The 115,343-nt window shown below is 45.9% G+C and carries 87 protein-coding genes and 2 tRNA genes (2 of these 89 cut by a window edge); 54 read left to right on the top strand and 35 right to left on the bottom strand.

Features of this window, described 5'->3' with window-relative positions:
• The 6 genes from FK220_RS06525 to FK220_RS06500 all read left to right on the top strand — a co-directional run.
• A protein-coding gene (locus FK220_RS06525; protein WP_152573444.1) for a hypothetical protein crosses the window boundary here: on the top strand, positions 1–1,174 show its end. It extends 5,144 nt beyond the left edge of the window; only the last 1,174 of its 6,318 coding nucleotides appear in the window; its start codon lies off the left edge, out of view; its stop codon occupies positions 1,172–1,174.
• A 162-nt stretch (positions 1,175–1,336) separates the two neighbouring features.
• Positions 1,337–11,116 (top strand): immunoglobulin domain-containing protein, encoded by a 9,780-nt coding sequence (locus FK220_RS06520; RefSeq protein WP_152573443.1) that lies wholly within the window; start codon positions 1,337–1,339, stop codon positions 11,114–11,116.
• Positions 11,113–11,838, top strand: coding sequence for a hypothetical protein (locus FK220_RS06515; protein WP_152573442.1), 726 nt, complete (start codon positions 11,113–11,115; stop codon positions 11,836–11,838). The genes FK220_RS06520 and FK220_RS06515 overlap by 4 nt, the downstream gene beginning before the upstream one ends.
• 21 nt (positions 11,839–11,859) lie before the next feature.
• Positions 11,860–22,479 (top strand): DUF6443 domain-containing protein, encoded by a 10,620-nt coding sequence (locus tag FK220_RS06510; protein WP_152573441.1) that lies wholly within the window; start codon positions 11,860–11,862, stop codon positions 22,477–22,479.
• A 27-nt stretch (positions 22,480–22,506) separates the two neighbouring features.
• A complete protein-coding gene (locus tag FK220_RS06505) occupies positions 22,507–22,944 on the top strand; it encodes a hypothetical protein (RefSeq protein WP_152573440.1) in 438 nt (145 codons plus the stop codon).
• Positions 22,941–23,417: a hypothetical protein gene (locus FK220_RS06500; protein WP_152573439.1), complete on the top strand. Its 477-nt coding sequence runs from the start codon at positions 22,941–22,943 to the stop codon at positions 23,415–23,417. Before FK220_RS06505 ends, FK220_RS06500 begins: the two co-directional genes overlap by 4 nt.
• Positions 23,418–23,860: 443 nt before the next feature.
• Here FK220_RS06500 and FK220_RS06495 read toward each other — a convergent pair whose 3' ends face one another.
• Positions 23,861–24,418, bottom strand: a complete 558-nt coding sequence (locus FK220_RS06495) for an REP-associated tyrosine transposase (protein WP_152573438.1) — start codon at positions 24,416–24,418, stop codon at positions 23,861–23,863.
• Between the two features lie 701 nt (positions 24,419–25,119).
• On the opposite strand from FK220_RS06495, the gene FK220_RS06490 reads away from it, so the two are divergent.
• Positions 25,120–26,556, top strand: a complete 1,437-nt coding sequence (locus tag FK220_RS06490; RefSeq protein ID WP_152573437.1) for a fibronectin type III domain-containing protein — start codon at positions 25,120–25,122, stop codon at positions 26,554–26,556.
• 124 nt (positions 26,557–26,680) lie between these two features.
• On the top strand, positions 26,681–28,036 hold the full coding sequence (locus FK220_RS06485; protein ID WP_152573436.1) for a hypothetical protein: 1,356 nt from the start codon (positions 26,681–26,683) through the stop codon (positions 28,034–28,036).
• 7 nt (positions 28,037–28,043) lie between these two features.
• Here FK220_RS06485 and FK220_RS06480 read toward each other — a convergent pair whose 3' ends face one another.
• Together FK220_RS06480 and FK220_RS06475 are read right to left on the bottom strand one after the other, a co-directional pair.
• A complete protein-coding gene (locus tag FK220_RS06480) occupies positions 28,044–29,054 on the bottom strand; it encodes a Kelch repeat-containing protein (RefSeq protein WP_152573435.1) in 1,011 nt (336 codons plus the stop codon).
• Positions 29,055–29,064: 10 nt separating this feature from the next.
• Positions 29,065–29,661: an N-acetylmuramoyl-L-alanine amidase gene (locus tag FK220_RS06475; RefSeq protein WP_152573434.1), complete on the bottom strand. Its 597-nt coding sequence runs from the start codon at positions 29,659–29,661 to the stop codon at positions 29,065–29,067.
• A 372-nt stretch (positions 29,662–30,033) separates the two neighbouring features.
• Between FK220_RS06475 and FK220_RS06470 the strand changes: the two genes are divergently transcribed.
• Positions 30,034–30,753, top strand: a complete 720-nt coding sequence (locus tag FK220_RS06470) for a hypothetical protein (protein WP_152573433.1) — start codon at positions 30,034–30,036, stop codon at positions 30,751–30,753.
• 2 nt (positions 30,754–30,755) lie between these two features.
• Here the strand turns inward: FK220_RS06470 and FK220_RS06465 are convergent, their stop codons facing one another.
• The 6 genes from FK220_RS06465 to FK220_RS06440 form a co-directional block, all read right to left on the bottom strand.
• Positions 30,756–31,169 (bottom strand): hypothetical protein, encoded by a 414-nt coding sequence (locus FK220_RS06465; RefSeq protein WP_152573432.1) that lies wholly within the window; start codon positions 31,167–31,169, stop codon positions 30,756–30,758.
• Between the two features lie 333 nt (positions 31,170–31,502).
• Positions 31,503–33,419 (bottom strand): penicillin-binding transpeptidase domain-containing protein, encoded by a 1,917-nt coding sequence (locus FK220_RS06460; RefSeq protein WP_152573431.1) that lies wholly within the window; start codon positions 33,417–33,419, stop codon positions 31,503–31,505.
• Positions 33,420–33,488: 69 nt separating this feature from the next.
• Entirely contained in the window at positions 33,489–34,391 is a 903-nt protein-coding gene (locus tag FK220_RS06455) for a hypothetical protein (protein ID WP_152573430.1), read from the bottom strand.
• 2 nt (positions 34,392–34,393) lie between these two features.
• Positions 34,394–35,125: a hypothetical protein gene (locus FK220_RS06450; RefSeq protein WP_152573429.1), complete on the bottom strand. Its 732-nt coding sequence runs from the start codon at positions 35,123–35,125 to the stop codon at positions 34,394–34,396.
• A 17-nt stretch (positions 35,126–35,142) separates the two neighbouring features.
• Positions 35,143–36,351: a cytochrome c oxidase subunit 3 family protein gene (locus FK220_RS06445; RefSeq protein WP_152573428.1), complete on the bottom strand. Its 1,209-nt coding sequence runs from the start codon at positions 36,349–36,351 to the stop codon at positions 35,143–35,145.
• A gap of 18 nt (positions 36,352–36,369) precedes the next feature.
• Positions 36,370–36,570 (bottom strand): hypothetical protein, encoded by a 201-nt coding sequence (locus FK220_RS06440; RefSeq protein WP_152573427.1) that lies wholly within the window; start codon positions 36,568–36,570, stop codon positions 36,370–36,372.
• Between the two features lie 362 nt (positions 36,571–36,932).
• Here FK220_RS06440 and FK220_RS06435 point away from each other — a divergent pair, with 362 nt between their 5' ends.
• Positions 36,933–37,259 (top strand): tellurite resistance TerB family protein, encoded by a 327-nt coding sequence (locus tag FK220_RS06435; RefSeq protein ID WP_152573426.1) that lies wholly within the window; start codon positions 36,933–36,935, stop codon positions 37,257–37,259.
• A gap of 146 nt (positions 37,260–37,405) precedes the next feature.
• Here FK220_RS06435 and FK220_RS06430 read toward each other — a convergent pair whose 3' ends face one another.
• The 4 genes from FK220_RS06430 to mce all read right to left on the bottom strand — a co-directional run bounded on the left by FK220_RS06430 (position 37,406) and on the right by mce (position 39,557).
• Positions 37,406–37,801 (bottom strand): response regulator, encoded by a 396-nt coding sequence (locus FK220_RS06430; RefSeq protein WP_166204789.1) that lies wholly within the window; start codon positions 37,799–37,801, stop codon positions 37,406–37,408.
• 421 nt (positions 37,802–38,222) lie between these two features.
• Positions 38,223–38,714 carry a hypothetical protein gene (locus FK220_RS06425; protein ID WP_152573424.1) on the bottom strand — a complete coding sequence of 164 codons (492 nt, stop codon included), beginning with the start codon at positions 38,712–38,714 and terminating at the stop codon, positions 38,223–38,225.
• A gap of 306 nt (positions 38,715–39,020) precedes the next feature.
• Positions 39,021–39,094: transfer RNA gene (locus FK220_RS06420), tRNA-Ile, on the bottom strand.
• A gap of 58 nt (positions 39,095–39,152) precedes the next feature.
• Positions 39,153–39,557, bottom strand: coding sequence for a methylmalonyl-CoA epimerase (gene mce / locus FK220_RS06415; RefSeq protein ID WP_152573670.1), 405 nt, complete (start codon positions 39,555–39,557; stop codon positions 39,153–39,155).
• Between the two features lie 109 nt (positions 39,558–39,666).
• On the opposite strand from mce, the gene rbfA reads away from it, so the two are divergent.
• Both rbfA and FK220_RS06405 read left to right on the top strand, forming a co-directional pair.
• Positions 39,667–40,059 (top strand): 30S ribosome-binding factor RbfA, encoded by a 393-nt coding sequence (gene rbfA, locus FK220_RS06410; protein ID WP_152573423.1) that lies wholly within the window; start codon positions 39,667–39,669, stop codon positions 40,057–40,059.
• A 2-nt stretch (positions 40,060–40,061) separates the two neighbouring features.
• On the top strand, positions 40,062–41,267 hold the full coding sequence (locus tag FK220_RS06405) for an ABC transporter permease (RefSeq protein ID WP_152573422.1): 1,206 nt from the start codon (positions 40,062–40,064) through the stop codon (positions 41,265–41,267).
• Between the two features lie 19 nt (positions 41,268–41,286).
• Here the strand turns inward: FK220_RS06405 and dusB are convergent, their stop codons facing one another.
• Positions 41,287–42,285 carry a tRNA dihydrouridine synthase DusB gene (gene dusB / locus FK220_RS06400; protein ID WP_152573421.1) on the bottom strand — a complete coding sequence of 333 codons (999 nt, stop codon included), beginning with the start codon at positions 42,283–42,285 and terminating at the stop codon, positions 41,287–41,289.
• Between the two features lie 235 nt (positions 42,286–42,520).
• Between dusB and FK220_RS06395 the strand changes: the two genes are divergently transcribed.
• On the top strand, positions 42,521–45,790 hold the full coding sequence (locus FK220_RS06395; RefSeq protein WP_152573420.1) for a DUF1553 domain-containing protein: 3,270 nt from the start codon (positions 42,521–42,523) through the stop codon (positions 45,788–45,790).
• Positions 45,791–45,795: 5 nt separating this feature from the next.
• On the top strand, positions 45,796–47,274 hold the full coding sequence (locus FK220_RS06390; protein ID WP_152573419.1) for a DUF1501 domain-containing protein: 1,479 nt from the start codon (positions 45,796–45,798) through the stop codon (positions 47,272–47,274).
• Between the two features lie 102 nt (positions 47,275–47,376).
• Here FK220_RS06390 and FK220_RS06385 read toward each other — a convergent pair whose 3' ends face one another.
• Complete coding sequence (locus FK220_RS06385) at positions 47,377–48,597, bottom strand: M28 family peptidase (protein ID WP_152573418.1); 1,221 nt, start codon at positions 48,595–48,597, stop codon at positions 47,377–47,379.
• A gap of 85 nt (positions 48,598–48,682) precedes the next feature.
• On the opposite strand from FK220_RS06385, the gene FK220_RS06380 reads away from it, so the two are divergent.
• From FK220_RS06380 to FK220_RS06365, 4 genes are all read left to right on the top strand, one after another.
• Positions 48,683–49,792, top strand: a complete 1,110-nt coding sequence (locus FK220_RS06380; RefSeq protein ID WP_152573417.1) for a TolB family protein — start codon at positions 48,683–48,685, stop codon at positions 49,790–49,792.
• Positions 49,780–50,550: a prolipoprotein diacylglyceryl transferase family protein gene (locus FK220_RS06375; RefSeq protein WP_317168307.1), complete on the top strand. Its 771-nt coding sequence runs from the start codon at positions 49,780–49,782 to the stop codon at positions 50,548–50,550. The genes FK220_RS06380 and FK220_RS06375 overlap by 13 nt, the downstream gene beginning before the upstream one ends.
• On the top strand, positions 50,522–51,916 hold the full coding sequence (locus FK220_RS06370) for a radical SAM protein (protein WP_152573416.1): 1,395 nt from the start codon (positions 50,522–50,524) through the stop codon (positions 51,914–51,916). Before FK220_RS06375 ends, FK220_RS06370 begins: the two co-directional genes overlap by 29 nt.
• Positions 51,917–52,107: 191 nt before the next feature.
• Complete coding sequence (locus tag FK220_RS06365; protein ID WP_152573414.1) at positions 52,108–52,338, top strand: hypothetical protein; 231 nt, start codon at positions 52,108–52,110, stop codon at positions 52,336–52,338.
• A 1-nt stretch (position 52,339) separates the two neighbouring features.
• Here FK220_RS06365 and FK220_RS06360 read toward each other — a convergent pair whose 3' ends face one another.
• On the bottom strand, positions 52,340–54,742 hold the full coding sequence (locus FK220_RS06360) for an outer membrane beta-barrel protein (RefSeq protein ID WP_152573413.1): 2,403 nt from the start codon (positions 54,740–54,742) through the stop codon (positions 52,340–52,342).
• Positions 54,743–54,932: 190 nt separating this feature from the next.
• Between FK220_RS06360 and lepA the strand changes: the two genes are divergently transcribed.
• The 7 genes from lepA to FK220_RS06325 all read left to right on the top strand — a co-directional run bounded on the left by lepA (position 54,933) and on the right by FK220_RS06325 (position 62,758).
• On the top strand, positions 54,933–56,729 hold the full coding sequence (gene lepA, locus FK220_RS06355; RefSeq protein WP_152573412.1) for a translation elongation factor 4: 1,797 nt from the start codon (positions 54,933–54,935) through the stop codon (positions 56,727–56,729).
• 125 nt (positions 56,730–56,854) lie between these two features.
• Positions 56,855–57,088 (top strand): GTP-binding protein LepA, encoded by a 234-nt coding sequence (locus tag FK220_RS06350; RefSeq protein WP_152573411.1) that lies wholly within the window; start codon positions 56,855–56,857, stop codon positions 57,086–57,088.
• A 135-nt stretch (positions 57,089–57,223) separates the two neighbouring features.
• Positions 57,224–58,108 carry a sugar phosphate isomerase/epimerase family protein gene (locus FK220_RS06345; protein ID WP_152573410.1) on the top strand — a complete coding sequence of 295 codons (885 nt, stop codon included), beginning with the start codon at positions 57,224–57,226 and terminating at the stop codon, positions 58,106–58,108.
• Between the two features lie 3 nt (positions 58,109–58,111).
• Entirely contained in the window at positions 58,112–59,272 is a 1,161-nt protein-coding gene (locus tag FK220_RS06340; RefSeq protein ID WP_152573409.1) for a mandelate racemase/muconate lactonizing enzyme family protein, read from the top strand.
• Between the two features lie 11 nt (positions 59,273–59,283).
• Positions 59,284–59,775: a VOC family protein gene (locus tag FK220_RS06335; protein WP_152573408.1), complete on the top strand. Its 492-nt coding sequence runs from the start codon at positions 59,284–59,286 to the stop codon at positions 59,773–59,775.
• Between the two features lie 204 nt (positions 59,776–59,979).
• A complete protein-coding gene (locus FK220_RS06330) occupies positions 59,980–60,933 on the top strand; it encodes a 2-hydroxyacid dehydrogenase (RefSeq protein WP_152573407.1) in 954 nt (317 codons plus the stop codon).
• A gap of 187 nt (positions 60,934–61,120) precedes the next feature.
• The gene (locus FK220_RS06325; protein ID WP_152573406.1) at positions 61,121–62,758 is read left to right on the top strand and encodes an apiosidase-like domain-containing protein; all 1,638 of its coding nucleotides are present in this window, start codon (positions 61,121–61,123) and stop codon (positions 62,756–62,758) included.
• 70 nt (positions 62,759–62,828) lie between these two features.
• Here FK220_RS06325 and FK220_RS06320 read toward each other — a convergent pair whose 3' ends face one another.
• Complete coding sequence (locus FK220_RS06320; RefSeq protein WP_152573405.1) at positions 62,829–64,682, bottom strand: cation:proton antiporter; 1,854 nt, start codon at positions 64,680–64,682, stop codon at positions 62,829–62,831.
• Between the two features lie 257 nt (positions 64,683–64,939).
• Here FK220_RS06320 and FK220_RS06315 point away from each other — a divergent pair, with 257 nt between their 5' ends.
• The 14 genes from FK220_RS06315 to FK220_RS06250 all read left to right on the top strand — a co-directional run bounded on the left by FK220_RS06315 (position 64,940) and on the right by FK220_RS06250 (position 81,131).
• Positions 64,940–65,797 carry an MBL fold metallo-hydrolase gene (locus FK220_RS06315; protein ID WP_152573404.1) on the top strand — a complete coding sequence of 286 codons (858 nt, stop codon included), beginning with the start codon at positions 64,940–64,942 and terminating at the stop codon, positions 65,795–65,797.
• Entirely contained in the window at positions 65,766–66,683 is a 918-nt protein-coding gene (locus tag FK220_RS06310) for an SMP-30/gluconolactonase/LRE family protein (RefSeq protein ID WP_152573403.1), read from the top strand. Before FK220_RS06315 ends, FK220_RS06310 begins: the two co-directional genes overlap by 32 nt.
• 18 nt (positions 66,684–66,701) lie before the next feature.
• Positions 66,702–68,330, top strand: coding sequence for a S8 family peptidase (locus FK220_RS06305; protein WP_152573402.1), 1,629 nt, complete (start codon positions 66,702–66,704; stop codon positions 68,328–68,330).
• 62 nt (positions 68,331–68,392) lie between these two features.
• On the top strand, positions 68,393–70,255 hold the full coding sequence (locus FK220_RS06300) for a M1 family metallopeptidase (RefSeq protein ID WP_152573401.1): 1,863 nt from the start codon (positions 68,393–68,395) through the stop codon (positions 70,253–70,255).
• Between the two features lie 85 nt (positions 70,256–70,340).
• Positions 70,341–70,754 (top strand): ribonuclease P protein component, encoded by a 414-nt coding sequence (gene rnpA / locus FK220_RS06295; protein WP_152573400.1) that lies wholly within the window; start codon positions 70,341–70,343, stop codon positions 70,752–70,754.
• Positions 70,744–72,384, top strand: a complete 1,641-nt coding sequence (locus FK220_RS06290) for a S41 family peptidase (protein ID WP_238718914.1) — start codon at positions 70,744–70,746, stop codon at positions 72,382–72,384. The genes rnpA and FK220_RS06290 overlap by 11 nt, the downstream gene beginning before the upstream one ends.
• Before the next feature lie 228 nt (positions 72,385–72,612).
• Positions 72,613–73,650, top strand: a complete 1,038-nt coding sequence (locus FK220_RS06285; protein ID WP_317168306.1) for a sugar phosphate isomerase/epimerase family protein — start codon at positions 72,613–72,615, stop codon at positions 73,648–73,650.
• Positions 73,651–73,657: 7 nt separating this feature from the next.
• Positions 73,658–74,785 (top strand): Gfo/Idh/MocA family protein, encoded by a 1,128-nt coding sequence (locus FK220_RS06280; RefSeq protein ID WP_152573398.1) that lies wholly within the window; start codon positions 73,658–73,660, stop codon positions 74,783–74,785.
• A gap of 24 nt (positions 74,786–74,809) precedes the next feature.
• Entirely contained in the window at positions 74,810–76,501 is a 1,692-nt protein-coding gene (gene ilvD, locus FK220_RS06275) for a dihydroxy-acid dehydratase (RefSeq protein ID WP_152573397.1), read from the top strand.
• Between the two features lie 92 nt (positions 76,502–76,593).
• On the top strand, positions 76,594–77,412 hold the full coding sequence (locus FK220_RS06270; protein ID WP_152573396.1) for a transketolase: 819 nt from the start codon (positions 76,594–76,596) through the stop codon (positions 77,410–77,412).
• Positions 77,413–77,414: 2 nt separating this feature from the next.
• Entirely contained in the window at positions 77,415–78,344 is a 930-nt protein-coding gene (locus tag FK220_RS06265) for a transketolase family protein (RefSeq protein WP_152573395.1), read from the top strand.
• Positions 78,344–79,375: a zinc-dependent alcohol dehydrogenase gene (locus FK220_RS06260; protein ID WP_152573394.1), complete on the top strand. Its 1,032-nt coding sequence runs from the start codon at positions 78,344–78,346 to the stop codon at positions 79,373–79,375. The genes FK220_RS06265 and FK220_RS06260 overlap by 1 nt, the downstream gene beginning before the upstream one ends.
• A 13-nt stretch (positions 79,376–79,388) precedes the next feature.
• Positions 79,389–80,273, top strand: coding sequence for an SMP-30/gluconolactonase/LRE family protein (locus FK220_RS06255; protein ID WP_152573393.1), 885 nt, complete (start codon positions 79,389–79,391; stop codon positions 80,271–80,273).
• A 75-nt stretch (positions 80,274–80,348) separates the two neighbouring features.
• Positions 80,349–81,131, top strand: a complete 783-nt coding sequence (locus FK220_RS06250; protein ID WP_152573392.1) for an SDR family NAD(P)-dependent oxidoreductase — start codon at positions 80,349–80,351, stop codon at positions 81,129–81,131.
• Between the two features lie 8 nt (positions 81,132–81,139).
• On the opposite strand, the gene FK220_RS06245 is transcribed toward FK220_RS06250, so the two are convergent.
• The gene (locus tag FK220_RS06245; RefSeq protein ID WP_238718913.1) at positions 81,140–82,312 is read right to left on the bottom strand and encodes an acyltransferase family protein; all 1,173 of its coding nucleotides are present in this window, start codon (positions 82,310–82,312) and stop codon (positions 81,140–81,142) included.
• 156 nt (positions 82,313–82,468) lie between these two features.
• Between FK220_RS06245 and FK220_RS06240 the strand changes: the two genes are divergently transcribed.
• The 4 genes from FK220_RS06240 to FK220_RS06225 are packed head-to-tail and all read left to right on the top strand — an operon-like array spanning position 82,469 to position 88,077.
• Positions 82,469–83,980: a S10 family peptidase gene (locus tag FK220_RS06240; RefSeq protein WP_152573391.1), complete on the top strand. Its 1,512-nt coding sequence runs from the start codon at positions 82,469–82,471 to the stop codon at positions 83,978–83,980.
• A gap of 11 nt (positions 83,981–83,991) precedes the next feature.
• The gene (locus FK220_RS06235; protein ID WP_238718912.1) at positions 83,992–84,960 is read left to right on the top strand and encodes an MBL fold metallo-hydrolase; all 969 of its coding nucleotides are present in this window, start codon (positions 83,992–83,994) and stop codon (positions 84,958–84,960) included.
• Between the two features lie 20 nt (positions 84,961–84,980).
• A complete protein-coding gene (locus FK220_RS06230; protein WP_152573390.1) occupies positions 84,981–85,850 on the top strand; it encodes a fructosamine kinase family protein in 870 nt (289 codons plus the stop codon).
• A gap of 34 nt (positions 85,851–85,884) precedes the next feature.
• Positions 85,885–88,077, top strand: coding sequence for a glycoside hydrolase family 3 N-terminal domain-containing protein (locus FK220_RS06225; protein ID WP_152573389.1), 2,193 nt, complete (start codon positions 85,885–85,887; stop codon positions 88,075–88,077).
• Positions 88,078–88,188: 111 nt separating this feature from the next.
• Here the strand turns inward: FK220_RS06225 and arfB are convergent, their stop codons facing one another.
• From arfB to FK220_RS06190, 7 genes are all read right to left on the bottom strand, one after another.
• A complete protein-coding gene (gene arfB, locus FK220_RS06220; protein ID WP_152573388.1) occupies positions 88,189–88,593 on the bottom strand; it encodes an alternative ribosome rescue aminoacyl-tRNA hydrolase ArfB in 405 nt (134 codons plus the stop codon).
• 139 nt (positions 88,594–88,732) lie between these two features.
• On the bottom strand, positions 88,733–89,710 hold the full coding sequence (locus tag FK220_RS06215) for an ABC transporter ATP-binding protein (protein WP_152573387.1): 978 nt from the start codon (positions 89,708–89,710) through the stop codon (positions 88,733–88,735).
• An 84-nt stretch (positions 89,711–89,794) separates the two neighbouring features.
• Positions 89,795–91,951, bottom strand: a complete 2,157-nt coding sequence (locus tag FK220_RS06210; protein WP_152573386.1) for a prolyl oligopeptidase family serine peptidase — start codon at positions 91,949–91,951, stop codon at positions 89,795–89,797.
• A gap of 96 nt (positions 91,952–92,047) precedes the next feature.
• Positions 92,048–93,037, bottom strand: a complete 990-nt coding sequence (locus tag FK220_RS06205) for an aspartate-semialdehyde dehydrogenase (RefSeq protein ID WP_152573665.1) — start codon at positions 93,035–93,037, stop codon at positions 92,048–92,050.
• Between the two features lie 205 nt (positions 93,038–93,242).
• Complete coding sequence (mscL, locus tag FK220_RS06200) at positions 93,243–93,644, bottom strand: large conductance mechanosensitive channel protein MscL (RefSeq protein WP_152573385.1); 402 nt, start codon at positions 93,642–93,644, stop codon at positions 93,243–93,245.
• A gap of 76 nt (positions 93,645–93,720) precedes the next feature.
• Positions 93,721–94,830, bottom strand: a complete 1,110-nt coding sequence (gene alr, locus FK220_RS06195; RefSeq protein ID WP_152573384.1) for an alanine racemase — start codon at positions 94,828–94,830, stop codon at positions 93,721–93,723.
• Positions 94,823–95,467, bottom strand: coding sequence for a thymidine kinase (locus FK220_RS06190; RefSeq protein WP_152573383.1), 645 nt, complete (start codon positions 95,465–95,467; stop codon positions 94,823–94,825). The genes alr and FK220_RS06190 overlap by 8 nt, the downstream gene beginning before the upstream one ends.
• A gap of 194 nt (positions 95,468–95,661) precedes the next feature.
• Between FK220_RS06190 and FK220_RS06185 the strand changes: the two genes are divergently transcribed.
• From FK220_RS06185 to FK220_RS06175, 3 genes are all read left to right on the top strand, one after another.
• On the top strand, positions 95,662–96,348 hold the full coding sequence (locus FK220_RS06185) for a hypothetical protein (protein ID WP_152573382.1): 687 nt from the start codon (positions 95,662–95,664) through the stop codon (positions 96,346–96,348).
• A 161-nt stretch (positions 96,349–96,509) separates the two neighbouring features.
• Positions 96,510–97,181, top strand: a complete 672-nt coding sequence (rsmI, locus tag FK220_RS06180) for a 16S rRNA (cytidine(1402)-2'-O)-methyltransferase (RefSeq protein ID WP_152573381.1) — start codon at positions 96,510–96,512, stop codon at positions 97,179–97,181.
• Positions 97,182–97,218: 37 nt separating this feature from the next.
• Entirely contained in the window at positions 97,219–98,346 is a 1,128-nt protein-coding gene (locus FK220_RS06175) for a DUF819 family protein (RefSeq protein WP_152573380.1), read from the top strand.
• A 51-nt stretch (positions 98,347–98,397) separates the two neighbouring features.
• On the opposite strand, the gene FK220_RS06170 is transcribed toward FK220_RS06175, so the two are convergent.
• Positions 98,398–98,982, bottom strand: coding sequence for a Crp/Fnr family transcriptional regulator (locus FK220_RS06170; RefSeq protein WP_152573379.1), 585 nt, complete (start codon positions 98,980–98,982; stop codon positions 98,398–98,400).
• A gap of 56 nt (positions 98,983–99,038) precedes the next feature.
• Positions 99,039–99,617 (bottom strand): DinB family protein, encoded by a 579-nt coding sequence (locus FK220_RS06165; protein ID WP_152573378.1) that lies wholly within the window; start codon positions 99,615–99,617, stop codon positions 99,039–99,041.
• A gap of 123 nt (positions 99,618–99,740) precedes the next feature.
• On the opposite strand from FK220_RS06165, the gene FK220_RS06160 reads away from it, so the two are divergent.
• Positions 99,741–101,666 carry an AAA family ATPase gene (locus tag FK220_RS06160; RefSeq protein WP_152573377.1) on the top strand — a complete coding sequence of 642 codons (1,926 nt, stop codon included), beginning with the start codon at positions 99,741–99,743 and terminating at the stop codon, positions 101,664–101,666.
• A 70-nt stretch (positions 101,667–101,736) separates the two neighbouring features.
• On the opposite strand, the gene FK220_RS06155 is transcribed toward FK220_RS06160, so the two are convergent.
• Positions 101,737–102,339: a carboxymuconolactone decarboxylase family protein gene (locus tag FK220_RS06155; RefSeq protein WP_152573376.1), complete on the bottom strand. Its 603-nt coding sequence runs from the start codon at positions 102,337–102,339 to the stop codon at positions 101,737–101,739.
• A 48-nt stretch (positions 102,340–102,387) separates the two neighbouring features.
• On the opposite strand from FK220_RS06155, the gene FK220_RS06150 reads away from it, so the two are divergent.
• From FK220_RS06150 to FK220_RS06135, 4 genes are all read left to right on the top strand, one after another.
• Positions 102,388–102,813 (top strand): OsmC family protein, encoded by a 426-nt coding sequence (locus FK220_RS06150; protein ID WP_152573375.1) that lies wholly within the window; start codon positions 102,388–102,390, stop codon positions 102,811–102,813.
• A gap of 48 nt (positions 102,814–102,861) precedes the next feature.
• Positions 102,862–103,212, top strand: coding sequence for a four helix bundle protein (locus FK220_RS06145; RefSeq protein WP_152573374.1), 351 nt, complete (start codon positions 102,862–102,864; stop codon positions 103,210–103,212).
• A gap of 91 nt (positions 103,213–103,303) precedes the next feature.
• Positions 103,304–104,995: a single-stranded-DNA-specific exonuclease RecJ gene (recJ, locus tag FK220_RS06140; RefSeq protein ID WP_152573373.1), complete on the top strand. Its 1,692-nt coding sequence runs from the start codon at positions 103,304–103,306 to the stop codon at positions 104,993–104,995.
• Between the two features lie 270 nt (positions 104,996–105,265).
• Positions 105,266–106,522, top strand: a complete 1,257-nt coding sequence (locus FK220_RS06135) for an MFS transporter (protein ID WP_152573372.1) — start codon at positions 105,266–105,268, stop codon at positions 106,520–106,522.
• 61 nt (positions 106,523–106,583) lie between these two features.
• On the opposite strand, the gene FK220_RS06130 is transcribed toward FK220_RS06135, so the two are convergent.
• The 6 genes from FK220_RS06130 to FK220_RS06105 form a co-directional block, all read right to left on the bottom strand.
• Positions 106,584–107,348, bottom strand: a complete 765-nt coding sequence (locus FK220_RS06130; protein ID WP_152573371.1) for a UDP-2,3-diacylglucosamine diphosphatase — start codon at positions 107,346–107,348, stop codon at positions 106,584–106,586.
• Between the two features lie 36 nt (positions 107,349–107,384).
• Positions 107,385–107,834 (bottom strand): 6-pyruvoyl trahydropterin synthase family protein, encoded by a 450-nt coding sequence (locus tag FK220_RS06125; RefSeq protein WP_152573370.1) that lies wholly within the window; start codon positions 107,832–107,834, stop codon positions 107,385–107,387.
• 61 nt (positions 107,835–107,895) lie between these two features.
• Positions 107,896–108,318: a hypothetical protein gene (locus FK220_RS06120; protein WP_152573369.1), complete on the bottom strand. Its 423-nt coding sequence runs from the start codon at positions 108,316–108,318 to the stop codon at positions 107,896–107,898.
• 217 nt (positions 108,319–108,535) lie between these two features.
• A complete protein-coding gene (locus tag FK220_RS06115) occupies positions 108,536–109,303 on the bottom strand; it encodes an enoyl-CoA hydratase/isomerase family protein (RefSeq protein WP_152573368.1) in 768 nt (255 codons plus the stop codon).
• Positions 109,304–109,374: 71 nt separating this feature from the next.
• Positions 109,375–110,709 carry an MATE family efflux transporter gene (locus tag FK220_RS06110; protein WP_152573367.1) on the bottom strand — a complete coding sequence of 445 codons (1,335 nt, stop codon included), beginning with the start codon at positions 110,707–110,709 and terminating at the stop codon, positions 109,375–109,377.
• A 12-nt stretch (positions 110,710–110,721) separates the two neighbouring features.
• Positions 110,722–111,222 (bottom strand): GNAT family N-acetyltransferase, encoded by a 501-nt coding sequence (locus tag FK220_RS06105; RefSeq protein WP_152573366.1) that lies wholly within the window; start codon positions 111,220–111,222, stop codon positions 110,722–110,724.
• Between the two features lie 53 nt (positions 111,223–111,275).
• On the opposite strand from FK220_RS06105, the gene FK220_RS06100 reads away from it, so the two are divergent.
• From FK220_RS06100 to FK220_RS06090, 3 genes are all read left to right on the top strand, one after another.
• A complete protein-coding gene (locus FK220_RS06100) occupies positions 111,276–112,073 on the top strand; it encodes a universal stress protein (protein WP_152573365.1) in 798 nt (265 codons plus the stop codon).
• Between the two features lie 52 nt (positions 112,074–112,125).
• Positions 112,126–112,199 (top strand) — tRNA-Ala (locus tag FK220_RS06095).
• Positions 112,200–112,378: 179 nt separating this feature from the next.
• Entirely contained in the window at positions 112,379–113,089 is a 711-nt protein-coding gene (locus tag FK220_RS06090; RefSeq protein WP_152573364.1) for an SDR family oxidoreductase, read from the top strand.
• Positions 113,090–113,150: 61 nt separating this feature from the next.
• Here the strand turns inward: FK220_RS06090 and FK220_RS06085 are convergent, their stop codons facing one another.
• Positions 113,151–115,343 carry the 3' portion of a PD-(D/E)XK nuclease family protein gene (locus tag FK220_RS06085; RefSeq protein WP_152573363.1) on the bottom strand. 555 nt of this gene lie beyond the right edge of the window, so the window shows 2,193 of its 2,748 coding nt (coding positions 556–2,748); its start codon lies beyond the right edge, outside the window; the stop codon is at positions 113,151–113,153.

Here is a 115,343-nt window from a genome sequence, read left to right as displayed (position 1 = left end):
TTTTTTACCGCGTTCCGTTGAATCGTCAGCTGATTTAGCCGATACGCCCATTGAAGACTTTGGGTTCAATCCGTATCTGGTCAACGCCAAAGGAGAGTGGCGCGCTAAAAAATCCTATGCGTATTTGACCGAGCGAATCCCAGTTACCAATATTGGCACCAACAAAGTGAATACCCGAAAAGAGGGCTATTTTAAAGAATATACGCCTTTTTATAATTTGATATCGGGTGCTTGGGAACGGAATGTTTCCGACACGGAGATTGACAATGAGCAGCAATGGACTTTTGCCAGTGAGGTCACCCAATACAGTCCATATGGGGCTGAATTGGAAAACAGGGATGCCCTTGACCGGTATTCTTCGGCACAGTATGGCTATAGTTATACCCTGCCCACTGCAGTGGCATCCAATAGTGCATACCAAGATATGGGAAGTGACAATTTTGAGGATTATGGTTATGGCGACATTAATTCGTTGTACGGCCACTTTAACTTTCAGGAGACCGTCGACGGGGATGCGGGTGACAATGCCTTTATCTCGGATGTCCGTTCCCATACAGGTCGCAATAGTTTGGTCTTGCGTCGGGGTGATGAGGTGTATCTGGAGAGGCAGTTAAGAGGTGAACTCCGTCCGAATATGGATCAGGATAAAGATTCAATACCTGATGATAAGGACAATTGTCGGTATACTCCGAATACCCTTCAATTGGATTACGACGGGGACGGAGTAGGGGACGCCTGTGACGACGATTCGGTTCCAACGATAACCAACATAGTCAAAAGCGATCAACGCAATTATGGTTATGGTAGTTGGGGTATGGAGGCCAATTTTGAAATTCAGGGCAAGGCCAACGGAGTAGTTCGCTACGCTGTCAGGGTTAATGACAATGGTGTGCGAGGCGGTTACTATCACATCAATGGCACCAAATACGAGACCAGTGCGGGAGATCAATTTTTCGATCTTCGGTTGGATGCTACCGGGAGAAAGAAAATCAAGTTCAATGTAGATGCCAATCGAAGCCCAAGTGGTCGCGCTGGAAGAAACAGAAACCGTATCGAGGTCGAGTTTGTATTGTTGCACAACCTCGGATACGGTCTGTCCCCCTCTGTTTGTGTTGACCCTAAAGGATATCGAAAAGACCGTAGTGGTAGGGGCAGGGTCTCGGAATGTGATTGAAAATACTGACAAGACAGCATTTCATGAAATATTTCGTGGAGCTTAAGCGATTTTCAGATTTACTTATTAACCAGGAATTGTGTGATGAAAGAATATTTGAATTATAAAAGTCCCATATAGTGGAATAAAAAAAAGTGCAGTAGCCAAGCATAAAAAATACACATGAGAAAAAAAAGTAAATTTCGGGCCCGTTTATCACTGAAGAATTTATTCGTTATCCTATTGCTACTGTCCGGAACTGTGCATGGTGCATATGGGCAATGTGATGTTAGTGATGGACAGACACAAGAACTAAATCCAAACGGGGGCACCCAAACCATTATATTTCCAACCCCCTTTGATTGTAATGCCGCCAACTATGCAGTGGAAACCATCCCATCTTGGATGACAAATGCTTTTATTACTGGGACGGGAGGATTATCAGTTACTACTACACCAAATACTGGAAGTGTAAGAACTGGAAATATTGTGCTTTCCTATAATGATGGAAACGGACCAGGTCAAGCTTTTGGAGGATTTATTTTTGTGAGTCAGGGAACCTGTAACATTGTTACCTGGTACTTGGACGCTGACAACGATGGTTTCCATGCCGGCACTCAGTCCAGTTGTACCAGCCCCGGAACGGGCTGGACCACTACCACCAAAATCGCAGGGGACTGTAACGACAGCGATGCGGGAATCAACCCCGACACGGTTTGGTACTTGGATGCCGATGGGGATGGTTTTCATGCCGGCACCCAGACGCAGTGTACCAGCCCGGGAACGGGCTGGACCACTACGACCAAAACCGTGGGGGACTGTAATGATAATGATTCTGGGATTAATCCCAATACGGTTTGGTACCTGGATGCCGACAACGATGGGTTTCATGCGGGTACGCAGACGCAGTGCACTAGTCCTGGAACGGGATACACGACCGCTACCAAACAGGCCGGGGATTGTAATGATGCGGATGCCGCCTTAAATCCGGATACGATTTGGTATGCCGATGTGGATGGGGATGGCTATGCGGATGAAGGAGGGGCAACCGTACAGCAATGTAACCAACCTGCAGGGAGCTGGACCCTGAATTCGGAACAGAATCCATGCGGGGTTACTGCTGCTGAAAGGCAGATTCTTTTGGATTTGTATAATGCTACCAATGGGGATAATTGGACCAATACGGTAAATGGCAACCAGCCTTGGGATACCAACATTCCCGTTTGTGATTGGTACGGCGTTAATGTCATTAATGGAAATATCACCAGCATCAATTTGAATTCAAATAATCTAGTAGGAAGCTTACCTACCTCTTTAGGCGGATTGTCCAATCTCACTTCATTGGTTTTGAGTTCCAACTTGTTGGAAGGTCCCATACCCGAACAGCTTGGCCAGTTATCAAGTCTAACTTCCCTCTCTTTAAATGCATGTAGATTCTCCGGGGCTATACCTTCCGAGCTGGGTCAACTAACCAACTTGACCAGTCTTATCTTACACGCAAACCAACTTAGCGGGGCGATTCCCGCAGAACTGGGGCAACTAACAAACTTGATAACCCTATCGCTTTATAGCAATGAACTCACGGGAACCATTCCTGCGGCATTGGGAGGATTGAGTAATCTCCAAACGCTTTCATTGTTGCGTAATCAATTAACGGGCTCGATACCTCCGGAATTGGGTCAGCTATCAAATCTAAGAATACTAAGACTTACGATCAATCAACTTTCGGGACCTATACCGCCTGAGTTGGGACAACTTATAAACCTTACCGAACTGAGCTTGAATATCAACCAGTTATCGGGCCCTATTCCCACAGAGCTCGGCCTGCTCTCCAATCTGTCATCGCTTTCACTTACCTCGAACGAACTTTCAGGAAACGTCCCCCAGGAATTGGCAAGCCTGTTAAATCTGAATAGCTTCTATTTTAATGAAAACAGCTTTATTTTTTCAAATTTTGAAACGGAGCATACCTCCTATGTGGCGAATCTGTCAAATTACCTGTTTTCCCCCCAGGCCAAAGTCGATTTGGAGGAAACTCTTTCGGTACCCGAAAACGAGAGCATCACCTTTACAAGCACTGCGCTTACGAGTCCCAACAACAGCTACCAATGGTTCAAGGACGGGGTGGCCATCCCCGGGGCGACCTCCAAAGACTATGTGATTTCGAACGCTACGCCATCCGATGCCGGGGTCTACTACTTTGAGGCGACGAACAGTATCGTTACCGGGCTCACCCTCACAAGAAATAATATCACGCTTACCGTTGATCCGCCCATCGATACCTGTGGGGTTTCCGAAACCGAGAAACTGGCCCTGTTGGATCTTTATAATGCCACCAACGGAGAAAATTGGAACAATACATTGGCAGGAAATCAGCCGTGGGATACCAACATACCCGTGTGTGATTGGTTCGGGGTTACGGTTGTGGAGGGGAAAGTTGCTGAACTGAATTTGGTAACCAATGCATTAACCGGTGCTTTACCCGCCAGTCTGGGAGACCTTACCAATCTTACAAAAATCTATATCCGAAACAATAATAGTGGTAGTTTAAGTGGTTCGCTGCCCGCGTCGATCGGCAATATGACCAGTCTGATAGAAATTGATTTTCAAGGCAATCAGTTATCAGGCGTACTTCCTCCGGGGTTCTGTAATCTGACCAACCTGGTTATCTTAAATCTCTTTAGCAATGACTTTTCCGGGGCATTTCCCTCCTGCATCACCTCGTTCGCTTCCTTAGAACGGATTTATTTAGGCGACAATAATTTTAACGGTTCATTGCCTACCAATATTGGGGTATTGAGCAATTTAAGGACACTTGATGTTTCCAGAAACAACTTAACTGGGACCATCCCTTCCAGTGTTGGTGATTTGGCGGCGTTGGAAGTGTTTTTCCTGTACTCGAATCAGTTCAGCGGGGAGGTTCCAAATACCACCGATAACCTTCTGAATCTCCAGTTTGTCCGTTTTCATGACAATCTGCTAGAAGGAAAGCTACCTTCCGGCTTTGCAAACCTCGAAGGACCCAACAGGACATTTTCATTTCAGAATAACTTTTATCACTTTGAGGATTTTGAGGAAGACCACCCCATTCACTTAAGTAGGGTACGGCAAGAATACACCTTCGCACCCCAAAAGAAAGTTGATCAAGAGGAAACCTTTTCGGTGCCTGAAAACGAAAGCGTTACGTTGACTACCAATACGCTAACCAGTCCCAATAATAGTTACCAATGGTTTAAGGATGGGACGGCCATCCCAGGGGCGACCTCCAAAGATTATATAATTTCGAATGCCACATCAGGCGATGCCGGAACGTACTATTTCGAGGCCACAAATAGCATCGTTACGGGCCTTACGATTACACGAAACAATATTACACTCACCATTGATCCGCCCATCGATACCTGTGGGGTTTCCGAAACCGAAAAGCAGGCATTGTTAGATCTCTACACTGCCACCAATGGGGACAATTGGACCAATACGTTGGCTGGCAACCAGCCCTGGGACACCAATATCCCAGTTTGTGATTGGTTTGGGATTACCGTCGTGGATGGTAAAGTAACAGTGTTGGAAATATTGAACAATAATCTGGTTGGGAGCATGCCAGCCAGTATTGGAGATTTAATCTATTTGGAGCGTCTTCGGTTGGTCAATGAAAACTGGGGAGGCAGCAGTTTACCTGCTACAATTGGGAATTTAACAGCGTTAACTTATCTCCAAATAGGAGGGGGGAGCAATGGAATCGGAGGATCGATCCCAACTGAAATAGGGAATTTGACCAATTTAATATCGTTGAACTTTACGGGAAATCAATTAGTTGGTCCGATTCCTGAAAGTCTTGGTAACTTAACCAATTTGACGGAGTTCTATGCAACAAACAACGGTCTAGAATCAATTCCAAACACAATTGGAAACTTGACTAGTCTCGCCAATTTGTATTTATCGGGAAATAACATTTCTTCCCCAATACCAGCTGAGATAGGTCAACTTGCCAGTCTACGGATTTTATATCTAGGCTCAAATAATATACCGGGTGTCATTCCCCCAGAGATGGGAAATCTGAACAACCTTGACTTCCTGCACCTATACGGTAATGAGCTTTCCGGAGCACTACCTCCCGAATTGGGAAATATACAGGGCTTGGAGGTGTTTTATGTCTACGGCAATAATCTTTCAGGAAGCATCCCTAGTTCTTATGGTAATTGGAGTAGTCTCAGAACTGTTGGCCTTCAGGAAAATAGCTTTTCAGGGCCTCTACCCATCGAATGGTCCGGGCTTACCAGCTTAACAAGACTGAGCTTTGATACCAACAATTATATTTTTGCCGACTTTGAAAACGATCATCCTTCATTTGTGACCAATGCTTCCATTCTCTATGAATATTCTCCCCAAGCCAAAGTCGATTTGGAAGAAACCCTTTCGGTTCCGGAAAATGAGAGCATCACGCTTACCAGTAATGCACTTACCAGCGTCAACAATAGTTACCAATGGTTTAAGGATGGGGTGGCCATCCCCGGGGCGACTTCAAAAGACTATGTGATTTCAAATGCCACACCGGGTGATGCCGGGGTCTACTATTTTGAGGCGACCAACAGTATCGTTACCGGCCTCACGCTTACGCGAAACAATATTACACTTACTATAGACCCTCCCATTGACACTTGCGGGGTCTCCGAAACCGAAAAGCAGGCATTATTAGATCTCTACAATGCCACGAATGGGGACAATTGGACCAACACCTTGGCAGGGAACCAGCCGTGGGATACCAATATCCCGGTGTGTGATTGGTACGGGGTAACAGTGGTAAATGATGCGGTGGTAACTATAAATCTCTATCAAAATAATTTGGTAGGCACTATTCCAGCCTCAATCGCACAGCTAAGTGAAGTGTATCGGATCGATTTTGGTTTTAACCAACTTAGCGGATCCCTTCCCGAAGAGATCGGTTCCTTGGTAAATCTGGAGTTCCTCTTCCTGACAAATAACACGCTTTCGGGAATCCTTCCGTCACAACTGGGACAGTTATCCCAATTACGGCAAATTTATCTCAACAGAAATAACTTTACAGGTTCCTTACCGCCGTTGTTATCCCAGATTAATACCCTTACCAAAGTTGACTTCAGTTTTAATGACTTATCGGGCCTGATACCGGACTTCATCAGTACAGGACTTACTACATTGGTGTTTTCGCAGAATGGATATGTGTTCTCCGATTTTGAGAGTGGGCACCCCTCGTACGCGAATAATCTAACGGATTATACCTACGCCCCTCAAGCCAAAGTCGATTTGGAAGAAACCCTTTCGGTCCCGGAAAACGAAAGCATCACGCTTACCAGTAATGCACTTACCAGCGTTAATAATAGCTACCAATGGTTTAGGGATGGGGTGGCCATCCCCGGGGCGACCTCCAAAGACTATGTGATTTCAAATGCTACTCCCACAGATGCCGGGGTCTATTACTTTGAGGCCACTAATAGTACCATTATGGGTCTTACGCTCACGAGAAACAATATCACGCTTACCATTGAACCACCCATAGATCCTTGCGGGGTTTCCGAAACCGAGAAACAGGCCTTGTTGAACTTCTATAATGCTACCAATGGGGACAATTGGACGAATACCTTGGCTGGTAATCAGCCCTGGGACACCAATATCCCGGTGTGTGATTGGTATGGGGTAATTGTGGTGGATGGGAAGGTGACAAGGCTCCTTTTACAACAAAATAATCTGGAAGGAAGCTTGTCGTCTACTTTGGACAACTTAGTAAATTTTGAATTTGTAAACCTTGATCTGAACAATCTATCAGGAAATCTCCCTTCTTCCTTACTGCAAAATAACCCGGGGTTATTGGGCTTGGATATTCGCGGTAATCGCTATGTTTTTTCCGAAATCGAAGATGATTTTCTGTCATTTAGCAGTGCCTTGGGAACCGGATTCAAATATCAATTTCAACAGAAGGTAGATTTATTTGAGAATCTTTCTATTTTAGAAGGTCAACCTACGGTACTTACTAGCGACAGACTTACAAGCCCCAATAACAGTTATCAGTGGTATAAAGATGGTAATCCCATCCCAGGGGCCACCAGCAAGAATTATACACTTCCAAGTGTATTATTGGCCGATGCCGGAATTTATCATCTTGAAGCAACCAACAGTATAGTAAGCGGGCTGACAATATCTCGAAACCCCATCCTGGTATACGTTAGTAGTCCAAACCCTTTGGATGGTATCGAGTGTGATATACTATTGGAAGCTACTGGCGGTATATTATTGGGACCTGTCGATGGTTCATTTGATAGCTGCCTATCGGAAATTCAGAAAAATGGCTCTGCCAATGTAGAATGTGCCGGATGGCAGCATGGGGCGGTAACAGCCAGAATAAACGTAGATGGACCTTATAACACGGTTCTCCTGCCGCCTTTTGATGGATCAAATGTGATAGAATCCCCTGATGGAGGGCCTATAAATGCGGTCAATAGTCAATTCTATTCTTACTCCCAAATAGGAATGAATAATGGATTGGATTTTTCTATCGAATTAACGGATTTAACGGTTGGCAATAGCTATATGGTTCAGTTTTATCAGGCCAATGGCACTGATTTGGTAGGGGAATATACAAATCAGAATTTCGGTGGATGGAAGGTAGATTTTGGAAATTCATCTCAGCGCAGTCCGGCAAACTATGTGGAAGAATTTCCTCAATGGACGTTGGTCAACTTGATCTTCCAGGCAGAAGCACAGGTTCAACGATTGAGATTTACGTCCTATTCCAATATTACTGCATACGAAGCGGACAGAATAATGTTAATTGACGGTATTAAGGTGCTTGAAGTCGGTAGCGATTGTTCCGATGGAGGATTCGTGCAAAACTTTTGCACGATGAACGGCATTCCGACCGTGGCGGACCTTTCATATCCAGTACCCGACGATTTGCCTCCTAGTTGGTATTTGACCGAAACAGGGGGTACCGCACTGCCCACTACCGAGGTTTTAATGGATGCGATTTATTGGTTGGATTTCCCTGGAAATAGTGGGGGCCGCATCGAAGTAAGTGTTTCTATAGACAGGGACATCCCTACAGGTGATACCACCCAAGAGTTTGATTTTACCACGAATCCTACCCTGGCGGATATCGTTGTTACAGATCCCATTGGCAACGGTATTGAATGGTACGACTCCGTCACAAGTGAAGAGCCATTACCGATTACAACCCCCTTAGTTGCTGGCCAAACCTATTTTGCACTCGCCGTCCAGGAAGCGGCCGAATGTCGCCTTGGGATTACGGTAGAGGATTCCGCACCCGGAGAAATCTGTGTTGATGTTTTGGTAGAAGGAAGTGGTGGAGGTTCCAGCGTGGTTGACGGAAGCTTCGAGGCGGCTTCCAACGTGTTGATTCCCAACAACAGGAACGAATCACTGGGTTCCAGTGGTTGGGGCGCCACTTCTGGTACCCCCGACACTTTTTTACCGCCTTATGATAATCCAAACGACCCCTACCTCACAACGATTCCCAATAGCTCCCCGAACGGCGGTATTTGTGCGGGGGCGCTACGGGTCGGAAATACCGCAGAATCGATGGCAGCCAATATTGACGGATTGGAGGCAGGAGCTGCCTACTACATTGAGTTTTATCAGGCAAATATATCCAACATACTTGTGGAGGAATTTGCAAGGGAAGCCAACGGCTTTTGGGAAGTATCGTTTGGGGGTTCAACAAAGTCGTCGAACTCTATCTCCCCAGGAACTACCACTAATGTACAATGGACCAGACAGCGTCTAGAATTTACCCCGTCCAGTACGGTACAGCTACTCGAGTTTAAGGTGGGATCGACTACTTCGGATCAAACCAATGCCTATCCCGTCTATATGCTGATCGATGGTATTCGGGTCTACCAAAAACCGGCTTCCATCCTTTCTACGGAATGTTATCCACTTGCGGTACAGGAATTTTGTACGTCGACTTTCCCCGAACCGACCATTGCCGATTTGATTGTTCCTGGTGGTGGTTCTGCCGTTTGGTACAACAGCCAGTCGGGGGGAAGACCCTATAGCGATGACACCGAGCTATTGGGCCTTTCCAATCTCATTTTTTGGGCCGATACGGGTTCTGGTAGCAGAAGCCCTCTGGAGGTTATTCTGGATTTGGGAGCCCCTGTCGGGGATGAACTTCAAATCTTTGATATTGCCGATAATCCTACCATTGGCGATATACAGGTCGAGGGGAACAATATTAGTTGGTACGACCAGGCTACCGGGGGAACCATCTTACCTACCAGCACCCCTTTATCGGATGAGGGGGTGTACTTTGCGGAGGAAAATGGGGTAGCCTGCCGTTTGGAAGTGAGTGTCGACGTGGGTATTCCGATTCCGTTTGGGAGCGGATATCAGGAATTCTGCAGTTCGAGCAATCCGACGGTGGCCGATTTGGAGATTGGCACTACCAACCCAGGCTACACCATCGTGTGGTATAATGCCTTGGAGGATGGTTCCGTCGTTAATAGCGGTGAAACTTTGGTCGATGGTACCGTCTACTACGCTGCCCAGACCAATGGTTCCGAGTTTAGTGAACCAAGAAGACCGATCAGGGTATCGGTCATCGACGCGGAAGCACAGGCAAGATTATACGAACGTGATATTGTGGTCCCACAAGGGAACACGATTGCAGACCTCACCAACTACTATGGGCTGGATGGGGCGGTAGTCTGGTATGATCAAGTCGATGGCGGAACCGCCTACTTCGACTCCTATACCCTAGTATCCGATGAAACCTATTATGCGAGAATAGGGGATGGCGTTTGCGATGCGTTGGAGGTTTTGGCAGTCACCATAACCATAGGTGACGTGGTCGTACCCGAGCTGATTACCTGTATCAAATTTATACCCCAACCAGGTGACCGCTATGTGATAAGCGGATGGGTAAGGGAAGACGCCCTGATAGCCGAACCAGCGGGAACGAAGGAATTTAACTCCGATACCGAGGCCAAGGAGGCCATGACGGGATTGTTTCAAAACATAGCCGATATGATTCTGGAAAGAAGGGAAGTACCCGTCAGTTTTGAGGTCAACACCTTTTTTGATGATTTGAATGCCGATGCGCTGCTACCCTATATTAAGAACTTTACGGGTAAAAGCGTGACCGTGTTCAATTTTGAATACGACATCGAAATCTCGGAAGGAATCGAGCGGGCCATTGGATTTTCATTTTCCTTAAGCCCCGATAATACCGAAAGATTCAGGTATAGGACCCCGGAAGTTAATTTGGATTTTAGCAACCTGTTCGGCGTTCAGCCCTATGCAATGGGGTATAACTATCCCATCAGAAACTATGAAGGGTTAGAGATTCTCTTTACGGATGCAACGGTAGTCAATACCAACACCTTTCGGATAACTTCCAATTTCAGGGTACCGCCCACGGCAGGGTCGTTCCTCAAAATCAATTATAATGGTGAAACCTTTGATAGTACGGGGGGTTCAGGTCTTGAAGGAAGCGTTCAATTATTCAACTACTCGGAGGATCCAGGCTATCAGGTGATGGACTATTTAAATACTTCGATCGAACTACAGTACAAAGACGTAAGCGGAGCCGATATTCCCCTCGATTCTGCCAACGCGATTTTTAAGCCAAAAGGCTCGGTCATCGATGGCTGGCAGCGGATATCGAGCGACTTTACCGTTCCTGCGGAAGCGGCCTATATGCGTATCGATTTAAAAAATACGGGAGACGGTCTCAATGCGTATTTCGACGATGTGCGCATGCACCCTTTCGATAGCAACATGAAGTCTTTTGTGTACGATCCGGTCACCCAACGGTTACAGGCCGAATTGGACGAAAACAACTATGCTACTTTCTATGAGTACGATACCGAAGGTGGTTTGGTCAGGGTTAAAAAAGAAACGGAACGCGGGGTTTATACCATTCAGGAAACGCGTTCCGGAAATTCCAAATTAAACAGTGGTTCGGAATGATTGGAAAATGGTTTATAACGGTAATTATCCTTTGTTGGTCGGTTTCTTCGCAGGCCCAAAACCAAGAGGTTAAAAATGTCTTGGACAAGGTCACGCAGTATTATCTGGCCGACAATGAATATCGGGTAGAGATGACATTTACCATGTATAGGGGCTTTACGGGAAACAAAAGCACGGAACGCTATAAGGGAACCTTGGAAAAAAAGAACGGATATTCCAAAAATTCTATTCTGGATACCGAAGTATACCAATTTCCCAATGCCAAGTTGATTGTAAATAGTAGCGAAAACACAATCACTTATAACAAGGCCGAACCTGGAGCGGTCGAAGCCCCGATAGATTTGAGTAGCTATCTCGAGTTTTACCAAAAATCACAGCTATTGGAGGAGGGGAACGAATATGTATGTGAATTCGTAACACAAAGAAACAATTTTGAGCAAATGCCCTATGGCAAGGTTTTGATTTATGTTGACAAGAACGACTATCGGGTGACCCGGCAAGTGCTTTACTTTTCGAACCTGATTCCCTTTAACGATGAAAACGGGCAGCCTACGATTCAAGATTACGGAAGACTGGTCATCGAGTTGGCACACGATATGGAAAAAGAAATTGAGCAAAGGAAGTTAGCCGATTTTATAGTCAAAACCCCTGAGGGCAACTTGGCATTACAACCCAATTATGCGGACTTTCAATTGATCGATCAAACCGAATACAATAAATAATCCAGTAAATACCTAAGGCGAATGTTTACTATTATAAAAAACCAACCAGGAAAGGCATTGTTCATCATTTGTATGCTATTGGTGTCCATCTTACAGGCACAGGACAAGGCAACCTTTACTTCCGCCGAAATCGGGGCGGTTGTGGGCACTTCCTCCCCCCTACAATATGTCACCCCGAACCTCGACGGCACCAGCGTGGTCAATACAGGTCCAATGGGCTACGTAAGTTTGCTTATCGACCAAGAAATACCCGTATCCGACCGATACTCGTACGCCTTACGGTTAACGGTCACCCCGGCCACGGCCTCTGGAGCTTACGATGGTTCGCCTTATGAGGTTACACTCACCATAGAGAACAATAACACGCCGGGGGCTGGGAGCACCGCAGTAGACATTAGTAAACATATTGCTTCTGGAGCGTATGGAGCCAGTGTTGTTTTGGAAGAAGGTGTCTATACCGATCTTTCCGACAACTCCACTTCCTCCTTGGTTCCGGCCAATGTGGTCCTGGAAATTGGATTCTCGGCCGAAACGTATACCGAACTTTCAGGAACTGTTCCAAACCCTGGCGTACTACCCATTTTTAACAATCAAGAAGTACGGATTTCGTGGGACCCGGTACCCGGTGCAGTCTCGTACGATGTGGAATGGACCTGGGTTGACGGTTACGACGCGTCGTTCGATACCCCCTTGCGTGCCATGAATGACATTCCCTTTACTAAAAGGGACTATGAACTGAACAGCACGCGAGTACAGACGACCGATACGGATTACGAAATACCACTAATTTATTCCAAAGGATACCTTATCTACAGGGTGAGGGCCGTCGGGCGTTATTTAGAGAACCCTTCGAAATATAAATTTGGTTTATGGAGCAGGGGTGATGGCAATGAACTCACGGTTGCCGATTGGATGCCCTATGTGTATACGATAGATCCCAGTTTGGACCATCAAACCGATAAAAATTGGCAGTTTCAGGCATCCTATGCCGAAGACGGGAAAAAGAAGGAGGTCGTCAGTTATTTTGACGGTACGCTCCGCAATCGGCAGACAGTCACTAAAATCAATTCCGATGAGAATGTAATCGTAGGCGAGGTCATCTATGATGCCCAAGGCCGCCCAGCGGTCGAAGTATTACCGGTACCGGTGGCCCAGGATGCCATCGGCTATCTCGATCGCTTCAGTGTGAACAAAAACGACAGTATCTATAGCTTTCAGGATTTTGACCGGGATAGCAGAAACAAATTGGATATCTACACCGATGCCAAGGGGATGTCTACCGCGTATGGGGCCAGCAAGTACTATTCGCCGTCCAACGATATCGATAGTCCGTTTAAAAATAGGATTCCGGATGCTCGGGAACATCCCTTCTCGCAGATAGAGTACATGCCGGACAACACAGGTCGTATACGCCGAAAAAGTGGGGTGGGGGTCGAGCACCAGCTAGGAAGTCGGCATGAAATGGAATACGACTACGGAACACCGACCCAAAAGGAGCTGAACCGACTCTTCGGCTACAGTGTGGGCCACTTCTCGCACTACAAAAAGAATACGGTCATCGATCCCAACCGACAGGTAAGCGTTAGTTATATCGATCCACAAGGGCGTACCATTGCCACTGCCCTAGTGGGGAAATCTCCCGATACTATGGATGCCTTGGACGACGAGGTCAACGGCGACCACCAGCAAGTAAGTTCTGACCTGTTGGGGAAATTGACGGTTGGGGCCACCGATACCCCTACCGACAACAACGAACGAAGAGGTACCCAGACCTTTGGTGCCTTGGCGGACGCTCTGGTTTTTTCTGCCACCAAAGTGGCGCCCGAAGACGAAGACCGTACCTTTTCATATTCTTTGCAGCAGACCGATTTTGGCTATCAATGTGCCAACGGCACCCTGAATTATCCGGTTATCTATGACTTATTTTTGGACGTACTCGACAGGGACGGACTCAGCGTTGTCGACAGGACCGATTTTGATGCCGGGAATTTTACGGTAAGTCTCGACCGCGGTTCTTTTAGCATTGTGAAAAGCCTGGTGGTAAACGCGGATACCCTCGAGGGCTATGCCGACGACTATATTACCAGATTGACTACGCCTGGGGATGCCTGTTACATCGACCCAACTGTTGCAGAGCCCTTTTTGGAGCTGATAACCGATGGCTGTTTTACCTCTTGTGCCGATTGTGAGAATGCGCTCTTTGCCCAATACGCCAGTGCGGAAGACTACGCCGCGCAAAAAATTCTGGAGTACGATTTTAGCACCCTGGAGACTTTTTTGACCCCGGAGGAGGTAGATGAGGAAGAAGCGAGGTTGTTGGCCACCTATACCGCCCAATGGACCGAACTCCTCGTTGCCTGCAATGCTCCCTGTGAGGATGGGGAAGACCTTACCGGACTAAGCAGTACCGAAGTGATTGCCGGTTCGGCCTCCTGTGAAATTGCCAGAACGATGCTCCTAAACGATATGAAGCCCACCGGGCAATACGGCGCGAATCCAAGTACGCTGACACCCAATTCCCAAGGAGGTGAGGATGTACAGGTCGACACACCCGTTTATTTGAATATCTTCAATATAGACAACGCGATTTCGGGAGCCGAAACCGATACGGACAGCGGGCTATTTAATAGCTGGAGAAACCCACGGCACCCGGTCTACGACGGGCTTGCCCCAGGCACCGAATTATTTACCGAAGGCCATTACTACAATGAGGATGGCACCATCAGTTATGTTCGGGTAACGGAAACCTTGAATGACGACGGCACCATGAGTTACAACCCACCTATCCAGGATGATGTTCCCAAACTGCCGGCCACCCAAAACACGGATACCGACGAATATTTGGTAGAGCCACAATATCTGGAATTGTCCTCCGACTTTATCAAATCGGGCATCTGGCAAGATGAATGGGCCGAATCATTGATCGTGTACCATCCGGAATACTGCTACCTCCAATATGCGGAAGCACTGTGTAGCATGACAAACTCCGTTCCCAATGCCAATGGTATCATGAACCCGGATGGCTACGACCAATTCCTACGTAGTGGGCTCCAAACCTATGTCGATGCCGGGGATTGGGCAACGGGGACTACCATCATGGACCGCGACCCCTTCTTTACAGCTTCGATTCCTAGCCTCTTGGGGGATATCCGTTTTGATCTACGTATCGATTTGATGGATGCCATGATGGCCGATTACAACGGAACCGGCAAGACCTTGGAAGAATATGCCTATAGCATCGTCAAGTGCAATAGTATTTCCGAAGAATGTCCATCAGGAAGTCCTACGAGCTTATCGGTTGCGGAACGTGAGGAGTATTGGGGTATTTTCAAGGCAAACTATATCAACCTGAAACAAACCGTTCAGACGCTCTTTGGAAATATTTACGCCAAACGTACTAATTGCTACAACGGATGTATCGGGGAAGAGGAGGCCCCGGTGGATCTCATGTCGGTTATCGGGGAATATTCGTTTACCACCAAAAATACGTTGGCAGGGGTCATCCCATCGGGAGGGAGCCCGGTTTGTGAATCCGATGGACCCATCCGTGCCGAGTACGTGGGTAAGGAGAAGCGCTTTAAGCCTTCCGATAATTTATATGATTCCGGGAAGGATGCCGCCGATGTAGTGGCCGATTTGGCCGAGCTTACCGGATATGAATACTATGTGGAGACCGGTGTTTGTCCGTTGGCCAGGGACCTACAGGTGTTTTTGGAATTTGCCTTTATCGATTTTGTGTCGGAGGGCATCAACAGAAACGGGGCTTTTACCGGAAAGTACCTGACTAGGGAATTGTATCAAGACTTGGGTGGGGAACTACCGCAGGCAACGCCGATCAATCTGACCAGCACCCCTAACGGCACTCAGTTGACGCTAAGCTTTGGGGTCGGGGAAATCCCGATTACGGTAAACCTATTGAGTGGCTCCCAATCGTGGAGCAATTATGGCACCTGGGTGATTACCAAAGTGAACAATTTGAAAGGGGACTACGACCAGGGGAACGAACAATTTACCTTTACCGCCGTAGCGCAGGTGCGTTCGAGCCTAGCAGACCCAACCTATGAGGAGGTGATTATTGGGGGTACCACCCAGGCACGAATCGCGCGATGTACCATCTCTCCCGAAAATGGTAGTGTAGGGCAATATTTAGGTGATGGTGGCAGTGCGGGGCCTTTGGGCGATTGTAATAAAGAACGCCGTTTTTCCGAGGCTTTTGTACGTCTTTTGAACGCCCTGTATGCTTCCGGTGATATCGATGAGTCCGGAGTGGCCTTAAACGGCGTTCCCGAATACAGCGATAGCTATTTGAGCGATTTTTTCAATAACGGCACGGCCACTTGGTCGGCCGATTTGCCGGGCAACATCTATTATCTGAATGTCGGCGGTCTTGATCGAGTGGTCTTGACCTTGGAAGATGACCTTCCCGCCACTGGGATCAAGGTGTACACCGGTATGGGGCTCACCTATGAATACAACGATTTGGGCCAGATTACCCAACAAAATGCGAGGGTGACGTATTTGGATTTAGGAAATATCAAACGAAGCCTTACCGGTACCTTGAACCAGGCCGGGATTCCGGACAAAACTCTGATCAACTTCCTATGTTGCCCGGAGGACGATATCAACGATTTGGTAGGGGAAGATGATGTTGTATGTGAAACTGAAGATTTGGAACTTGCAACGCAATTTGCAAATGAATTTAGACTTTTGTTTAATGCTCTAATCAATAACGGGGCGATGGATAACCTTGGGACTTTGATTAGTTTAAAAGACTATCCTGAATTTACACCTTTTTTACAGGAATTCTTAACAATCCAGACGGCATCATACTGTTCGAAACCGAATAATTTGTGTAATGAGGCGCTTGACTACACAAATCTGGACCATGTATTTGCTGCTATCAACTTCGGATTTGGCTCAGTTTTCTTCGAGATATATTTTGACCGAATTCATAAGATATATCTTCCCATTTCCCCGCCACCAAACTTTAGAAATTTAGATGCGATAGATAATTTAGTCTATAAGCCGGAAACTTCAAGTAATTTTAGATCGGCTTTTGAAATCGCATTAAATGTAGATGGCGTAATATCTAATATCAACACAAATATTAATCAGGTTGTCGTTAATGTACCGAGCCAAAATACGAACCAAAAAATAAATTTTGAATGTGACATCTTAAGTGCTTATATAGACTTTCCAATTCAAGGGGATCCAGACGATCTGGACAATGTAGATATCGATTTGTGTTCGAATGCTATTGTCGAAAACACCATTGAAGATTTGTTCAAAGAGCTCTTCAATGATGTGATAGATGCTGAAAATGAAAGTAGACCGGTTTCTGAAACCTTCCTCGATAACATTTTCTACGGTAACTTTAACTTGGTAGATCGGGTTGGTCAGGTAATTAATGCAGACTATCCATCTCTTGAATATCCCAACGATTTCTCAAGCTATTCTATTAGTAACCCCTTTCCTGCGGAAGGTAAACCGACCTATGGAGTTAATGTCCAGTTTACTAGAAGAAATCCGGCTAATAAAAGGATTTTACTCGATTTCAACTTCTGGCCTGACTTTTTTGATATAGCGGAAATTCTGGATGTTAAGATTTTAAAAAGTGCGACTAAAGGAGATCTTTATTCCAACGCTAAAACTTTTTTGACAATTGATTATGTTGATAATAACGGCGAGGTTAAGTCAAGGAAGAACGTAAGCTTACTAATTGGCTATATAGACGGTTCAATCTACTATTCCTATATATGTGATTTGTTATCTTCGGATCTAGACCCGGTAGACCCACAGCCAAGTATTTGTACCGATATCCTGGCAACAAATCCCAGAGTGCAAGCCTGTCTTCCCGCAGACCCGGAAGAAGAGATTTATGAAACCTATCTTGAGGATATCTTTAGCGAAATACCAATCGCTTCGGTCACTGGAAGCAGCAGTACGGTTCGGCAAGACTTAAGGGTCAATTCCAATTACAATTTTAACGGGTTTCTCACCGACCCGGGCCTTGAGTTACAGAAACGAGTAAAAGTAATCATTGGCCAAAGTAGTATGACTACCGACCCCGTGCCTTCCGATTTTGTGTGGTATCGTTACGCACCTGTAGTTCCTAATTTACTAAGTGTTGCCTATGGCTGGGATTTTACAAATTCCCCTCAAAATTCATACGGCGTTTCTTTTGACCTTTATGTTTTCAGTGACCTGGCTAATCTTACTTCGTTCACAGCTGCCGAAATGGCAACGATTAGCAGAATAGCACAATTTGATATTGACGATACTTCCGTAAATTCCAAGCGTGAAAACTTCGGCAAAATAATTTATGAGGATACCTCCGGTAATTGTCAGACCGCTGGGGTAATTTTCGTAATGAATATTATCGAACCTTCTACCCAAAGAGGATTGTTCCTGTGTGATGAGTTTTTCAATATAAGCCTGAACGGAGTAGCAAAAGGCACCTCTGACGGGAAAAAGGGAATTTCACTAGCCTCCAAATCCCTCACCCCGCCCCGTGAAACCTGTAGTACCTCCTTCTGTATCCCTCCGGTACCCGATCCGGTAAGCTGTACAGACGCCTATCCCGTCTACGTGGACTTGATGTCGGCCGTACAGGTGCCGTCCGAGGCAGTGGTTTCCGAAGCCGATTTCTGCAACAGCTCCTTCCAGTACCTGGTGAGCGATTATGCCGAGTACCTCCGGGCCTTCGGAATGGTCTCCTTTACCCGCGACGCCCAAAACAACATTATCAGTATTCAGGGGCTCGATACCGCGGTGGCCAATCTGGAATATATGGGCATTGCCCGCTTTGGGGCCACCGAGTTCAACTACGGCTATCCCGATATGGTGTCCATCATCAATGCGTATAGAGACCATGTCGATACGGCCTCCGAAGCCGATCGCTTGGGGTGGGCCGCCTATACCTCCGATTATTTGAGCCAACCGGGGAATGAAAGTATCTGTGTGCCACGACCCTTCCCGGTCGATTTTGGCACCTTGAGTGTCGACCCCCCAACCCCGAATTGCGAGCAGTTCAAGGCAAGTGTTGTCGAGGCCTATACCAACGATACCTACGCCAACATCCTGGCCAACAAACGGGAAGAATTCATCAATGCCTATTTGGAACATGCCTTGAGCACGCCGGTCGAGAATTTTACAATGACCTATGCCGACAAGGAGTACCAGTACACGCTCTACTACTACGATCAGGCGGGTAATCTGGTGCAGACCGTACCACCCGAGGGAGTGAACCGCTTTTCGGAAACCGACTTGAACGCGGGCCTCAACGATGACATCAATACCCATCGCGCCAACGATGTGGCGGCCGAGGACCCGAATTTGCTTCCCGATCACGACCTCAAGACCGAATACCGCTACAACTCCCTGAACCAGTTGGTATGGCAGTACACACCCGATGGCGGCGAGACCCGTTTTGCCTACGACCGTTTGGGTCGCATTATCGCATCCCAAAACGCCAAACAGGCCGGCACCGGACGCTTTAGCTATACCACCTACGACTTTTTGGGCCGTATCGTGGAGGCCGGGGAAATGGCGCCCTATGTGGCTATCGAGATCGAGGAAACTACCGGAAAGCTGCGTTATTCCGGAGACGGTACCTATGTGGATACCGCCGATGACGCGAACCCTTTTCCAAGAAATGTATCCGACACGCAGTACGAGGTGACCAAGACTACCTATAGTACCCCGGTATCCTTCGCTGCGGAAATTTTCGATACGGTCGATGCGACCAATAATACGGCGGACAATTCCCGTAATCGTGTGACTGCCGTCTATTACTACGACCAACAGGATGCGACGACCAATCAGGCGAGCTACGACAATGCGATGTTCTATCACTACGATATCCATGGGAACGTACAGGAACTCGTACAGCACAATAAATTGATGGTCATCGATGCCAGCAATCCCCGTTCGGGCATGAAAAAGGTGTTGTACGAATACGATCTGATCAGCGGCAATGTGAACCAGGTGACCTATCAAAATGGGGAAGCCGATATGTTCGCCCACCGCTACACCTATGATGCCGACAACCGTATTACCCTAGTCGAGACCAGCAGCGATGGTATGATTTGGGAAAAGGATGCCACCTATGCCTATTATGCCCACGGACCCTTGGCACGCACCGTGATTGGCGATAAGGAAGTACAGGGTATGGACTACGCCTATACGCTCCAAGGCTGGCTAAAAGGGGTGAACTCCGAAAGTCTGGAGGCTAGTGCCGATATGGGCGGTGATGGCGCTCAGGTAGCCCGTGACGCCATGGGCTATTCGTTGGGCTATTACGAGAACGACTATCAGCCCATCGGAACCGTCGATGCCTTTGGCTACAGTGCCAATGCGAGCAGTGCCACCAACCTGTACAATGGCAACATCAAACAAATGGTGACCAGTTTGCTCGACAATGACGAGAGCCTGCTGGCTTCCCAAATGAACCATTATACCTACGACCAGCTCAATCGGATCAAGAGTTTCCAAGGGAATAATCTGACCAGTGGCGGCCTCAACGGCACTACCTATTCGGCCGACTATACCTATGACAATAACGGAAACCTATTGACGCTCGATCGGGAGGCGATCAGCAATACCCCGATGGACCAGCTGAACTACGAATACAAGACCAAGTTGAACCCAAGGACCGGGTTGCAGGAACGTACCAACCAACTCGACCGGGTCATCGATGGGATTGGCGATGCCGGACTGGGCGATTTGGCTTCCCAGGGGGTCAATAATTACGAATACGACGCCATTGGGCAGCTCACGAAAGACGAGGCCGAAAACATCACCAATATCGATTGGCGGGTCGATGGGAAGGTACGTACCGTGACCAAGAACGTGGCCGGGGTCGAGAGCAATATCACCTTCCAGTACGACGGCCTGGGCAACCGTATTGCCAAAACCGTGGTGGAAGACAATACCACCACCCTCTACGTACGGGATGCCCAGGGCAATGTATTGGCCGTGTACGATAGTCAATCGGATGGGAATCCCGGTACGGGCGGTACCGGGGATGTAGAGCCCTTCTGGGATTTGGGGGCCCTTTTGGTGGGTGCCGGCCAATCGGCGGTCTTTGAAGCCTTAAACTATATCAATGTATTTACGACGAGTACGACCAGCGAGAACGTCGTCGAGGCCACGGGTACCCTACGGTTATCGGCGGGGCAGGAAATTACCTTGGGACCTAATTTCCACGCAAAGGAGGGCAGCGATTTCTTAGCCGAGATCAAGGACTTTGGCGATGTGGTGACCCAGGAAGGGTTGTTTTTGACCGAACACCATATCTATGGCAGTGCACGATTGGGGATGGAGCAAAAACGCCTCGAAATTACCGAAGCGGGTACCACCCGTGATGTATTTGAAAACCAGGTGGGGGACAAACGCTACGAATTGAGCAACCATTTGGGCAACGTATTGAGCGTGGTCACCGACCGAAAGTTAAACGAAGACGGGAGTTACAGCCCCGATGTGGTGGCCTATAACGACTACTACCCCTTTGGGATGCTGATGCCAGGGCGCAAAGGCAACTCCAGCGATTACCGTTACGGCTTTCAGGGGCAAGAGAAAGATGATGAAATAAAAGGGGAAGGGAATAGCGTAAACTTTACTTTTAGAATGTATGATTCTAGAGTTGGAAGATTCTTTACTGTTGACCCTTTGTCAAAAAAATATCCATTTTATTCGCCATATACATTCAGCGGTAATAAAGTAATAGCATACAAAGAATTGGAGGGCGGAGAAGAGTTAATTGCAATGACTCCTCCTGATCAGAGTAAATCTTTATTTTCAACAGTTGATGGAGATCAAATATTAATTTCTACAGTAATTTTTTCTGCTGAATCTTTAGGTGAAAAGGCAACTGCCGCATCCTTTTCAATTGCTTACAAAAAACTGAAAGATGGTAAACTGAAAGCTAGTAACGGAAAGGTATATACAACAACTAGAATGGTAATAAGAGATATCGCTTTGATTGATGGAACTATCGCTGAGAATGTCATAATCGGTCAAAATTTCGGCAACAAAGAGTTCACAACAAAAGGAATTAACCAAATTGAAGCCCTAAGAAGTAGAAATTTGAGCCTTTTAGGCAAAACTTTGGAAAACGCAGGATATATATGGGATGGTGCTCAATTGGTAAAAGAAGCTGGAAATAATGGCGGCCAAATTAATGCAAATAGTCTTTTGCAAACGGGTGTTACAACATATTTGGCTACCTATGCAGGGTCTGCATTGGGAAGTTTTGGGGTTGGAGTTTTAGGCTCGATAGTTCTAAAAATAGGAGAAGATGCTGCACAAGAAGAAGTTGATAAAATAACGGATGAGTTAAATAATACAGTATTGGCTGTTTCTCGTAGTAAAGGTTTATATGATACTAGCAAATTTGTTCAAAGTTATTATAAATTGGATTTTGACGTTGTCACAATGCCTTCGCTAGTTTTAGCCAAATATCTTACTGGTCAAATCAAAACCATGGATGAATTAAGGGACGAAATAGCAAAGGATGAGAACCTTGAATTGGATCATGATAGCGGAATGCTTATTAAGTACGAAGATGATAACATTTCCGTTCATAGAATTTATATAAATGCGGAAGATAGTAAACCCTTTCAAAGTGAGGATGGTGGTTAAATCTAATGGCAATGTTTACACCTATATATGGCACCATTTTTGATTTTATCTATAATCACGGTTGGATTTATATTGCAATACTTCTTCATTAAACAGGTTAGTGCAGAAGTTGTGATAAGTAAAGCTCGATTGATTAAGAGAATTAAGAATAATTCTATCCCGATTAAGGTAGATTCAAATGATTGTATAATTATTAAAAATGATAAAACGAAGTTCTCTGGCGTTTACGAATCGGGGGATGTGGAAGGATTGAAATTTATAAAGTATAACAAATGGAATTTTAGGGATAAACAACAAAATCAATCAATACTGATTTGTAACTCTGGCAAGAAAAAGTATTTTAAGCATATAAATATTGAAAGTACAATTCTTAGAAGCAAGTTGAAAAATCAGGATTTTATTTTTATCTATGAATATCTAGACACTTATTATATAGATTTAGAATTTTTAAAGCCATTGAGATGAGATTATTTTTTATGATTTTTATGATAAAGATTTTTATTGGTAATAATTGTAACATGCAGTTATCTGATGCTGGGATAAATGATTACAACTTAGGGCTTTCTTATAAAGATTTGTGTAATGAGATTCTACCTTTACAATTAAATAGGAATAGTAATAGTTTGGTTAATAGTAAAATTGAAGTTTTCTCTTATTTTGAAAAGAATAATCAATTGAACGAAGAATCAAAAGTTCTATACCACTTTGCTTTTAAGGATAGTGTTTTATGTGGCTATACTTTTGAAATGGAAATTTCCGATATTCAGAGTTATAAAGAGTTTATTAGAAGAATAGAAAAAGACAATGCCTTTATAACATCTTATAAGACCTCTTATCTTGAAAAGAAAGATGGTTGTGAAAGATTTATTAGACTTAGGTCTAAAGGCAAGCAATTGTTGATAAGTGGTGGAATTGATAATATAGGTGGAAGTTGGTAAGAGTTATCTAAATAATTCACCCCCCCCCCCGCTAGTGCCAGTTTGCAACTGGTACCGTTCCCCGCTAGTCCTCGTGTTCGCTAGTGCTCGTCTGTGACGGGTACCGAGCCCGAGTAAGAGAACGATAGGGAAAGCTGCCAATAGGTGGCTTTTACTTTTTTAATGGGTTTAGGGCGTTTACCTGTATGACGGTTTTGTATGCCAGATAAAAGGAGCGTATTACCATAAATGAGATTCTCGTCCAAGCGCCCCTTTTTCCTATCCTCCCATCTGCCATTGCATCTACGGCGTTCCAAGCAACATAGAGGTTAGCGCGAGTTTGCAACTCGTGCCGTATCGAGTAAGAAAAACTGTAGATGAAGAGCCCCTCGCTGGGCTCATGTGTGCTAGCCCCCTCAAGCGCCCGTCTGTGACGGGTGCCCATACCAATAAGAAATCCTACCTCATTCCAAAAACCCAATGGCATCGATCTCAAAAGCAGGATCTTGCTCAGCAATATTTCTTGCACTGCTATATTTCCAGTGGGTAGGGGCTGTTACAAAACCGGCCTCAATGGGATTGTTATGTATATAATCCAACTTCTGTTTGATGACCGCGGTGCTCCAAAGCTCGATGGGTTTGTTATGATGCTGCCAAAATTGATATTTTGTAACATTTTCTATTTTCTTCCCTGCTCTTTCGAACATCCAAAGCAACCATTCTTTTCTGCTTTCTTGAGGATTTTCTTCAATAGCCTTTACTATTTTCTTAGAAGTATATTTCTTAAAATCACGAAGTAAACCGGTCGGGTCTTCATTAACATCCCGGAAGATGAAGTGAACATGGCTTGGCATAAAGCAATATGCGAAAAGTTCCATTCCTTTATGCTTTCGGCAATATTCGATACTATCGACCAACACCTTCAGGTAAACCTCTCTGGTGAATACATCTAACCAATATACCGTTGCGAAAGAAACGAAATACGGAGCCGTTGGATTGTGAAATTTGTATTTTCTGCTCATTCGTTTAAAATACAAAAACCATCGCTTCCGCAATGCCGCTATATTTTTTTATAATCTAGTACCGGCACTCGTCACAGACGAGCGCTAGCAACGTCGATTTTTGTGGTAATATCATAAATATGAATGGAAAGACAATAAATAGTTTTCTTGGGAAAATATATCCTCCTTCACCAGATAGTTGTTCTAAACTTTCGCTAAACGAAGAGCCCCGCTAGTGCCAGTTTGCAACTGGTACCGTTCCCAGCTGCCGCTAGAATAATCGCTATCGCTAGTCTCTGACCAGTGGCGTACCGAGTAGGCCATGACGGCGACTAAAAAACAAGGATATTAAATGCTGTCGAGAAGTGGCTTTTTTAGCATTAAGCCCACGCTGGCGGAAGCGTCACGCTTGTACCTATACCCCAGCTGTGCGAAGTTTGCAACTTCGCGCCGTCGTAAATAAACAGTTTACGGTCGAGCGACCTACGCTACGAATTCTATGACGTCGCAAAGCCCCGGATAGCTGGTAAAAGTAACCGTAATCTTAATCATTCTGCATCCTACATAAGACTATGGATTGCATACTACCACCATTAAGGAGCACGAGGATTCCGCTTCGAATAAAACTTACAAAAAAATAGGCTTTTTCTTTACCGCTTGCTATTTTTTGAATATTTTAACAACGCCAAAGAACGGCATCATTCACCAAAAACCAACCGACCATGAAAAAACCGTGTACCCTTTTTTTAGCACTCCTTCTCAGTAGCTTTTTCAGTATAATCCACGCTGCCAAAACTTTTGAGGAAGCCACTCCCGAACCGCCCGCCAGGGACATTACCTTTGGGGTGCTTCAATTGATCAACGCCGATACCGATACCAGTATCTTGGAAATTATCGATGGCGCCACCTATGCTCTCGATGCTGTGGGCAGCAATCTCAATATCAATGCCATCCCGCCCCAGGCCGTAGGGAGCGTACGCTTCACTAGCAGTGACGGCTATACCCGAACCGAAGGGGTGGCCCCCTACGCCTACCGAGGGGATACCAGTGGCAATTACATCGCATGGACCCCGACCGAAGGTACCCTTTCCTTTACGGTACAATATTTTAGCGGTGGTTCCGGTTCGGGAACGCTGCTTGCCACAGACACGTTTTCGATTACCTTCGTACAAACCGCTACGGACACCCAAGCCCCTTCGGCACCGGTGGCAACGAGCGGGGCCATCACCACCAGTTCGGTCGAACTATCTTGGACGGCCAGCACCGATGATATCGGGGTCACCGGTTACAATGTATACAAAGATGGGGTACTCGAGTCCACTCTGGGCAATGTCCTCGCCTATACGGCTACCGGCCTAACAGAAGCGACTTCCTACGATTTTACGGTAACCGCCTTGGATGCGGCGGGGAACGAAAGCGCTCCCAGCAATGTGGTGACGGTGACCACGGGCACTACCGCGGACACCCAAGCCCCCTCGGCACCCGTGGCCAGCAACGGGGCCATCACCCCCAATTCGGTCGAACTTTCCTGGACGGCCAGCACCGATAATACCGGGGTGACCGGTTATAACGTGTACATAGATGGGGCGCTCGGGTCCTCTTTGGGGAATCTCCTTACCTACACGGCTACCGGCCTTACGGAAGCGACGTCCTATGATTTTACGGTAACCGCCCTGGATGCTGCGGGGAACGAAAGCGCGCCCAGCAATGTGGTAACGGTCACCACGACCTCCACCGGCGGAACGGGTACCGTGTGGAACCTAACCAACAACAACGCCTATTACAATGCAGGCAACGTGGGAATCGGGACTACCGACCCGGGCACTTGGAAATTGGCGGTCAACGGAAATCTTCGCGCAAAGGAAATCAAGGTAGAGACCGGTTGGGCCGATTATGTCTTTGAAAAAGACTATCCCCTACCGACCTTGGAGCAAGTAGCCGCCCATATAAAGACCAAAGGCCATCTCATCAATATCCCCTCTGCGGCGGAAGTGGCCGAAAATGGCATTTTTTTGGGGGAAATGAACAAATTGCTTTTGGAAAAAATAGAGGAGCTCACCCTCTACATATTGGCCCAGGAACGGGCACAGCAGGAATTAAAGGCAAGAGTGGAGGAACTGGAACGATTATCGAATCAAGAAAATCGAGCCAGGGAGTAGACTGACTTCCCGTTCTGTTTAACAGATCGGATGGTACCTGCCCATTCAATTCCAGCTGCTTACTGCCTCGAAATTACCGTATCCAATCCTAGATATATAGGGAGATAATGCTATTTTTGTCCACATGCGTCGCATCTTTTTTACTACATCGGCTTTCCCTTTGGCAATGGTCCTATTGGGCTTTTTACTATGGCCCGGATCGGAAGGACTTGCACAGGTAAAAATCGGGGAGAATCCCCAGCTTATCGACAGCGGCTCGCTGTTGGAGCTCGAAAGCGACGAACTCGTATTGGTACTCACCCGGGTCACCACCCTGCAGATGAACGCCCTGAGTCCTTTACCAGGGTCCTTGGTCTATAATACCGACATCGGTTGTGTGCATTCGTTCAACGGTGCTACTTGGATCAATCTTTGTGCCCAAGGCGGCGCAGGAGGGGTCAGTACGGTGCCCGGGAATGCCATTGTGGACAACGGGGGTGCTTTTTACGACGATAGTGGACTACAAAATGAAATCGATGCTACGGCGGATGCCATCGAGGACCATGTGGCGGAGGATACCGATATGGATGCCCAAAACGAACTGACCGATTTGGCGTTGGACGGCAACACGCTCCGATTGTCCAATCCGGCGACGGCAGGAAACGAAGTGGACCTGACCCCTATACTCGGTGGGGGCGGCAATCCCAACGACGAATTGATCGTGGATGGTACCGTGGTGGGGAACGACCTTATCATCAACGAAGGCGCCAGCAATCAGGTAATTATTGATGTGAGCTCGCTGGCCGGAGGGGGTTCGGGAAGTAACAATACCACTTTTGAAGTGGCCAGCGGTAACCTGAGCATTACCGATGGGGGCGGCACCCTGAGTGTGCCGTTGACCGATTTGGGAACCGAAGACCCTACCAACGAATTGATTGCGGACGGTTCCGTAGTCGGTACCGATTTGATCATCAATGAGGGAGCCAGTAATCAGGTAACTATTGATGTGAGCAGCTTGGCGACCGGTGTAAATACCACATTTGAGGTCGATAGCGGCAACTTGAACCTTACCGACGGCGCAGGCACCTTGAGCGTTCCCTTGACCGATTTGAATGCGGGTGGCAATGGTCTCTTTTTAGATTCGGATGGGGATGCGGGTACCCCGGGACAAGTGCTGAGTGCTACCGCCACCGGCACCGACTGGATTTCACCGACCGCTGCCGGGAGTCCGTTTCATGCAGCTGGTAAAATGAATCAGGGGGGCATTACCAGAGCTTTTAACGTGCTTGCCGTGAACAGCATGGGGCCGGGCGATTATAGGGTATTTTTTACGACGAATGCCAGTACGGCCGACTATGTGGTACAGCTGAGTTTGTTGAATACCGGGGCGGCCTCCATCGAGGTCACCAATCAAACTACGTCAAGTTTTACCGTACAGATTTACGACAATGCCGGAACTCCCATTGATGGTAATTGGTTCTTTAGTATCATCGATTTTTAAAGGAACCCTAGTTACTGTATTTTTCCATCGTCACCAACTCCGGTTCCCCACCACGATTGCCGCAGCCCGAGGCGATATAGAGCGCTCCCTCGAATTCCAATAAACCGGTACCATGACGCCCTTCCAGCAAAGAGGGTAACCTTCGCCATTGATGGGTGCTGAGATTCAATGCCTCCACTTCGTTATGGGCTTTTTCCTGGATGGGGGATTCCCCGCCGGCAACGACAAGTTCCCCATCAAACAGAATGGCCGCATTCCCGGCCCGCTCGGTAGGTAGATGGTGGGGTAAGGTTTCCCAGCGATTCTGTTCGATATCATAGACATCCACCTCGGCGACGGTACCTCCAAAGGGGTCGTCGGTGCTCCCGGTGTTGCGTCCGGCTACGGCATACAGCTTTCCTCCTGTTACCGCCGCTTGAAAGTGGTCCCGGGTACGGGGGGCATCGGCCAACGTTTCCCAATCCCCTGTGGTCGGATCGTAACGGTCGAGCCATTTTTGATGGTCCCCGATATGACCATTTTTAATTCCGCAGACAACGTACACTTTACCGTCATTCAAGACTACACCAGCCGCCCCGCGACGGCGGTTTTCGGGGATTTTATGACCTTTCGACCAACTGTCGGTCGATGGGTCATAGGTATAGACATGGGTGGTGGGGGTCTCGTTGGGCCAACCACCGGTCATCGCGGCAATTATATGGATTTTGTCGTCATACACAACGGGCTGAAAATGATGTAGTTCCAAGGGAGGTTCGACTCCCTGGGACCAGGTCTTGGTCTTGGTGTCATAAATGCTCACTGGGCGGATATCTCGGCCACCCAATAGGTAGAATTTGTCCCTAACGCGGACAAAGGCGGCCTCATGCCGTGCCACGGGCTGGCCTTGATCTTCAGACACCACGGGAGTCCAATGGGGCTGTATAATTTCTTTTTGCGAAGCTTCTTCCGTTGTTTCGGGGCGTTCTTTGCACGAACCAATTATCAATAGTATGACCATTGACCAAACAGCTTTCAACATATCGTTAATTTTATAACCGTAGTTTTTGCACTTCCAATATCCCATCGAGGTGGTATTGGATGACTTTATCCCTGCCTTCCCTGGTCATGAGGATGTTTTTACACTCCTCCTCATTGTCCATAAAAAAATTCTCGGTGAGGATGGCGGGCATTTTCGTCTTGGTTAGCACATAGAAGCGTTGTTCCTTATCCAAATCACCGTCCGAAAAATCAGTGCGCAGTTTTCGATCGGGAAAAACGTTTTTAAATGCATGTCCAAAAATGGTGGCAATTTTATCACTTTTGGTATCGCCTGGCGAGGTGAAAATTTCCGAGCCATAGCCACCGCCCGCATTGGAATGGATACTAAGATAAAAACTGCTTCGAACGGGATACTCGTTAGCCCTTTTTACCCGTGTCTCCAAACGTACATCCCGGTATTCAGGGGCGAGGTTGACATAGGCAATTTTTAGTTGGGTCAGCCTTTGTATGATTCCGTTTACGATGGCCCTATTGAACTCTCCTTCGAACAGTTGGCTGCCATCGGACCATACGGGACTCCGCTTTCCAGCCGTTTGATATTTCCGGTTTATAAGCGCTCCATGGCCATTATCAAGAAGAACTAGCATCGTATTCCTTTTTTGGTTCCTGTTTCAAACTAGTGACGGGGGAATACTTCCCCTAAGATACTAAAAAATGCTTTTGCAGTTCGCCACTGGGTTGGTTGTTGTACCAATAATGGTACTACGTTTACAAGTGACGGGAGAAGGGGAAGAGCAAGACCCGCTCAAAACCTATCGGGCAGCGACTATGGGAAACTAAAACAGTAAATTTCTACGTGGTTTTGAACGACTTCCTCTTTTTTAACCCCTATTTAAAATAAGTAGCCCAACCCAACGTTTATATAAGTAGCCCCAAGAAAGTCTTACCGCTCCGATGTGGAGCAGGCCCTACCTACTGTGATTGGTATTTTTCATCAATCAAAAACCGCCGTTCATATCATGGGGCACAAACCAACATACCATCCTAGCTGGGATATTGTTTTTGAATATCTCGACCATCCGAATGATCATCGCAAGCATAGCGCATTTTATACATTAGTGGCACCTCTGATCAAACATTGGTTGCTGCGCTTTGGGTTTCGACTGAATTTGGAAGCGCACGCACGAAGCATATTTGCCGACCTGTACCTAAAAGAGCGCAAACGCCGTGAGGCCGGAAAGCTTCGACGAGAACAATGTACCGCCAAAGCGACCACCTATTACTTTCCCGTTATCCGAAACATGTGCATGGATTATCAGCGGCTGTTACAAGGGAAGCTCCCAGCGTCGGAATCGACCGATTGCTTGGAGGTAACGGCCGAACCCAGCGTTTTTGAATCGCTTTGGGGTGATTACAAGAAGACGATTCTCAAGGAAATGCGACGGTGTATCCAGGATTGGATCGAACTTTCCCGCTTTGAAGCATTGAAAAAGGAATACTTGAGACAGCGTTTTCTGGAGGGATTACGTTTTCTGGAAATTCTCAAAGGGCTTGAAAAAACGGAATTCGAAGCAGTGCGCAAGTGGATTTGCCGACAAGGTAAAAAAATCGCGGATACCATTGCCAAGAATATGCTACCCGCCATCATCGATTGCTATCAACTACCTATTAGTAAGGAAATCGATCCCAAAATCATCGAAAAACATCTTTTGGGTTCCAGGGTACAGGCACATATTTAACCCTACCGTTCCAAAAGGCCCCATACAATTTCTTTATACCCCGCGATCATCTTTTCCTTTGCCGCTTCCAAAGTTGCTACCGGAGCTCCTTCCTTGAGTGGAAAAAGGATGTTTTTGGAGGTCTCCCAATCCCCGGTGATGGTTTCGGACGGCGTTTTAAGAATAGCGAACCGGGCCAGTGCTATTTTTTCCCTGTAAGTCTCGTCGAGCTGAACGAATCGCCATAATGCCATTTGCAAATCTGGCTCCAAAATGGTCTCTCTTTGAAGATAGTATTGGTACAATAGGACGAGATACGCTTTCAATCTTTCATAATCGGACCCTACAGGGTCTTCCAAGCCCTCCTGTCCTGAGGGCGGCCCCTCTTCGAAATAGCTTTTGAGAATGGCTTCCCGTCTTTTGAAAAGATCGTTCATTGCTTTTGTACCGTTTTCATCCAATTCATCTGTGTATATACGGACTTCCCTAGCGTTCGGCTCTTATCAAAATCATAAAAGTATGGTTTGGCGAGCATCCTTTCGGCTTATCTTGCTGTTCGATTGGCATAGTGGTAAAGAAACTTCCAAAAAGGATAGGGGCAAGTATGGAAAAGATGGGGAGACAACATCAATTACGACCCCAGTGCCTGCCCTTGCGTACTTCCTGTCCGGATACCGCCTTGGTAGTGCGTACTTTTTTTTCGAATAATCTATTTTTTATTAGTCCGTATCAATCAACTTGTTCAACTACTTAAAACTAGCAAAAAAATACTAGTTATACAATTTGGAATAGGCCATGGCGGCCAGGACTCCTGCTGATCCCGCACCTGACTTGCTGGGGATGGACGGGGTCCCCTTACGGATAATTTTCCCATCTTCGATCTTCATGTACCCCGCCCAAACCACAAGCAGTTTCTTCCCATCGCTGAGCACGGTCCAGCCATCTTTGGCCTTTCCGGTAGTGCCCGTTTTTCCATAGTAGGTTCTGTCTTCGGGTAGCCATTGTAGGAGACGGTGACAAGTACCTCCTTTTTCAAAAGCGGCAGGTAGTAAATTTTGAATACGGTTCGCCGTGGCGGTCGAATACAATTTTTTTCGTTTTTGGGAAGCATTGTCATATATGGTATCCTGTAAATGGGGATCAATGATGTATTTCCAAGGACTTAAAGGAATGGCTTCCCCATCATTGAGCAGCATTTGATAGGCTTGGGCCACTTCCCATGGCGTTAGTGTTTTGGTCCCCAGAATATAAGAGGCTCCCCAGGGATATCCGGGACTCGCGGAAACCCCGATTTTTTCGAAGTTCTTTTCCACCCTTTGAGCCACTTTCGCCGGGTTTGCAAATACCCGATAGTTGACGGCCGCTTTGTTCAGACTGTATTTAAGAACATCCCTCACAGGCACTTCTTGGTTCAGGAGCGTGGCCTTTACATTACCGGGATTATAGTCGTACTCTTCTAAATTCCCATTAAACAAACGGGTATCCCCATCAAAACCAAAGTGCTCGAATAGTTCCAAAAACACTAGGGGCTTAAGTACCGAACCACATTGAAACCCCTTGCCATAATTAGTGAGGTTGGCCATAACACCGGTATTGTTCCTATTTCCGAGGGTTGCTTCGATAGCCCCGGATTCAATATCGATGGCGATGACTGAAAGTTGCAGTTCATGGTCCTTGACCGTTAGTTGGGAACGAAACTTTTTGGAGAATTGGTCCACCGCCTCCAGTAGTTTGTCCTGTCGTTCTTTAGTAATGGAAGAAACGTACTGAACCGCAAATCGGCTGGTTTCCGCTCCTCGCTGCTGATTGAGAAAGAGTGTGAGCACATCGGTATTTCGCAGCTTGTTGTGTTGCGCAAATCCCAGTTCCATCCTCCGCATGTCGGACAGCCGCTTCCTATCTGTCTCGGTGGGGTCGGAAATCAATTCATAGTAGTCCAGAATTCGTTGCTTGATACGCGCTTTGTTTGCGAATCGATCATCGCAAAGCGCTTTGAGTTCCCGACCGCCTTTTAAAGTCTTCACCGTTAGGAGCATTTCCAAATCGTTCAATTCGTGGGGCGGCCGGCCAAAGATGGTATAGGAAGCCAAGATAAGTCCCGAAAAATCACGCTCGTACCAGAAATTCCCCGAATAGTTGGTATAGGCGATCAACACCTCTTCAGGAGGGGTAGATTTCATCATTTGAAAGGCTCCCAACTGTTCCCCATATTTTCTGGACAGGTATATGGTTCCCAAACCGTCTTTTTTATGGATGGCATTTTTTAACAATTGTTGGGGTATATTGGAACCCCCACTGGCCTGACCTTTGAGTAAGCGGGCAATGCCCGAAAAGGAGAGTCCGAACAGATTGTCTTTTCCGAAATCGAAAAAATGTTTGTTTTCTACCTTGGTGAGAAAGTAAATATAGTTCTCTGGCAATTCGTCGTAGGATAATACGGGAACGATTGGATATTTGTTCAAGGTTCCTTTTGCGTCCAAAGCCGCCAACTCTTCTTGGGTCAACCGGTGGTCAAGTATGGTATTTTCTCCAAAAAGGGCCAACAGATGGTGGTCCTCATCCCGTACCGAGGATATAAAATGGGTATTGGGCTCCAACTCCATCTTAGAAGGCCAGAGGGCATGAAAGAGAATGAGGGCGAGAAAAACACCGCCGATCAATCGTATGGCTTTTATCCAATCGTTCATATCGTTTTACTCGGTAATCGAGATTTAAATGCTCCGACACTGGGGTCGAAATCTATGTTGAAATTCTTTTCATTGAGTCGTGGGCTTACCTCGCGTTTGTTTGCCTTTTTCAAAATCGATAACAAACTGCATCAGTTGCACCATAGCCGGCGACACCCAGCGCCAAAAGACGAAAAGAAGCCCCCCATTGAACAAGAGTGAGATGACCAACCCGAAGTTGGAGGGGGCGTAGGATCGTATAAATGCCGGAAGCAAAAACAACATGCCTTGGGCGACAAAAAAAGCGATGGTAGTGCGTGCAGTGGAAAAAATACCGGAAAGCCATTGATGGCGGACCGATAACACCTTAGAACGAAGGGCCATTTTCACCCAAGGATAATGAAACTGCATCCATGCGGCGATAAACAAGCAAGCGGTAAAGTGCAAGCGTGCCACAAAAACGGCAAAGAAATTATGAAAGATACGCCAGCCGCTTTCGAAGGTTTGAAAGGGATAGGATACGTATAACAAGGTTTCAAGGAATAGGTATAGGCCCAAGCACATCAGTTGTAATTTTAAACGGTCATGCGCCAGATTATACTTGGAAGTAAGGTTCAATTTGCTGAGACAATATAGTACGGCGTACAGACCCGCAAAATAGGACAGTGTATGAAGTCCGAAATAGGACAACGGATATTTGATCGTACGAAAGGGTGACACCAATTCGGCCCCGACCCAATATACATTATTGATCAAGATAGTATATTCGATGATGCTCGAGGAAATACTGAGACAGAAAGCTGAAAAAAGGAGTTTGCTGAATACAAAACAAAGCAACCCGGTGCCCATTCCGATCAAGAGTACGACCAAGGTGCCCCATCCCTCTTCTTTGGCTACCTTAAGGTTGAACCAATTCTTTCTTGGAATATAAAACAGCACACAGGCGATCAATGCCAGTACGAGAAGTAGTATGTATACAACAAGAGCTGGCATGGCTACAGGGTTGAGATACCGTCAGCGAAACTTACCTGTAGGCCCATTTGTTCCTCCAGGGCATACTTCCAAAAGGCCCGGGCCTTATGTACCACGGCAGAATTTTTGGGCTCTGACAGTACGATGAACAATACTTCCCTTTCATCCGTCGATCCGATGGTATCGGGCAGGTAGTAGGCTGCCATTTTCTGGTACGCCTTTTCCATTTGCTCGGGAGTCGTAGGCGGATTTTTATAAAAGTTGACGGCTGGGTTGTTCTCTATCAAATCGCTCACCACGATCAGGATTCCATCGGTTTTGCGGATAGCTTTCATCAGTGTTGGAAAGAGCGAAGTATTTTCCATATTCCCCAAGGAATCGAGGCTTTGTAAATTCTTTTCGTGTGCATCGTAGAAGCTACGCCATCCCAACACCAATTTGTTTTTGGCCTGCCCCCACTTGGTTTGGGACAATTGGGTAGATGTGGGATTGTAGTAACTATGGGTCGAAATATACCCAAAGTCATAATTGACCGTAAAACAAGTAGGTGTTTCTGTGAGCCCCAGCTTTTTGTTGACGAGTTGTTCAAAGTTGTCCTTGCGGAGCTCCTGCTGGGCTTTGTCGACCAAGAGGGAGTCTGTCGCATCTACCAGAATGGTGATGTTTCGGGTGGTCACCGTTTCACATTCGGTATCACAGCTGGCCACAAAGGTTGCCAATATTGCCGATAGTCCTATAAAAATCCCTTTTTTCATCGTTGCAGTTTTATCGATTAAATACGGCTAAAATCATATCCTTTCCACTGAATGTCCATATCTCCGTTGCTGTAGTTTTCGAAGTGTTCCCGGTATTTGGAAAGTTCTTCCATTGAATGGATCTCGAGCGTATCCAACTCCTTTTCGAAAGCGCCTATCTGGGCCGATAACTCCTCGGTTTTGCGTTCCAAAACGGACACATCGCCGAGGATACGTTTGAATTCGTCGGTACCGGCCGCCTGGGAGCTAGTTAGCTTTTCTTCCAGTTTTTGAAGTCGTTTGTACGAGCCCTTTAGTTCAAGCAGTTTTAAATCGAGGTCTGCCTGTTGTGGGGTTTTTTCAACAGGTTCGGGAATGGGTTCGGGTTCTTTCTTCTTTTTCTTCCTTCGGTCCTGGTAATTGTAGATGCTCTTTACCGCATTGGTTAAAAACAGTGCCAGTGTCACCATCATCAGCGCACCGAGAATCAAAAACCCGTTCTTGATAAAAAAGGCCGTAAACGTAAGTGTCTCATCCAACGCCTGGGATTCGAGGAACCATTCCATGACCGTAAAGCCCAAGATGGCGTAGACCCCTGTAATGAGCATTATAGGCAACCAGACCCAACGGAGGGAGATTTTTCTGGAGGTCAGGAAACTGGCGGCAAATACGATGGGAATAAAAAAGATACTCCGCAAAATAATGACGGGCAGGTCGTGCGTCTCCATCAAAATGTTGTAAAACAGGATTCCTTCCCCGAAAATAAAAAGCACTTCGACCAGGTATAGTGCCCAAAAAGGAACACGTTTGGGGCCTTGCTTTTTTTTCGGTTCGGGAAGTTCCTGTCCTGGCTCAAAATCTTCGATCCCATGAATCTCATCGATGTTATAGCGATACGTAAGGGTATCGCCATTCAACTGACAGCGGCGGATATGCTCTTTGATTCCTGCCTTTTGCGTTTGGATCGTTTCCTTGACGGTATTGATTTCCTGTTCGATGGTCTCCGTGCTGTTTTGTGCCCTGGCGACCACCTCTTTGGAAAGTTTGCCGCGGATGATTTCCATCTTACGGATGTTTTCCGCCAGCGATTCCCCCAAGTCGCCTATTTGCTCGTTCAACGTGTACTTTTTTGCCTTGTACCCGTTGAGGATCTTTTTTTCGTCCAAAATGTAATCTTCCTTGGGGGTGATTCCTAGGTGAACGGAACGATACGCCATGTTCTTTAGCTGCTGATTTGAAAATATCATAATGCGGGAATTAACAGCTTACGAATGCAGCATTAGGTACAACTCGGTCTCCAAGGAGATATCGGTCGGCCTGCTAGTTGGCAGGGATGGGAGTTCTTCGATACTTTCAGCAGTAGGGATTTCTGAAAATACCTCGTTCATTTTCTCCCGATCGTAGGAAATCAAGGGTTTCCCCCAAATCGGCTGATTCTTTTTGAATAGGTTTTGGCCCAATTTCATAGGTCTCGTGTTTTTGTGGTTTTCAGGTATATCTGCCGAGCTTTTTTTTTGGGACATTTTGATAGCTCGAATTTCGAAAATAGGGTCGTAAGGACTCTTTGATGCGCGTTGGGCAAAGTCGAAAAGTGCAGGGCAAACCTTTGTGTGGATTGGAAGGTTTTTTTATCTCTGGACTTCTAATGTAAGAATAGCTATAATGGTCATAACCGTTGGGCGATCCTTCCTCATTTGAAAAGGATTTAAAAAACCCTCGGGCCCTTGGGGACTTTTAGTTACCTTGTAGAAAGGTAGTCGGCCAGCTGTAAATTCTCCGCTCAATACCCGATATTTATAACCCTTCCCCCCTCGTAAAAAGAAAGCACATGCAATATAATCTAGCTGAAAAATTGGCCATTGTGAAGGCAATCGATGAAGTAATTCAAGTTGACGGGCAGGTCAACAAAAGGGAAATAAACCTTCTGGACCGTATAATGAGGATTCTTAAAATTGAGAGGGAACTTCTTCAGGAAGCGAGAAAAGTAACAAAAAAAGAAGGTCTTTTGATCTTTAGTGGAATGCCGACGAACAAAAAGCACGCTTTGGCGGTACTTCTGAAAGAAATGGCCGGTGCCGATGGAAGGGTTGACGAAAGGGAAATTAATTTAATTCTCCACATATTTTCTGAAGTAGGAATTCGTATAGATTCCTAGGAAGATTAGACATTTTGCCCTTGCATAGCGCGCTTCCCCACTTATTCGGTACGGCACTCGTAACAAAGGAGCGCTAGTTAAGGGTAATCAGAAATTAAAAAATAATTCTCTTGATGACCTTTGAAGTGATACAATTCGCTCTAAACTCAATATGTTTTGGAAAGAAGAATGGTGTTCATCATGCTTTTGGAAAGCGGCTTGTTGAAATAGTCTTTGATCATTGGGTGCTGCTTTGCCTTTTCCCTGTCCTTCGTATTGGTGAAGGATGACAGAATGTAGATTTCGGTAGACTGGATATCCCGCATAAGGGGCTGGATGGCATCCAGGAATTCCCATCCATCCATTCCGTTCATGGTCAGATCCAACAACAAAATGTCTGGAAGCGCATTCCCCTTTTGATGTAAATCGATGAACCGTGCCAGGCCTTCTTCGGCACTGTCATAGACAACGACATTACAATTCTTGATCGACTGTTCAATACAATACCGGGTAGCGTATTGCGATACCAAATCGTCATCTATAACACATATGGTTGGCCCCATGAACGTTGCAATGAAGTTTTCTAAACATCTAAAGATAGAAATTATCTGCACTATGCCATAATCCATAAGAAAATGAAAACAGTTCTTGTACGAAAAGTTTTTCCAAAAAAATTCAAGGAGCCTGAGATGACCAATTTGCCCTTTCGGCCAAAGATGTTGTGGGTGCAACGGACTTAAATCGAAGAACACCCAACGAATAATACTATTGGTGTGCCCTATAAATCTTTTGTTGACTTTAAAATGGTATCGATAGTGAAGTCCAAAAGTTGGTCCTTAGATGCAAAATCGTTTTGGTCTGACGGCTCTTATGAACGTAAGACGCTGTTAAGGATGCTGACAATTCTTGACTTTAAAAGATAAGGCCACTACGCATTCACTTTACTGAATGGTTGTCAGTTCGCTTCTTTTATTCATTGGAATCTTATTCCAAAGTTTTGATGCTATCCAGTTTTGCCGTAATAGCCTTGTGTTCTTTATGCATCATATCATGCTCTTCTTCCATTGCCCTGTGTTCGGTGGTCAGCTTGTCGTGCATTTCCATCATTTCATTGATTTGGGCTTCCATTTCAGCAGCTGATTTTTCACCAAATCCCTTTTTTAAATCGCTATGGGCCTCAATGATTTTGTCATGGCCTTCCAACAACGCATCATGCTCCGATAAAATGGCTTCATGCTTGGCTATGTCTTCCAGCATTGTGGAGTCCTGGATTATCATACCCTCTAATTGTGTCTTGAAATCCTTGTGTTTTTGGGACATATTGGCGTGAACCGATTTGAATTGCTCGTGAATGCTAGCAATACTGTCGTGCTGGTTCTGTAGCGCATCGAATTTCTCTGCGAGTCCTTTTTTCTGGTCATCGCATCCCACCAAAAACAGTAGCGTAACCAAAAAGCAATTGATAGTTTTCTTCATGATTCTCTTTTTTAGAATTTATTTAAAATTAAGGTATTCTTTGCTGTAATAATTGCCATCCCGTTATTTACAAACGGGAGCCCTTAAAATAACGAAGGGATTTTTGCCCCTTTGCTTCATTTTGTAAAGAAATTGATTCAAATCAAATTTTTGCCGCTATCAGAAAATAAGTAGCCACACATCTATGGCATAGATGGATTATTGGTCCCGTCCGGGTTGCTTCCTCATTTGTCGCAAGCGATCTGGAAACGATTGCGATGGTAATTAAAAAACCCTTACCGAAAGGCAAGGGTTTTCTACTTGATGTGGTCCCACCTGGGCTCGAACCAGGGACCCTCTGATTATGAGTCAGATGCTCTAACCAACTGAGCTATAGGACCAAAAAAACGGACTGCAATATTAGTGTTTATTTTTAAAGCCTACAAGGGTTTTCAGCGTCTAATCCCGTATTTCCTGACACAACTCCACCAAGACCCCATTCGAGGATTTCGGATGTAAAAAAGCCACCAACTTATTGTCCGCCCCTTTTTTAGGCACTTCGTTCAAGACAGTGAATCCCTCCGATTTGAGCCGTGCAATTTCGGCCACAATATCATCTACGGCAAAGGCGATATGGTGAATGCCCTCCCCCTTCTTTTCGATAAACTTGGTGATAGGACTGTTTTCATTGGTGCCTGCCAACAATTCTATTTTATTCGGCCCTGATTTAAAAAAGGATGTTGTAACACCTTCCGAAAGTACCTCCTCCATTTTATAGGCCGGTGCGCCAAAAAGTTTTCGGAACAGTTCGTTGGAGGCGTCCAAATTTTTAACGGCAATGCCGATATGTTCTATTTTATCCATCATAGTAAATCTTTTTTGGCAATAGTTGCCTCTAGATTCATTCGTTAAAATTAGTTCCTGTAAATGTATCAAATGCTGAGGAAAGTCATAAAAGGGCTATTTTTGCAATATGGAAACACAACGACAGAAGAAGATAGCAGGCGTTATTCAAAAAGATATTGTAGATATTCTTCAGCGCGCCGCCCTTGAAGGTGGGCTACAAGGCACCATTATATCGGTTTCCAAGGTTTCGGTTACCACCGATCTTTCGATCGCCAAGGTGTATTTGAGTATTTTTCCCGGTAAGGAGGCTCCCGCTCTAATGGAAGGTATTCAATCGAACCGACCCCTTATCAAACACGAACTGGCACAACGCACCAGGCATCAATTACGACGGGTGCCCGAACTGCTTTTTTTCCTGGATGACTCTTTGGATTATATCGAGAAGATTGAAAAATCATTAAAAGGGGATGAAAATCCTATCGAAGATCGGGATTTGCTTCCGAAAAGAAAAAAATCCTAGGCTTGAATTTTCCGCTCTATATCGCGAAGCGCTACCTGCGTTCCAAAAGCAGCCAGAACGCGGTGAACATTATCAACTTTATTACCTTTCTGGTCATCGTAATCGGTTCTGCAGCCCTCTTTATAGTGCTATCGGGATTTGCCGGACTCAAGACCTTCAGCCTTTCCTTTAGCAATAGCTTTGACCCGGACCTGAAGGCCGCCCCGGCAGTGGGAAAGTTTTTTTCCATTTCCCCGGACCAGGAGGCGGCGCTGGAGGACATTGTCGGAATTACCTATTTTTCCAAAGAATTGGAAGAAAAGGTATATCTCACCCACCGGGAGAAAGACTATATCGCCTATGTCAAAGGAGTCGATTCCAATTACAATCGGGTTATTGATGTTGATAGCACCGTCATCTACGGCAACTGGGCCATCAACGAGCTGCAAGGCGTGGCCGGTATCGGAATCTCCAACGCATTGGGGGTGACTACGAACGAGTTTCGAAATCCGTTGACCGTAGTGGCCCTAAAACCGGGAAAAGGGTTTATTTCCCCGCAATCAAAAAAACAAATCTATAACGAAATGCCTTTGGTATTGAGCGGTATCTACGGAGTCGAGGAGAGTTTGGACAAGAAATACATTTTTGCCGAGCTGAATCTGGTTCGCAAGCTATTGGAAAAAGATAGCACCCAATTGTCGGGTATCAATTTTAAGGTCCGGGATGCTGAAAACATCCCAAAAATCAAAGAGCGGATCAAAGCGGTTTTCGGGGACACTGTTATTGTAAAGAACCGAAAGGAGCAGAACAGTACCCTCTATAAAATGTTGAACACCGAAAATGTGGCCACCTATCTCATTTTCACCCTGGTCTTGGTCATTGCCTTGTTCAACGTAGTCGGAGCCATTACCATGATGATATTGGACAAACAACAAAACTCTAAAACCCTATTTAGTCTGGGCACGACACTCAAGGAATTACGCCGTATTTATTTTGTACAAGGTGTTTTGGTTACCAGTTTAGGCGGACTCATCGGCGTGCTTCTGGGGTCACTGCTCATTGCTTCACAACTGTGGTTTGGCTGGCTCAAAATAACACCCTCTTTGGCCTATCCCGTGGAATTTCAATTCATGAATCTATTGATCGTATTAGCCACTATCGTAATTTTGGGAATTATCGCCGCTAAAATCGCCAGTAGTCGCATCAATGCGAAGTTGATTGCGCAATAGCCCGGGATAGCTTAGGGAATTAGGGGGCCACAAATTCATGGTTCCCAAAAACCTCCAGGGCTTCCTCAAAAGCGGCGAATACATCGGACGCGTCATCGCTGGTGACCATCTTCATGCGGTACTCCTTGAAGTTTGGGATGCCTTTGAAGTAGTTGGTATAGTGCCTTCGGGTCTCGAAAACCCCTAGTTTTTCCCCTTTCCAATCGATGGCCATCTGCAAATGCCTATGGGCTGCGGTCACCCGCTCTTCCATTGTTGGGGGTGCCAAGTGGGTACCGGTTTCAAAATAGTGTTTTACTTCCTTAAAAAACCATGGATATCCGATACTGGCGCGGCCGATCATGGCGCCGTCCAACCCATATTCGTCCCGCATTCGCATCGCGGCCTCCGGGGAATCGACATCGCCATTTCCGAAAACAGGAATGTGCATCCGGGGATTGTTCCTCACTTCGGCGATGGGTCGCCAATCGGCTTCCCCCTTATACATCTGGGCACGGGTACGGCCGTGAATGGCGATTGCCTTACAACCGACATCCTGAAGCCGCTCGGCTACTTCTACAATTTTAATGGAGTCATGGTCCCATCCCAAACGGGTTTTTACGGTAACGGGCAATTTGGTATGCTCTACCATAGCCTTTGTTAGGGAAACCATTAAATCGATGTCTTTTAAAATACCGGCTCCGGCCCCTTTGCTCACCACCTTTTTCACAGGGCAGCCAAAATTGATATCGATGATGTCCGGATTTGATTTTTCCACAATCTCGACCGACCGTAACATCGAATCAAGATTGGCTCCAAAAATTTGGATCCCTACCGGACGTTCCTTTTCATAGATGTCCAACTTCATGACGCTCTTTGCAGCATCCCGGATAAGGCCTTCCGAGGAAATGAATTCGGTATACACCACATCGGCCCCCTGTTCCTTACACAGTGCGCGAAAGGGGGGATCGCTCACATCTTCCATAGGTGCGAGCAACAACGGGAAATCGGGTAATTGGATGTCTCCTATCTTGGGCATGTTCGCTTCACTCGTTTTGGGTGGGCAAAATTACGGAAAAATGTCCAAAATGTAGAGGCTATCGGAATTGACCATTTTCTGACTAGCTATTTAGCGACAAAATCCTATCAATAAATGACAAAGTACGCTTACAGTAGGCTAGTTTAACAGCACAATCTTCGGTAAAAATGTGCGGAATACCTATCTTTAGAAGGCCCTAACTTGCTGATTCAAGGGAACTAGAAAGAAACAATCGATGATCAGTGGAAATTTATTTTTTGGCATAGGACTGTTGTCTCTACTGGCCACTGGCTGTGGAGTCGATAAACCGGAGGAGGTCCTATTGGCCGAAAACGAGCTTCCAGAGACCGTTGACTTTAATTTCCATATCAAACCCATCCTGTCCGATAGATGTTTTGCTTGCCACGGCCCGGACCAACAAAACCAAAAAGCCCGACTTCGTTTGGATATTGCCGATTCGGCCTTCGCTGCACTCCAATCAGGAAACGGATTTGCCATAAAACCGGGCAATTTAGACAAGAGTGAAGTGTATCATCGCGTGGTTTCGACTGATCCCGATGTATTGATGCCGCCGCCCGAATCGAACCTACAACTGAGTCCGCTCGAAATCGCCTATATCGCTAAATGGATAGAACAAGGCGCTGAGTACAAAACCCATTGGGCTTTTAGCAAACCTGTCAAAAGACCGGTTCCGGAGGCAGGTGAGAACTGGGCCAAGAATGAAATTGATCGGTTTATCGCTTCCAAACTAGAAGAAAAAGGCATAGCCCCTTCCCCGGAATCACGAAAGGAAGTGCTGATTCGAAGGCTGTATTTCGATCTTATCGGTCTTCCACCCTCCGTGGCGGAGGTCGAACGGCTTATGGCGAAAGACGATCCCCAGTATTATGAAGCTTTGGTCGATAGTCTTTTAAATCTTCCCGCATACGGTGAGCGAATGGCGGCCCATTGGCTCGATGTGGCCCGTTTTGCCGACAGTGAGGGCTACCTGGACGACTTTCATCATGAGTTTTGGCCCTACCGTGATTGGGTCATCGATGCCTTCAACAAAAACTTGCCCTACGACGATTTTATCCTATGGCAAGTAGGGGGTGATCAGCTTCCAGATGCAGGGGAGGAACAACGTTTGGCGACCGCCTTCAATCGGTTGCATAAGCAAAACTCCGAAGGGGGGGTCATTCCCGAGGAATTCCGGGTGGAATACGTGGCCGACCGAACCAATACGGTGGGCACCGCCTTCCTGGGACTCACGGTGGCCTGTGCCCGATGCCACGACCACAAGTACGACCCTATTTCCCAAGAAGACTACTTTGAGCTCTTTGGTTTTTTCAATAGCACGATCGAACGGGGTGATGGTATCTTTGCCTTCAACGCTGTGGAGAACGGAAACGACGTGCCCAACGAACTTTCCATGAACGCAGGCCCGGTCATGCCGGTGCCTAGTAAAGATGTTGCCAAGATCTATGAATTTTTACAGCGGGAAATTGACCAGAAAGCATCTGACCTGAAAAAAACTGCCAGGACGAACGAACCAAAGGTATTGGATTGGCTCGCTTCGAAGCCCAGTTCCAAGACGCTCGAAAAGGTAGTGACGAACGCGACCGTGGTCGATTTGGATTTTGAGCGTTCGACCGATGGGATTAGCAGGGATCGTGCCAAAGGGTCCAAAGACGCCCGATACTTCGGTCATGCCTTCGTTCCGGGCAAAAAAGGAACCGCACTCCAGTACCAGGAAGGTAAACTTATCGCCGACGGAAGCCGGGTTAGCTTCGAGCGTATGGAGCCTTTTACCGTGAGTTTTTGGATCAAAACGCCTAAAGAGTATGATGAGGCAAGGGTCATCTACAACGGCAACGGACGTATACAAGGATATCGCGGTTGGGAAGTGGTGCTCGACAGCACCCGACTCTCGTTTCGTCTCAACCACGCCCATCCCTATCAATCGTTGGAAGTTCGAATGCCCGAAGCAATCCCGTTAAACCAATGGCAGCATTTTGTATGGAGTTACGATGGGTCGAGCAAGGCAGCCGGGATGGCCATTTATCAAAATGGAAAACCAATCCAAGGGGACATCCTTCGTGACCTATTATACCGATCGGCCAAACCCTATACCGATAAGAGGGCTACCGTATACATGCATTATGAGGGGCTCGTTCTCGGTTCGAGTCATTACGACCAACATTTCGATGGAGGTTTTATCGATGACTTTAAGGTACTAAACCGGGAAGCCGGCCAATTGGTCGCCAATTATTTGTACGATGAGCAGTTGGGAAGCCGGTTGTTTCAGGAATCCATTACCTCGCGCTCGGCAGCCATCAATGAATTTCATTCCCTCCATTTGGACACGGATCTGGCATCGGAAAGAAAGCAATTACAGGAATTACAGCAACGTGAGTTGCAGACCATCGATACCGTTCAGGAAATCATGGTTATGGGCGATTTGGACAAGAAACGACCCACTTATATTTTGGATCGCGGAGTGTATGATGCCCATGGGAAGCAGGTGGGAAGGGACGTGCCGGAAACTATTTTGCCGTGGCCCGAAGATTTGCCAAGAAACCGATACGGACTCGGAAAATGGCTGATTCATCCCGACAATCCGCTGACCGCGCGCGTCGCGGTCAACCAACTATGGTATCTGATGTTCGGCCGGGGACTCGTAAAGACAAACGGTGATTTCGGAAATCAGGGCGCGCTTCCGAGCCATCCGGAACTGCTGGATTGGCTGGCCGTCGATTTTATGGAAAACGGATGGGACGTAAAACGCCTGATACGACAAATGGTCACCTCGGCTACCTATCGACAGTCCTCGGCGATTCGAAAAGATTTGAATGAAATAGACCCCGATAATATCTTGTTGGCCCGCAGCCCACGATACCGGCGTTCCGCCGAAATGGTGCGCGACAACGTATTGGCGGTGAGCGGCCTATTAAACACTAATGTTGGTGGAAAATCGGTTTTCCCCTATCAACCAGAGGGATTGTGGAGCGAAACTATCAGCCACCCGTTTTTTCCCGATTATGAGATAGATTATGAAAACGGACTCTACCGACGTAGCCTTTATACCTTCTGGAAACGAAATGTACCAGTGCCAAGCATGCTGGTCTTCGATGCCTCGAGCCGAAGCGAATGCCAAGTGCAAAGACAACGGAGCAATACCCCGTTACAGGCCCTGGTATTACTGAACGGTCGACAGGTCATCGAAGCTTGTCGGGTACTTGCCGAAAACACCTGGACAGCGACCGATTTTCAACTTTCCGCGGCCATTGACCGCCTTTTTCTAGCGTTGATAGGGCGTTCGCCAACCGAACGGGAGCGGGATATTTTAATGCGGCAATACCAAGCGGAAAAGGAGTATTTCGCCCAAGAACCGCTAAAAGCACAACAGTATTTGAGTGTAGGGGTACAAGAAGTAGCGGCCGAACTTCCGTCTACCGAGGTGGCGGCCTTGACCAGGGTAGCCAATACTTTGCTAAACTCCACGGAAGCTTATTATAAAAATTGAAGAGGATGCAGTATTCCAAGGAAATACAAAAAGCCCAGTATTATCAAAGTCGAAGGGAATTCCTTAAAACCACGAGCCGTGGTTTGGGGAGTGTGGCGTTGGGAAGTCTTCTCTTTCCCGATTTCCTGAATGCAGGTAGTCGAAAGAATGCCATTCCGAACATATCTGGAGGGGGCGTCTTGTCGCGATTACATCATACGCCCAAGGCTAAAAGGGTCATCTACCTATTTCAAAGCGGGGGCCCCAGCCAACTCGAATTGTTCGACTACAAGCCCGAGCTCATCAAACGGTGGGGCGAGGAAATCCCGGACTCGGTACGGAACGGCCAACGGGTATCGGGAATGTTGGCAGCACAATCGAGTTTTCCTCTGGTAGGGTCCAAATTTAATTTTAAACAACACGCCGAGACAGGCGGTTATTTTAGTGAGCTCATGCCTTATACCTCGGAAATTGCCGAGGATATCTGCATGATCAATTCCATGCATACCGAAGCCATCAATCACGAGCCGGCGGTCATTTTCATGCAGACGGGATCTCAACAAACGGGCAGGCCCTGTATCGGATCCTGGATGAGCTACGGTCTGGGCAGTTCGAACAAGAACCTGCCCTCCTTTGTCGTATTACTTTCCCAAGGGAAGGACGATGCCCAAAGCCTGAATATGCAGGCGTGGAATAGCGGGTTTCTACCCTCGCACCATCAGGGAGTCCAATTTCGGTCCGGTGCCGACCCAGTGCTGTACCTGAGTAACCCGCCAGGTATCGATCGCAAAAGCCGGCGAAGGGAATTGGATTATCTGGCAGCCCTTGAGGCGGAGCAGAAAAAGGCATGGGGCGACCCTGAGATTGATTCAAAGATCAGTCAGTATGAAATGGCCTATCGCATGCAGACCAGTGTACCGGAAATTGCCGATCTTTCCGATGAACCGGAGTATATTTTTGATCTCTATGGAAAAGAAGCCCGTATTCCCGGGACTTTTGCCTATAACTGCTTAATGGCCCGTAGATTGGCCGAGCGGGACGTCAATTTTGTACAACTCTATCACATGGGATGGGACCAGCATGGCAACCTGCCCCATGACATCGTGAAATTGGCCAAGTCGACCGATAGGGCCTCCGCGGCCTTGGTAAAGGACCTGAAGCAACGCGGTTTGTTGGAGGACACCTTGGTCATATGGGGCGGTGAATTCGGCCGTACCAGTTTCTCGCAAGGCAAACTGACCAAAGAAAATTACGGGCGCGACCATCACCCAAGGTGTTATAGCACCTGGATGGCCGGTGCGGGTATCCAAGGTGGACTGGTACACGGAAAAACGGATGATTTTGGCTATAATATTATTGAGAATCCGGTGCATGTGCACGATTTCCAGGCCACTATGCTTCATCAACTGGGAATCGACCATGAAAAATTCACCTTTAAGCACCAGGGAAGACGTTATCGATTGACTGATGTACACGGCAAGGTGGTCAAGAGTATTTTGGCGTAATGAAGCGAATAGCGGGGCAACCTAATTGATGGTATCCCCGGATTAGTATGTTTTAATCCCATATGGTTTTGTTCGAGGGAAATCGTACTGGGTTCCGAGGTATTAAAACTGTACTTCCGCTTCTATCTTTTTTCCGTTACGATCTACAATAACTGTGGTGGTACTCCTTTCCTCAAAAACGGATAAGGCCCGCATATAACTCATCATATCGACCACGGTACTGTCGCCCAGTTGTATGACCACATCCCCTTTTTGAAGTCCGGCCTTTGAAGCCGGCCTTCCTTCGGTGACCCCATCGATGCGCATGCCCTTACCTTCGAACAGATAATCGGGCATCACTCCCAGGGCTACCTTGAATCTGGGCACGTTTTCGCTTTCGTTCTTGGTTTTCCGAAAGGATAGTTTCGCATCATCGTCCAGTTCCTCGATAATGGTTACGATATAATCGGTAATCATTTCCATCCCTTCGTAATTCAATTTTGGCGAGTCGTCCGAAGGCTTATGGTAATCTTCATGCTGACCGGTAAAAAAGTGCAGCACTGGAATATCCTGTAAGTAGAAAGAAGTATGGTCTGACGGCCCTACTCCTGATTCGCCCAGCACCAAGTTGAACCCGGGGTTGGTTGAATTCAGTACCTGTCCCCATATGGGGGCCGTACCCGTTCCACTAATCGAAAGGGATTTATTTTCCCGGAGCCTACCCACCATGTCCATATTGATCATATAGTTCGCCTTCGACAGGTCGATGGTCGCATTTTTAGTGAAATAGTTGCTGCCCAACAAGCCCATTTCTTCCCCCGAGAATGCGATAAAAAGATAGTTGCTTCCCGTTACCGAATCTTTCAACCGCTCCGCCAATTTTAAGAGTACCCCGACACCACTGGCATTGTCGTCGGCTCCATTGTGAATAGCCTTTCCTTCGGCATACAACGAACCTTGGCCACCCATTCCCAAATGATCATAGTGGGCACCGATAATGACTGTTTTATCCGCCTGGTTGTCGATATACCCTATTACATTGGTTCCGGTAATCGTGCTATCGCCAGTACCATACCGAACTTCGGAATGGGGATCTGTTTTGGGTTTAAAAGTAAAGGTTTGAAAATAGGTGCCGGCATTCCCTTGGGGTTGCAGGCCTATGTCTTCCATACGTTCTTGAATGTAATTGGCAGCGATCAATTCCTCTGGGGTACCGGTCTCACGGCCCTTAAGACTGTCACTGGCCAGGAAAACGATATCATCCTTTAAGGAAACGGACTTCTTTTTTTCTGTTTTACAGGATAGAAATAAAATGACAACTAGGAATAAAAGCGTTCGATTCATGATATTTGCAATTATGGTTACGAAGATACTACAATCGCCCAAGGAACAAATGGGTCGAAGAACTGCAACAATCCAAAGATCTATTATGAGACTTTTTATCGTTACTTGTCTTTTACTGCTGTTGGGAAGCTGTAAAAGTGAACCGAAGAAGAAAACCGTTCCCGAGGCACCGGTAGGAACCTCCCCCATGGCCGGAAGTGATACGCTCATTTATCCCGAGGAAAAATATTTCAAGAGCATTCGACAGATCACCTTTGGGGGAGATAATGCGGAGGCGTATTGGAGCTGGGACGACAAACAGATGATTTTTCAATCGAACAATCAAGACTGGGGCATGAAATGTGACCAGATGTTCTTAATGAATATCGAAGAGAATTTCAAGGAAACCAAGCCGCCCATGGTCAGTACGGGAATGGGACGTACCACCTGTGCCTATTTCCTGCCCGACAACCAACATTTTGTATACGGCTCTACCCATTTGGCAAACAAGGAATGTCCCGAGGTACCCCTGCGTAAAAACGGAAATTACGTCTGGCCCGTATACGACTCCTTTGATATTTTCGTAGCCGATTTGGAAGGAAATATCACGGCCCAACTGACCGATGAACCGGGCTATGACGCTGAAGCGACGGTTTCGCCCAAAGGGGATAAGATCGTATTCACATCGACCCGAAGTGGCGATTTGGAACTCTACACCATGAATTTGGACGGTAGCGATGTGCGACAAATCACCAATGAACTTGGATATGACGGGGGCGCTTTTTTCTCTCCCGATGGCAGCAAGTTGATTTTTAGGGCTTCCCGGCCCAAAACCCCGGAGGAAATCAAAAAATACAAAGATCTATTGGCCGAAGGGCTCGTAGAGCCTACCGAAATGGAATTGTTTATCTGTAATGCCGATGGCAGCGACCTGAAACAATTGACCTTTTTGGGAAATGCCAATTGGAGTCCGTTTTTTCACCCTTCAGGCAAAAAGATTCTATTCTCGAGCAACTTTGAGGCCGAAAAAGGCTTTCCGTTCAACCTCTATTTTATCGATATCGATGGCAAAAACCTGGAACGTGTCACCCATGGGAAGACCTTTGATGCCTTTCCGGTATTTTCCAATGACGGGAGGTATTTGGCATTCTCCAGCAACCGAAATAATGGTGGCACGCGCGACACTAATTTGTTTATTGCGGAGTGGCAGGAATAACACTTCCCTTCGAACCTATGCTGTTCGGCACAAAGATCAATATGCATTTGGTGCTGGAGTATTTGGCTTTTTTTGTGGCCTTTCGGTACTACGTGGTGCTCCGAAAAAGAAGTAATGATCCCATCTCTTCGAACAACCGCCTTTCTATTATAATCGGTGCCATTTTCGGGGCGCTGTTCTTTTCCCGCCTGGTCGCTTTTTTGGAAAATCCACCGCTTCATTGGGAACAGGGATGGATTGCCCTGCTCAACAATAAGACCATTATGGGCGGGCTCTTTGGAGGACTCCTAGGGGTAGAGTTGGCTAAAAGAAAAATCGGGGAAAAACAGTCCTCCGGCGATTTGTTTACTCTTCCGATTATTCTAGGGATTATTATCGGACGCGTTGGATGCTTTTTGGCAGGGGTCAAAGAATTCACCTACGGCAGGGAAACCACCTCTTTCTTTGGAATGGATTTGGGTGACGGACTTCCAAGACACCCCATCGCGCTCTATGAGATTGTATTTCTTGTTTTTGTAGTTGTCTTGATAAGACAACTACAAAAACAACGGAATTGTTTTGAGAGCGGAACGTGTTTCAAGCTTTTTATGATTGCTTATTTTACGTTTCGTTTCGGAATCGAATTCCTAAAACCCAATACGTTTTTCTTCATGGGCTTGAGCAGCATCCAATATTTATGCCTAATTTGTCTTGCATACTACTATAAAACCATCCAGAAAGGGATTGCCCATGCCTACCAGAAACTACACCTATTATGATTTCACGCTGAGTCTTTGCCCCGAATGTCTAAAGCGGGTCGATGCCAAAATTGTCTTTGAGAACGATAAGGTGTATATGTTAAAAACCTGTAAGGAACACGGCCGAAGTAAGGTGCTTATCGCAGATGACATCGACTACTACAAAAACATTCGCAACTATAACAAGGCCTCGGAATACCCCAAGAAATTCAATACCAAGACCCATTATGGCTGCCCGTACGACTGCGGACTCTGCCCCGACCATGAGCAACATTCCTGCTTAACGGTCGTTGAGGTGACCGACCGTTGTAACCTCACATGCCCGACCTGCTACGCGGGTTCCTCGCCCACCTACGGTAGACACCGGAAGCTAGAGGAAATCAAGAAAATGTTGGATGCGATTGTCAAGAATGAAGGAGAGCCGGATGTGGTGCAGATCAGTGGGGGCGAACCAACGATACATCCACAGTTTTTTGAAATACTGGATTATGCCAAGTCATTGCCGATTCGCCATCTCATGGTAAATACGAACGGCATCCAAATCGCGAAGGATTTTGCCTTCACCGAGCGATTGGCTACCTATGCCCCTGATTTTGAAATCTACCTTCAGTTCGATTCACTGGACAATGGGGTATTGCAAACCCTGCGTGGCGCCGATTTGGCCGATATTCGTTTGCAAGCCTTGAACCATCTGAATCGTCTTAATCTGTCGACCACCTTGGTAGTAACCTTGCAAAAAGGATTGAACGATCATGAAATGGGACAGACCATCGACTTCGCATTGAAACAGCCCTGCGTGCGGGGAGTCACCTTTCAGCCCACTCAAATTGCCGGTCGTTTGGAGAATTTTGAGGTAGATGAAAACCGAATAACCCTTACCGAGGTACGACGAAAAATTCTGGAGCAATCCCCTCTTTTTCAAGCGGACGATTTGATCCCCGTGCCGTGCAACCCCGATGCCCTGGTAATGGCCTATGCGTTAAAATTGGGCGATGAGGTGAGTCCGTTAACGCGTTATATCAATCCCGATGATTTGTTGAACGAAGGCAAGAATACCATCATTTACGAACAGGATGAGGAACTGCACGGCAAGATGATCGAACTTTTTAGTACGGGCAACTCGGTCGAAAAGGCCTCGGAAAACCTAAAAAGTATTATGTGTTGCTTGCCCGAAATCGATGCTCCGGAATTGGGTTACGATAATCTGTTTCGGATTATCATCATGCAATTCATCGATGCCTATAATTTTGACGTGCGGGCCATCAAGAAATCCTGCGTACATATCGTCAATAAAGATTATCAAATCATCCCGTTTGAAACCATGAACCTGTTTTATAGGGATGAAAAAGTAAGATATTTAAAACAGTTACAGGAAGAGATGATATGATTGGTATTTTGTTATTGATGTTCGGCCCGGCCATTGTTTTTCTAGTGATAGCGATTATCGGATTGATTCAAAAGAATAAAAAAATGGCCAAGATATTTTTTATACTAACAGGCGTGTATTTATTAATAAGTTTGGGTATTTGCGGCATCATGCTGGCAAATTTTTCATTGGACACTAAATAAATGGATGGCATGCAACCAGGATTTCCATTGTTTTTAAGGATTCCCCTTGAAATAGGTGACTTGAGCGGACTGGTAGTTTTGATATTGCTCATTATGATGGGTCCGGCCTTGGTACTTTTTATGATAGGTCTTATCGTGCGAAAGTCCAATAAAAAGGCGGCCAAGGTGCTATTTATCCTTGCAGGGGTGTACCTTTTGATAAGTCTGGGTATATGCGGCGGGCTTATGGGAGGGTTTTAGACTAGATTCGTCTGCGTTCATCGACTCGTTTTGATTTTCGGTTTCCTCTAATGCCGACATTACCGAATCGATATCGGAATCCAAAAGTAAACAATCGGTTCTCGGGCCGAAATGAAGAACTGTTGTTTTGGTTCAGGAAAACACGGGTATTGAAAAGGTTGCCCTGATTGAAAATATCGTCTACGCCCATCGAGATACTCGCCCTTTTGTTCCAAATGGTTTTTCGAAGATTAATGCTTAATCTGTTATAGGAATCCTGACGGGAGTTGCCTCTTACCAACGGAGCGTAATAAATGAAATCAAGGTCGGCCGTTAGGCTGCGGTCCTTCAAGAAAGTCAGCCCCTGACTGGTTCTTACATACCACGTCCATAATGCATTGTCAAGCGGTAGCGCGGAGTCCAAATCGATAAACCGATTTTCAAGGTAATAGGCAGATAGCATAAAGTAACAATTCCAACGGTTGGTGATGTTCTTGTTGATGTTTAAATCGGCTCCGTAGGAGATATCCCTAACCAAGTTGGTGCTAATAAAGCGCAAGAGGTTGGCCTCGTTATCTTGAAAAACCTGTCTACGGTATTGATTCTTCTGATTTCTATAAAAAACCTCAAGGGTATAACTTCGGTCAAAAGTATATCCCATTGCGATATAATTACGGATGGCGGGCAATAGGTCCGGATTTCCCTCGACCACGGAATTATTGCTCTGAAAATATTGAAACGGATTGATGCTATTATATCGTGGACGGTTGATTCGTCGATAGTAATACAGGTTATAGGCGTTTTTTTTGCTGGGGGAATAGTTCAATGAGAGCGAAGGGAATAGTTCCAAATAGTTGTTCTCATTTGTTTCCGGATCGATGTCCAAATCACCTAAGGTCTCGGTGTATTCGGCCCGAAGTCCAGCCTTTAGCTTCCACCGGTCCCAATTGCCGTCAAAACTGGCATAACCCGCATAGATCGATTCATCATAATCAAAGTTGCCGGCTTCGGTAGGGTTGATGCCCGGTTGGTCACGGTCAAACCCCTCTTGACTAATCGTGCTTTTGGAAATAATTCCCGCGTATCTTGCTCCTGTCTGCAACTCAACCGACGTACCCCATGGTGTACTGAAATCGGTCTGTAAACTTAAGAGTACGATACGCTGCTGGGAGGTGGTGATAAAATCGTTTTCGCCTGTCAGGATACTGTTCACATCCAAAAAATCGGTCTGTAAATCCTGATTTTGGTTTGAGTCGTAATACGTATAATGGGAATTGACCGATAGCTCGGCACCGTCTTTTTTAAATCGATGTACCCAATCCACGTACAAAGAAGTATTGAGCCTTTCCCGTTCCGATTCATTCACGGTGATAAAACTGCTCAATAGGTTTCCATTGGAGTCGTCGATCAAGGTTTCGGATTTGTCCGAACGCCGCACCTTGGGAATATAGGAGTTAATCGTGGAGATTCCGAGGGTATTTTTCGTATCGATTTCCCAGTCAAAGAAAGCACTTAGCGAGTGATTTTGTTGTTGCCATGTCTGTTCCTGTTCCGCGGTCCAGATAGTTACGGCAGCATCCTCGGGGAGGAAATTGGCGACATCGGTAATGCGGGTCAAGTTTTTACTATCCCCAAAACTATAGTTGAATGAGAAATCTGTTTTCTTGCCTTTAAAATAATGATCGGTACCGAGTGTGTGCTTCGGAAAAACGCCCTGGGTGTACCGATTAAAAAGTGCCCCGTTGTACCCCGAGACGAGATTCTTACTCATCTTGATGTTGATCAATACGCCACCTTCGGCACTATATCGGGCGGGTGGATTCGTAATGACCTCGATGGCTTCCACATTATTCGCCGAAGTACCCGATAAGAGATTGACAATGTCTTGTCGCGGCAAATTCACGACTCTGTCATTGATCATCACCCCAACGTTGTTACTGCCCTTGACGGTTAATTCGTTCTGTAGGATTACAACCGAGGGCGTTCGTTTCAAAACCTCCCAGATATCGGCATCCGCCAAGGAACTATTGGCTATCGTAAAGACGAGGCGGTCTATTTTTTGCTCAAAACGGGGCTGGGAAACCACCACAACTTCATCAAGGGTTTGTTCCTCTCTCAGCCGAATCTGGAAATTGTTTATATCCTTGAACAGCTCAATCAGTTCCGGTTCCGATTCGTTCTCGATATAGCTGGCTTTGATATAGTAACGACCACCAGCGATGTCAGTAATATGAAATAACCCTTTTTCATCCGTGGAGGTTCCTTTAACCAGCGTGGTATAGGTGCTATCCAAGAGAAAAACGTTCGCGAAGGCAATAGGCTCGCCCTTTGTGCTGTTTACTTTCCCCGTTACTTGATATACCTGTGAGAGCACAGTAGGCCCAAGCAACATCAAAAACGACACTAACAAAAAAAAATTCCTCACAGAATACGCTACTAAAGTGCCAAAGCTAACACAATAAATCCGTAATTACCTACAAAAACTGTGGGCGTACCTATATTTTTCGATTATGTGTATAATTTGACATTATTGTAGGGACCTAGCAATACCCTTTAGATTTTGCGTTATCTTTGCCATCGCTCCTGAAACCTCCTCGGTTGAAGAAAAAAGAAGTATGAAGCACATTCGCAACTTTTGTATTATAGCCCATATCGACCATGGTAAAAGTACCTTGGCAGATCGTTTGTTAGACTTTACGGGATCGGTGACCGATCGTGAAAAGAAAGAACAATTGCTCGATAATATGGATTTGGAGCGGGAACGTGGCATCACCATCAAAAGCCACGCGATTCAAATGGATTACACCTACCAAGGAGTGGAGTATGTACTTAACTTGATCGATACCCCTGGTCATGTGGATTTTTCCTATGAGGTTTCCCGTTCGATAGCTGCTTGCGAGGGGGCACTCTTGGTGGTCGATGCCGCACAAAGCATTCAGGCCCAAACCATCAGTAACCTATACCTGGCCCTGGAAAACGACTTGGAAATCATCCCCGTACTCAATAAGGTCGATTTGCCCAGCGCCAACCCGGAAGAGGTCACGGACGATATCGTCGACCTATTGGGATGCAAGCCCGAGGAGGTTATCCCGGCCAGCGCAAAAACAGGCATCGGCATCGAGGAGATATTGACTGCCATTATCGAACGCATACCGGCCCCTAAAGGAACGGTCAACGAACCTTTACAGGCCTTGGTGTTCGATTCGGTCTACAATCCGTTCCGAGGGGTAGAGACCTATTTCCGAGTCATCAATGGGGAAATTAAAAAAGGACAAAAGATAAAATTTGTCGCAACGGACAAAAGCTATTTTGCCGATGAGGTGGGAACCTTGAAACTAAAGCAGCATCCCAAACAGAGTATCAAGGCAGGGGATGTAGGATATCTGATTACGGGCATCAAGGATGCGCGTGAGGTAAAGGTAGGGGATACGATTACCGATGCTGCAAACCCTACCCGGAATGCGATTGAAGGTTTTGAGGATGTTAAACCCATGGTCTTCGCGGGAATCTATCCCGTGGATACGGAGGATTTCGAGGAACTGCGTTCTTCCATGGAAAAATTACAATTGAACGATGCCTCATTGGTATTTACACCTGAAAGCAGTGCTGCCTTAGGTTTTGGTTTTCGTTGTGGATTCTTGGGGATGCTCCACATGGAAATCATTCAGGAACGGTTGGAACGGGAGTTCGATATGACGGTCATAACCACGGTCCCCAACGTTAGCTACCACGCATATACCCGAAAAGACCCTGAAACGGCCATCGTCGTCAATAACCCCACAGATCTTCCAGATCCTTCGACCATCGACCGGGTCGAGGAACCCTATATCAAAGCGACCATCATCACCAAATCGGATTTTGTGGGCAACGTAATGTCGCTGTGTATCGATAAGCGTGGTTTGATAACCAACCAGACCTATCTCACTACGGATCGGGTAGAGTTGACTTTTGATATGCCCCTTGCCGAAATCGTGTTCGATTTTTACGACCGCCTAAAAACGGTATCCAAGGGCTACGCCTCGTTCGACTATGCACCGATCGGGATGCGCGTTTCAAAATTGGTACGTGTCGATATCTTGTTGAACAGCCAGCCTGTGGATGCACTCTCTGCCTTGATTCATTTTGACAACGCGGTAACCATTGGGAAAAAAATGTGCGAGAAACTAAAGGAATTGATTCCCCGTCAACAGTTCGATATTCCGATACAGGCGGCGATCGGTTCCAAAATCATTTCAAGGGAGACCATCAAAGCATTGCGTAAAGATGTGACCGCCAAGTGTTATGGAGGGGACATCTCCCGTAAACGAAAGCTGCTTGAAAAGCAGAAGAAGGGCAAAAAGCGCATGCGACAAGTAGGGAATGTGGAAATTCCACAGCAGGCATTCATGGCGGTATTGAAGCTAAACGACTAAAAGTCCGTCCCCAAACGAATACTCCCCAAACAAGAACCTTTTTTATTTTCCTACATTTAACACCGGACAAGACAATATCTTTGTGTACGTAAAGTTATATTTGCGATTAATAGTCTCCCAAACCAATGACCTTTTATATTGCCCAATTTACCGCGAAACATCGTGTTGTTCAAGTAGAGCAGAATTCTATTTTCATATGGAAACAGGAAAGTGGCGACATCGACCCCTCACTTTTGGAAGACAAGATTCTAAGGGAATCGGCTTCGCATTTTTTCCAAATGGTTGCCGGTGACAACTACCCTATTGCGAAAGAAGATATCGCTATTACCGTATGGAAAACGGAACCGTTTTCAGGATAGGGTTGCTTTTTAGTTCCATTGTCGCCAAAAATTGCTTCATTTTGAAGGAATAAAAGTCCATTTTGCTTGTTTCAGGAAGTAAGAAGTTAAAAAATTTAAAGTAACTTTCAGAAATCCTATCAAGCAACCCACCCTATGGAATTAGCGATACACAATTGGATGCGGGCCGAACCTCTGGAAGAAACCGTGCGCCGAATTTCCAACCTGGGCTACACCAAATTGGAAATTCAAGGTGCGCCTGAAATGTATGATACAGAAGAAGTAAAACGACTCTTGGACAGTTATGGTGTCTCCTGTTGGGGAACGGTAACCTTAATGCTCGAGGATCGCAATATGCTTGCCAGGGACAAAACGCAACGGGAAAAGTCGGTCCAATACGTCTTGGACCTGGCAAAAATGGTGAAAGAATTGGGAGGATCGGTAATTTCGTTGGTTCCCGCTACGGTCGGAAAAACAGTACCCGATGGCCGGCCCGAAGAGGAATGGCAATGGGCCATAGAGGGTATTCGGAAGGTCTATGCGTATACCGAGGCCGAAGGTCTCTTAATTGGCATAGAACCCATTAATAGATTTGAGACCTATTTTATCAATCGAGCTGATCAGGCCTTGGCGTTGGCAGAAGCGGTCGGCCCGAATTGTGGGGTTTGTCTCGACACTTTCCATATGAACTTGGAAGAAGATGATCTCTGCGCCGCCATTCGACGGGCCAAAGGCCGATTGGTGAACTTTCATGTGGCCGATAACAACCGTATGGCCCCTGGAATGGGAAAGCTAAACTGGAAAAAAATAACGGACACCCTCAGGGAGATCGATTACGATTCCGTGCTGTCGGTCGAATTCTGTGCCCCCATCGATAGAACCCCTGCGAACCCCTATCCAAATTCCATTGACACCAACCCACAAGGGTTAAGTGAAGAACAGCGAAAATTCCTGGAAGACCACGGTAGCGCCGCCGTTACGAGGGAGTTTTACGAGATGTTGACCCAAAAATCGGTCGAAACCCTAACGCCATTTTTGTAACGGATGAAGATTGCGAACATAGAGGCGTATTGGCTGCGATGTCCGATTGAGACCGATAAACAACATCGGTCGGATTATGGCCTATTGACCCATTTTGATATGACGTTGGTAGTCGTGACCACCAAAGATGGTCTTCAGGGCTTCGGAGAGGCCAAGGCGGCGGTAGGCTCCTCGGGCTCGTGTGCCTCTATCGTTCATTGTATAGAAAACGATATAAAGCCCCAACTGATAGGGAAGGATGCACGGAACATCACGAAAATATGGGAACATGTCTACAACGGTCCCCGTGATCATTATGCACTTACCAGGGGAAGAAAATTTCCTATTTTGGGGCGACGGGGATTGACCATTTCAGCGTTGAGCGGGGTCGATACGGCTTTGTGGGATTTAAAGGGAAAATCCCTGGGCGTTCCCGTAGTGGAACTGTTGGGAGGTCCTTGTCGGCAAGAAATGGAAGCCTATGCCAGTGGGGGTTGGGCCGATGAGGCCCAGATCGGTCAACAGCTATTGAGTTATACCAATATGGGATTCAAAGGCGTCAAAATGCGAGTGGGTGTCATGGATGCCACGGTGAACGATAGTGTTCGACGGGTACGTGCCGCAAGGGAAGCGCTGTCCGGGAATATAAAGCTTATGGCAGATGCCCATGGTACTTTTAGCGTACCGGAGGCCAAACGGTTTTGCAGTGCGGTCGAAGATTGCGACCTCTATTGGTTCGAAGAACCAATTAATCCAGACAACCGACGGGGAACGGCGGAAGTAAGACAGTCCACCAATATTCCCATAGCGGCAGGAGAAAGTGAATACACCGCCTTTGATATGCGTGATTTGATCGAACTAAGGGCCTTGGACGTGTTACAACCCGATTGTGCAATCGTCGGTGGCATTACCGAAGCGATGCGCACCGCCCAATTGGCCCATACCTATCAATTGGAATTGGCACCTCATTGTTGGGGTTCGGCCTTTTCGTTTATGGCTGGGGTCTCCGTGGCTTTTGCCGCTCCCTCTGCCAATGTCATCGAGTTTTCATTGGGAGGCAACCCGATGATGTACGACTTGGTCAACGAAAAAATAACCGCGAAAAACGGAATGATCCAAGTCCCCTCCGCACCGGGATTAGGGGTCACTCCCAACTGGGATTTTGTAAGAGAGTTTAAACAGTAAATAATACGATCATGGCAAAGGCAGTCAAAATCAATCATGTGGCCTTGGTGGTCAGCAATCTGGAGGAAGCCTGCGAGTTTTACGAGCACGAGCTGGGATTGGAACCGATTCCCGCCTTCTTATTCGACTACCCAACGGCCTTTTTTAAGTTCAATGAGGAACAACAATTACATTTGACCGAATGGGACGATGTCTATTCGTTTCGAGGACATATCTGCGTACAGGTCGATGATATCAACACCATTTTCTTCCGGATGAAAGAGTTGGGGGTCATTGATATCGCACCCTGGGGCAAAGTGCGTCAACTCCCCGACGGTGCCATACAAATGTTCGTTAGGGACCCTTCGGGAAATCTAGTGGAAATTTCATCAGCACCTGGCGCGCCTATTGATAAAGCCATTTTTGAAGACGAGCTCTATCAAGACGGCATCTACGTCTCCGGGCGAAATGATTTCAGGGGCTACAAATCCAAGGATGCGACCCTTTATCATGGAGATACCTAAAGAGTTACGAGTAGCAGGTTCGAGAGTGGTCGGGATAAGATCCTTCTTCCATTTTGGAATACGACTGTGAGGCCGCGCTATTTTGCTTGGTTTAGATGAGGCTTGTCGAGGCGCCCTTGCCCGAAATCTAAGCCCAAAAAAACTCAAATCACCATGAGGGAAAAAGAGTTTTTGCCTTCACAGAAATGAAATTTCAATACGTCTATGAAAAACATATTGCTTTTAGAGACCATTCACCCATCAGCCATGGAACTGCTCAAGGAGGCTCGGGACATCCGTGTTTTTGAGGCCTATAGTGAGAAATCGGTAGACGAGATCTTTTTGGAACAAACGATAGATGTCATTATCACGAGGGGTAAGGGACAAGTGACTCCAGAAGTTCTGGACGCTTGCCCTAGTCTCCAAATCATCGCCCGTTGTGGCGTAGGCCTTGATAATATCGCTGTGGAAGAAGCCTCGAAACGTAAAATCAAGGTAGTCAATGCCCCGAACAGCAATGCGGCTACGATTGCGGAACATACCATTGCCCTATTGTTAATGCTACAACGTAACCTTTATCACGCCATTTCTGCGGTTAAAAATGGGGATTGGGGATGGCGTAGCGTATACGCAGGGGATGAAATCAACGGGAAGACCTTGGGGATTCTGGGTTTGGGTAATATTGGCAAAAAAGTGGCTAACATTGCCAAGGCCCTAGGGATGCAGGTCATTTATTGGAGTGCCCATAAAGAAAATGTGCCCTACGATTTTCTTTCTTTTGACGAGGTACTTCGGCAATCGGATTGCATCACCCTTCATTTGCCCCTGACATCGGAGACCGAACACCTTATCAACGGTACCGCGTTTCAAAAAATGAAACCCAACGCCTTGCTCATCAATACCGCACGCGGGAAGATCATTGACCAGGCGGCACTGCTAAAAGCCTTGGAAGAGAAGCAAATTGCCGGTTTTGCCGCCGATGTATTGGCTATGGAACCACCTGAAAAGAACAACCCTCTGGTAGCGCATCCAAACTCGTTGGTGACGGCCCATTTGGGAAGTCTAACCAGCACCACCTATCGGCAGATGTGCGTGCTGACGGTCAACAATGTTTTAGGCATTTTGAGGGGAACCAGCTATCAGGAAAACTGTGTTTTCAATCGGGGGATGCTAGCCTAATGGCTAAGATTTCCTCGAAAATCGACCCATGATGATTTTTACTACCCTTCCTCCCTGGGGGCTATGTATAGTGTTGATCGGGTTGGTCCGGAAGTCCTGTGCAGTTAGTAGATGAATCCCAAGGCCGACAGGTTCCTTATCCACTTAAAATCACTACTTTTAAAAGACCCGAAAGAAAAAATAAAGCATGAAATTTTTATTTCTATCATGGACCTTGTTAGTTCCCGTATTTTTCCAGGGCCAAGAAGAACCGGTCCAAATCGCCCAATGGACGACCCATGAAATCATATTGACCTCTTTGGAAAGTTACGGGAATCCGTATACCGAGGTCGACGTATGGGCCACGTTTACCAACCAAAAAGGGGATACCTTGCTTCGCCCCTCTTTTTGGGACGGTGGTAACACTTGGAAAATCCGTTTTTCCCCTCCGGATTCCGATGGCGAATGGCAATGGATTTCAACAGCCAGCAACGAGTCTGACAAAGGACTCCATCGGCAATCGGGAGTATTTCGGTCGCTTCCCTATAAAGGCGATAATGAGTTGATTAAAAACGGATTGCTGAGGATGTCCGCGGGTTTTCGCAACGTAGTGCATCAATCCGGTAAGTCTTTTTTAGTAGTTGCAGACACTCCTTGGGCCATTCCTTTCCGAGCTACGAAGGAACAGGTAGAGGTGTACGCGAAAGACCGACATCGTAAGGGTTTTAATGCAGCCTTAATGATGACCTTGCAGCCGGATATGAATGCCGAAGGCCCTGACGGACGCAATATCGAACAAGGGTTTAAACGGGCTTTTAATGATTTATCGGACGGACATATCAACGAGATGAATATCGACTATTTCCAATACTACGATTCCTTGGTGGACATCCTGCTTGACCACGAGATCGTTCCTGTTTTTCAGCCCGTCTTTCACGGTTTTGGATGGAAGGGATTACAAGTATTGGGTACGAAAGTAGAGGCGGAAGAATACGTGAGGTATACCAAATATCTCCTAGCCCGCTACGGAAGTCGGCCTGCTTTTTGGCTCATATCGGGAGACCACGATGGTAACGATCCGGGAATAAAGGAAAGCGGGGAAATGCTACAACAATGGGATTGTTATGGGCAACCGGTCGGGCTTCATTACAGTCCCTGCGACGACTATGTAGCCGAGTGGGCCAAAAATGATCCTACCAAGCATTGCATGCATTATAATAAGACCCACCAAGACGAGGATTGGCTCGATTTCCAGTGGGCACAGACCGGTCACGGGGGCGAGCATCAGTATCACAAGGTAGCGCGCATGTACGACTACCTTCCCACAAAAGCGGTGGCTAATGGGGAACCTACCTATGAAGGAATGAATGCCGGTCAAAATGGGCTCGGATGGTGGCAGGGAGAGGAGGCTTGGTCGCAGTTGATGCATGGGGGCACCATGGGCGTGGTCTACGGGGCGGCCTCCCTTTGGCAGTGGAAAATAAGCCCAAATGAGGAAGGGTGGCAGGCATGGACCGACCAGCCCCTTTCTTGGGAAGGCGCCATGCAATTGGAAGGCGCTACCTACGTGGGTCTTGTGGGCCAAATCCTAAAGGATGTGAACATGACCGATATTCAAAAACGATGGGATTTGGCGAACGGGCAACCATTACTGGCCAAGGAAGGTGAATTATACCTTTCTTTTCTCGAAACGGGGGGAGAAATTACCATTTTGAACATACCAACAACACTCAACTACCACTGGATTGATCCCAAAACAGGGAATCCGAAACAAATAGGAAAGGTGAACGGGAATACTTTTACCGCACCGGACAAAAACCCTTGGGTACTTTTAATAATGAACTAGGCCCGAAGGTTTCGATAACAAACCAAGAAAGGATTGTGGGGATTCATTCGTGCTGTTACCAGAATGAACATCAATCTACGGTAACCTCAGAGGGAGTTTTGTCGACGTCGAACATTTTTCCGAGATATACCAATTTATAGCCTTCGGTAACATCGCTGAAGTCCTTACTGAACGAAGTGATAATTTCGAGGTCTCCGTCCGGTTTCTTTAGGAAAATAGGTATGATATCCTCGTCGGCTTTGGTAATCTCTATTAAGCCTTCGTATTGTTCTTGATCTTTCAATTCTATTTCGTGAATCGAAGGATATTTTCTGGCGGCCTCGGTTAATTTGATGAAGTCATCGGTATGGGAAAAGAGTCCTTCTTTTGGATTGTTTTCCGGATCGCCCATCTCATCGGAATTGACCAATCGAAACGATCCGTTCTCCCCAAATTGATTTCTAAATCGATTGATGGCGAATTGGTTGATGTCCGAGTTTCCGGTAAGGGCCATTAAATAGCCCACATCGTTCAGCTCGATGTTATCGGAAAGATTGTCCGAATAGATATTGACGTTCAAAGCTTCGAGACCTAGGTTCTTGGCTTTATCGACGTTCGTTCGGTTATTATCGATCAAGACTACATGCCGACTATTTTTATGGAGGTATTCGGCTATCAACCTCGAAACTTTGGAGGCCCCGATAATTAGAATACCTTCCGATTTTCTTAAAAACACCCCTACAGCCTTCGCAAATAAACGGGCCGTCGTGGCGTTCAACAATACGGTACCAAGAACGATCATAAAAACCAGTGGCGTGATGTATTCCGCCCCGGATTCGCCTTTGGCGAGCAACTTAGACCCGAAAAGGGATGCGATACCGGCTGCCACGATTCCCCTAGGCCCTACCCAACCAATAAAAAGCTTTTCATTGAACTTGAGATTGGATCCCGCGGCGCATAGAAATACCCCAATTGGCCGTATGAGAAAAACAATCACGGCAAACAAGGCCAAGGTCTCCCAATTATAGATTAATTCCATATCACTGATGTTGATGTTCGCGGCCAACAGTATAAAAAGAATCGAAATCAATAAAACACTCAAAGACTCCTTAAAATATAGTAGTTCCTTGATGTTGGGCAAATCCATGTTACCCATGACCATCCCCATCACCACTACGGCCAATAGGCCCGATTCATGGGCAAAAAGATCGGATTCCACAAAAACAAGAAGTACCACTGACAAAGAGACCACGTTCAATAAATAGTGGGGAATGAAGTTCCTTTTGATGGCAAACGCAAGCGCATGTGCGAAGGTGAAACCAAAAGTGAACCCAAACAGCAAAATCTTCCCGAACTCGACCAGGGCCGTCATCGTATAGCCCTGACCTTCCCCTACACTAATAAACTCGAAGACCAGAACGGCTGCCAGGGCACCGATAGGATCGATGAGAATACCTTCCCATTTCAAGACTGCGGAAACATCCTTTTTGAGGGGTATGTTTCTTAAGATTGGGGTGATTACGGTGGGGCCGGTAACAATGATGAGGGCTGAGAACAAAAAAGAAATTTGCCAACTAAGTCCGAAAATATAATGGGCTGCCAAACCAGCGCCAAAGAAAGTAACAAGACTTCCCAAAGTAATTAGTTTCGTAATTACGGGGCCTACATTACGTATTTCCGAACGCTTCAGGGTGAGCCCTCCCTCAAAAAGAATGATACTGATGGCCAAGGAAACAAAATAGTAGAGTCCCTCCCCAGGGAACAGTCCGTTTTGACCGTTCCAAATAGGTTCGATTAGTTTTCGCCCATCCTCCGTATAGAGCGTGGCAATAGGACCCACCAAGAGTCCTATTAGGATCAAGGGCAATATGGCCGGCAATTTAAAACGCCAAGCGACCCATTGCGCGATAATTCCAAGAATGATGATTCCTGCCAGTTCTAGCATTTTCCCGATTTTGCGCTAAAAATAGTGATTTCTTATGGAGTGCCTCATGAAATATTTTACGAAGACAACCTCTACAGGAAAAATTCCATCAGTTATAGAGATCGCCCCCGACGATATGGAATAAGACAGCACTGCCGAGAATCAGTTGTGTTCCAAAACTCAAGAATATACCTACCGGACCGGCGTGGCCCTTCGTCCGGTAAAATATGTGTCGAACGGGTAAAGTATTTCAAGGAGGTTTTCTTAATTTGCCGACTATGCAACTTTATACTGTAGAAACCGGAAACTTCAAATTAGATGGCGGAGCTATGTTCGGTGTAGTGCCCAAAATAATTTGGCAAAGAACGAATCCCGCAGATGCCAATAATCGCATCGATATCGCCGCCCGCAGTCTTCTTATCGAAAATGGTAATCGATTGATACTCATCGATACCGGTATGGGCAACAAGCAGTCGGACAAATTTTTTGGATACTATGCCCGCTGGGGCGACCATAATATCGACAAATCATTGGCCAAATTGGGTTTTCACCGGGACGACATTACAGACGTCTTTATGACCCATTTGCATTTCGACCACTGTGGTGGAAGTATTCAGTGGAATAAAGACCGGACCGGCTACGAACCTGCCTTCAAAAACGCTGTCTTTTGGACAAATGAGGCCCATTGGGATTGGGCCATTCGACCCAACCCGAGGGAACGCGCCTCTTTTTTAAAGGAAAATCTATTGCCAATGCAGGAAAGCGGCCAATTGCAATTTGTGGAGCAAGGTGACGTCTCCTATATTGTGGAATCGGAACTGGGCTTCGGGATTCTTTTTGTTGATGGGCATACCGAAAAACAAATGTTGCCCCATATTCGGTACAAGGAAAAGACGTTGGTCTTTGTGGCAGATTTGATTCCGACCGTTGGCCACATTCCCTTACCCTATGTGATGGGATATGATACGCGACCACTTCTTACCATGGCTGAAAAAGCGGCCTTTTTAAATCGGGCCGTTGACCAAACATTTTATCTATTTCTTGAACATGATGCCCACAATGAAATTTGTACCTTGCAGACCACTGAAAAAGGAGCCCGCCTTCATGAGACTTTTCGATTTGACGAACTTTTTTAAAACACAAAAAATACTTTTCGGTACTTTATTCTTGGTACTGTTAACTTCCTGCGGTGCCCGGAAAAATAGTAGCATCGATTTTACCCCGGAATTTTCCTTTACGAAAGGCATCGAAGGTCCCGCGGTAGATTATGATGGAAATCTATATGCCGTGAATTTTGAGGAAGAAGGTACGGTGGGTATAGTGGATAATGATGGAAACGGAGCGGTATTTCTAAGACTCCCCGATAAAAGCGTTGGAAATGGCATTCGTTTTGATAGGCAAGGACATATGTTCATTGTCGACTATGTGGGACACAATGTATACCGTGTCGAAAAAGGTACCAAGGAGCCCAAGGTATGGGCACATCATCCTGAAATGAACCAACCCAACGACTTGGCCATTGCCCCCGATGGCACCATTTACCTCAGTGATCCCAACTGGACGGAAAACACAGGAAATTTATGGATGGTGAATGCGCAACGTGATATTATGCTACTCGAAGAAAACATGGGAACAACGAACGGTATCGAAGTAAGTCCCGATGGCAAAAATCTATACGTAAACGAATCGGTACAGCGAAGGGTGTGGCGTTACGATATCAAACCCGATGGAAGTCTCTTCAATAAAACCATCTTTTTCGAATTCAACGATTTTGGTCTGGACGGTATGCGATGCGATGTAGGGGGAAATTTGTACATTACCCGATACGACAAGGGTACAGTGGTCATAATTGCACCCGATAAAAAAATCATAAAAGAAGTACAACTTAAGGGAAAAAAGCCATCAAACCTTACCTTTGGCGGCAAAAATGGAAATACCTGTTATGTGACCATGGCAGACCGCGGATGTTTTGAACGCTTCGAAGCACCAAATCCAGGGGCCTATTTTCATAGAATACACTAATTTAAAGATGCATATAGTATGACGACTACATTTTCAAAATCGTTCATCGTACCGCTATCCGTTTTATTAATGGGTTGCGGTGCAACCACTTTAGTATTGACCCCAATAGAGAATATCGATACGACCCCTTTGAAGGTCGCCGACCTTACCGAAGCCGAAAAGAAAAACTGGGGACACCTTGACCTGGTGGCAGATACCATTCCAGGAATGAGTGTTGATAAGGCCTATGAAGAAATCATCGGAAACAAAAAAGGTCAAAAAGTCATCGTAGCCATCCTGGATTCGGGTATCGACCTAAAACATGAAGACCTGGACGACGTACTCTGGACCAACAAGGACGAAAAACCTGGAAACGGCAAAGACGATGATGGAAATGGGTATGTAGACGATATTCATGGTTATGATTTTTTAGGACCTTCCTATAACGAACAACTGGAAGCGGCCCGAATTCTCAAATTAAACTTGGGCGATAGCCAACTACAGGCTAGGGCCAAGGCAAAAATCGATGCCGACACCCAAAAATTTATGGGTTATAAAAACCAGTTGGACCAAATGTATCCGGCCATTCAAAATGCCGATAAGGCAATAGCAACCCACTTGGGGAAGAAAGAGTATACCAAAAAAGAGGTGGCCGCTATCAAGACGGAAGATCAAGCCCTCTTGCAGAGCAAATCCATTGTAACCCAAATGTTCCAATACGGCGATTCGATGGCAGAGGTACTGGAACAGTTGGAAGGAGATATCAAGAGCATCAATGAACGATTGAACTATCATTTGAAAGTCGACTTTGACGGTAGAAACGTAGTTGGGGACAAACCTTACGAAATAAACGATCGTGGTTACGGTGACGGTAACCCACAAAATCTGGTGGAAGATGAAAGTCACGGCACCCATGTGGCGGGTATCGTCGCTGCGGAGCGAAATAATGGTAAAGGTGTTAATGGGGTGGCCAATAACGTAGCCATTATGAGCATCCGTGCCGTCCCGAACGGCGATGAATACGATAAGGATATTGCCTTGGGCATTCGTTATGCCGTTGATAACGGGGCCAAGATCATCAATGCGAGCTTTGGAAAATCGTTCTCCCCGAATGCCGAATGGGTCTACGATGCCATCAAATATGCGGCTAAAAACGACGTGTTAATCGTACACGCAGCCGGAAATGACGGAGCTGATTTGGATGACCCTAAAAATCCCAATTTTCCAAACGACCAAATAAACAACGGCCCTGAAATCGCCGATAACGTCATCACCGTAGGGGCTTTGGATCCCAAATATGGTTCCGAATTGGTCGCATCCTATTCCAATTATGGGAAAATCAATGTAGACGTCTTTGCTCCAGGCACCGATATTTATTCTACCTATCCCGACAATACCTACGAATATTCGCCAGGAACTTCAATGGCGGCCCCTGCGGTGGCCGGGGTAGCGGCCTTGATCCGTTCGCAGTATCCAAAACTGACGGCACCCCAGGTTAAAAAAATCATTATGGAATCCGGTTTGTCACCAAAGGCCAAAGTGATTTTGGGCGGCGATACTCAAAAGACGGCTGGGCTAAAGGAGATTTCAGCTTCTGGAAAAATCGTCAATGCGTACAATGCGCTCATCATGGCGGATGCGGTGAATGCCGGAAAAATATCGCTTTGACCCGCATTATGCGCTAAGGCAACACGATATGATTTAAAAAATAAAACCATATAGTATATAAAATGAAATTCTTCAGTAGTCTTTTTTTGACAGTCTTTATCCTTAACATGGCCAACGCCCAGAACACGGTCAACTATTGGCAGCAACATGTCGATTACACCATGGAGGTGGATATGAATGTGGAAAACTTTCAGTACACGGGCACCCAGAAATTGGTATACACCAACAATTCGCCCGACGAATTGAAACGGGTATATTATCATCTGTACTTCAACGCCTTTCAGCCAGGAAGTGAAATGGATATACGACTTCAAAACATATCCGACCCCGACGGTCGTATGACCAACGAGGATAAAAGCAGTAGGATTGCCGCGCTATCGGAATCCGAAATCGGGTATTTACATCCGACTTCGCTTACCCAGGACGGCGAATCGGTCACCTATACCGAAGAAGGAACCGTTCTAGTGGTGGATTTGGACAAGCCTATTGCACCTGGCGGCAAAACAGTTTTTGAAATGAAGTTCAAAGGTCAGGTTCCCGTACAGATTCGACGCTCCGGTCGAAACAATGCGGAGGGCGTGGCCCTTTCCATGAGCCAATGGTATCCAAAGATGGCAGAGTACGATTTTGAAGGATGGCATGCCGACCCTTACATCGCCCGCGAGTTCCACGGGGTTTGGGGTGATTTTGATGTAAAACTTACTATTGACAAAGAGTACGTGGTAGGCGGAAGTGGTTATCTGCAAAATTCCCAAGAAATCGGTCATGGCTACGAGGCACCCGGAACCAAGGTGAAAAAGCCTAAGGGTAAGACCTTGACCTGGCACTTCAAGGCGCCCATGGTACACGATTTCATGTGGGCGGCCGATCCCGATTACCTACACGATACGTTGAAGGTCAAAAATGGCCCTACACTTCATTTTCTATATAAGAACGATGAGGCTATTATTGAAAATTGGAAAAAATTGCAACCCAAGACGGCCGAGTTGATGGAGTTTTTCAACAAGAATATTGGACCCTATCCGTATGAACAGTATTCAGTAATACACGGGGGCGATGGTGGTATGGAATATGCGATGGGCACCTTAATTACGGGAAATCGAAAATTTGGCAGCTTGGTAGGGGTTACCGCCCACGAAATGGCACATTCCTGGTTTCAACATGTGTTGGCCACCAACGAGTCGAAACACGAATGGATGGATGAGGGTTTTACCTCTTTTATCTCGACCTTGGCCATGAACGAGGTGATGGCCGAAGGAAAGGAAAACCCGTTCGAAAACACGTATAGAGGATATAACTATTTGGCTACTTCGGGGATAGAACAACCGCAGACTACGCACGCCGATCGTTACGATAACAATACCGCTTATGGTATTTCCGCCTATAGCAAGGGGGCCATATTTTTATCGCAGTTGGGATATATCATCGGGCAGGATAAATTGATGGAGACCCTGCGGAAGTACTATCAGGACTTCAAATTCAAGCACCCCGTGCCGAATGATATCAAACGAACGGCCGAGAAAGTTTCCGGGATGCAACTCGATTGGTACCTGACCGATTGGACCCAAACCACCAATACCATTGATTACGGTATCAAAACAGTCGAAGCCGATGGGGACAAGACAAAAATTATCATGGAGCGAATCGGCCTGATGCCTATGCCCATCGATGTTTTGGTCGTGTATAACGATGGTACCCAGGAGACCTTCTATGCTCCATTACGCATGATGCGTGGCGAAAAGGAGAATCCGTACCCGCAATTGAACCGAACGGTATTAGAGGACTGGACCTGGGTGTCCCCTATCTATGGGTTTACCATTGACAAACCCTTGGAAAGCATTCAGGGTATTATGATCGACCCCTCCCTGCTCATGGCCGACGTGAACCGGGAGAATAACGTACATCCCAAACAGTTGCAGGAATAGCGCCGCTGTTAACCAGTTACATAGGCGAGTAGCGAGATACCCCCTGGGGGTGGTGACGAGTTCGAACAAGGAAAAAATACGGTATTTGGACTATAAGTTTCCAAGAAGGGAAAAACTCAAAAGCAAAAAGCTGATTGAGCGATTGTTCGCAGAGGGCAAGGCCGTATCGAAATTTCCAATCAAACTCATCTACTTTGAAACGGCCTTGCCAACAGAGGTGCCAATACAGGCAGGGGTAACGGTCCCAAAAAAGAACTTCAAAAGCGCGGTGAAACGCAATCGCATCAAACGAATGCTCCGGGAGGCCTATCGATTAAACAAACCGCTCGTTTTTAACAATACGGAAAGAACATTTGCGTTCCTATTTTTATATCTTGGGAAAGATGTACCAACCTATGGGGAAGTGGAAAAGGCAATAAAGGCGGTTTTGAAGAAGTTTTTGGCAAAGTCAAATCCTGGCCCAAAACCTGAGATAAAAGCATCCGATAATGAAAAATGATAAAGCAATGATGAAGAAAAAGATATTAATACCGGTTTTTGCAGTGGTCATCTTCTTGGCAGGCAGTGGTTTTGTCAAAAGTGATTTTTTCGAAATCGCGAAACAAATCGAGATTTTTACCACACTGTTCAAGGAGCTGAACATGAATTATGTCGACGAGACCAATCCAGCCGAATTGATGGATACCGCTATCAAAAATATGCTCGATGACCTCGACCCCTATACCAAGTTCCTCAACGAACAAGATGTGGAAGCTTATAGAATCAACAACGCTGGGGAGTATTCAGGAATTGGTGCAACAGTGCGCTCTTACAAGGATAAACTCGTAATCATTGAGCCTCATAAAGACTATCCTGCCGATAAAGCGGGCCTTAAAGCAGGGGATGAGATTATCAAAATAGGGGATATTGCGGTAGCCGACTTCGATGATAATGCCAGTGAACTACTGAAGGGAGCCAACAACACCTCGGTCCAGGTTACCTTCAATCGACAAGGAGAAACCAAGACAACCACCATCACCCGGGCGGCTGTTGAGGTAGACGCAGTGCCCTTTTATCAAATGGTCGATGCAAAGACTGGCTACATCGTCTTATCAAAATTCAATGCCAAAGCCTCCAAGCAAACCAAGGAGGCGCTGAACGACCTTCAAGGAAAAGGCGCCGAAAAGATTATTTTGGACTTAAGGGGAAACCCTGGCGGGCTGCTCTCGGAGGCAATCAACGTGACCAATCTTTTTGTGGATAAGGGGGAATTGATAGTGACCACCAAGAGCAAGGTCAAAAAATTCAATCAGGAGTACAAGACCAAAAACAAACCGGTCGATACCGAAATCCCACTCGTTGTGCTGGTAGACGGAGGCAGCGCCTCGGCCAGTGAAATTGTATCAGGAAGCCTACAGGATTTGGATCGAGCCGTAGTCATGGGTGCCCGTAGTTTTGGAAAGGGACTTGTACAACGTCCCTTAAAACTAACGTATGGTACCCAACTAAAAGTGACAATTAGCCGGTATTATACCCCTTCGGGAAGATGTATCCAATCCTTGGATTATTGGAACCGGGATGAAGACGGCAAGGCGATACGGAACACAGACTTCAAGGACTTTACCACTCGAAACGGCCGAAAGGTACAAGATGGTGGCGGGGTACTACCCGATGTGGAAATAGCAGCCGTAAAAGCGAACGAACTCACCACCGCCCTGCTAAACAACAATGTGATTTTTGATTATGCCACCGATTATTACTATCGGAACAAGGTAGAGGATATCGCAAACTTCAAATTCTCCGATAGTGATTATCAAAGTTTTACCGATTTCGTCTCCAAAAGCGATTTTTCGTTTGAAACCAAGACCGAAAAAGCATTGAAAGACGCCTTGACAGATAGGGAAGAAGTCATTTTCAACCAAACCATCGAAAGCGATTTTGAAGCCCTGCTCACCGATATTGAACAGAGCAAACTATCGGCTTTGGAGACCTTTCAAAGGGAAATTCAAAAGAAGTTGGAGGACGAGATCGTGAAACGTTACTTCTATCGGGAGGGGCTCTACGCATACTATTTAAAGAACGATGAGGCTATTTTGGCGGCCACGGAACTGTTGTCGAACGATTCCAAATATCGTGGTATTTTGGAGTAGTCTCCTGGTAAACGTTTTGGATTGGAAAGCGCTTTTGCACCTTGATATGTTTCGTTGACGACCCACCCTTTACCCTTCACAGGGTATCCCGGCAGCCGTATTAGCTATTTGGCATTTTGAAGAAGTAGGCGCTAAGATGAATGGTCGCTGGAATCACGATTAATATCCTCCCCGTTTCTGACAAAATCCGATTTAGAAATTCCGTAACTTCGGTCTATATTGCTTTGCATGAAGGGACCTGGAATATTTTTAGCGCAATTTGCCGATAACACGCCCCCTTTCAATACGATTGAAGGTATGGCCCGGTGGGCTGCCGACTTAGGCTATACCGGGGTGCAAATCCCAACTTGGGATGCCCGTCTTTTTGATTTGGACACCGCGGCCACATCCAAAACCTATTGCGATGATTATTTGGGAATTCTTGCCGATAAGGGACTAGAAGCCTGTGAACTGGCATCGTACCTTCAGGGGCAGGTATTGGCCATGCATCCCGCTTATCAAAAACTGTTTCAGGCATTCTACCCAAAGGGCTTGAATGCCCAAGAAGCCATGGTTTGGGCCACCGACCAACTCAAAAAAACCGTGCAGGCCTCCGCTTACTTCGGCACTAGGAATATTTCGGTGATGTCCGGCGGACTCGCTTGGCCGTATATGTATCCGTGGCCACAACGTTCGGCAGGGCTCATAGACGATGCCTTCCAGGAATTGGCAAAACGATGGCTTCCTATATTGGATGCTGCGAATGAACAGGGTATTACCTTTGGATATGAACTCCATCCAGGTTCCGACCTGTACGATGGGGCTACCTATCAACGGTTTCTGGAGGAAACGAAGGAACACCCTGCCGCTTGCCTTACTTATGACGCGAGCCATTTTCTATTACAGCAATTGGATTATATTGAATTTATCAAACTATTCAAGAACCGAATCAAAGCCTTTCATGTGAAGGATGCCGAATTCCGACCCGATGGAATGACCGGGGTTTATGGCGGCTACCAAGATTGGAAAAAACGAGCCGGACGTTTTCGTTCGCTAGGAGATGGCCAGATTGATTTCAAGCGTATTTTTACGCAACTCACCGATGCCGGTTTCGACGGATGGGCCATTATGGAATGGGAATGTTGTGTAAAAAGCTCCGAACAAGGCGCTCTGGAAGGGGCCCCTTTTATTAAGGAGCATATGATCCAGGCCTCCCATCGCTCCTTTGATGACTTCGCCAAAAGCGAAACGGATAAGGATTTAAATAGAGATATCTTGGGTATTTGACCAATCAATGAAAAAGCCAATCAACATCGGAATTATAGGCACCCAATTTATGGGGAAGGCCCATAGCAATGCATATCTACGGCTGCCTCATTTTTTCGATTTGGCAGGTACCCCTGTCATGCATACCGCCTGCGGTAGAAATGAAGCACAACTCGGGGCATTTTCCGAGAAATACGGTTGGCAACACCAGCTGGCCGATTGGAAAACGTTGGTTCAAAACGACGAGATTGATTTGCTGGATATCTGCACCCCTAACAACCTACACCATCCCATTGCTTTGGAAGCTCTCAAAAACGGCAAACATGTATTGTGCGAAAAGCCGATGGCAATGAACGTCCGGGAAGCCACTGAAATGGTTGAGGCTGCAGAAACGGCCGGGGTCGTACATATGATGATTTTCAACTACCGTTTTGTCCCCGCTTTGGCCCTGGCCAAAAAACTTATTGACTCCGGGAAGCTGGGTACTGTACACCATTTTAATGCGGTGTATTACCAGGATTGGTTGGTCGACCCCACCTTTCCCATCGTATGGCGACACGATGCGAAGACCACAGGTTCCGGAGCGCATGGCGACATGAATGCCCATATTGTAGACTTGGCCCGTTTTCTTGTAGGGGAGTTTGAGGCAGTGACCGGAGTACAGGAAGTTTTTGTCAAAGAACGTCCCTTGAAGTCGGGATCGGGTATGGGAAAGGTAACCGCCGACGATGCAACCCTGTTTTTGGCGCGTTTTCGAAACGGTGCCTTGGGATCTTTTAATGCCACTCGTTTTGCAAACGGTTGTAAGAACTATTTAAGGCTGGAAATTTTTGGCAGTAAAGGAAGTCTGTGTTTTAATCTGGAACGCTTGAACGAATTACAATATTTCAACTTGGACGACGCCAAGGAAACACAGGGTTTCACAACCATTTTGGTCACCGAAAAAGACCATCCCTTTATCGATGCCTGGTGGCCTCCAGGACATATCATCGGTTGGGAGCATAGCTTTGTCCATCAATTTGCGACCTTGATAAATGGTATTGCCGCGGACACAAAGGTGGTTCCCAATTTTTATGATGGGCTCCGGTGTCAGCACGTGTTGGATGCCGTGACCGATTCTGCCCAAAAAAAACGCTGGATTTCTATAAAAGACTAACAACTAAAATTCGTATTCACTCACATGAACGACATCAATAAATATAGCAAACACGTTACCCAAAATGACGAGCGTCCCGGCGCACAGTCGATGCTCCACGCTGCAGGCCTATCCGATGAGGATATGCAAAAAGCACAAGTCGGTATCGTAAGTTGCGGTTGGGAAGGAAACCCCTGTAACATGCACCTGAACGGACTCGCCACAGAGATCAAACAAAGCGTGAATGCCAACGACTTGATCGGCCTTATTTACCATACCTCCGGGGTAAGCGACGCCATTTCAATGGGGACAACCGGAATGCGTTTTTCCTTGCCTTCCCGTGATATCATCGCCGATTCGGTAGAGATGGTCACCTCCGCCCAGTGGTACGATGCGACCATTGCCGTAGTGGGTTGTGATAAAAACATGCCCGGGGCCCTCATGGGAATCAATCGGGTGAATCGGCCTGGTATAATCGTATACGGCGGTACTATCAAGAGCGGTTGCTATCAAGACAAAAAGTTGGATATTACCTCGTCTTTTGAGGCGGTGGGCCAGAAAATGTCGGGCCAAATTACACCCGAAGAGTTTAAGAAAATCGTACGTAACGCTTGTCCCGGTCCCGGTGCTTGCGGAGGTATGTATACCGCCAATACCATGGCATCGGCCATAGAGGGTCTGGGTATGAGCATGCCCTTTAACTCCTCGTTCCCGGCCGTCAGCCAGCAAAAAGCCGATGAAACAAAAACAATCGGGGCGGCTATTCGAAATATTCTTGAGAAAGACATCCGGCCCAAGGACATTCAAACCCGCGAAGCCTTCGAAAATGCGCTTCGTTTAATCATTGTCCTGGGCGGTTCTACGAATGCGGTCATCCATATGATCGCTCTGGCCAAATCGGTCGGGGTACGATTGGATATGAACGATTTTCAACAAGCAAGTAATACCACCCCTTTATTGTCAGACCTGAAACCCAGTGGTCAATACGTGATGGAAGAACTGAACGACGTAGGAGGCGTGCCCGGCGTGATGAAAATGATGTTAAATGAAGGGTTACTCCATGGGGATTGTATGACGGTTACCGGCCAAACCTTGGAGGAAAACCTGGCAGAAGTGCCCCACCTTCATGAAGGTCAGACCGTGGTGATGCCATTGGAGAAACCCTTGAAGAAAGAAGGGCATTTACAGATACTATACGGGAACCTCGCCCCAGAAGGAGCCGTTGCCAAGATTACGGGCAAGGAAGGCGAAATCTTTGAGGGCACTGCCAATATTTTTGATTCCGAAGACGAGGCGAATACGGCTATTTTAGCCGGAAAGGTGTCGGAAGGGGATGTAGTCGTCATCCGTTACTGTGGCCCCAAGGGTGGCCCGGGAATGCCGGAAATGCTGAAACCTACCGCATCGATTATGGGAATGGGCCTCGGCAAAAAGGTGGCCCTTATTACAGATGGCCGCTTCTCGGGTGCCACGCACGGTTTTGTGGTGGGCCATGTGACCCCAGAGGCACAGACGGGAGGGGTCATCGCCTTGATTAGAAATGGCGATAAAATTAAGATTGATGGGGTAAGCAATACCCTGGAGGTTGCCTTGTCACTAGCCGAATTGAAAGAACGCAAAGCCCAATGGACCGCACCAAAGATCAACGCGGACCACGGACTTTTGTTAAAATATGCCCATCTCGTTTCCACCGCTTCCGAAGGCTGTGTCACCGATGAACTCGCCAAAAAACTATAATTATTGAATTGAAGGAATCGTTCCTTTAAGGGAACTTTAGGGGATATGGGCCCTGACCCCGGATTCAAGTAGCAATCCACTAAAAAAATCGTATGTTAAGTAAAGAAAAACACGAACTCCTAAGGGTAAAGGCGAAAGACATCCGTCGCGAAATCGTTACGATGGTCCACCGGGCCAATTCGGGACACGTGGGAGGAAGTCTTGGAGCGGCCGATATCATCAGTGCGCTCTATTACCATGTAATGCGACACGACCCGAAAAATCCTGAATGGGAAGACCGCGACCGTTTTATCCTTTCCAAAGGACATTGTACACCGGTCATTTATGCGGCATTGGCCGATTGCGGCTATTTCCCAAAAGAGGATTTATTGGAGTTCCGTCGGCCTGGCTCCCATTTGCAAGGGCATCCCTATCAGCCCAAGACCCCAGGTATCGACGCCAGTACGGGTACGTTGGGAATCGGTATTTCCACGGGAGTGGGCATGGCTCTGGGTGCCAAGTTGAAAAAACAGGACCACTATTACTACATTCTCTGCGGCGATGGTGAAATTCAGGAGGGACAAGTGTGGGAAGCTGCCGCTTTTGCCAATAAGTACAAACTGGACAACGTTATCGGCTTTGTGGATCGCAACTATCTACAAACAGATGGTTACTCGGAAAAGGTGATGCCCATGGATCCATTAGCCCCTAAATGGGAAAGCTTTGGCTGGAAGGTATTCGAAATCGACGGACATAGTTTTGAAGAGATAATCGATACCATCGAAAAGGCGAAAAAAGAAAAACAACCTGTGATGATTATTGCCAATACCACCAAGGGAAAAGGTGTTTCCTTTATGGAGGGGGAAGCTGAATGGCACGGAAAACCACCGGGTAAAGAGGATTTTGAAAAAGCAATGCTAGAACTCGAATAGCTATGGAATACAAAGCAACAAAACAGGGCTATGCCGATGCCCTTAAAGAATTGGGTCATGAAAACGAAAAGGTATTGGTAATGGATGCCGACGTAGCCAAAGCCACCCTTACCGAACAGTTTGAAGCCGAATTCCCAAACCGTTTTTTCAATTGTGGCGTTCAGGAACAGAATATGTTATCGGCCGCGGCAGGATTGGCCCTGGAGGGGTTCATTCCCTTTGCATCAACCTTTGGGGTTTTTGCGACCTGCAGGGCGGGTGATCAGATGCGAAGCAGCATTGCGTACCCCAAACTTAACGTGAAAATCGGAGTCACCCATTGCGGTATTAGCGTCGGAGGTGATGGTGCCTCCCATCAATCCAATGAAGACATCGGGATGGCGAGAACACTACCCAATATGACAGTTATCGTACCTGGGGATTATGAGGAATCCCGTTTGGCGACCCATGCAGCCGCTAAAATGAAAGGCCCTGTTTATTTACGGTTCGGTAGGGATAAATACCCTGTTGTTCCCGAAATACACGGGTCATTTGAAATCGGTAAAGCCAAAACCCTTCGGGAAGGTACAGATGTTACAATTATAACGACCGGTATATTGGTTAATGAGGGGTTGGTAGCCGCCACCACCTTGGAAGAAAAAGGCCATTCGGTACGAGTAGTTCACATGCACACCATTAAACCGCTTGATACAGAGGCCGTTCTTAAAGCCGCGAGGGAGACCAAAGGGATTGTAACCGCTGAAGAACATTCCATTTTAGGGGGTCTAGGGGAAGCTGTGGCCGGCGTGGTGGCCGAAAACCACCCGTGCCCGGTACAACGGGTCGGGGTAATGGATACCTTTGGGGAATCGGGACAAAGCCAGGAGCTGTTGGATTTGTACGGATTGAGGGCTCCGAACATCGTGGAAAAAGCAATGAAGATAATTAGCTAATGGAGGCCTTGGTAAAATTTGACAAAGGGCCGGGGAATGTAAGGCTCCAAGAGATGCCCGACCCGAAAGTGGAGGAGGGTAAGGTAATTATGGAGGTGAATTCCTGTGGCATCTGCGGAACGGATCTGCACGTGTACCACGATACCTTTAAAAATTATCCGCCGGTGATTTTAGGCCATGAATTTTCTGCAAAGGTCATTGAAAAAGGAAAGAATACCGATGGTATCGATTTAGGAGCTAGGTACTCGGTACTTGGAGCACTCACTGTCATCTGCAATAACTGCGAATATTGCCATAGCGGGGAGTTTATGTTCTGTAAGGCCAAACGCGGTATGGGACATGGGGTACATGGGGCCTTTACCAAATATGTGGCCGCCCGCCCCGACCAACTGTATGCAACGGCGAACCATGTGAGTGATGCTGTTTCGGCCTTGGTAGAACCTTTTGCGGTGGCGGTACATGCCGTCGGGGAAATTGCCAACCTGCAATTTGGAGATACCGTGCTCCTATCAGGTCCAGGTCCTATTGGAATGCTGTTATTGAAACTACTGTTGGCCCAAGGTGTCAAAACCATTGTAGCCGGGACCGGTGAGGATGTAGAAAAACTAAGAACCGCCAAGGATTGGGGAGCCCATACTGTAGTCAAAGTGGATCAAGAAGATTTGCAAACCATCATACAGCACGAAACCAATGGCAAAGGGGTCGATATTGCCTTTGAAACGGCTGGGGCGCAAGCTTCGGTCAGTAATTGCCTGAATGCCTTACGCCCCTTAGGGCAGTACATACAGGTGGGCCATTTTGGGAAAGATATTACCATTCCTTTTGATTTATCAGCCTTCCGCCAACTGATCATTAAAGGCTCTGTGGGGTATACGCGCGCCACATGGGATCGCGCGGTTGAAATCATCAATCAGGGACAGGTAGATTTGGAAGATGTGATTACACATCGCATGCCGTTGGCCGATTGGCAAAAAGGGTTTGATTTGATGGAAAAGAAAAAATCACTTAAAATACTACTTTATCCCTCTTAACGAAAACTACAAGATGAATATCGGTCAGGCAACCATACTTTTAAAAACCCGATCCGTTTTAGGCGAAGGTCCTGTTTGGGACTGGAAAAAACAGCGTTTGTGGTGGGTTGATATCGAAGGAAATTTGTTGCACGAGCTAGATCCCATTACAAAAAAACACAGGTATTGGTCTTTTGACGAAATGATCGGAGCGGCGGTCCCTGCTGAAAATGGGCAGTTGTTGTTGGCCCTGGAGTCGGGGTTGGCTACTTTTAGTCCGTTAACGGGCGAATTGATGGCCTTGGGGGTTTTGGAAAATTCGGACCGGGAAATGCGCTTCAACGACGGGAAAGTGGGGCCGGAAGGGAACTTCTGGATTGGTAGTATGCACAAAAAACTGGCACCGAAAACTGGAAATCTTTATTGTGTGGACACAAACTGGAAGGTAAGCCTGAAAATCCCGGAAACCACTATTTCAAATGGCATGGTATGGACTACTGACCAATGTAGTTTTTATTACATCGATACCGCGGCGCACGAGGTTTGGAAGTTCGATTACGATTCGACCACCAGTGAAATAAAGAACAAGCGAGTGGCCTTTTCAGTGCCAGAACACTTGGGCGGAGCCGATGGAATGACGATAGATGCCGAAGACATGCTCTGGATTGCCCATTGGGGCGGCCAGTGTATCCGCCGATGGAATCCAATCTCTGGAGAGGTATTGGAGGAAGTGGCAGTAGATGCGCCGCACGTAACTTCTTGCTGTTTTGGGGGAAAAGATTTCGATTCGTTGTATATTACCACCGCCAGAAGTGGTTTGAGTGATGCGCAATTAAAGGAGTATCCGCAAAGTGGCGGACTCTTTGTATACAAACCGAAAGTAGTTGGTAGGCCTATCACGTATTTTAAAAACGGATAGTGTTCTTTCGGTTAAAAGAGTCTTTGAGGGGGAATGGGAATTGTTTTTAAACAAAGTCTATAATCGAAAAGGTCCATGCAGTATTCTGGAATCAAGGGAAAAGTAGCCATTATTACTGGCGCGGCGGAGGGTATCGGCTATTCTATTGCGGATGTATTACTCCAAGCTGGTGCAAAAGTGGTCATCAACGACATTGACGAAACCAAAGTCCATAAAGCTTTAACACAGCTTAGTGCCAAATACCCGGAAAAATGCCTGGCGTACCACGGCGATGCAGGAGAGGTTGGGACCATTAATGCGATGGTCGATTTTACCCTGGAGCATTTTGGGAAACTCCATTTCGTGGTTCCCAATGCCGGAATCACACTTTTTGGGGATTTCCTTGAATTTACGCCCGAATCGTTTTGGAAAGTCATACAGGTTAATTTACAAGGCGCCTTTTTTTTGGCACAACGGGCAGCCAAGGAGATGATAGCACAAGGCACAGGTGGCCGAATGATTATGATGTCATCGCAAGTTGGCATTCGTGCGTATCACCGACTTTCTGCCTATGGTATGACCAAGGCGGCGTTACGGATGTTCGCCCAAAATCTCGCTTACGAATTGGGTCGATATGACATTACCGTGAATGCAATAGCCCCAGGAGCGACGCTGACCGAACGCACGGAGATGGAGCAACCTGATTACGAAGGTATTTGGGGAAAATTGAATCCGAACGGTAGGGTGGGCAGGCCAGAGGATATCGCCAAAACCTGCCTTTTCCTGCTATCCGACGAAGCCGCTCACATCAATGGACAAACCATTCCAGTGGATGGGGGTTGGACCACCGCTGGAAAATACCCGGAAGACCTTTGTTGAAAAGGTGATTACACCTTGAAATATATTTTTTGCTTATCTAGGAAGTACGTAAGGTACCAGAATATGAATAGCACTAGGAGCGAATTCAATACTGCAATTGCTTGATTGGAAAGTCCTAAGGGACCGAGGAGCCCATCTGTCCATATCATTCCAAAATCCCGGAACCATTGGTGCCCAACGGTTTCGGCAAATAGATAGATAAAAATGGAATTGGTGCCGACCACAGAGAAAATCCTCAGCCATTTTTTATGATGATCCTTTACGTCTATGGCCCAGTAGAATAAAGTCAGGGTCAAAATGGCTATCCCGCCTGAAGCCAAGGTAAATGAAGAAGTGGCAATGCGCTTGATTATTGGGGTAATCTGGAGCCAATCCAGTGTCAAACCTAATACGAGAATCACCGTGCCCCAAATTAAAAAAGGGCGTAGCTTTTTACCTTCTGGAATATTCTTCAATAACAATTGCCCACAAATCACTCCCCAAATGGTATGGGCGGCGGTAGGAACAAAGTTTACGAACACCCAATATCCGTCGTTCACCTGACCCATCACCAGTTGATCTACATAGGAACCAAAATTATCGTGGCCTTGGGCATAGGGACTTTCTGGATTGTAGATTCGATATAGGATTTCGGTCAATATCAAAAGTCCGACCGAGATACCAATCTGTATTTTATGTGGAAGATTCATGATGGCGTAGGCAATCAGGATGGTAAAGGCCAATTGTACCAAAACGTTCCAAAGTTCCCATACCAGAGCGTGGGCATACACACAATGCAGCAGTGCCCCAAAGCAGAACAACAGAAAGCAACGTCTTACAATGTGCTTGGTTACATCACTACGGCTTCCCCGTGCCAAACGTTTACGAAGTGAAAACGGCATGGCCACTCCGACGATGAACATAAAAAAAGGCTGTATGAGGTCCCAAAAACGCAGCCCGTTCCATGGATGGTGTTCCAATTGTAGGGCAAGTCCGTTAAAAGGAGTTCCTTCGGTAAGCTGCACAAAGCTATGATGAAATCCTGCGGCCTCGGCGATCAAAAGAAACATGGTTAATCCACGAAAAACATCCAGGGAAAATAAACGCTTCGATACATTGGAGGCAAGTTGTGACATGGTTGGCTGTTTAAAATTCCTTTCAAGATACATAAAAAAGGTAGTGGCCATTGGTGCTTTCCTCATTTATTATATATCTTGATGCGTACAAAAACTGCCTATTCTTTTTTTGACCGGGCATCTCGATAGTTCCTCTAGTGAAACCGGAAAAGAACGAATTAATCACTTTCCACAGGTGACAAAACAATAAAAAGTATCGAGGCAGGAACAAAATGCTTTACTATGATTAAAAATGTAGGAATTCTTATGTTGCTTTTGGTTGCTAATGGTGTCTTCGCCCAAGAAATGGAAGAGAAAGAAACGGTAAAACCTATTCCAAAGCCCGTGAGTTTTGTGACTTCGCATCAAGGGATATTTGGTGGAAAAACCATCAGTTACAAGGCGAGGGCAAAAGAGACCTATTTGACGAATGAAGCGGGTGATTCGGTAGCGTCTTTTTGGTCGGTAGCTTACATAAAGAATCCCGTAGGAGATGTTGCCAAAAGACCCGTTACCTTTGTCTTCAACGGAGGCCCGGGATCGGCGTCGGTTTGGTTACATATGGGACTGTTCGGCCCTAAAATTGTAAAGGTAGATTCGGATGCCAAGGAAGACGATGGGGCGGCGCCCTATGATTTGGTCAATAACGAATACGGACTGTTAGACCTTACCGATTTGGTATTTATCGATCCGGTAGGAACCGGTTATAGCCGAGTCATCGGGAAAGGGAGGGAAAAAGACTATTGGGGCCTGAATGAAGATGCGAAATCGGTTACGCAGTTTATTCGTCTTTGGGTCACAGAGAACGAACGCTGGTTTTCCCCTAAGTATTTGGCTGGAGAGAGTTTTGGCACCACCCGGGCGGCGGCCGTAGGAAAGGAATTGGAAGGTTCTGGACAAAATATGGCACTCAATGGGATGATTCTCATTTCCCAAGCGCTGGATTATGACGGTTCCACTTCAATACATGACAACATCACTTCGTATTTGACGTATCTGCCAAGCATGGCTGCGACGGCATGGTATCACAAAAAGGCGGGACAGGGAAAAACCTTGGAAGCTTTTATCGAGGAATGCCGACAGTTTGTTTATAGCACGTATGCACCGGCATTGTATAGGGGCAATCTTTTAAGCAAGTCGGAAAGAGAAGCGCTTGCAACGAAGCTTGCCTATTTTACAGGGCTTGATAAAGCGTATATCCTACAATCGGATCTGAGAATCTTGATGGGCCGTTTTCAAAAAAAGTTGTTGGAAGACAAAGGTCTCGCTATCGGTCGTCTAGACGGGAGGTTTATGGGCGATGAGGCAGATGATGTTTCGGAAAGACCCCATCTAGGAGATCCCGCTAGCTATCAAATAGGAGCAGCTTATACGGCTGCATTGAACCATTATTATGCATCGGTCCTTAAGGTAAAAATGAGCAGACCCTATCTCACATCCAACAGAAAAATCGGTTCAAAATGGCGCTGGCGCACGGTACCCGATGGTAGCTATTGGGAACCTACCCCTGTGAACGTATCACGTCATTTGGGTGAAACCATGCGTAGAAATACAGACATGCGCGTGTTGGTGGCAAGCGGTTACTACGATTTGATAACGCCGTTTTTTGATGCCGAATACACCTTTGCGCGCAATGGAATTGTCAAAGACCGCGTTCAGATGACCTATTACGAGGCGGGTCATATGATGTACGTTCACGAGCCCGATTTAGTGAAACTTTCCAAAGATATCCGAAACTTTTTGTCGAACGAATAAAGCGCCGAAGTTTGAAAAACCTCCTGTACCCCATTTTGTTATTGGCAGTAGCCTGGTTTTGCCAGGGACAGGTAACTATGCAAAGAATCGTCGACGACAATTATCACGGGAACAACAGTGTATCCCTACTTATTCTAGGCACGGTACAAGATGCGGGATCGCCACATATTGCCTGTAAGAAAGAATGTTGTTCCGATTTGTTCAAACATCCAGACACCGACAGAAAAGTGGTCTCACTTGGTTTAATAGACGGAAAGAACCGGCAAACATTCTTGTTCGAGGCGACTCCGGATATCGCCGAACAACTTAGGAATTTGAAGGAAACCACATTATGGGAAGCCCCGGAAATACCGAACGGCATATTTCTGACGCATGCCCATATCGGGCATTACTCCGGACTCATGTATTTGGGCAAAGAAGCGAACAATGCCAAGGAAGTAATTGTTTATAGCATGCCTAAAATGAAGGCGTTTCTTGAAAGCAATGGCCCTTGGGGACAACTGGTGAGCGAAAAAAATATTGTACTAAAGCTGTTGAAAAATCAATCCGAATTAAAACTGACGCCGGATGTCACAGTGGTTCCTTTCACCGTGCCCCATCGCGATGAGTATTCCGAGACCGTGGGATATCGGATAGTGGGTCCGAGTAAGAGCGCGCTTTTTATTCCCGATATCGATAAATGGAACGTTTGGGAATCCAGCATTGTCGACGCCATTTCGAAGGTTGATTATGCCTTTATAGATGCCACCTTTTACGACGGGGAGGAAATTAAGAACCGGAATATTTCGGAGATTCCACATCCGTTCGTGGTTGAAAGCATGGATATTTTCGATTCGCTTCCCGCCAAGGAACGGGGGAAAGTGTATTTCATCCACTTTAATCACACCAATCCATTGTTAAGACGTGAAAGTCCGCAAACAAAAACAGTCTATGATAAAGGTTTTCGAGTCGCCCGTATGAACGACAAATTTGAACTATAAAATCCAAGATTCAATATTTTATGGACAAGAACCTCCTTGCGCATATCGAATACCTATTATGCATTCGTATTTTGAACTCCGGAGCGGTAGCTGGTGGTGACATTTCAAAGGCCTATCTATTGGAGACGGAAACCGAACGTTTTTTCTGTAAACTGCATGAAGGTGCGGAAGCCCTCAACATGTTTCAGGCCGAACGTGCCGGATTGGAAACAATTGCGCGCACCAATACCATCGCCACCCCAAAAGTACTGCTATGTGAAGCATTGGAGAAAGGAGCGTTCTTGTTGATGGAGTATATCGAACCCAAAAACCCCTCAACCAATGATATGGAGCTGTTTGGTCACCAGCTAGCCACTATGCACCAGATATCGGATGCGAACAAATTTGGGTGGGAACGGAATAATTTTATCGGAAGCCTCCCACAATCCAATAAAAGAAATAGCGACTGGCCTGGGTTTTATGTGTGGGAACGACTTGTGCCACAGTTGCGCATGGCATGTGACCTTAATAGACTTCAGCCGAATGAAATCCCATCGGAAGAAAGGCTTTTAAAGACCTGCGGGGCGCTCTTTCCAACTATTGAACCGGCCTTGTTACATGGCGATTTATGGAACGGCAATTATCTCATTGCCCAAGATGGCAGCCCCTATCTTATAGACCCTGCAGTATATTATGGTCATCACGAGGTCGATTTGGCAATGACCCGTCTTTTTGGGGGTTTTGGAACCGTCTTTTATGAGGCATACTCAAGCCTTTTACCCCCTTCGCCAGTGGAAAGGGAACGGACTGACATTTATCAGCTTTATTACTTACTGGTACACCTAAATTTGTTCGGATCTTCCTACTACGAGTCGGTTAACTCCATTTTAAAACGCTATTTTTTAGATTAGAACAACCTAGCAGTCTTTTTTTAAACCATTTACTATGAAAAAAAGCACTTTCTCCAGATTAGTACTTTCCTGTGTGTTACTCCACTCCAGTGCGGTTGGCTTTGCACAACGGTACGACTTTCAAAACCCGTCACTATCCATAGGGCGACGGGTAGAGAATCTAATTTCTTTAATGAGCTTGGAGGAAAAAGTAAACCAACTTCGATACGATTCACCGGCTATCGAACGTTTGGGCGTACCCGAATACAATTGGTGGAATGAGTGTCTTCATGGAGTGGCCCGAAATGGTAGGGCTACGGTATTTCCACAAGCCATTGGAATGGCCGCCACTTGGGATACTGATTTAATGCAACGTATCGGTGATGCAATCGGCACGGAAGCACGGGCTAAATATAATGTGAGTGTTGCAAACGGATATCGTGGTATTTATCAAGGACTTACCTTTTGGTCCCCGAATGTGAACATTTTTCGGGACCCCCGATGGGGAAGGGGTCAGGAAACCTATGGAGAAGATCCCTTTTTGACCGCTCGGATAGGAACTGCCTTTGTGAAGGGACTTCAGGGCGACGACCCTAAATATCTGAAGGCCGCCGGGATGGCTAAGCACTTTGCGGTGCATAATGGTCCTGAAAAATTACGACATGAGTTCGATGCCGTCGTAAGTAAAAAAGACCTCTGGGAAACTTATTTGCCCGCTTTCGAAGCCTTGGTAAAGGACGCCAATGTGGAAGGCATCATGGGGGCCTACAATCGGGTCAACGGCGAACCGGCCTGTGCACATCCCTATTTGATGGAGGAGGTCCTACGTAAGCAATGGGGCTTCAAAGGATATTTTACCTCAGACTGTTGGGCTATTAGGGATTTCTACGAGGGTCACAATATTGTTGAAACGGCATCCGAAGCTGCGGCACTTGCGTTGAACAAAGGATGTAATCTTAATTGTGGCGACACATATCCTGAACTATTGAAGGCCATCGAACAAGGATTTACTTCCGAGAAAGAAATCGATGATAGTCTACGCGAATTGTTGCCCACCCGATTCAAATTAGGTCTTTTTGATCCCGTAGGAAGCACTCCGTTCGATGACATCGGACCTGAAGTAATCCGTAGCGAAGCACACGTTGCCTTGACCAAAGAGGCCGCGACCAAATCATTCGTACTTCTTAAAAACCAAAACAACACCTTACCAATCGATAAAAAGGTCAGCGGTGTTTTTGTAACCGGACCCACTGCTACCCATGCGCAGGCGTTGCTTGCCAATTATTATGGGCTGAGCGAGGATTTAAAAACCTTTTTGGAGGGTGTAGTCGGAAAAGTAAGTTCGCAAACTTCGGTGCTGTATCGCCAAGGTGCCTTATTGGACCGTCCGAATAATAATCCAATGGACTGGTTTTCAGGGGAAGCCGAACGCATGGAGGTCACCATCGCTTTTATGGGGATTTCCCAGCTGATCGAAGGGGAGGAAGGAGAATCCATTCTTTCCAATCACCTTGGTGACCGGAAGGAAATCGGACTTCCCCAAAATCAAATCGATTTTTTGAAGAAAATACGTAGTAAGGCGAACAAGTTGGTTGTAGTGTTGACCGCGGGAAGTGCTTTGGCCGTGCCGGAAGTCTACGAGATGGCGGATGCCTTGCTATATGCTTGGTATCCCGGCGAACAGGGTGGCACTGCGATGGCGGATGTTCTTTTTGGGGATGCCGTACCGTCCGGTAAGCTGCCCCTTACCTTTGTAAAAGGGGTTGAAGACCTTCCGCCATTTGAAGATTATGCCCTGGAAGGCCGTACCTATCGGTATATGAAAAAGGAACCTTTGTTTCCCTTTGGGTTTGGACTTTCCTATACCACCTTTAAATATGGGGCGATTCAACTAGATAGGACCAAGGTCAAGAGAGGGCAATCTCTAGAGGCTACTGTCGAAATCCAAAACACGGGAGACTATTCGGCGGAGGAGGTAGTGCAACTATACCTATCGGACAGGGAGGCCTCGGTACCGGTACCCTTATCCTCTTTAAAAAGTTTTCAAAGGATTCTTCTAGCGCCAGGGGAGTCGAGGACCGTAGGATTTATCATTAGTCCGGAAATGATGCAACTTGTTGACAACGATGGGAAAAGAGTATTGGAAAAAGGAACTTTCGAAGTGCACATTGGAGGCACCTCACCCTCTATCCGAAATGCTGCATTGGGAGCTGCTCCTATGGCGAAGACAACGTTCGAACTTCGATAAGTAGTCTTTTGATGATAGGCATCCTAATTTGGAATACTCCAAAATGATGGTGGGGAATGAATAAGTACCAAATAGCTTAGATCCAGTCATTTCATATTCAAAATACCGCCTTCAATCCAAATCGGGTTTGCTGCGGTAGGCCTTTTTTTCCGAAGCCTTCTTTTTTGCCCTTAGTCGTTTTTCAACAGCGGCCTTGGACGGTTTTGTCTTTTTGCGCTTTTTACCGACCTTAAGGGCGCTTTCAATTGTTTTCAGGAACCTTTTGATGACCAACTCCTTGTTTTTGTACTGACTTCTGCTTTCATCACATTGCATCAATAATTGTCGGTCTTTGGTAAGCCGTTTGGCTAGTTTCAGAAAGATACGTTCTTTTTCTATCGCTGACAAAGCGTTGGAATTGGCCACATTGAACACGAGTTCTACCTTGGTCGATACCTTATTGACATGTTGTCCGCCGGCCCCGCCGCTTCTTACCGCCTTGAACTGTAACTCTTTAATAATCGACTCTTTGTTCAAAATAGGTTCATTTAAAGACAAAACTAGGAAAAGCATTGCAGCTACTGCCGATTAAGCCTACCAAAACTGCTTTTTTCGAGGCCGCCTTCCCATTCGTCACTTGTACTACCAATAGAAACCTCATTTACCAACATGGAGACTACATACCTGCCATTCGCTGATTGATTGTTTCGATAGCGATATTCAAGAAAACATCTTTGCCAGGTTCCAATGCCTCGTGGTGATTAAAATAGATGTTTTGCCCTTCATAAGTGCCCACAATCATGTAGTGGCCTCCCATATAATACGAATTTTTTACGACCACCTCAAGACCGGACTTTTGGGATACCCTGAACTCATGGGCATAGACGATAATGCGTCTTTTGGTGTCGGCGTAGGTTTTGATAATGTTAATGGGAATCTTGTTCGCTTCCCCAAAAAGGGATGCGATGTAGAGATCTTTGGGTTGGGAATACAGGTGTTTGGGCGTGTCCTTGGCAATAATGCGTCCATCCCGCAAAACGATGACCCTGTCTGCAAACGGAAGCATGTCATTATGGTCGTGTGTGGCGGTGAGGATGGTGATTCCCTTGCTTCTGAGATAGGCGAAAAGGTTTCTTCGTAAATTATTCTTACGGAAATTGTCGATATGGCTAAAGGGTTCGTCCAACAGCAATATCTGTGGTTCTTGGGCAAGAACCCTGGCCAACGCTACCCGCTGTTGTTGGCCGCCACTTAGATATTTTACTTTGGTTCGGGCGAAATCGGCCATCTCGATCATTTCCATCAATTCGTTGGTTCGCTTTTGCATTTCCTCAGGCTCGAACACCGAAAGGTACTGACCAACATTTTCTTCAACGGTAGTGTAGGGCATCAAATCGAAGTCTTGCGAAAGATATTTCATGTAAGACTCGCCAGGAACAAGATTGTAGAGAGGGCCAAGAACCTGATTATCGTCCCAATAGACTTCCCCGATTTTGATGTGAAGTAGTCCGTAAATGATTTTAAGCAAGGTACTTTTGCCACAACCACTTTCCCCAATAATAGCAACGTGTTCCCCCTTGGCCACCTTTAAATTGATATCCTCCAGAACCGGGGTTTCATCATAGGCAAAGGAAACGTGGTCAACATGGAGCATAACTGAAACTGTTGTTCGATAATTACAAAATTTGTCTCAATTAGGAAACGGATTTTCCGGAAAATTATTGATAGTCAAATGGATTTAATCTCGAATTTCTTCTGATAGTAAGGATTTAGGAAGTTCTTTAAATCCCATATTGTAAAAAGTAAATCCAAAAATATCGGCGTACTGTTCTATGGTCTTGCTTACCGGTGTTCCCGCGCCGTGTCCGGCATTGGTTTCTATTCGGATTAATGTTGGGTTGGTCCCCGCCTGATTGGCTTGGAGTTCCGCAGCGAATTTAAAACTGTGGGCGGGGACTACCCGATCGTCATGATCCCCAGTCGTTATTAAAGTTGCCGGGTACTCGACCCCATTCTCTACATTATGTACCGGCGAATACCCTTTCAAATATTCGAACATCTCCTTACTGTCTTCCGAAGTGCCGTAGTCGTAGGCCCATCCGGCACCTGCCGTAAAAGTGTGATAGCGTAACATATCGAGCACCCCTACCGCTGGGAGGGCAACCTTCATCAGATCAGGACGCTGTGTCATGGTAGCACCTACTAGGAGTCCACCATTGGAGCCGCCCCTGATGGCAAGATACTCTGAAGAGGTATAGTTTTCCTGAATCAGGTACTCCGCTGCAGCTATAAAATCATCGAAGACATTTTGTTTTTGCATTTTGGTTCCTGCGTTGTGCCACTTTTTACCGTACTCTCCGCCCCCGCGTAGATTGGGTACGGCATAAATACCTCCTTGTTCCATCCAAACCGCATTGACAATACTGAATGAAGGGGTAAGGCTAATATTGAAACCGCCATAGCCATATAATATCGTCGGATTTTTTCCGTCGCGTTTTAATCCTTTTTTGTGGGTAATGATCATAGGTATCTTGGTACCATCCCTGGAGGTATAAAAAACTTGGTTCGACTCATACTCCTCCGGGTTGAAATCGATTTCCGGCTTCCAATAAACCTCATATTCCCCAGAATCCACGTTGTACTTATAGGAAGATCCGGGGGTGACGTAATTGGTAAATGAAAAATAGAATTCCTTTTCTTCCTTTTTCCCCCCAAAACCACCGGCGCTGCCGACACCGGGTAATTCAACTTCCCTAACCAGGTTACCATCGTAATCATATTGAAATACTTTTGAAATGGCATCGATCATGTATTCGGCAAAAAAGTAGCCGCCGCCTTTATTCGGACTTAAGACGTTTTCGGTCTCTGGGATAAAATCCACCCAATGATTAGGAGTGGGATCCGAAGCATCTACCGTTACGATTTTCTGATTGGGTGCGTTTCTATTGGTGACGATAAATAATTTCGTATCCACATTGTCGATGACATAGTTATCGGAATCCGTATCGGCTACAACGGATACCAAAGGGGCATCTGGAGTCGATAGGTCTTTAATGAACAATTTGTTTCCCGAAGTGGAGACCGATGCCGAAATCACGAGGTATTTTTCGTCTTCGGTTACGGAGGCCCCTACATAGCGGTGTTTTTCCTCGGGAGTGCCTCCAAAAATGAGTTGGTCTTCTTTTTGTGGGGTGCCCAACTTGTGATAAAAGACCTTGTGCTGATCGGTTTTGGCAGAAAGCTCACTACCCTCGGGTTTGTCGTAGCTCGAATAGTAGAAACCCTCGTTACCTTTCCACGAAATACCGCTAAATTTGATGTCGACGAGTGTATCCTCGACTATTTGTTTGGTTTCGGCATCCAGTACGATGCCTTTGCGCCAGTCGCTTCCCCCTTCGGATATTAGATAAGCGGCCAAAGAGCCATCTTTGGTAAAACGAAGCCCTGCCAAGGAGGTGGTGCCGTCTTCCGAAAAGGTATTGGGATTTAGGAAAACTTCGGGCGCTCCGCCTTCTTTCTGACGGTAGACGACATATTGATTCTGGAGACCGTCGTTTTTATAAAAATAGGTGTAGTCCCCTTCCTTAAAAGGGGATCCTAATTTTTCGTAGTTCCAAAGTGATTCCAGACGTTTTTTAAGCTGTCCCCTAAACGGAATCTTATCCAAGTATCGAAAAGTGGTACTGTTCTGTCGTTTTACCCAATCTTCGGTGTCTGGACTGCGGTCATCTTCCAACCAACGATAAGGGTCTTCGACCGACGTTCCGAAATAGGTATCGGTTACGCCGATTTTGGCGGTACTAGGATATTTCACGGGAGGTATTTGTTTTTCTGACTGGGCTTGAAGACCTAGTAAAAGGTTGAAAGTAGTAATGACCAAAATGGTTTTTTTCATGGGTTACGAGTAAGAGGATGCGCCCTAAAAATAGCACAAAAAAACCTTCCTTTCCTTTGAAAATAGAAGGTTTTAACATCATTTTATAAGTAAAAATTATACCAAGCTGTTTTTTAAAAGGTATTCGGCAATCTGTACGGCATTGGTGGCCGCTCCCTTTCTCAAGTTATCCGATACGATCCACATATTAAGGGTATTTCGCTGCGTTTCGTCCCTACGGATACGCCCGACAAAAACCTCATCCTTGTCATGGGCATAAATGGGCATGGGATAGGTGTTCGTATCCGGATTGTCCTGTACGGTAACACCGGCTGAATCATTTAAGAGGCGACGTACATCGCTTAGCGTAAAATCATTCTCAAATTCCACGTTGACCGATTCGGAATGTCCGCCTGCGGTAGGAATCCGAACTGCTGTCGCCGATACCGAAAAAGTGCGATCATCCAAAATTTTCTGTGGTTCCCTTGCCAATTTCATTTCCTCCTTGGTGTAGCCGTTTTCCATGAATACATCACAGTGGGGCAGCGCATTTCTACTAATAGGATAAGGGTAGGCCATTTCGCCTTCAATACCCGCAATCTCATTCTCCAATTGGCGCACTGCCTTGACACCGGTCCCAGATACGGACTGATACGTAGATACAATAACCCGCTTCATTTTATATTTTTTATGTAAAGGGGCCAGAGCCATGACAAGTTGTATCGTGGAGCAATTAGGGTTAGCGATAATTTTGTCACTTGCGGTCAGCTCTTGGGCATTGATTTCAGGAACGATCAATTTTTTGGTCTGGTCCATTCGCCAAGCCGAGGAATTATCGATGACGGTGGTCCCCACTTCTGCAAATTTCGGCGCCCACACCATCGAGGTATCTCCCCCTGCGGAGAAGAGGGCGATTTGAGGCCGTGCCGCGACGGCATCGGCCAATCCGATTATGACATGTTCTTTTCCTTCATATTCCATGGTTTTGCCCACAGAACGTTCCGAGGCGACCAATACCAGTTCCGTAATGGGAAAATTACGTTCGGCCAATACTTTGAGCATTACTTCCCCAACCATTCCGGTGGCACCGACTACGGCTACTTTCATCATTTTTAAATTTAGAGGACAAATGTAGGCCAATACGGAAGAGTGGACAAACAAAGAAATACGAAAAACAAAAAATACAACAATATGTTACATTTAAAACAAGTAAAAAAACCAGAAAAAAGAACCCCCACCAACTGGCAGGGGTTTGGATATGGTAGTGTAGCGGTCATCCTGATAGTTCCACTACAAAGGAATAACGGATGAATTACTTTTTGAGGGCATCCCGGATTTCCATGAGCAGTTCCTCTTGAGTCGGTCCTGCTGGTGTTGCCTCTGGCTCTGGCTCCGATTTTTTCATTTTATTTACTCCCTTAACGATCATGAACATTACGAATGCCACGATAATGAAATCGATCAAATCAGTCAAGAAATCCCCGTAAAGAACAGCAATTTCACCTACTTTTTCACCTGCGTCGTTCATAGTACCTTCTTGTATGATATATTTTAAATCCCTAAAGTCAGCGTTGAAAATTAAACCTATCAGCGGGGAAACGATTCCTGCTGTGAACGTGGACACCAGTTTGTTAAAGGCGGCACCCATTACGAAACCCACGGCAATGTCTACCAGGTTTCCTTTCATGGCAAATTCCTTGAATTCTTTTAGCATATTAGTGTTTTTTAGTGGTTAATACGAGCGCAATGTAGCGAAAAAAAAGATTCATAACAAAATGTTAAGAACGAATTTAATCGCCAATAAACAAGCGATTTACCCGTTGCGAGATGCCCGTGAGAAGTTCGTACGAAATGGTATCGGCGGTCGCCGCAAAACGATCGGCGTTAGGGTTTTTCCCAAAAACGATGACCTCATCGCCCTCTTTACAATCGATCCCCGTTATGTCGATCATCAACATGTCCATACACACGTTGCCTATGATAAACGCTTTTTGTCCATTCACCTCCACATAGGTTTTTCCATGACCGTACTGCCTTCCGATACCGTCGGCATGCCCTAATGGCAAAGTGGCCGTGGTTCGATAGCCGTTTGAAAAAAAGGCCCGGTTATATCCCACACTTTCTCCCGGCTCTATTCGATGTATTTGCGAAATAATCGTTTTTAAAGTGGCCACCGGCTTCAGTTCGGCATCGATTTGGGCCTCGTTGCCAAAACCGTATAGCCCAATACCGCTTCGTACCATATCGTACTGTGCTTCGGGGTAATTGATGATTCCGGACGTATTTAAAAGATGGCGAAAAGGGCGGTATCCTAATTTATGATCGATTTGAGTGGTTATTTTATCAAAGGTCTCGATTTGCTTTTGTGTAAAATCGACTTCGTTCAAATCTTCCGAAGCGGCCAAATGGGAAAAAACAGAATGTATTCGCAACTCGGTTCCCCCACTTATTTCTTCGGTGATATGGCTCACGTCGTTTTCCCAAAAGCCCAAACGGTTTAGTCCTGTATTGAATTTGATGTGAACGGGATAGTCTTTTTGGCGATGTTTCTTCGCAGTCTTTAAAAAAGCCCTTAAAATTCTGGGAGAGTAGATACTGGGCTCCAGGCAATGTTCAATCAATTGGTCAAAGTTGACAGCTTGGGGATGTAGCACCAGAATAGGCTTCGTAACCCCTGCATTGCGCAGGGCAACCCCTTCTTTGACATAAGCCACGGCTAAATAATCGATTCCTAGGTCTTGTAATTTGAGGGCGATTCGTTTGGAATCGCTTCCATAAGCAAATGCTTTTACGACCCCTAAGAACTTTGTCTCAGGACCTAATTTGGAGCGTAGATACCGATAGTTGTGCTCCAAGGCCCTCAAGTCGATTTCCAAGATAGTTTCCCGAGCCTTACCCATTGGAACTTTTTGGGTTTGCGGTGATTTCCTCGGCTTCGACATTCATTTGGCTCACTTTCTCCTTTAGCATTGCTTTGTAAAAAGCAGCCCTGCTAAGGGGTTCGTATACTTCTGTCTCCCCCAGTAATACCAATTTGTCGTTATCGGATTTCCGAAAGCTATAATTGGCGAGGTTGCCGGTTCTGGTGCAGATGGCATGCACTTTGGTAACATATTCGGCCGTGGCCATAAGGGCGGGCATGGGTCCGAAAGGATTGCCCTTGAAATCCATATCCAAGCCGGCCACGACGACACGCACGCCTTTGTTGGCCAAATCGTTGCAAACGGTTACGATTTCGTCATCGAAAAACTGCGCCTCATCAATGCCCACTACATCACAACCATCTGCTAAAAGCCGTATGTTGGCCGCAGCTGGGACCGGGGTAGAGCGTATTTCGTTGGCATCGTGCGAGACTACCATGTCATCATGGTAACGGGTATCAACCATCGGTTTGAAGATTTCTACTTTTTGTTTCGCAAATTGGGCTCGTTTTAATCTGCGTATCAGTTCCTCCGTTTTGCCAGAGAACATCGAGCCGCAGATTACCTCTATCCAGCCGAATTGTTCTTTGTGGTTAACAGTATTTTCGAGAAACATTTTGTAATTTTAGACGAAAATAGGCGGTTTTTTCGTTCTATTGTTAAGAATGATAAAATTACATAAAAAGGCACACCTTTTGCCTCGGGCTGAAATAAAAACTGGATGAAAAAAGGGCCTTTATAAATTTTTGTATGGTGCAATGGTTTGAACAACGCGTTGCACCGGAATTTCAAAGAACTAAAATTTCCAAGATGAAAAGAAAACTGAAGGAAGAACTTCGGAAATTATCCACCGACATTATTACGGCAAGGAATCTCAATGAGATCTCCGATTTGTACGAAGCCGCGAAAACACTTTATGAAAAATTGGCCGTTTTAAAATTCATAGAAGAAAAGCTACACGATATCGAGATTGATGTTTCCAAAAATGTAATCGCAGAAAAGTTCGAAAAAATGGCGAACGCAGTACTCAGTGCCAACACGTCGGTACCTGAGAGCAATCCGCATCAAGAAGACATCATTATTCCGGGAATGGACACCATTAAGGATATGGTATCCGAGATGCCAAGTAATGCCCCGGTAGATGAAGTATTGGCGGAATTTTTGGCCAAGCCCGACTATTTGAAGAACGATAAGGAGCTTTTTATGCCCCAAAAGAAACAAGAAGCTGAACCGGCCCCGCCCAAGTCATTGAACGACAAGTTGAGCAAAAAGGAGATCAAAATTGATTTGAACAACCGTCTCGCTTTCGTAAAACACCTTTTCAATGGCAGTACCGAGGATTATAATCGAGTGCTTTCCCAATTGAAAACAATCAATTCGTTGGACCGATCCGTATCGTTTATTAATAACATGGTGAAACCCGATTATAATGATTGGGTAGGGAAAGAGGAATACGAGGAACGGTTCATGGCGATTATCGAGCGTAAGTTTGCTTAACGGCACTTGAATAAATTGAAAACCCGGCCCTATATGTCGGGTTTTTTGGTTTCAGGAGAAGGGGTCTGAAAACTGCTTGATTTTAAGCGATCGCCTTACGTCTTGTTTCCTTAGTCTTACATCTAAGGCAAAGATGGTTATTTTTGAGGAAATTTGAATTCATGGGTAAATTATACTTGGTTCCCACCCCAATCGGCAATTTGGAAGATATGACTCTTCGGGCCATTCGGATTTTAAAGGAGGTCGATGTCATTTTGGCGGAGGATACCCGAACCAGTGGCAAGCTCTTGAAACACTTCAATATTTCAACCCCGATGCAAGCCCATCACATGCACAATGAGCACAAAATGATCGATGGCTTGGTAAAGCGTTTGAAGGAAGGGGAAACAATGGCCCTTATATCGGATGCGGGAACTCCCGCCATTTCGGACCCCGGATTTTTATTGACACGGGCCTGCGTAGACAATGGCATAGCGGTTGATTGCCTTCCTGGAGCGACGGCTTTTGTACCTGCCTTGGTCAATAGCGGTCTGCCCAACGACAAGTTTGTGTTCGAAGGATTTCTACCCGTTAAAAAGGGACGTCAGACCCGATTGAAGTTTTTGGCCGAGGAAACACGTACCATCATTATGTATGAATCCCCTCATAAACTCTTGAAGACCCTTGCCCAACTGGTAGCGTATTTTGGGCCCGACCGGCCTATGTCCGTTTCCCGGGAACTGACCAAAATGTATGAGGAAACGGTACGCGGTACCGTGAAAGAGGTACTGGAGCACTTTGCCCATAAACCTCCAAAAGGGGAGTTGGTTCTTGTAGTTGCAGGAAAAAAATAAATACTGGCCCTGTTCCTAAAAGAGTTAATTTGCGCCAATGTTTACCCCTTGGTTCATTGTTTCATTTACCGTAATCACGGTCTTTTTCCTTGACCGTTGGGAAAACCGATATGTACAATCCCTTTTTGATTGGGTACCGGCTATTTTGTTGGCTTATGTAATTCCAGCAGTGATTTCTTTCTTGATCGATGTTGATTTTTCCCAGGACGCTATTCACGATTTTAGCAAGGACTATTTTATTCCGCTGGCTATTATAGCCGTTATGAGCAGCCTCTCATTGGGGCAACTAAAAGCCATTGGTTGGAAACCGGTGGCCCTTTTTGCGATGGGTTCCTTATTTATTGCGCTTTTTCCCGTAGTATTGGTTTGGGGTCTGGTGGGAACCGACTGGGTATCCCAAAACCTGATACAGGATAGTTATTGGAAGGGTATTCCACCCGTAGTGGGCAGTTGGATTGGCGGTAGTACCAGTCAATTGGTATTAAAGGAATTGGTCGAGTGCCCCGAAAATATCTTTCTCTCCGTACTGGTGATGGATAATATTCTAGTAAACATCTGGACAATAGGAATGTTTCAAACCATCAAAAAGAGTTCGTGGTTGAACCGATTATTGCGTATTTCCGATACCGCCATGCCTGAAGAACTTCGTTCAGATTTGACGAACTCCCTGTCTTCCTGGATTTGTGGGGCGACCCTTTTGGGAATAGTTTTTTTGTGTAATCTTTTGGTTCCCTCCTTTGTAGGGAGGGTGGTAATTCTTTCGATGATAGGGTTGGTGCTTAGCAACTTTATTCCAAAATGGAACTTTGGCTTTACCCTCAAATTCGGAGGTATTCTGATTATCCTGGTAATGGCAGTGCTTGGGCTCAAGCTCCGATTCAATACCGTAGGTTTTGATACGACATTTCTGGTCTTTTTGATTATTTGGTTACTAGGCCACTTTCTGTTCATGATATTGATTGCCAAACTTCTGAATGTGAACATGGCTTGGGTGCCCATTGCGAGTATGGCAAACGTCGGAGGAATCGCAACCGCCCCGGCCGTTACAGCGGCTTATGAAAAGAAATGGATGCCCCATGCCATCGTACTGGCAATTCTTAGCATGGCAACAGGAACTTTTTGGGGAATGTTGACCATTTACCTACTTGAAAACATACTCATTTAGCCCCTGTATAGCAAATCCTAAAACGATTTGCCTAGGGATGCCGATTCTTTGCTAATAACTAGTCGAAGACCGCAAACGACTAAAGGTCTCCGGTTTCATGTTCAAATAGGAAGCCAGGTATTTCTGGGGAATCACCTTTAATTCCTCCGGACACCGTTGCATGAAGGCAATGTACCGTTGCTCTGCGGAAAGGGTCAACAATTCGACCTCCCGAAACAGACGCCCAAAAAGGACTTCCCTAAAAAATAGATGCCCCCATCGATGAAAATCGGGAAATAGCCCAAAAAGTGATTCATAATCCGGTAAGGTTATTGCCAGTAGTTTGGAAGGTTTCAATGCTTCCAAAAAAGTCGACGAGGGGCTTCGGGCAATAAAGGAATCGAATACCCCGGAAGGACTTCCCGAATAGGAAAAGCCCAAAACCACTTTTTCACCTCTTTGATTTAAGACATATAAGGCCTGCACCCCTTCCAACACAAAGTAAAAATAACGCTCGGTATGGCCAGCCTCTGTAATCAGCTCCGAGCGTTCGAACGCTCTCATTGTCCACAACTTCCTAAAATGATCGGCCTGTTCCGAATCGATTTGAACATCCGAAAAAAAACCTAGCAATCGTTGAAGTTCCGTCTCGCTCATCGGCACAGATTTGATTAAAAGTACGGGTATTTTGCCAAATCTGCCTCACCTTATCTTTAAGATATCATTTCCTTTGTTTCGTTGATTTGTACCAGATGCCGTTCGGCATGGCAAAGCAAGAATTCAAAGCATTCCGGAAGGTAAAACCTGACAATCGGACCGATCGCCGAGGTGATTTTAACCTTTGAAAGATCCTTATTTCTACCAGTGAGAATGGCTTGTCTTAAGTGGCCGTAATGCGTTTGAAAAGTATCAAAAATAGAACTGATCTGTTCCTGGTTCCTATTTTCAGGGGACAGTAAGGGTTCAAATTTTTTCAGGGTCTTCATTTTCCACTTGCGAACATTTCCTTTGGGGCGTTGCCCATTAATGACAAAGCGTTGCCATGCACGTGCTTTAAAGGGCTCGGTTTCGGACTGCTTATTGGGGCACTTTGCCAAAGCACCATTTATTTTTTCTTCATAAAGACCGTAGGCTATATTCAAATGCGCAATGATCTCGATGATGCTCCATGCTTTCGGTTTGGGGGGTACGGTCAATAGGGAGAGGGGTAACGACTTTAAACGCGCTATTTCGTTAGTGATCTGATTCAAACGCTGTATTTGATTTTCTGGACTGATGAATAAACCGGCCATGTCATGGTAGTTGAATGATGATGGAACAAATTTCCGGTATTTAGCGCTAAACGATATTGATGTGGGTCAAGAAAGTAGGCGTGCTCTATTTTAAATCTCATAGTTTTAAATTAAATTTCCTACATGTATTTAAAATTTGCGTTCAATGATAGTTCATTTCCAAAAGAGTTTGGAGACGACTACTCAAATTGTGTTTACTATTTAAATAAAAAAAAAGTAGCCTCAATTTCATCAAATGAGACGATAGATTTTTTGGGTAGGTTTCAAGCCATTAATTTTCTTGTTGGGTCTAACAATTCAGGGAAGAGTAGATTTCTAAGGGGTTTATTAAAAACAAACGCAAGTTTCATCCAAGTTTTAAAAAGTGAGAAAAGTATAGAGGAAAAAATTCAGAAAATAAACCAGTGGTATGAAAATCGATTTGAAAACTACAGAACTTTTAATAATTCTCTGGCTTCTGAAATACTACAACTGTATCAAGACATCGACTTTTCCAAAATTAGTTATAGTACACTAATTGCAAATTCAGCGAAATATATTGAATTGATTGAGCCGTTCATCACTTTAAAAGAAAGAGATAAAAATGAACTAGAGAAATTGGAAAACCGTCAAGCAAAAAGGAGATCCTCCCTATCTGAAAGAATAGCGCTACTGGAAATTGTAGCGGAAATAAAAGAGGATATTGTTTATGCCGTGGAAAACAAACCAAATGATAGAATCTATATTCCAATTTTAAGAAGTATTAAAAAGAGTTCAGCACTTGACAAGGAAACGTTTCAAAAAACAGTTGAGGATTTATATGACCTTAAAAATATTGATGTATTCAGTGGTTTAGATTTTTTTGATAGAATCTTAAGTATTAGAACTAGTAGAAAAAATATACGAAAGGGATTTGACCAGTTCGAGAAATTCCTATCTCGATATTTCTTCAATAAAAAACCGGTTGAAATAATCTCCAGTTTAAGTGAAGGGAATATCATTTTCTATATAGATGGGGAAGAACGAAAAACTCATGAAATAGGAGATGGAATTCAGTCAATCGTATTATTACTTTTCCCCATCTTTATGGCTGACAAGGGTTCATGGATATTCATTGAAGAGCCAGAGACACATTTACATCCAGGTTTACAGCGAATTTTTATTCAAACTTTATTAAATGATGATTTTCTAGTAAGAAAAAAATTGAAATACTACATCACGACCCATTCGAACCACTTTTTAGATTTATCCTTAGACCATAAGGAAATCGGAATCTTCCAGTTCGAAAAGGAGAGAATGGAAAAGTTCAATATTAAAGCAAATATAAAACCAGACAAAGAAGTTTTGGACTTGTTAGGAGTGAACACTTCTTCCGTTTTTTTAGCAAACACTTCAATATGGGTCGAAGGTCCTACTGATAGAAAATACCTTTCAAAATTTTTGAAATTATATTGTGAACATCTCGAGACTTTGCTAAAGGAAGATATTGATTATGCTTTTTTTGAGTATGGAGGAAATCTAATCGCTCATTATTTATTCGAAAATGACTTTGAGGGTAATGACGAGGAAGTCCGTGATAAGATTAATTCATTTGCTTTAGCCAATAAAATTTATCTTTTCGCGGACTCAGATAATGCTGATAGAAGAACGTTAAAAGGAAAAAGAAGAAGTGAACTTGAAAAGTTATCCAACAACCGTAAAAATTTCAAATATCAAAGTACTGAAGTAAAGGAAATTGAGAACTTACTACAAACAGACATTGTTAAGAATTTCATGCCACAACTGGTAAAAGAAGTACATATAGATGAGCTAGAAAGAGTTGATTTTGAGAAATCAGATTATGATAAAATAGGGATTGGGGATTTCTACAGAGCGAAACTTTTGGAATATAATATTCCTATTCAAAATCATAGGTCCTTCAAAGCAGATTCAGGTTCTTTAAAAAATGACTATAAAATAAAACTCTGTGACTTTTTTATTAACTCGAATCTTACGTATGAAGACATTATATCTGATAACCCTACTTTAGAAAAGATTATTAAAAATCTTTATGAGTTCATAATAAGATAATATCTAATAAAGAAGCCAAATTCTTATCAATTGCTGATTTATCTTTTGTCTCATATCTCTATTCTAAAATCTAATATCTAGAACCATCATGCTTTCCTTTCTTCCAGCCATGTTTCCCGAGGTATTGGTCGGCACTTTCTACGGCCCCATTTTCAATAGAGGTTCCCATAGAATCGTTCCAGCGATTGAGGTAGCCGAAGAGCGAAATCACGCCCAACATCTCTACGATTTCACCCTCGTCCCAATATTGGTAAAGACGTTCCTTGATTTCAGCATCGACCTGATTTGGTACTTGGGAGGCTTGAAGCGAAAAGTCCAAAGCCGCACGCTCCGCTTCTGAAAATGCAGGATGGGTACGGTATTCCCAGATGTTGTCCAGTTGGTCCTGTGCCGCCCCATACCGTTCCGCAGCGCGAATGGCGTGGGCTTGGCAATAGCGGCAACCGGTTGAATTACTGCTGACCCAGGCGATCATGCGTTTAAGGGCCGAAGTCACCCGACCTTCGTTAGACATCACCGCTTTGTTCAGGTTGATAAAGGCCTTTGAGATAGCAGGGCGATGTTGCATGGTTAAAATGGAATTGGGACAAAACCCCAAGGTTTCATTGAAGAACTCCGCTAATTTTTTGGTCTCCGGGTCGTGGTCGGGATCGAGGGGTGGAACAAGTGCCATAGGTTTCTAATTTATCGTATTTTTAACCTTCACAAGAAACAAAAATTTATGGGTACCACAAATCATATCAGTACGAAATGGCTAGGTAAAATGGCTTTTGAAAGCAACAATCCGTCGGGGCTCAACCTCAGGATCGATGCAGGTCCCGATGATGGGGGTGAAGGTTCGGGTCTTCGTCCCAAGGCATTGATGCTTTCTTCACTGGCGGGTTGCTCTGGACTGGACGTGGCTTCCCTTATCAAAAAGATGAAACTGGAAGTCGATGATTTCCACATAGAGACCATTGCCAACCTCACCGACGAACACCCGAAATACTATGATGGAGTGACCATTGAGTACCACTTTTATGGCGATAATCTAAGAGAGGACAAATTGCGGAAAGCCGTGGACCTATCCATTGAGAAATACTGCGGGGTCATGGAAATGTTTCGACGGTTTGCAGCCTTGGAAGTGAAAGTGTTGTTTCATCGGTAAAGAGCAAGTTCAAGTATCAAGTGCAATACCAATTACTAAGGATAGTACATGTCTGGAAAAAAATTTGATTTGGAAAATCGTTTGGTAGACTTCGCCGCCAATATCGTTATGTTCTGCAAAGACTTACCCAGGGATATTACCGGGGAGTATTATGGAAATCAGCTCTTGAGGTCAGGCGGAAGTGCCGCACTAAACTTTGGCGAAGCACAGGGAACCAATAGCGACAGAGATTATATAAACAAAGCAGGCTTAAGTTTAAAAGAATTGAAAGAGTCTAGGGTAAACTTGAAAATATTGACCAAAGTACATTACGGAAACCCCAATAAAATACAGGAACTATTGGACGAGGTCGAACAACTGATCAAAATAATGGCTACCATAATTAAAAATAAGCAGTAATCCGCAAAACTCTTTGAGGACAGTATATATTGTATTTATTTGAACTTGCACTTGCACTTGCACTTGATACTTGAATTTGAACTTTTAGTAAATGCGCTGGACCATCAAACCAAAACCCGAACAGCATGAAATCGACCGACTAGCGGCGGAGCTGAAGGTAGAACCGTTAGTGGCACAGTTATTACTGCAACGGGGCATCTCGACCTATGGGGAGGCCAAAGCCTTCTTCCGTCCCCAGTTATCGGAATTGCACGACCCTTTTTTGATGAAAGATATGGATGCGGCGGTGGGCCGAATCGAAAAAGCCATTGATAATGAAGAGAACATCCTGGTGTTCGGGGATTATGACGTGGATGGTACTACCTCCGTCGCATTGCTATCTTCCTACCTATCAACGTACTACCCAAATGTGGCAACCTATATCCCAGACAGATATACCGAAGGGTATGGAATTTCCTATCAGGGTATCGATTTTGCCGAAGACAATGGGTTTTCGCTCATAATCGCTTTGGATTGTGGGGTAAAAGCGATTGATAAAATCGCTTACGCAAAGGAAAAAGGCATCGATTTCATTATTTGTGACCACCACCGACCCGGAGAGACGTTGCCTGAAGCCGTAGCGGTCCTAGACCCTAAAAGGGACGATTGTAGCTATCCGTATAAGGAGCTCTGTGGTTGCGGGGTGGGTTTTAAGTTGGTACAGGCGTTGGGATCCCGTCGGGGACAGACCACGAATGATTTGATGTCTTATCTGGATCTGGTAGCGACGGCCATCGGAGCCGATATCGTACCGATAACCGGGGAGAATCGAATTTTGGCCTATTACGGACTGCGGGTAATGAATACCGATCCCCGAACAGGGTTCAAGGCAATTATCGACCAAATTAAAAAAGACGAACTCACCATCACCGACGTAGTATTCATTATAGCCCCTAGAATCAATGCCGCGGGGCGTATGGAACACGGACGACATGCGGTAAACCTTCTTATGGAAACCGATTACGAACAAGCGGTGGCATTCGCCAAAAGTATTGAACAATTCAATACCGATCGTCGGACCCTGGATCAGGAGATTACGGAGGAGGCCTTGATACAGATTCGGGAAAACGGAGAAGAAAATCGCTTCACTTCGGTCGTCTATAAAGACCATTGGCATAAAGGCGTCATCGGAATCGTAGCCTCTCGCTTGACCGAGACGTATTACCGCCCTACCTTGGTTTTTACCAAAAGTGGGGAGAAACTGGCCGCTTCTGCCCGCTCGGTCTCCGGTTTTGATGTCTACAACGCACTGATGGATTGCTCGGATTGTATCGAACAGTTTGGGGGGCATAAATATGCTGCTGGGCTCACCTTGTTGGAAGAGCAGTTTGAGGCCTTTAAATCCCAATTCGAAAAAGTAGTCTCCGAAACCATCGATCCCACCTTGTTGATTCCAGAAATCAAGGTAGACGCAGTGATTGACTTCAAGGATTTGAGACCTAGGCTGATGCGGATCATCAAACAATTTGCCCCCTTCGGTCCCGGGAACATGACCCCTGTTTTTATGGCTGAAAACTTGATGGATACGGGGTACGCCAAAGGGGTAGGCGAAGACGAAAAACACCTGAAGGTTTCGGTGAAACAGAACGGTATAGGCCCCATTGGCGGAATCGGCTTTAATCTGGGCGATAAATTAGGGGTAGTTTCGAACAAAAAGCGGTTCAGTGCTGTTTTTTGCTTGGATGAAAATGAATGGCAGGGCCAGATAAGCCTTCAACTAAAGCTCAAGGATGTACGGAGCTAATATTTCAAATACCTTTTACAGACCGATCGGTCGGTAGTTCTAAAAATGTGTTTGAGGGATGCCGTTTCAGGTTAGTTCAACCTTAATAACGATATTTTAATCCGGGTTGGTCTCACATATTACCCTTTTATAGGCGTTAGGTGTCCGACCGAATGGTCGGTTTTTGATTAATGGCTTCTTGGGATAACAAATCGATTTCGTAAGCCGATTTTGTGGTTCATTACCCGAGAATACTAAATTTACCAACGATTTCTTCCACTAAACGATTGCATGGATCCATACGCTGCCTTACGATTTAAGGAATTCAACATCTTTTTAGGCGTACGATTTGCCATGGTATTTGCTTGGTCGATGCAATTCATTGTCATCGAATGGCAGGTCTACACGATGACCAAAGATCCGCTTTCCCTCGGAATTATCGGTTTGATGGAGGTGATTCCCGCGGTCTCTACAGCGCTCTTTGCGGGTCATGTGGTCGACCAAAAAGAAAAAAGAAACCTACTGGTGAAATGTATCCTCGGGTTTTCGGTCATTAGTTTGGGACTTTTTCTGCTGAGCCTACCTTCGCTGGAGGCTTCCGTTGCCACCACGACCGTTCTGTATGCCATCTACTTTTTGGTTTTTATGGGAGGAATCGTCCGAGCCTTTCTAGGACCGACTATTTTTTCCTTGATTGCATTGATCGTTCCCAAAAAAGTGTATCCCAATGCGGCTACATGGAGCAGTACTACTTGGCAGTTGGCCTCGGTTCTAGGTCCTGCGGCTGCGGGATTTTCAATTAGTTGGATCGGGGTACATTGGTCTATGTGCCTTATTTTGGGCTTTTCCTTGGTGGCGCTGCTCAATCTCTTTCGCATTGCACGCAAGCCCATTCTAAATCCAAAAATAGGGGAACCGGTACTGAAAAGTTTAAAGGAAGGAATTCGATTTGTTTTTGAGAGCAAAGCGATTTTTGGAGCATTGACATTGGATATGATCGCCGTATTGTTCGGTGGAGCCGTGGCACTGCTCCCGGTTTTCGCCCAAGACATCCTACAGGTAGGGTCGGAAGGTTTCGGGGTATTGCGGGCGGCCCCGGCGGTCGGTGCCGCCTTGATGATGGTAGCCTCCACTAGGTTTCCATTGCACCAGTATGCAGGGCGCAAACTATTGGTGGCGGTTTTTGGCTTTGGGGTCTGTATCATCGTATTCGGATTATCGACCTCGTTCTTGATTTCGGTCGTAGCCCTGTTTCTAAGTGGTGCGTTGGATGGAATCTCCATGGTCATACGCCAGACCATTCTACAGTTAAAGACGCCAGACCATATGCGGGGCAGGGTAGCTTCGGTCAACTCGATGTTCGTGGGCTCCTCGAATGAATTGGGAGCCTTTGAAAGTGGTGTGACCGCAAAATGGATGGGAACGGTTACAGCCGTCGTTTTCGGGGGTACCATGACCTTGCTCACGGTTGGGATAACCGCCGTGGTCTCGCCCAGCTTCAGAAAGCTCGATTTGCGTCGGGATGTCGAGGAGCATGAGGCAGGTTGAGCTATTCTTCACCTAAGCAAGCCGCCTTTTACTCCTTCAGTGATTTTTGGGTACGCTACATTCAATCGAACTTTTCCAAAGCAAGTTCCTTGCCATCAAAAACGGCATAGGTATAATACTTGATCCAATCACCCAGATTGGTGTACCTTGATTTTCCGTTCAAATCGATTTCCAAGGGTAAATGTCGATGGCCAAAAATGAAGTGGTCGTAATGATGGGTCTCCAACTTCCGTTTGGCGTATTGTACCAGCCATTCCCTTTCTTCCCCCAAAAATTGGGCATCTTCATCACCGGAAATGAGCTTGTTCTTTACCGAGAAGTACTGGGCCAGCCGCACCCCCCAATCGGGATGTAACCAGCGGTACAACCATTTTGCAATGGGATTGGTAAATACTTTTTTCATACGCTTGTAGCCCTTGTCGTGCGGACCCAATCCGTCACCGTGACCTATAAAAAATGAAACACCACTAATTTCGAACTGTTGTGGTTTATGAAAGACGGGAATATTCAGTTCCTCCTCGAAATATCCGTTCATCCATAGGTCATGGTTGCCCACAAAATAGAAGATAGGGATGCCCGAGTCGGATAATTCGGCCAATTTACCCAAGGTTCGGGTAAAGCCCTTTGGAACGACGGTCTTGTATTCCATCCAAAAATCAAAGAGATCACCTAGGAGAAAGATAGCCCCTGCATCGGCTTTAATAGTATCCAACCAAGCAACGAATTTTTTTTCCCTGGGGCGGCTCTCGTACATAGTAGGCGCACCCAAGTGATTGTCACTGGAGAAATATGCCTTTTTACCTACTGGAAGATCGATGGTCCTCATTAGACTGTAAATATAGGCAAAGACAAACGGACCACCCTAGTTGTCAGCGGCGAACCATTCCGCGAATGATGTTTCGGTTTCCTGAAGTTTTAGCGAATGTAATTGAATGTTTTCAGGAAGTCTTGCTTTGATTTTGGCCGCAAAATCAATGACCATGCATTCGCTTGTAGGTTGGTAATCGGCCAGGATTACCTTGTGGCCCCTATCTTCGAGTTCCTTGGCAAGCTCAACATGAGGCGTATTTTTGTTAAAAACGGTGGCATGGTCAAAGACATCAACGATTTCTTCCTTTACGATTTTCTTCAAATCCCCGAAATCGATGACCATACCGAGTTTTACATGGGAAGTATCCGTAATAGGGGTTCCGATAACGGTTACAGAAAGTTTGTAGCTGTGACCGTGCACGTTACGACATTTGCCGTCATAACCGTACAGGGCATGGCCGGTCTCAAAATTAAACTGCTTGGTAATCCTAATATTTCCCATGGGGCCTTTTTGGAAAGCAAAGGTAGGGATTCTACCAAAACGTGGAATCGAATTCTAGGCTTTACTCCACGATAAGGTTGAGGTTTCCACTTACGCTTGAATGGCAACAATCAGTTCCTGCGGAGTATTCCGCTCGAATGACTTCTTTTTCGTCGATGAACCCTTTAAAAACGATGCTTCTGCTTATAGGAAAATTATCACGGTCGGTAAGGTCGTCGTATAATGGATACCTTCCTGCCTGTCTTGCTTGTTCAAGCTCCTCCTCGGTAAGCGTTCGCGTAAGATCTTCACCGGTGTCAAGATCGGTAACGCTAAAAGCGTCCAAGGGAATGGCGACCCCGCTCGGGTCAGTAACCGTAACAGTATGTGAGATGAAAATGTTTGTACAAGCACTTGCCGAGCAGTCTATATTGGTCGAATCATCATCTCCGTTGCATCCTAATAACAGCAGTAATAAGGCGATTCCAAAAACAGTATTTCTCATGGTCATCGTATTTGAATTGCATAGCTACTTATGAGATACCTGTTTTTGGGATGGTTGCGTGGACTAGCGTTTGAACCTGCGACGCATCCGTATTCGATTAATGAAATAGATGACCACCACGAAAAGGGCCAAAACGGGAAATATAAGATCACCATTTAAAAACTGTAGAATTTCCATCGTACCTATTTTCTACTACAACGAACTACCAAGACGAATATTATTTTTTAAACTTGGATAAGGCTTTTTTGGTAAATTCGGACAACACCAATGTTCCTGTAATACCCGCCCGCTCGACCAAGAGTTCATCCCAATGATCGGTATCGTTCCACAGTACTTTTTTCCATTCTTCGAGGGCCTCGGGGTTGAACTGCGATAGTTTTTGGGCGAAAAAGTCAATTTCCTTGTCCAATTCCTTGGTGGTTTCAAAGACTTTGGAAAAAAGTCCTTTCTCTTGGGCCCAGTAGGCGTTTTTCCACTCGGTGGGGGCCAGGGATAATTCACAGATAGCGGCCTTTCCGATTTTTCGTTCCACCGCTGGGGCGATGACCAGCGGAGCGATGCCGATGGTTAGTTCGGAAAGTCGTATCGATGCGTTGACCGAAGCAAAGGTGTAATCACAGGCCGCTGCGAGGCCAACTCCCCCGCCCACAGTTTTTCCTTGGATCCGGCCGATAATGACCTTTTTACATTTCCGCATGGCGTTGATGACGTTTGCGAAACCGCTAAAGAATACTTTGCCTTCCGATAAATTTTCAATGGCGACCAATTCATCGAACGAGGCACCCCCACAAAAGGCACGGTCGCCCTCGGATTTTAAGATAATGACCGTAATCGAAGGATCTTCGGAAAGTTTTTCCAGCTCCAATACCAATCGGTTTAAAAGTTCGGCAACAAACGAATTCCCGGCTGGATGGCCGAATTCCACTATGGCTACTTTGTTGGCAATGTTGGTGTAGAGGCTTCCGTTTTGTCTTGTAGTTGGCATCTGTTGTTGTTTGCTGTAAAAGTAAAATATTCTTTTTAGAAGGGACAAACCTCCTTCAGTAACCTAGTGAACTAGTGGGAAAAAAGCAATGGCCGAAACTTTCTGCGAAACTTCCAGACCAAGGCGCCACCACGAACCGCCATCCACACCGCAAAGGCAATCCAAATACCGGTGAGGCTCCAATGCAGGTATTTGCCAATAAAAAGTGTGGGGACAAAACCTAAAAAGGTAGCTGCAAGAAGCGTGTTGCGCAAATATTTCATTTCACCCAATCCTTTGAATACACCGTCAAACACAAATGCAACGGCATTCATCGGAAGCCCTAGTATCAACAGATAAAAGATACCATAAAACGCTTCCAAAACAATGGTTTCGTTTGAAAAAAGGCGTCCAATGGGGCGGTAAAAAACGAACCCGAAAACCACCAATACGGTACTTACCAATAGCCCGTATGTAATGATTTTTTTTGCTAATTTCCAGAGTCCGGAGTAGTCCTTGGCTCCCAGTAGGCGTCCTCCCATGATGTTGCCTGCAGCACCATAACCATCAATAAAAAAGGCAGAAAACAACCATAGGTTAATGGCAATCGTATGGGCCCCGATAAATCGGTCGCCCAGGGCGGTCGCCTCCCGGACGGCCAAGATCAGGGCCGTATTAAGGGCCACGGCCCGTACGAATAGGTTTAGGCTCATCCCGATCAATCTTTTGAGCTCGGGATGCCAAGGTCGTCTCAGCCGCAAACTGATATCGGTCTTCGTAATCAGAAGAAAAATGGCCATGATTGCCATGACCGCTTGGGCGATTAAACTGGCCCAGGCGGCGCCTTCAAGATAAAGGGGGTCGATCCAGCCTTCGATGCCATATACCAAAATGAAATCGAGCACTACGTTCAGGACGGCTCCTATAACAGCGATCATCATGGGCCAATACGTATTTTGTAGCCCCCTAAAAATTCCCATCACGGCAAAGGCAAAAAGAGTCAAGGGAAATCCCCAGACCCGAATGGAATAGTAACTGATACAATATTCGAGGATTTTACCGGTGGCATTTAGTAATTGAAAGATTTCCTCGATCACAAAAATGGTCGAAAGCAGTACCAAAACACTTAAACCAACATTCAAATAAATGGCCTGGGCGGGCAGGGTTTTAACCTCCTCCAAACGGCCAGCGCCCAGATACTGGGAGATTATGGCCGAGATGGCACTACGTGTCTGCCCTAATACCCAAATGAGCATGGAGAGAAAAGAACCGACAATCCCTGCTGCGGCCAACGATTCAAGACCGTCAACAGGGATGTTTCCTACGATGGCGGTATCGGTAATCGACAAAAGTGGTTCTGCGATACCAGCAATGGTCGCAGGTATGGCCAGGCTATTGATGGTCTTAAAATTGATGGCGGTCTTCAAATGGCATGGTGGTTATAATACTAATTCATAGCAGTGAAACGGATGCGCGCTCTGTTTTGGGAAGTAAATAGCACCGAGTTTGGTATAGCCGCGGTTTTCATAAAACCGTTGGTTGCGCTTATTTTGACTAAAGGTGTCCAGTCGTACCGAGGAGACCCCCATTTCCTTAGCACGATTCTCTGCAAAATCCATCAAGCGTTGGGCATGCCCTTTTCCTTGTTGATCGGGGTGGACGGCCAGCCTATGAACATATATATTATTCTCATTTGGTGTAAGCCATGTAACCGGAACGTATTCTTCATCCATTAAAGTAGAGAGCACTATGGTACCGACGATGTTGCCAGAAAGCACCAAAACAAAAAGTTCGTCGCGTGCGATGTCGTTTTCAAATGCGGTTTGTGAAGGATATTGATCGTTCCATTGATAGATTCCGTGTTCGATCATATGGGACGCACAAGCCTTGGTCAACCTCAAAATATCGGGTATTTCCGATATCTTTGCACTCCGAATCATAAACAGGTTTAATTTAATTGTAAATTTAACCTATAATTAATCAAGATAAGGCTATGTTAAACATTCTTGTTCCTATTGGCGTCAATCCGGATTCGCATGCTACCCTGCAATACGCCGTGGACTTTGCATCGGTTTTTTCGGCACGGGTTTTCGTGATGGACGTTATTAATGTCAGTTCGAAGACAGGAGGCCTAACGAGTGTAAGCGAAAAAGTAGCACAAAATAGTAAGGAGAAGCTTCGGGAGCTGATCGATAAGGTCGATGCAAAAAGCGTCGATATCAAAATAGCCACTTATAACGGGGATATTGTTGATGGAATAAAGGATATTGACCGAGAATTAGGCATCGATCTGCTAATTCTTGCCCCTCGAAGTAACGACATCAAGGAAGAGTTGTATTTGGGACACACCACGGGAAGAATCGTCAAGAGAACCAATATCCCTATTTTGATCGTTCCCAAAGGAACCACGTTGAGACCTTTGAAAAATATTCTCACGGCCTTTAAATCGGGAATTCTGAAGCGGAAGCGAATACTAGATCCATTGATTGCCATCAAGAAAAAATTCGATGCGCAGGTTAACTTATTGTTGGTCAAGACTCCGGGCTATACCGACGATGATTTAAAAATTGATACCGCTTTGATGGATATCTGTTCGAACCTGACCATTACCGAAAATGCGACTACCTATCAGGGGGTTTTGGAACATTTTCAATCACAAAAACCGGATTTACTCTGTGTATTTCGTCGCAAACGGGGCTTTTTTAAGAGTCTATGGGAAAAAAATACCATTCCCAAGTCGGAGTTTTATGCTACCGTACCCGTCTTGGTCCTATGCGTCAAGAAAGATTGATTTGTACTTTGATACTTTCGTAAAAAGTAGTTCCTTTGAAGTCTAAAATCTCGGGGGATTAGCTCAGCTGGCTAGAGCGCTTGCCTGGCAGGCAAGAGGTCACCGGTTCGACTCCGGTATTCTCCACGAAACCATCACTCCTGTGATGGTTTTTTGTTTGGGCAAATGTCACCCGTTCCCCCGAGGCGGTATTCTCCACTAAAACCATCATTTCTATGATGGTCTTTTGTTTTTAGCAAAACAATAACGTTTGCCAGCTTTTATCGCAATGCCTGGAGAATTATCTTTAACAAAAATCAACGCATATGGATTTGACAAACAAAGTAGCCTATATTACTGGAGGGTCTAAAGGTATCGGTTTTGGCGTAGCCAAAAAGTTAATAGGGGCCGGCATGCGTGTGGCCATCAGTGGGCGTACCTTAAAAACCGTGCAGCAGGCTGCGGAATATTTAGGAGACGACGATGCCGTATTGGCCCTGGAATCGGATGTCACCCAACTGGGTGATGAACAGAAGGCGGTTCAGGCCATATTGGACAAATGGGGCCAATTAGACGTGGTACTGGCCAATGCAGGAGTAGGGTATTTTGCTCCCATCGATGAAATGGGCGATGACCAATGGCACGAGATGATCGACACGAATTTGAACGGGGTATTCCACACTTTGAAAGCCTCGGTAGCGGCGCTTAAAAAATCCAAGGGCTATTATATGACCTTGGCCAGTTTGGCGGGAACCAACTTCTTCGCTACCGGAGCGGGATATAATGCCACGAAGTTCGGTGTAGTCGGTTTTACCCAGGCAGCGATGTTGGATCTTCGAAAATACGACATCAAGGTTTCTACAATTATGCCAGGGTCCGTGGCGACCCATTTTAACCACAACGAACCAGGTGAAAAGGATGCTTGGAAGATACAGCCCGAGGACATCGGGGATTTGGTGTTGGATCTGTTGAAAATGCACCCCCGTACCTTACCCAGTAAAATCGAAGTGCGACCTACCCGACCTGATTTGAAGTGATAGGTGATAAGCAAATATGGACGTTCGGGATTTCATAATGAAATGCAAAATAGACGTATGGTTAGATTTCTTTTTCTTCCAATGGGACAGATGGATTACAGATTTCCAGGATTAATTTTTTGAGTTCCGTCCCAAATTTGGTAAGGACTTGCCGATCGATAATGGTATTTTTGTTCCTGCTTCCTTTTTTTTCCTTGGTCGCAAAGGGCAGTAGCCCGGCACTCAGATTTTTAAAGGAAACAATGCCCGCATGCAATTCGTTAATAGGATGCCGATTATCGTACATGTAGGAATAGCATAGTAATTGAAACGCCTTACTGTAATCGTATTCCGTTGTTATCTGTTCCCAATCAACAATTTCTACTTGTGAGGCAGTGGCCTTCCCGGTCTTGTAGTCGATAATTCTGATTGTACCGTCGAAACTATCGATGCGATCCAACTTTCCTTTCAGTAGAACGGGAAAATCCAATTCGGGAATCGATAGGGTTCGCTCCAGCTTTTGCTCCAAGGCCAGGATTTTAATTTGGTGCTTTTGTAATTGTGCAATCTCCATATCGATAAAGTTTTCGACATAGCGACCTACGACCTCAAAGGCGATCAGGTTTTTGCCCTGGCTTATATCTCCTTCCAGATAGCTTTCGGCGAAATATTTCCTCACCACGTCGCTCGTTTTCGATTTGGCGATGTTCAGACCTTGCGTTGTAAGATAAGTGCCCAAAAATGGGGTATAAAGCTCTTCCAAGGTATCGTGCACGATGGTACCGAGGGTATTGGCCGCCACGGTCTCCTCTACTTCCAACACATCATCGATTTTCAAAAGGTTACGTTTGTAAAAATCAAGGGGATTTCTAATATAATTGGTCAATGAGGTAGGGGAGAAACCGTTACTGGCATGTTGTTTAATGACTTCCATTAAGGCCTTATCTTTCGTAATTTTGCCAAGGGTTTTATGATTGGGCAGTATCTTCGGTGCAGCAACTCGCTCAGTGATATCGAATTGCCTTGACTCATCAGTCAGCAGTTGTCGAATAAGTCTGCTTGGCTCGCCTCCTTCCAGCACATCGGGTTCGGTATTGTAGAGTAGATATACATTTTGGGCACGTTGTAACAAACGATAAAAGTGATAGGTATATACGGCGTCTTTTTCCTTATAGGTAGGAAGTCCGAAGTATTTCTTCAAATCGAATGGAATAAAGGAATTGTGCGATTTTCCCGATGGTAGAATACCTTCGTTCACAGAAGTTAGGATGACGGTTTCAAAATCGAGGTTACGGCTCTCCAACATTCCCATGATTTGAAGTCCCTCTAAGGGCTCTCCCTGAAAATCAAGGGTCTCAGCGACCAGTAACTCTTTGTAAAGGCTTAAAAGCGATTTTTGGTCGTCGATAAAGCTGTGTTGACCCAGAAGTTCGCTTATCTGATTGAAAAGGGTATAAAATCGATACAGGTATTCAATAGCAAGTGTATCGTTCGATTCGGAAAGCGCATCCCGCAATGATAGAATCAGTGACAAACACCTTTGAACCAAAGTGTCGGGGGTCGCAGGACCCTCAAAAAAAAGCAGTGCAATACTAGGATGGTTTTTCGTGGCTTTGAGCAGTCGATCAACGGAAATATGCGTCCAATTATTGTTTTTGATGCGGTTGGATAACATCTTTGCAATATTGGTTTGCCCATCGGACAATAGCGTATTGAGGTAGGGGTGTGCCAAAAAGTCTAACAGGGGTTTGTAGAACCATCCTTCTAAGTCCCTGTTGATATAGAGGTTTAGGAACTGTGTAAAAAGACTTGCAAGGGGTGTTTTGGCCAAGGGATAGCCCATTGTGATATTCACATCGGGAATTTCGGAAGGGATGGCATTCAATATAGGGTTAAGCAACGATTCTTCTCCCAATACCACCGCAGTATTTCTTAGGAGTGACTCGTTCGTCTGATGGAGGGTTGTTAAAAGGTGTCCTACGTATTTGGCCTGCGATACGTTTTTGGGCACGCCGATGACCTCGATTTTCTTCTGTTCCTTGTAATAATGGCTTCGTCCGTTTATCCCATTTTTTTTGATATACTCCCAAGTCTTTTGATGCTGCCGGATAAAAAATCCGGCATCGTGGATGGGATCCTCCAGAAAATAGGTATCGATATCCCAGTAGATTTCGGCTTTCAGATTGGCCAGAATAGTCTGAATGATCTGTGATTCCGCAGCATTGAGAGCGTTGAAACCGATGAAGATGTGTATTTTATCCTTTTGAGTCTCCAA

Origin of the sequence: Pelagihabitans pacificus (assembly GCF_009371985.2) — a bacterium.
In the GTDB taxonomy this organism is placed as follows: Bacteria; Bacteroidota; Bacteroidia; order Flavobacteriales; family Flavobacteriaceae; genus Pelagihabitans; species Pelagihabitans pacificus.
This window is presented reverse-complemented; position numbering and strand designations above follow the sequence as displayed.

Bases quoted from the DNA above. Each gene is read 5' to 3' on its own strand.
- FK220_RS06520 (WP_152573443.1), top strand. From the start codon at position 1,337: ATGAGAAAAAAAAGTAAATTTCGGGCCCGTTTATCACTGAAGAATTTA.
- FK220_RS06515 (WP_152573442.1), top strand. From the start codon at position 11,113: ATGATTGGAAAATGGTTTATAACGGTAATTATCCTTTGTTGGTCGGTT.
- FK220_RS06510 (WP_152573441.1), top strand. From the start codon at position 11,860: ATGTTTACTATTATAAAAAACCAACCAGGAAAGGCATTGTTCATCATT.
- FK220_RS06505 (WP_152573440.1), top strand. From the start codon at position 22,507: ATGGCACCATTTTTGATTTTATCTATAATCACGGTTGGATTTATATTG.
- FK220_RS06500 (WP_152573439.1), top strand. From the start codon at position 22,941: ATGAGATTATTTTTTATGATTTTTATGATAAAGATTTTTATTGGTAAT.
- FK220_RS06495 (WP_152573438.1), bottom strand. From the start codon at position 24,418: ATGAGCAGAAAATACAAATTTCACAATCCAACGGCTCCGTATTTCGTT.
- FK220_RS06490 (WP_152573437.1), top strand. From the start codon at position 25,120: ATGAAAAAACCGTGTACCCTTTTTTTAGCACTCCTTCTCAGTAGCTTT.
- FK220_RS06485 (WP_152573436.1), top strand. From the start codon at position 26,681: ATGCGTCGCATCTTTTTTACTACATCGGCTTTCCCTTTGGCAATGGTC.
- FK220_RS06480 (WP_152573435.1), bottom strand. From the start codon at position 29,054: ATGTTGAAAGCTGTTTGGTCAATGGTCATACTATTGATAATTGGTTCG.
- FK220_RS06475 (WP_152573434.1), bottom strand. From the start codon at position 29,661: ATGCTAGTTCTTCTTGATAATGGCCATGGAGCGCTTATAAACCGGAAA.
- FK220_RS06470 (WP_152573433.1), top strand. From the start codon at position 30,034: ATGGGGCACAAACCAACATACCATCCTAGCTGGGATATTGTTTTTGAA.
- FK220_RS06465 (WP_152573432.1), bottom strand. From the start codon at position 31,169: ATGAACGATCTTTTCAAAAGACGGGAAGCCATTCTCAAAAGCTATTTC.
- FK220_RS06460 (WP_152573431.1), bottom strand. From the start codon at position 33,419: ATGAACGATTGGATAAAAGCCATACGATTGATCGGCGGTGTTTTTCTC.
- FK220_RS06455 (WP_152573430.1), bottom strand. From the start codon at position 34,391: ATGCCAGCTCTTGTTGTATACATACTACTTCTCGTACTGGCATTGATC.
- FK220_RS06450 (WP_152573429.1), bottom strand. From the start codon at position 35,125: ATGAAAAAAGGGATTTTTATAGGACTATCGGCAATATTGGCAACCTTT.
- FK220_RS06445 (WP_152573428.1), bottom strand. From the start codon at position 36,351: ATGATATTTTCAAATCAGCAGCTAAAGAACATGGCGTATCGTTCCGTT.
- FK220_RS06440 (WP_152573427.1), bottom strand. From the start codon at position 36,570: ATGAAATTGGGCCAAAACCTATTCAAAAAGAATCAGCCGATTTGGGGG.
- FK220_RS06435 (WP_152573426.1), top strand. From the start codon at position 36,933: ATGCAATATAATCTAGCTGAAAAATTGGCCATTGTGAAGGCAATCGAT.
- FK220_RS06430 (WP_166204789.1), bottom strand. From the start codon at position 37,801: ATGGGGCCAACCATATGTGTTATAGATGACGATTTGGTATCGCAATAC.
- FK220_RS06425 (WP_152573424.1), bottom strand. From the start codon at position 38,714: ATGAAGAAAACTATCAATTGCTTTTTGGTTACGCTACTGTTTTTGGTG.
- mce (WP_152573670.1), bottom strand. From the start codon at position 39,557: ATGGATAAAATAGAACATATCGGCATTGCCGTTAAAAATTTGGACGCC.
- rbfA (WP_152573423.1), top strand. From the start codon at position 39,667: ATGGAAACACAACGACAGAAGAAGATAGCAGGCGTTATTCAAAAAGAT.
- dusB (WP_152573421.1), bottom strand. From the start codon at position 42,285: ATGCCCAAGATAGGAGACATCCAATTACCCGATTTCCCGTTGTTGCTC.
- FK220_RS06395 (WP_152573420.1), top strand. From the start codon at position 42,521: ATGATCAGTGGAAATTTATTTTTTGGCATAGGACTGTTGTCTCTACTG.
- FK220_RS06390 (WP_152573419.1), top strand. From the start codon at position 45,796: ATGCAGTATTCCAAGGAAATACAAAAAGCCCAGTATTATCAAAGTCGA.
- FK220_RS06385 (WP_152573418.1), bottom strand. From the start codon at position 48,597: ATGAATCGAACGCTTTTATTCCTAGTTGTCATTTTATTTCTATCCTGT.
- FK220_RS06380 (WP_152573417.1), top strand. From the start codon at position 48,683: ATGAGACTTTTTATCGTTACTTGTCTTTTACTGCTGTTGGGAAGCTGT.
- FK220_RS06370 (WP_152573416.1), top strand. From the start codon at position 50,522: ATGCCTACCAGAAACTACACCTATTATGATTTCACGCTGAGTCTTTGC.
- FK220_RS06365 (WP_152573414.1), top strand. From the start codon at position 52,108: ATGCAACCAGGATTTCCATTGTTTTTAAGGATTCCCCTTGAAATAGGT.
- lepA (WP_152573412.1), top strand. From the start codon at position 54,933: ATGAAGCACATTCGCAACTTTTGTATTATAGCCCATATCGACCATGGT.
- FK220_RS06350 (WP_152573411.1), top strand. From the start codon at position 56,855: ATGACCTTTTATATTGCCCAATTTACCGCGAAACATCGTGTTGTTCAA.
- FK220_RS06345 (WP_152573410.1), top strand. From the start codon at position 57,224: ATGGAATTAGCGATACACAATTGGATGCGGGCCGAACCTCTGGAAGAA.
- FK220_RS06340 (WP_152573409.1), top strand. From the start codon at position 58,112: ATGAAGATTGCGAACATAGAGGCGTATTGGCTGCGATGTCCGATTGAG.
- FK220_RS06335 (WP_152573408.1), top strand. From the start codon at position 59,284: ATGGCAAAGGCAGTCAAAATCAATCATGTGGCCTTGGTGGTCAGCAAT.
- FK220_RS06330 (WP_152573407.1), top strand. From the start codon at position 59,980: ATGAAAAACATATTGCTTTTAGAGACCATTCACCCATCAGCCATGGAA.
- FK220_RS06325 (WP_152573406.1), top strand. From the start codon at position 61,121: ATGAAATTTTTATTTCTATCATGGACCTTGTTAGTTCCCGTATTTTTC.
- FK220_RS06320 (WP_152573405.1), bottom strand. From the start codon at position 64,682: ATGCTAGAACTGGCAGGAATCATCATTCTTGGAATTATCGCGCAATGG.
- FK220_RS06315 (WP_152573404.1), top strand. From the start codon at position 64,940: ATGCAACTTTATACTGTAGAAACCGGAAACTTCAAATTAGATGGCGGA.
- FK220_RS06310 (WP_152573403.1), top strand. From the start codon at position 65,766: ATGAGACTTTTCGATTTGACGAACTTTTTTAAAACACAAAAAATACTT.
- FK220_RS06305 (WP_152573402.1), top strand. From the start codon at position 66,702: ATGACGACTACATTTTCAAAATCGTTCATCGTACCGCTATCCGTTTTA.
- FK220_RS06300 (WP_152573401.1), top strand. From the start codon at position 68,393: ATGAAATTCTTCAGTAGTCTTTTTTTGACAGTCTTTATCCTTAACATG.
- FK220_RS06290 (WP_238718914.1), top strand. From the start codon at position 70,744: ATGAAAAATGATAAAGCAATGATGAAGAAAAAGATATTAATACCGGTT.
- FK220_RS06285 (WP_317168306.1), top strand. From the start codon at position 72,613: ATGAAGGGACCTGGAATATTTTTAGCGCAATTTGCCGATAACACGCCC.
- FK220_RS06280 (WP_152573398.1), top strand. From the start codon at position 73,658: ATGAAAAAGCCAATCAACATCGGAATTATAGGCACCCAATTTATGGGG.
- ilvD (WP_152573397.1), top strand. From the start codon at position 74,810: ATGAACGACATCAATAAATATAGCAAACACGTTACCCAAAATGACGAG.
- FK220_RS06270 (WP_152573396.1), top strand. From the start codon at position 76,594: ATGTTAAGTAAAGAAAAACACGAACTCCTAAGGGTAAAGGCGAAAGAC.
- FK220_RS06265 (WP_152573395.1), top strand. From the start codon at position 77,415: ATGGAATACAAAGCAACAAAACAGGGCTATGCCGATGCCCTTAAAGAA.
- FK220_RS06260 (WP_152573394.1), top strand. From the start codon at position 78,344: ATGGAGGCCTTGGTAAAATTTGACAAAGGGCCGGGGAATGTAAGGCTC.
- FK220_RS06255 (WP_152573393.1), top strand. From the start codon at position 79,389: ATGAATATCGGTCAGGCAACCATACTTTTAAAAACCCGATCCGTTTTA.
- FK220_RS06250 (WP_152573392.1), top strand. From the start codon at position 80,349: ATGCAGTATTCTGGAATCAAGGGAAAAGTAGCCATTATTACTGGCGCG.
- FK220_RS06245 (WP_238718913.1), bottom strand. From the start codon at position 82,312: ATGAGGAAAGCACCAATGGCCACTACCTTTTTTATGTATCTTGAAAGG.
- FK220_RS06240 (WP_152573391.1), top strand. From the start codon at position 82,469: ATGATTAAAAATGTAGGAATTCTTATGTTGCTTTTGGTTGCTAATGGT.
- FK220_RS06230 (WP_152573390.1), top strand. From the start codon at position 84,981: ATGGACAAGAACCTCCTTGCGCATATCGAATACCTATTATGCATTCGT.
- FK220_RS06225 (WP_152573389.1), top strand. From the start codon at position 85,885: ATGAAAAAAAGCACTTTCTCCAGATTAGTACTTTCCTGTGTGTTACTC.
- FK220_RS06215 (WP_152573387.1), bottom strand. From the start codon at position 89,710: ATGCTCCATGTTGACCACGTTTCCTTTGCCTATGATGAAACCCCGGTT.
- FK220_RS06210 (WP_152573386.1), bottom strand. From the start codon at position 91,951: ATGAAAAAAACCATTTTGGTCATTACTACTTTCAACCTTTTACTAGGT.
- FK220_RS06205 (WP_152573665.1), bottom strand. From the start codon at position 93,037: ATGAAAGTAGCCGTAGTCGGTGCCACCGGAATGGTTGGGGAAGTAATG.
- mscL (WP_152573385.1), bottom strand. From the start codon at position 93,644: ATGCTAAAAGAATTCAAGGAATTTGCCATGAAAGGAAACCTGGTAGAC.
- alr (WP_152573384.1), bottom strand. From the start codon at position 94,830: ATGGGTAAGGCTCGGGAAACTATCTTGGAAATCGACTTGAGGGCCTTG.
- FK220_RS06190 (WP_152573383.1), bottom strand. From the start codon at position 95,467: ATGTTTCTCGAAAATACTGTTAACCACAAAGAACAATTCGGCTGGATA.
- FK220_RS06185 (WP_152573382.1), top strand. From the start codon at position 95,662: ATGAAAAGAAAACTGAAGGAAGAACTTCGGAAATTATCCACCGACATT.
- rsmI (WP_152573381.1), top strand. From the start codon at position 96,510: ATGGGTAAATTATACTTGGTTCCCACCCCAATCGGCAATTTGGAAGAT.
- FK220_RS06175 (WP_152573380.1), top strand. From the start codon at position 97,219: ATGTTTACCCCTTGGTTCATTGTTTCATTTACCGTAATCACGGTCTTT.
- FK220_RS06170 (WP_152573379.1), bottom strand. From the start codon at position 98,982: ATGAGCGAGACGGAACTTCAACGATTGCTAGGTTTTTTTTCGGATGTT.
- FK220_RS06165 (WP_152573378.1), bottom strand. From the start codon at position 99,617: ATGGCCGGTTTATTCATCAGTCCAGAAAATCAAATACAGCGTTTGAAT.
- FK220_RS06160 (WP_152573377.1), top strand. From the start codon at position 99,741: ATGTATTTAAAATTTGCGTTCAATGATAGTTCATTTCCAAAAGAGTTT.
- FK220_RS06155 (WP_152573376.1), bottom strand. From the start codon at position 102,339: ATGGCACTTGTTCCACCCCTCGATCCCGACCACGACCCGGAGACCAAA.
- FK220_RS06150 (WP_152573375.1), top strand. From the start codon at position 102,388: ATGGGTACCACAAATCATATCAGTACGAAATGGCTAGGTAAAATGGCT.
- FK220_RS06145 (WP_152573374.1), top strand. From the start codon at position 102,862: ATGTCTGGAAAAAAATTTGATTTGGAAAATCGTTTGGTAGACTTCGCC.
- recJ (WP_152573373.1), top strand. From the start codon at position 103,304: ATGCGCTGGACCATCAAACCAAAACCCGAACAGCATGAAATCGACCGA.
- FK220_RS06135 (WP_152573372.1), top strand. From the start codon at position 105,266: ATGGATCCATACGCTGCCTTACGATTTAAGGAATTCAACATCTTTTTA.
- FK220_RS06130 (WP_152573371.1), bottom strand. From the start codon at position 107,348: ATGAGGACCATCGATCTTCCAGTAGGTAAAAAGGCATATTTCTCCAGT.
- FK220_RS06125 (WP_152573370.1), bottom strand. From the start codon at position 107,834: ATGGGAAATATTAGGATTACCAAGCAGTTTAATTTTGAGACCGGCCAT.
- FK220_RS06120 (WP_152573369.1), bottom strand. From the start codon at position 108,318: ATGAGAAATACTGTTTTTGGAATCGCCTTATTACTGCTGTTATTAGGA.
- FK220_RS06115 (WP_152573368.1), bottom strand. From the start codon at position 109,303: ATGCCAACTACAAGACAAAACGGAAGCCTCTACACCAACATTGCCAAC.
- FK220_RS06105 (WP_152573366.1), bottom strand. From the start codon at position 111,222: ATGATTCGGAGTGCAAAGATATCGGAAATACCCGATATTTTGAGGTTG.
- FK220_RS06100 (WP_152573365.1), top strand. From the start codon at position 111,276: ATGTTAAACATTCTTGTTCCTATTGGCGTCAATCCGGATTCGCATGCT.
- FK220_RS06090 (WP_152573364.1), top strand. From the start codon at position 112,379: ATGGATTTGACAAACAAAGTAGCCTATATTACTGGAGGGTCTAAAGGT.